Annotated in this window: 107 protein-coding genes and 2 tRNA genes (1 of these 109 running past the window's edge); 45 read left to right on the top strand and 64 right to left on the bottom strand. The window is 71.2% G+C overall.

The window, feature by feature from the left end:
* Positions 1-156: 156 nt before the first annotated feature.
* Entirely contained in the window at positions 157-561 is a 405-nt protein-coding gene (locus tag ACTFTM_RS01265) for a hypothetical protein (RefSeq protein ID WP_449564056.1), read from the top strand.
* 125 nt (positions 562-686) lie between these two features.
* On the opposite strand, the gene ACTFTM_RS01260 is transcribed toward ACTFTM_RS01265, so the two are convergent.
* Positions 687-1,454 (bottom strand): SGNH/GDSL hydrolase family protein, encoded by a 768-nt coding sequence (locus ACTFTM_RS01260; RefSeq protein WP_449564055.1) that lies wholly within the window; start codon positions 1,452-1,454, stop codon positions 687-689.
* Between the two features lie 231 nt (positions 1,455-1,685).
* A complete protein-coding gene (locus ACTFTM_RS01255; RefSeq protein WP_449564054.1) occupies positions 1,686-1,916 on the bottom strand; it encodes a winged helix-turn-helix domain-containing protein in 231 nt (76 codons plus the stop codon).
* 482 nt (positions 1,917-2,398) lie between these two features.
* Between ACTFTM_RS01255 and ACTFTM_RS01250 the strand changes: the two genes are divergently transcribed.
* Together ACTFTM_RS01250 and ACTFTM_RS01245 are read left to right on the top strand one after the other, a co-directional pair.
* Positions 2,399-3,538: a transporter substrate-binding domain-containing protein gene (locus ACTFTM_RS01250; protein ID WP_449564053.1), complete on the top strand. Its 1,140-nt coding sequence runs from the start codon at positions 2,399-2,401 to the stop codon at positions 3,536-3,538.
* Positions 3,502-4,638, top strand: a complete 1,137-nt coding sequence (locus tag ACTFTM_RS01245; RefSeq protein WP_449564052.1) for a hypothetical protein — start codon at positions 3,502-3,504, stop codon at positions 4,636-4,638. Before ACTFTM_RS01250 ends, ACTFTM_RS01245 begins: the two co-directional genes overlap by 37 nt.
* A gap of 75 nt (positions 4,639-4,713) precedes the next feature.
* Here the strand turns inward: ACTFTM_RS01245 and ACTFTM_RS01240 are convergent, their stop codons facing one another.
* The 3 genes from ACTFTM_RS01240 to ACTFTM_RS01230 all read right to left on the bottom strand — a co-directional run bounded on the left by ACTFTM_RS01240 (position 4,714) and on the right by ACTFTM_RS01230 (position 7,818).
* A complete protein-coding gene (locus ACTFTM_RS01240; protein ID WP_449564051.1) occupies positions 4,714-5,925 on the bottom strand; it encodes a hypothetical protein in 1,212 nt (403 codons plus the stop codon).
* Between the two features lie 184 nt (positions 5,926-6,109).
* Positions 6,110-7,291, bottom strand: a complete 1,182-nt coding sequence (locus tag ACTFTM_RS01235) for a hypothetical protein (RefSeq protein WP_449564050.1) — start codon at positions 7,289-7,291, stop codon at positions 6,110-6,112.
* Entirely contained in the window at positions 7,288-7,818 is a 531-nt protein-coding gene (locus ACTFTM_RS01230; RefSeq protein ID WP_449564049.1) for a SigE family RNA polymerase sigma factor, read from the bottom strand. The genes ACTFTM_RS01235 and ACTFTM_RS01230 overlap by 4 nt, the downstream gene beginning before the upstream one ends.
* A 139-nt stretch (positions 7,819-7,957) precedes the next feature.
* Between ACTFTM_RS01230 and ACTFTM_RS01225 the strand changes: the two genes are divergently transcribed.
* The 4 genes from ACTFTM_RS01225 to ACTFTM_RS01210 are packed head-to-tail and all read left to right on the top strand — an operon-like array spanning position 7,958 to position 11,329.
* Positions 7,958-9,727, top strand: a complete 1,770-nt coding sequence (locus ACTFTM_RS01225; RefSeq protein ID WP_449564048.1) for a proline--tRNA ligase — start codon at positions 7,958-7,960, stop codon at positions 9,725-9,727.
* Positions 9,728-9,783: 56 nt separating this feature from the next.
* Positions 9,784-10,209 carry a CBS domain-containing protein gene (locus ACTFTM_RS01220; RefSeq protein WP_357129342.1) on the top strand — a complete coding sequence of 142 codons (426 nt, stop codon included), beginning with the start codon at positions 9,784-9,786 and terminating at the stop codon, positions 10,207-10,209.
* A gap of 29 nt (positions 10,210-10,238) precedes the next feature.
* The gene (locus ACTFTM_RS01215) at positions 10,239-10,667 is read left to right on the top strand and encodes a SufE family protein (RefSeq protein ID WP_449564047.1); all 429 of its coding nucleotides are present in this window, start codon (positions 10,239-10,241) and stop codon (positions 10,665-10,667) included.
* A 20-nt stretch (positions 10,668-10,687) separates the two neighbouring features.
* Entirely contained in the window at positions 10,688-11,329 is a 642-nt protein-coding gene (locus tag ACTFTM_RS01210) for a DsbA family oxidoreductase (protein ID WP_449564046.1), read from the top strand.
* A 46-nt stretch (positions 11,330-11,375) separates the two neighbouring features.
* Here ACTFTM_RS01210 and ACTFTM_RS01205 read toward each other — a convergent pair whose 3' ends face one another.
* The 5 genes from ACTFTM_RS01205 to ACTFTM_RS01185 form a co-directional block, all read right to left on the bottom strand.
* Complete coding sequence (locus ACTFTM_RS01205; RefSeq protein ID WP_449564045.1) at positions 11,376-11,924, bottom strand: YbaK/EbsC family protein; 549 nt, start codon at positions 11,922-11,924, stop codon at positions 11,376-11,378.
* Positions 11,925-12,007: 83 nt separating this feature from the next.
* Positions 12,008-12,202: a hypothetical protein gene (locus ACTFTM_RS01200; protein WP_422737572.1), complete on the bottom strand. Its 195-nt coding sequence runs from the start codon at positions 12,200-12,202 to the stop codon at positions 12,008-12,010.
* An 84-nt stretch (positions 12,203-12,286) separates the two neighbouring features.
* Positions 12,287-12,940, bottom strand: coding sequence for a GAP family protein (locus ACTFTM_RS01195; protein ID WP_449564044.1), 654 nt, complete (start codon positions 12,938-12,940; stop codon positions 12,287-12,289).
* 52 nt (positions 12,941-12,992) lie between these two features.
* Entirely contained in the window at positions 12,993-14,381 is a 1,389-nt protein-coding gene (locus ACTFTM_RS01190) for an MFS transporter (RefSeq protein ID WP_449564043.1), read from the bottom strand.
* Positions 14,382-14,440: 59 nt separating this feature from the next.
* Complete coding sequence (locus tag ACTFTM_RS01185; RefSeq protein ID WP_449564042.1) at positions 14,441-14,701, bottom strand: hypothetical protein; 261 nt, start codon at positions 14,699-14,701, stop codon at positions 14,441-14,443.
* A gap of 218 nt (positions 14,702-14,919) precedes the next feature.
* Between ACTFTM_RS01185 and ACTFTM_RS01180 the strand changes: the two genes are divergently transcribed.
* From ACTFTM_RS01180 to ACTFTM_RS01170, 3 genes are read left to right on the top strand one after another with little or no spacing between them, the layout of a single operon-like run.
* A complete protein-coding gene (locus ACTFTM_RS01180; RefSeq protein ID WP_449564041.1) occupies positions 14,920-19,365 on the top strand; it encodes an HAD-IC family P-type ATPase in 4,446 nt (1,481 codons plus the stop codon).
* 59 nt (positions 19,366-19,424) lie between these two features.
* Positions 19,425-20,222: an MBL fold metallo-hydrolase gene (locus ACTFTM_RS01175; RefSeq protein ID WP_449564040.1), complete on the top strand. Its 798-nt coding sequence runs from the start codon at positions 19,425-19,427 to the stop codon at positions 20,220-20,222.
* A 38-nt stretch (positions 20,223-20,260) separates the two neighbouring features.
* Positions 20,261-20,719 carry a hypothetical protein gene (locus ACTFTM_RS01170; RefSeq protein ID WP_449564039.1) on the top strand — a complete coding sequence of 153 codons (459 nt, stop codon included), beginning with the start codon at positions 20,261-20,263 and terminating at the stop codon, positions 20,717-20,719.
* A 9-nt stretch (positions 20,720-20,728) separates the two neighbouring features.
* On the opposite strand, the gene ACTFTM_RS01165 is transcribed toward ACTFTM_RS01170, so the two are convergent.
* Both ACTFTM_RS01165 and ACTFTM_RS01160 read right to left on the bottom strand, forming a co-directional pair.
* Entirely contained in the window at positions 20,729-21,037 is a 309-nt protein-coding gene (locus ACTFTM_RS01165; RefSeq protein ID WP_449564038.1) for a hypothetical protein, read from the bottom strand.
* A gap of 41 nt (positions 21,038-21,078) precedes the next feature.
* Positions 21,079-21,405, bottom strand: a complete 327-nt coding sequence (locus ACTFTM_RS01160) for a zinc finger domain-containing protein (protein ID WP_449564037.1) — start codon at positions 21,403-21,405, stop codon at positions 21,079-21,081.
* A gap of 105 nt (positions 21,406-21,510) precedes the next feature.
* On the opposite strand from ACTFTM_RS01160, the gene ACTFTM_RS01155 reads away from it, so the two are divergent.
* Positions 21,511-22,230 carry an LPXTG cell wall anchor domain-containing protein gene (locus ACTFTM_RS01155; protein ID WP_449564036.1) on the top strand — a complete coding sequence of 240 codons (720 nt, stop codon included), beginning with the start codon at positions 21,511-21,513 and terminating at the stop codon, positions 22,228-22,230.
* A gap of 88 nt (positions 22,231-22,318) precedes the next feature.
* Here the strand turns inward: ACTFTM_RS01155 and ACTFTM_RS01150 are convergent, their stop codons facing one another.
* The 7 genes from ACTFTM_RS01150 to gyrB form a co-directional block, all read right to left on the bottom strand.
* Complete coding sequence (locus ACTFTM_RS01150; protein ID WP_449564035.1) at positions 22,319-22,714, bottom strand: VOC family protein; 396 nt, start codon at positions 22,712-22,714, stop codon at positions 22,319-22,321.
* A 33-nt stretch (positions 22,715-22,747) separates the two neighbouring features.
* Positions 22,748-22,823: transfer RNA gene (locus ACTFTM_RS01145), tRNA-Ala, on the bottom strand.
* 36 nt (positions 22,824-22,859) lie between these two features.
* Positions 22,860-22,988: a DLW-39 family protein gene (locus ACTFTM_RS01140; protein ID WP_007453934.1), complete on the bottom strand. Its 129-nt coding sequence runs from the start codon at positions 22,986-22,988 to the stop codon at positions 22,860-22,862.
* 42 nt (positions 22,989-23,030) lie between these two features.
* Positions 23,031-23,104 (bottom strand) — tRNA-Ile (locus tag ACTFTM_RS01135).
* Between the two features lie 152 nt (positions 23,105-23,256).
* Positions 23,257-24,162 (bottom strand): DUF3566 domain-containing protein, encoded by a 906-nt coding sequence (locus tag ACTFTM_RS01130; RefSeq protein WP_449564034.1) that lies wholly within the window; start codon positions 24,160-24,162, stop codon positions 23,257-23,259.
* A gap of 4 nt (positions 24,163-24,166) precedes the next feature.
* Positions 24,167-27,949, bottom strand: a complete 3,783-nt coding sequence (gyrA, locus tag ACTFTM_RS01125) for an intein-containing DNA gyrase subunit A (protein WP_449564033.1) — start codon at positions 27,947-27,949, stop codon at positions 24,167-24,169.
* Positions 27,950-28,079: 130 nt separating this feature from the next.
* The gene (gene gyrB, locus ACTFTM_RS01120; RefSeq protein ID WP_449564032.1) at positions 28,080-30,026 is read right to left on the bottom strand and encodes a DNA topoisomerase (ATP-hydrolyzing) subunit B; all 1,947 of its coding nucleotides are present in this window, start codon (positions 30,024-30,026) and stop codon (positions 28,080-28,082) included.
* Positions 30,027-30,550: 524 nt separating this feature from the next.
* Between gyrB and ACTFTM_RS01115 the strand changes: the two genes are divergently transcribed.
* Positions 30,551-31,105 (top strand): hypothetical protein, encoded by a 555-nt coding sequence (locus tag ACTFTM_RS01115; protein ID WP_449564031.1) that lies wholly within the window; start codon positions 30,551-30,553, stop codon positions 31,103-31,105.
* Here the strand turns inward: ACTFTM_RS01115 and ACTFTM_RS01110 are convergent.
* On the bottom strand, positions 31,090-31,566 hold the full coding sequence (locus tag ACTFTM_RS01110) for a MarR family winged helix-turn-helix transcriptional regulator (RefSeq protein WP_449564030.1): 477 nt from the start codon (positions 31,564-31,566) through the stop codon (positions 31,090-31,092). The genes ACTFTM_RS01115 and ACTFTM_RS01110 overlap by 16 nt on opposite strands.
* Before the next feature lie 99 nt (positions 31,567-31,665).
* Between ACTFTM_RS01110 and ACTFTM_RS01105 the strand changes: the two genes are divergently transcribed.
* Positions 31,666-31,893 (top strand): hypothetical protein, encoded by a 228-nt coding sequence (locus tag ACTFTM_RS01105; RefSeq protein ID WP_449564029.1) that lies wholly within the window; start codon positions 31,666-31,668, stop codon positions 31,891-31,893.
* Positions 31,894-31,901: 8 nt separating this feature from the next.
* On the opposite strand, the gene ACTFTM_RS01100 is transcribed toward ACTFTM_RS01105, so the two are convergent.
* From ACTFTM_RS01100 to dnaA, 5 genes are all read right to left on the bottom strand, one after another.
* Positions 31,902-32,531 (bottom strand): DUF721 domain-containing protein, encoded by a 630-nt coding sequence (locus tag ACTFTM_RS01100; protein WP_449564028.1) that lies wholly within the window; start codon positions 32,529-32,531, stop codon positions 31,902-31,904.
* Positions 32,521-33,654, bottom strand: coding sequence for a DNA replication/repair protein RecF (gene recF, locus ACTFTM_RS01095; RefSeq protein ID WP_449564027.1), 1,134 nt, complete (start codon positions 33,652-33,654; stop codon positions 32,521-32,523). Before recF ends, ACTFTM_RS01100 begins: the two co-directional genes overlap by 11 nt.
* 16 nt (positions 33,655-33,670) lie before the next feature.
* Positions 33,671-34,543 (bottom strand): phosphogluconate dehydrogenase (NAD(+)-dependent, decarboxylating), encoded by an 873-nt coding sequence (gnd, locus tag ACTFTM_RS01090; protein WP_449564026.1) that lies wholly within the window; start codon positions 34,541-34,543, stop codon positions 33,671-33,673.
* 38 nt (positions 34,544-34,581) lie between these two features.
* Entirely contained in the window at positions 34,582-35,715 is a 1,134-nt protein-coding gene (gene dnaN, locus ACTFTM_RS01085; RefSeq protein ID WP_449564025.1) for a DNA polymerase III subunit beta, read from the bottom strand.
* Positions 35,716-36,533: 818 nt separating this feature from the next.
* On the bottom strand, positions 36,534-38,360 hold the full coding sequence (gene dnaA, locus ACTFTM_RS01080; protein ID WP_449564024.1) for a chromosomal replication initiator protein DnaA: 1,827 nt from the start codon (positions 38,358-38,360) through the stop codon (positions 36,534-36,536).
* Between the two features lie 622 nt (positions 38,361-38,982).
* Here dnaA and rpmH point away from each other — a divergent pair.
* The 6 genes from rpmH (at position 38,983) to rsmG (ending at position 42,515) form a co-directional block, all read left to right on the top strand.
* Complete coding sequence (rpmH, locus tag ACTFTM_RS01075; RefSeq protein ID WP_007453904.1) at positions 38,983-39,120, top strand: 50S ribosomal protein L34; 138 nt, start codon at positions 38,983-38,985, stop codon at positions 39,118-39,120.
* A gap of 34 nt (positions 39,121-39,154) precedes the next feature.
* Positions 39,155-39,571, top strand: coding sequence for a ribonuclease P protein component (gene rnpA / locus ACTFTM_RS01070; protein ID WP_449564023.1), 417 nt, complete (start codon positions 39,155-39,157; stop codon positions 39,569-39,571).
* Positions 39,568-39,861 carry a membrane protein insertion efficiency factor YidD gene (yidD, locus tag ACTFTM_RS01065; protein WP_449564022.1) on the top strand — a complete coding sequence of 98 codons (294 nt, stop codon included), beginning with the start codon at positions 39,568-39,570 and terminating at the stop codon, positions 39,859-39,861. The genes rnpA and yidD overlap by 4 nt, the downstream gene beginning before the upstream one ends.
* A complete protein-coding gene (gene yidC / locus ACTFTM_RS01060; RefSeq protein WP_449564021.1) occupies positions 39,858-40,847 on the top strand; it encodes a membrane protein insertase YidC in 990 nt (329 codons plus the stop codon). The genes yidD and yidC overlap by 4 nt, the downstream gene beginning before the upstream one ends.
* A 217-nt stretch (positions 40,848-41,064) precedes the next feature.
* The gene (locus tag ACTFTM_RS01055) at positions 41,065-41,679 is read left to right on the top strand and encodes a Jag family protein (protein ID WP_449564020.1); all 615 of its coding nucleotides are present in this window, start codon (positions 41,065-41,067) and stop codon (positions 41,677-41,679) included.
* Positions 41,680-41,816: 137 nt separating this feature from the next.
* Complete coding sequence (gene rsmG, locus ACTFTM_RS01050; protein ID WP_449566507.1) at positions 41,817-42,515, top strand: 16S rRNA (guanine(527)-N(7))-methyltransferase RsmG; 699 nt, start codon at positions 41,817-41,819, stop codon at positions 42,513-42,515.
* Positions 42,516-42,844: 329 nt separating this feature from the next.
* On the opposite strand, the gene ACTFTM_RS01045 is transcribed toward rsmG, so the two are convergent.
* Positions 42,845-43,153, bottom strand: a complete 309-nt coding sequence (locus ACTFTM_RS01045) for a hypothetical protein (protein ID WP_449566789.1) — start codon at positions 43,151-43,153, stop codon at positions 42,845-42,847.
* On the opposite strand from ACTFTM_RS01045, the gene ACTFTM_RS01040 reads away from it, so the two are divergent.
* The 3 genes from ACTFTM_RS01040 (at position 43,098) to ACTFTM_RS01030 (ending at position 46,835) form a co-directional block, all read left to right on the top strand.
* A complete protein-coding gene (locus tag ACTFTM_RS01040; protein WP_449566506.1) occupies positions 43,098-44,075 on the top strand; it encodes a ParA family protein in 978 nt (325 codons plus the stop codon). The two genes, ACTFTM_RS01045 and ACTFTM_RS01040, sit on opposite strands and share 56 nt — an antisense overlap.
* 27 nt (positions 44,076-44,102) lie before the next feature.
* Positions 44,103-45,125, top strand: a complete 1,023-nt coding sequence (locus tag ACTFTM_RS01035) for a ParB/RepB/Spo0J family partition protein (protein ID WP_449564019.1) — start codon at positions 44,103-44,105, stop codon at positions 45,123-45,125.
* Positions 45,126-45,740: 615 nt separating this feature from the next.
* Complete coding sequence (locus tag ACTFTM_RS01030; protein ID WP_449564018.1) at positions 45,741-46,835, top strand: hypothetical protein; 1,095 nt, start codon at positions 45,741-45,743, stop codon at positions 46,833-46,835.
* A 254-nt stretch (positions 46,836-47,089) separates the two neighbouring features.
* Here the strand turns inward: ACTFTM_RS01030 and ACTFTM_RS01025 are convergent, their stop codons facing one another.
* From ACTFTM_RS01025 to ACTFTM_RS01015, 3 genes are all read right to left on the bottom strand, one after another.
* On the bottom strand, positions 47,090-48,091 hold the full coding sequence (locus tag ACTFTM_RS01025) for a D-alanine--D-alanine ligase family protein (RefSeq protein WP_449564017.1): 1,002 nt from the start codon (positions 48,089-48,091) through the stop codon (positions 47,090-47,092).
* Between the two features lie 7 nt (positions 48,092-48,098).
* On the bottom strand, positions 48,099-49,412 hold the full coding sequence (locus ACTFTM_RS01020) for an aminotransferase-like domain-containing protein (RefSeq protein ID WP_449564016.1): 1,314 nt from the start codon (positions 49,410-49,412) through the stop codon (positions 48,099-48,101).
* Positions 49,413-49,500: 88 nt separating this feature from the next.
* The gene (locus ACTFTM_RS01015; RefSeq protein ID WP_449564015.1) at positions 49,501-49,674 is read right to left on the bottom strand and encodes a hypothetical protein; all 174 of its coding nucleotides are present in this window, start codon (positions 49,672-49,674) and stop codon (positions 49,501-49,503) included.
* 25 nt (positions 49,675-49,699) lie between these two features.
* On the opposite strand from ACTFTM_RS01015, the gene ACTFTM_RS01010 reads away from it, so the two are divergent.
* Complete coding sequence (locus ACTFTM_RS01010) at positions 49,700-50,365, top strand: GNAT family N-acetyltransferase (protein WP_449564014.1); 666 nt, start codon at positions 49,700-49,702, stop codon at positions 50,363-50,365.
* 5 nt (positions 50,366-50,370) lie between these two features.
* Here the strand turns inward: ACTFTM_RS01010 and ACTFTM_RS01005 are convergent, their stop codons facing one another.
* The 7 genes from ACTFTM_RS01005 to murJ form a co-directional block, all read right to left on the bottom strand.
* Positions 50,371-51,534 (bottom strand): N-acetylmuramoyl-L-alanine amidase, encoded by a 1,164-nt coding sequence (locus ACTFTM_RS01005; RefSeq protein WP_449564013.1) that lies wholly within the window; start codon positions 51,532-51,534, stop codon positions 50,371-50,373.
* A 149-nt stretch (positions 51,535-51,683) separates the two neighbouring features.
* Positions 51,684-52,007: a thioredoxin gene (trxA, locus tag ACTFTM_RS01000; protein WP_007453873.1), complete on the bottom strand. Its 324-nt coding sequence runs from the start codon at positions 52,005-52,007 to the stop codon at positions 51,684-51,686.
* Positions 52,008-52,038: 31 nt separating this feature from the next.
* The gene (gene trxB, locus ACTFTM_RS00995) at positions 52,039-52,989 is read right to left on the bottom strand and encodes a thioredoxin-disulfide reductase (protein WP_422737542.1); all 951 of its coding nucleotides are present in this window, start codon (positions 52,987-52,989) and stop codon (positions 52,039-52,041) included.
* 175 nt (positions 52,990-53,164) lie between these two features.
* On the bottom strand, positions 53,165-54,121 hold the full coding sequence (locus ACTFTM_RS00990) for a hypothetical protein (protein WP_449564012.1): 957 nt from the start codon (positions 54,119-54,121) through the stop codon (positions 53,165-53,167).
* Positions 54,118-54,819, bottom strand: a complete 702-nt coding sequence (gene sigM / locus ACTFTM_RS00985) for an RNA polymerase sigma factor SigM (RefSeq protein ID WP_449564011.1) — start codon at positions 54,817-54,819, stop codon at positions 54,118-54,120. Before sigM ends, ACTFTM_RS00990 begins: the two co-directional genes overlap by 4 nt.
* A gap of 43 nt (positions 54,820-54,862) precedes the next feature.
* Entirely contained in the window at positions 54,863-56,470 is a 1,608-nt protein-coding gene (locus tag ACTFTM_RS00980) for a protein kinase family protein (protein WP_449564010.1), read from the bottom strand.
* Between the two features lie 435 nt (positions 56,471-56,905).
* Positions 56,906-58,663, bottom strand: a complete 1,758-nt coding sequence (gene murJ, locus ACTFTM_RS00975) for a murein biosynthesis integral membrane protein MurJ (RefSeq protein WP_449564009.1) — start codon at positions 58,661-58,663, stop codon at positions 56,906-56,908.
* Between the two features lie 126 nt (positions 58,664-58,789).
* Here murJ and ACTFTM_RS00970 point away from each other — a divergent pair, with 126 nt between their 5' ends.
* Positions 58,790-60,250, top strand: coding sequence for a CCA tRNA nucleotidyltransferase (locus ACTFTM_RS00970; RefSeq protein ID WP_449564008.1), 1,461 nt, complete (start codon positions 58,790-58,792; stop codon positions 60,248-60,250).
* Between the two features lie 107 nt (positions 60,251-60,357).
* Here ACTFTM_RS00970 and ACTFTM_RS00965 read toward each other — a convergent pair whose 3' ends face one another.
* Genes ACTFTM_RS00965 through ACTFTM_RS00950 form a run of 4 tightly spaced genes read right to left on the bottom strand, consistent with a single transcriptional unit; the run spans position 60,358 to position 64,104 of the window.
* Complete coding sequence (locus ACTFTM_RS00965; RefSeq protein WP_449564007.1) at positions 60,358-61,890, bottom strand: flotillin family protein; 1,533 nt, start codon at positions 61,888-61,890, stop codon at positions 60,358-60,360.
* Between the two features lie 27 nt (positions 61,891-61,917).
* Positions 61,918-62,439 (bottom strand): hypothetical protein, encoded by a 522-nt coding sequence (locus ACTFTM_RS00960; RefSeq protein ID WP_449566505.1) that lies wholly within the window; start codon positions 62,437-62,439, stop codon positions 61,918-61,920.
* A 40-nt stretch (positions 62,440-62,479) separates the two neighbouring features.
* Complete coding sequence (locus ACTFTM_RS00955; protein ID WP_449564006.1) at positions 62,480-63,592, bottom strand: TolB family protein; 1,113 nt, start codon at positions 63,590-63,592, stop codon at positions 62,480-62,482.
* Positions 63,589-64,104, bottom strand: coding sequence for a SigE family RNA polymerase sigma factor (locus tag ACTFTM_RS00950; protein ID WP_449564005.1), 516 nt, complete (start codon positions 64,102-64,104; stop codon positions 63,589-63,591). Before ACTFTM_RS00950 ends, ACTFTM_RS00955 begins: the two co-directional genes overlap by 4 nt.
* A gap of 69 nt (positions 64,105-64,173) precedes the next feature.
* On the opposite strand from ACTFTM_RS00950, the gene ACTFTM_RS00945 reads away from it, so the two are divergent.
* Complete coding sequence (locus ACTFTM_RS00945) at positions 64,174-64,653, top strand: methylated-DNA--[protein]-cysteine S-methyltransferase (RefSeq protein WP_449564004.1); 480 nt, start codon at positions 64,174-64,176, stop codon at positions 64,651-64,653.
* Positions 64,654-64,805: 152 nt separating this feature from the next.
* Here ACTFTM_RS00945 and ACTFTM_RS00940 read toward each other — a convergent pair whose 3' ends face one another.
* Both ACTFTM_RS00940 and ACTFTM_RS00935 read right to left on the bottom strand, forming a co-directional pair.
* A complete protein-coding gene (locus ACTFTM_RS00940) occupies positions 64,806-65,885 on the bottom strand; it encodes an inositol-3-phosphate synthase (RefSeq protein WP_355048595.1) in 1,080 nt (359 codons plus the stop codon).
* Positions 65,886-65,908: 23 nt separating this feature from the next.
* Positions 65,909-66,547: a PadR family transcriptional regulator gene (locus ACTFTM_RS00935; protein WP_449564003.1), complete on the bottom strand. Its 639-nt coding sequence runs from the start codon at positions 66,545-66,547 to the stop codon at positions 65,909-65,911.
* Positions 66,548-66,722: 175 nt separating this feature from the next.
* Between ACTFTM_RS00935 and ACTFTM_RS00930 the strand changes: the two genes are divergently transcribed.
* On the top strand, positions 66,723-67,178 hold the full coding sequence (locus ACTFTM_RS00930; protein WP_449564002.1) for a DUF5318 domain-containing protein: 456 nt from the start codon (positions 66,723-66,725) through the stop codon (positions 67,176-67,178).
* Positions 67,179-67,316: 138 nt separating this feature from the next.
* Here ACTFTM_RS00930 and ACTFTM_RS00925 read toward each other — a convergent pair whose 3' ends face one another.
* Positions 67,317-67,700: a hypothetical protein gene (locus ACTFTM_RS00925; protein WP_449564001.1), complete on the bottom strand. Its 384-nt coding sequence runs from the start codon at positions 67,698-67,700 to the stop codon at positions 67,317-67,319.
* A 34-nt stretch (positions 67,701-67,734) separates the two neighbouring features.
* Here ACTFTM_RS00925 and ACTFTM_RS00920 point away from each other — a divergent pair, with 34 nt between their 5' ends.
* Positions 67,735-70,179 (top strand): transglycosylase domain-containing protein, encoded by a 2,445-nt coding sequence (locus ACTFTM_RS00920; protein WP_449564000.1) that lies wholly within the window; start codon positions 67,735-67,737, stop codon positions 70,177-70,179.
* Between the two features lie 196 nt (positions 70,180-70,375).
* Positions 70,376-71,884, top strand: a complete 1,509-nt coding sequence (locus ACTFTM_RS00915) for a glycosyltransferase family 87 protein (RefSeq protein ID WP_449563999.1) — start codon at positions 70,376-70,378, stop codon at positions 71,882-71,884.
* 125 nt (positions 71,885-72,009) lie between these two features.
* On the opposite strand, the gene ACTFTM_RS00910 is transcribed toward ACTFTM_RS00915, so the two are convergent.
* Both ACTFTM_RS00910 and ACTFTM_RS00905 read right to left on the bottom strand, forming a co-directional pair.
* Entirely contained in the window at positions 72,010-74,208 is a 2,199-nt protein-coding gene (locus ACTFTM_RS00910; RefSeq protein WP_449563998.1) for a hypothetical protein, read from the bottom strand.
* The gene (locus ACTFTM_RS00905) at positions 74,205-74,996 is read right to left on the bottom strand and encodes a deoxyribonuclease IV (RefSeq protein WP_449563997.1); all 792 of its coding nucleotides are present in this window, start codon (positions 74,994-74,996) and stop codon (positions 74,205-74,207) included. The genes ACTFTM_RS00910 and ACTFTM_RS00905 overlap by 4 nt, the downstream gene beginning before the upstream one ends.
* Before the next feature lie 635 nt (positions 74,997-75,631).
* On the opposite strand from ACTFTM_RS00905, the gene rpsF reads away from it, so the two are divergent.
* The 4 genes from rpsF to rplI all read left to right on the top strand — a co-directional run bounded on the left by rpsF (position 75,632) and on the right by rplI (position 77,291).
* Entirely contained in the window at positions 75,632-75,922 is a 291-nt protein-coding gene (rpsF, locus tag ACTFTM_RS00900; protein WP_007453836.1) for a 30S ribosomal protein S6, read from the top strand.
* Positions 75,923-76,012: 90 nt separating this feature from the next.
* Positions 76,013-76,549, top strand: coding sequence for a single-stranded DNA-binding protein (locus ACTFTM_RS00895; RefSeq protein ID WP_433536288.1), 537 nt, complete (start codon positions 76,013-76,015; stop codon positions 76,547-76,549).
* Between the two features lie 41 nt (positions 76,550-76,590).
* On the top strand, positions 76,591-76,830 hold the full coding sequence (gene rpsR, locus ACTFTM_RS00890; protein ID WP_007073789.1) for a 30S ribosomal protein S18: 240 nt from the start codon (positions 76,591-76,593) through the stop codon (positions 76,828-76,830).
* Between the two features lie 14 nt (positions 76,831-76,844).
* A complete protein-coding gene (gene rplI / locus ACTFTM_RS00885; protein ID WP_007453817.1) occupies positions 76,845-77,291 on the top strand; it encodes a 50S ribosomal protein L9 in 447 nt (148 codons plus the stop codon).
* An 84-nt stretch (positions 77,292-77,375) separates the two neighbouring features.
* On the opposite strand, the gene ACTFTM_RS00880 is transcribed toward rplI, so the two are convergent.
* Positions 77,376-78,941 carry a hypothetical protein gene (locus tag ACTFTM_RS00880; RefSeq protein ID WP_449563996.1) on the bottom strand — a complete coding sequence of 522 codons (1,566 nt, stop codon included), beginning with the start codon at positions 78,939-78,941 and terminating at the stop codon, positions 77,376-77,378.
* Between the two features lie 396 nt (positions 78,942-79,337).
* Here ACTFTM_RS00880 and dnaB point away from each other — a divergent pair, with 396 nt between their 5' ends.
* The gene (gene dnaB / locus ACTFTM_RS00875) at positions 79,338-80,741 is read left to right on the top strand and encodes a replicative DNA helicase (RefSeq protein WP_449563995.1); all 1,404 of its coding nucleotides are present in this window, start codon (positions 79,338-79,340) and stop codon (positions 80,739-80,741) included.
* 79 nt (positions 80,742-80,820) lie between these two features.
* On the opposite strand, the gene ACTFTM_RS00870 is transcribed toward dnaB, so the two are convergent.
* The 6 genes from ACTFTM_RS00870 to ACTFTM_RS00845 form a co-directional block, all read right to left on the bottom strand.
* Positions 80,821-81,030: a helix-hairpin-helix domain-containing protein gene (locus ACTFTM_RS00870; RefSeq protein ID WP_449563994.1), complete on the bottom strand. Its 210-nt coding sequence runs from the start codon at positions 81,028-81,030 to the stop codon at positions 80,821-80,823.
* Between the two features lie 4 nt (positions 81,031-81,034).
* Positions 81,035-81,712: a maleylpyruvate isomerase N-terminal domain-containing protein gene (locus tag ACTFTM_RS00865; RefSeq protein WP_449563993.1), complete on the bottom strand. Its 678-nt coding sequence runs from the start codon at positions 81,710-81,712 to the stop codon at positions 81,035-81,037.
* Positions 81,713-81,812: 100 nt separating this feature from the next.
* Complete coding sequence (locus ACTFTM_RS00860; protein WP_449563992.1) at positions 81,813-82,199, bottom strand: TFIIB-type zinc ribbon-containing protein; 387 nt, start codon at positions 82,197-82,199, stop codon at positions 81,813-81,815.
* A 22-nt stretch (positions 82,200-82,221) separates the two neighbouring features.
* A complete protein-coding gene (locus tag ACTFTM_RS00855) occupies positions 82,222-82,854 on the bottom strand; it encodes a phosphoribosyltransferase (RefSeq protein WP_449563991.1) in 633 nt (210 codons plus the stop codon).
* A gap of 41 nt (positions 82,855-82,895) precedes the next feature.
* The gene (locus ACTFTM_RS00850; RefSeq protein WP_449563990.1) at positions 82,896-84,209 is read right to left on the bottom strand and encodes a glycosyltransferase 87 family protein; all 1,314 of its coding nucleotides are present in this window, start codon (positions 84,207-84,209) and stop codon (positions 82,896-82,898) included.
* Between the two features lie 77 nt (positions 84,210-84,286).
* Complete coding sequence (locus tag ACTFTM_RS00845; protein WP_449563989.1) at positions 84,287-86,809, bottom strand: putative bifunctional diguanylate cyclase/phosphodiesterase; 2,523 nt, start codon at positions 86,807-86,809, stop codon at positions 84,287-84,289.
* Between the two features lie 529 nt (positions 86,810-87,338).
* Between ACTFTM_RS00845 and ACTFTM_RS00840 the strand changes: the two genes are divergently transcribed.
* The 5 genes from ACTFTM_RS00840 to ACTFTM_RS00820 all read left to right on the top strand — a co-directional run bounded on the left by ACTFTM_RS00840 (position 87,339) and on the right by ACTFTM_RS00820 (position 93,387).
* Positions 87,339-90,428: an AfsR/SARP family transcriptional regulator gene (locus ACTFTM_RS00840; RefSeq protein WP_449563988.1), complete on the top strand. Its 3,090-nt coding sequence runs from the start codon at positions 87,339-87,341 to the stop codon at positions 90,426-90,428.
* Between the two features lie 265 nt (positions 90,429-90,693).
* Positions 90,694-91,185, top strand: coding sequence for a cyclic pyranopterin monophosphate synthase MoaC (moaC, locus tag ACTFTM_RS00835; protein WP_449563987.1), 492 nt, complete (start codon positions 90,694-90,696; stop codon positions 91,183-91,185).
* Positions 91,182-91,652 (top strand): MogA/MoaB family molybdenum cofactor biosynthesis protein, encoded by a 471-nt coding sequence (locus ACTFTM_RS00830; protein ID WP_449563986.1) that lies wholly within the window; start codon positions 91,182-91,184, stop codon positions 91,650-91,652. Before moaC ends, ACTFTM_RS00830 begins: the two co-directional genes overlap by 4 nt.
* A 53-nt stretch (positions 91,653-91,705) precedes the next feature.
* The gene (locus ACTFTM_RS00825; RefSeq protein ID WP_449563985.1) at positions 91,706-92,962 is read left to right on the top strand and encodes a molybdopterin molybdotransferase MoeA; all 1,257 of its coding nucleotides are present in this window, start codon (positions 91,706-91,708) and stop codon (positions 92,960-92,962) included.
* Entirely contained in the window at positions 92,959-93,387 is a 429-nt protein-coding gene (locus ACTFTM_RS00820; RefSeq protein WP_449563984.1) for a molybdenum cofactor biosynthesis protein MoaE, read from the top strand. The genes ACTFTM_RS00825 and ACTFTM_RS00820 overlap by 4 nt, the downstream gene beginning before the upstream one ends.
* Positions 93,388-93,394: 7 nt before the next feature.
* On the opposite strand, the gene ACTFTM_RS00815 is transcribed toward ACTFTM_RS00820, so the two are convergent.
* Positions 93,395-94,840 carry a glycosyltransferase 87 family protein gene (locus ACTFTM_RS00815; protein WP_449563983.1) on the bottom strand — a complete coding sequence of 482 codons (1,446 nt, stop codon included), beginning with the start codon at positions 94,838-94,840 and terminating at the stop codon, positions 93,395-93,397.
* A gap of 215 nt (positions 94,841-95,055) precedes the next feature.
* Entirely contained in the window at positions 95,056-95,601 is a 546-nt protein-coding gene (locus ACTFTM_RS00810) for a DoxX family protein (protein WP_449563982.1), read from the bottom strand.
* 134 nt (positions 95,602-95,735) lie between these two features.
* Between ACTFTM_RS00810 and ACTFTM_RS00805 the strand changes: the two genes are divergently transcribed.
* Positions 95,736-96,284, top strand: coding sequence for a GNAT family N-acetyltransferase (locus ACTFTM_RS00805; protein WP_449566504.1), 549 nt, complete (start codon positions 95,736-95,738; stop codon positions 96,282-96,284).
* Positions 96,285-96,324: 40 nt separating this feature from the next.
* On the opposite strand, the gene ACTFTM_RS00800 is transcribed toward ACTFTM_RS00805, so the two are convergent.
* The 3 genes from ACTFTM_RS00800 to ACTFTM_RS00790 all read right to left on the bottom strand — a co-directional run bounded on the left by ACTFTM_RS00800 (position 96,325) and on the right by ACTFTM_RS00790 (position 98,953).
* On the bottom strand, positions 96,325-97,563 hold the full coding sequence (locus tag ACTFTM_RS00800; protein WP_449563981.1) for an AAA family ATPase: 1,239 nt from the start codon (positions 97,561-97,563) through the stop codon (positions 96,325-96,327).
* A 134-nt stretch (positions 97,564-97,697) separates the two neighbouring features.
* On the bottom strand, positions 97,698-98,111 hold the full coding sequence (locus tag ACTFTM_RS00795; RefSeq protein WP_449566503.1) for an LppU/SCO3897 family protein: 414 nt from the start codon (positions 98,109-98,111) through the stop codon (positions 97,698-97,700).
* Positions 98,112-98,512: 401 nt separating this feature from the next.
* On the bottom strand, positions 98,513-98,953 hold the full coding sequence (locus tag ACTFTM_RS00790) for an LppU/SCO3897 family protein (protein WP_449566502.1): 441 nt from the start codon (positions 98,951-98,953) through the stop codon (positions 98,513-98,515).
* 564 nt (positions 98,954-99,517) lie between these two features.
* Here ACTFTM_RS00790 and ACTFTM_RS00785 point away from each other — a divergent pair.
* Both ACTFTM_RS00785 and ACTFTM_RS00780 read left to right on the top strand, forming a co-directional pair.
* Complete coding sequence (locus ACTFTM_RS00785) at positions 99,518-100,522, top strand: EamA family transporter (RefSeq protein ID WP_449563980.1); 1,005 nt, start codon at positions 99,518-99,520, stop codon at positions 100,520-100,522.
* Between the two features lie 10 nt (positions 100,523-100,532).
* Positions 100,533-101,162 carry a prepilin peptidase gene (locus tag ACTFTM_RS00780; protein WP_449563979.1) on the top strand — a complete coding sequence of 210 codons (630 nt, stop codon included), beginning with the start codon at positions 100,533-100,535 and terminating at the stop codon, positions 101,160-101,162.
* Between the two features lie 101 nt (positions 101,163-101,263).
* Here ACTFTM_RS00780 and ACTFTM_RS00775 read toward each other — a convergent pair whose 3' ends face one another.
* The 5 genes from ACTFTM_RS00775 to ACTFTM_RS00755 all read right to left on the bottom strand — a co-directional run bounded on the left by ACTFTM_RS00775 (position 101,264) and on the right by ACTFTM_RS00755 (position 107,977).
* Positions 101,264-104,470: a UvrD-helicase domain-containing protein gene (locus ACTFTM_RS00775; RefSeq protein WP_449563978.1), complete on the bottom strand. Its 3,207-nt coding sequence runs from the start codon at positions 104,468-104,470 to the stop codon at positions 101,264-101,266.
* A 61-nt stretch (positions 104,471-104,531) separates the two neighbouring features.
* Positions 104,532-105,782, bottom strand: a complete 1,251-nt coding sequence (locus ACTFTM_RS00770; RefSeq protein WP_449563977.1) for a metallophosphoesterase — start codon at positions 105,780-105,782, stop codon at positions 104,532-104,534.
* Between the two features lie 12 nt (positions 105,783-105,794).
* Entirely contained in the window at positions 105,795-106,049 is a 255-nt protein-coding gene (locus ACTFTM_RS00765; protein ID WP_355048625.1) for a MoaD/ThiS family protein, read from the bottom strand.
* A 3-nt stretch (positions 106,050-106,052) separates the two neighbouring features.
* Entirely contained in the window at positions 106,053-107,066 is a 1,014-nt protein-coding gene (moaA, locus tag ACTFTM_RS00760; protein ID WP_449563976.1) for a GTP 3',8-cyclase MoaA, read from the bottom strand.
* Positions 107,063-107,977 (bottom strand): fructosamine kinase family protein, encoded by a 915-nt coding sequence (locus tag ACTFTM_RS00755; protein ID WP_449563975.1) that lies wholly within the window; start codon positions 107,975-107,977, stop codon positions 107,063-107,065. The genes moaA and ACTFTM_RS00755 overlap by 4 nt, the downstream gene beginning before the upstream one ends.
* Positions 107,978-108,129: 152 nt before the next feature.
* Here ACTFTM_RS00755 and ACTFTM_RS00750 point away from each other — a divergent pair, with 152 nt between their 5' ends.
* Positions 108,130-109,176, top strand: a complete 1,047-nt coding sequence (locus ACTFTM_RS00750) for a DUF4192 domain-containing protein (RefSeq protein ID WP_449563974.1) — start codon at positions 108,130-108,132, stop codon at positions 109,174-109,176.
* A gap of 113 nt (positions 109,177-109,289) precedes the next feature.
* Here the strand turns inward: ACTFTM_RS00750 and fdhD are convergent, their stop codons facing one another.
* Positions 109,290-110,165: a formate dehydrogenase accessory sulfurtransferase FdhD gene (fdhD, locus tag ACTFTM_RS00745; RefSeq protein WP_449563973.1), complete on the bottom strand. Its 876-nt coding sequence runs from the start codon at positions 110,163-110,165 to the stop codon at positions 109,290-109,292.
* Between the two features lie 193 nt (positions 110,166-110,358).
* On the opposite strand from fdhD, the gene mobA reads away from it, so the two are divergent.
* The 3 genes from mobA to ACTFTM_RS00730 all read left to right on the top strand — a co-directional run bounded on the left by mobA (position 110,359) and on the right by ACTFTM_RS00730 (position 112,562).
* A complete protein-coding gene (mobA, locus tag ACTFTM_RS00740; RefSeq protein WP_449563972.1) occupies positions 110,359-111,099 on the top strand; it encodes a molybdenum cofactor guanylyltransferase in 741 nt (246 codons plus the stop codon).
* Positions 111,096-111,359 (top strand): DUF6457 domain-containing protein, encoded by a 264-nt coding sequence (locus ACTFTM_RS00735; protein WP_449563971.1) that lies wholly within the window; start codon positions 111,096-111,098, stop codon positions 111,357-111,359. Before mobA ends, ACTFTM_RS00735 begins: the two co-directional genes overlap by 4 nt.
* Before the next feature lie 108 nt (positions 111,360-111,467).
* Positions 111,468-112,562 (top strand): T3SS (YopN, CesT) and YbjN peptide-binding chaperone 1, encoded by a 1,095-nt coding sequence (locus tag ACTFTM_RS00730; RefSeq protein WP_449563970.1) that lies wholly within the window; start codon positions 111,468-111,470, stop codon positions 112,560-112,562.
* Here the strand turns inward: ACTFTM_RS00730 and ACTFTM_RS00725 are convergent.
* Positions 112,559-113,228, bottom strand: the 3' portion of a protein-coding gene (locus ACTFTM_RS00725) for a zinc-binding dehydrogenase (protein ID WP_449563969.1). It continues 293 nt past the right edge of the window; only the last 670 of its 963 coding nucleotides appear in the window; its start codon lies off the right edge, out of view — the gene reads right to left on this strand; it ends in the stop codon at positions 112,559-112,561. The genes ACTFTM_RS00730 and ACTFTM_RS00725 overlap by 4 nt on opposite strands.

Genomic DNA, 113,228 nt, shown 5'->3' with positions numbered 1-113,228 from the left:
GCCATCGGACGTGACGCGGCGCTCGCCGGATCTCGTCAAGGATGTGCGGGACTGTTCGGAACGGCTTGGGCGGTTCCCGACACACCGACTGCCACTCAGGCTTGAGCGCAGAGAGAGATCCATAGGAAAAACATCTGCGCCGAAGGAGACCAGGAAGTGATCAAGAGAATCGCGTCAAGCGTCATCGCCGTGGCGGCTACGGCCGCCGTCGTCGGTACGCCCGGCACCGCCCAGGCACAGACCAGGGGCCAGGCAGCCGCGGCCACCTATTGTTACGCGGTCGCCGACGTGCCCTGGTACCGGAGTCCGAGTGTCTACGCCACCGGTCACATCTACTGCGACCCCTGGGCCGACGCCGAGATCAAGGTGACGATCACCGCCAACGGCGCCAGCAAGGGTTCGACCTCGACGGGCTACGCGGCTCCGCACATCAGCGACACCGCTGTTGGCCAGAACTGGAGCGGCAACCAGGTGTGGTGCACGGTGGTTTCTGGCACCTACTACACCGACGGCGGTTCCTACCCCGTCTACGACAGGACGTGTGAGTCTGCCGGCTTCTAGGGCCTCAGAACACCGCGTGGGTTGATGCCGGGGGGCCGCCAGGGCGTCGGACGGCGCGAGTGAGCGTGGTCCGGGCGCTGCCGTCCGGACCACGCTCGGTCCGAAAGGGATCGTTTGCCAAGTGGTCAGTCGACGATCGGCCCGAGCAGCGGACGCTTCGCGGTCACCGTGTCACCGGACGACCGGCCGGTGAGCCGACGCTTGATCCACGGGGCCAGGTACTGCCCGGCCCAGCGCAGGTCGGCCGCGCGGGCGGCGAGCCACGGTGACGGTGCCGGGTGCGGCGGGACCAGCAGCCACTCCTCGTCGCAGCCCACGCCGAGCGCGTTCAGCACCTGCCCGGCGACCCGTCGGTGCCCGGCCGGGGAGAGGTGCAGCCGGTCGGTGCTCCACAGCATCGGGTTGAGGAACGTGTCGTCGGCGTACAGGTCGACCAGGATCGCGCCGTGCCGCTCGGCGGTCTCGCCCACCGCCTGGTTGAGCAGTTGCACCCGGGGAGCGACGAGACGCTGACCGGGCAGTCGGGCCATCACGTCCGCGAATCGGAAGAGCAGCACGTCCGCGCCGCCCGAGCGGAGTTGCCGGACGACATCGTCGAAGCGGGAGACGAGTGTCTGCGGGTCGAAGGTGCGGCGCAGGACGTCGTTCCCGCCGGCCGCGAAGCTGATCAGGTCGGGCTTCATCGCCACCGCGGAGGGCACCTGCTCGGCGACCACGCTGGGGAAGAGCCGGCCCCGAATGGCGAGGTTCGCGTACCGGAAGTCCGGGCCCGCCTCGGCGGCGAGCCGGGTCGCCACCAGGTCCGCCCAACCCCGGAAGGTGCCATCCGGGTACGCGTCGTCCATACCCTCGGTGAAGCTGTCCCCGACCGCGACAAAACTGCGCCAGCGCACCCGCGCCCCCCTCACGCCACCCGTTGCCTGCGGCGACCAGTCTTTCACCGGGGGCGCGTCGGCCGATGCCCCGACCGGCCGACGTGGCGGAGGTCATGCGCACGCTTTGATCGAGAGCCTTGATCGGGGGCTTGATCGACACGAGTTCACCGATATCGCGGCATTCCGGTCGGGTTGACACCGCAACTTCGGCGAACGCGCGTCGATCATCCGCCACGTCAAGCCGCTGCCTCACTGACCTGGCGCGTTCTCCTTGACGTACACACCAGCGCCAGGCAGCGACTCCGTGAGGCCTTGCATCTTCAGGATGAGGAAGACCCGGTCCGCAACGAAGCTGGAGACTTCGTACTGCTCACACAACTCGGCGCGGCTGGGCAGGCGCGAGCCGGGTGGGAACTCCCCGGACTGGATTCGCTTGATCACATCTTCGGCTACGCGCTGGTAGGCGTACTGCGGCGGCACTGGCGGTTCCCCTATCGATCGGCACCTCCCACTTAATCACCCATGGCGAGTGCTTGACTAGCAATGGTTAGCCATGGCAGGTTTCTGGTAGCGCCCCTATCGGTCGGCAACTGGCGGGGTGCTCGGATAGCGGTCCGGTCACTTGATCAGGGATCGGTGGCCGGACCTGCTCCTTGCGGGAGGTGCAGTGATCGAGCGTGAACTACCCCGGTCAGAGTGGGTTCCGATGCTGGCCAGACGGATCATTCGACGGCACTGGATTTTGGGATCCTGCGAACGGTGTCACGGTCGGGCCGGAACGTGCGGAGCACTGACCTGGGCTCGGAAGCGCGTCGTGGCATACCGCCAGGTCGACGATCGGCCGACCAGCTAGGCCCGCCGAAACGGTGTCGCCAATCCGGCGGATGTCGGGGTGCCCTGGCCCGTCAGCAGGCCCCACAATGGAGGGCCGGTCACCGGGCCGGGTAGCGGGGAGGGCCTAGTTGAGTCAGGCAAGCGAGCCGAGCCCCGCCGGGCCGGTCCCGGCGGCGGACACGCCGTCGCGCACCACACGGACCCGTCAGATCCGACTCGTGGGGCTGGTCGTCGCGTTGGCCGTCCTGGCGGCCGCCCTCGTTCCGATCGTCCTCGCCATGGGCCCGCCGACGCGGGACGAGTTGCTGGAGGACGCTCAGCTCAAGGGCAAGCAGCAGCTCATCATCGGGGTGAAGGACGACCAGCCGGGCATCTCACAGCGCCTTCCGAACAACGTCTGGAAGGGCTTCGACGTCGACATCGCGTACATGATCGCGAGCTACCTCGGCTTCGACCACTCGCAGGTGCGCTTCGTGCCGATCGAGAGTGAGGACCGGGCCCGTCGGCAGGCCCAGGACGGCGAGGGTTTCGTCACCGTCGACCTGGTGATCGCCTCGTACAGCATCAACGACAAGCGCCGGGAGGAGGGCGCGGTCTTCTCGGCCGCGTACCTGCACACCGAGCAGTCGGTGGTGACGTTGAAGGACTTCAAGGGCCAGGTGAGCAGCCTGGAGGATCTGCGTGGGCTGACGGTCTGCTCGCTGACGACCTCGACGTCCATCCAGCGCCTCGCCGAGGCCGGCGCCACGCCGGTGGGCCGGAACCGGATCAGCGAGTGCATCCAGGAGATGTACGACGGCAAGGTGCAGGCCGTCACCACCGACGCGGCGATCCTCGCCGGCTTCGTCACCGGCGACCAGCCTGGCGACGACGGCCAGCGGTTCCCGGTGACCCTGAAGAACGTCAAACCGTTGCGGCACTGGGACATCGGCTCGTCGCCGCAGGAGCGGTGGGGCGTCAACACCGGCCCCAACAAGGCCCTGCTCGACCTGGTCGACCTGGCGCTCTACGAGTCGGCGAAGGACGAGGAGAACTCGGCCTGGGAGAACGCGTTCAACGCCAACCTGCGTTGGCAGCAGGGCTACAACCTTCCGCAGCCGGTCGCGGAACAGCAGCAACCCGATCCGAGGAAGGTGGAGGTGCGACAGTGGCCGTGGGAGAGGATCGCACTGCCGCCCCCGGCGCACCCCGGGTCGTTCCCGGTTCACACTGGGCCGTTCGCCCGCGTCGGATGGCGGGGGCGCGGCAGGCGCAACAGTGGCTGCTGACCCTCCTACCCGCCTTCCCCGTCCTCCTGCTGGTGCTGCGGCTCTGGCAGCTCAGCCAGCAGGACATGTCCACGATGCTGCTGCTGGTCCAGTACGTCAGCCCGCTCGGCCTGCTCAGCGCCCTCCTGATCGCCCTGGTGTGGGCGTTCCCCGTTGTCGTGCTCACTTTCGGTGTCCTCGGTCGGCTGCTCCGGCTCAGCGCTCCTGACCGGTTCGACCCGGAACGCTCCCTGTTGGCCTCGGGGACGGCACGTACCCCGGGATGGGTGATCAGCGCGGCGGTCGCGCTGGCGGCGCTCACCTGGCAGCTCCGCTTCCTGCCGTCGCTGCTGATGCTCGGCCTCTGGCTGCTGGCGCTGCGCACCCGCTACCTGCACCCGGATCAGCCGACCCGCATCCTGTTCGTCAGCGTGGCCCTGCCGTCGGCGGCGGCGGTCCTGGCGTACAGCGTGCTCGGACCCGCGATCTGGACGGCGTACCGGGAGGGCGAGCTGGCCACCGCCGCCCTACTGGCGGTGCCACCCGCCGCCACCCTGCTGCTCACCGGCCCGATCCCCGGGTGGATCGCGCCGGCGTTGACCCACGGCCTGGCATTCACGGTCGCCGCGGTGCTTCCGGTGGTGATGGGCGCGGTCTTCCTCCGGGTGCCGCTGCTGCCCATCGCCGCCGTCGAGGTGGTCCCGAAGGAATCGGCCGCGACGGCCCCGGAAGTCCCGGCGTCGACAGCCCCGGGCGGCCCGGCCCCGCGGCCGTTGGACAGCACGACCTCAGCGGCCCCGGGCGCCCCCGGAAACGGCGGCACGGCAACCCCGGCCGGCCCCCCGTCCGCCGCCGACGGCCGGCAGGTGGTGCTCGGCGCGCTCATCACGGTGACCGACACGTCGACGATCGTGCTGGACCGGACCGCCACCGTACGGTTCCTGCCGAACGGGTGGGTCGAGTCGCAGGTTCTCTGCCCGCAGCCGGCGGCGGTTCCGTACAGCCTGGTGTCGGTGCGTGGCTGGCCGGTGGAGGAGACCGCCCTGGACTGGATGATGCCCCGCCGGCCGGTGGCCGACCCGGACGTCCGCTGCGAGGGCCGCCTCCCCGCCGCGAGGTGACAGGACGGAGGGACCAGCCACCCCCTAGGTGGCCGGTCCCTCGTCGTAGCCGGTGGCGCGACCACCGGGGTTGCTTCAGCCGAGAAGAACGCCCCACGGCTGGCCGGCGGGCACCGCCGCGTCGGCCAGCACCCGGCCGTTGGCGGCGTACCGGACCAGGCGGTAAGCCGGCGCGTCGTCGCCCGGCGTCGCGGTGTTCACCTGGGCCACGAGGGTTCCATCGGCGGCGAAGACGACGTCGACCGTTGCCCCGTGGCCGGTCGGCTTGCGCCAGGCCGTCTTGAGGGGTGCCAGCTCGATGACCGCCCCGCTCGCGACTTCGACCCGGTAGGTGCGGAACTCCCAGGTGCAACCGCACTCACCCGGGTTGGGCACGTGGGTGCTGACCACCGCCGTCCGGCCGTCCGCGGAGATCCCGGCCACTCTGTCGATGACGCGGTCGGCGGGGATGCGGGGACTGATGGTGCGCCGCGTACCTCGCCCGTTCCCGATGCTCACCGTCCGCTTGGCGGCCTGGGCCCACCATCCGTTGTCCACCGTCGGGCAGTCTGACTGGTGGTTGGCAAGGACCCTACGGCCGGTCCCGTCGGCATTGATGGCGACCACCGTCCAGTCTCTCCCCCGACCTACGCTGAACAGCACACGCTGGGAATCGAGCCAGCTCGGCGTGCAGGTCCACCCGCTCTGCGTCCCGACGACGTGCTGCTGCGTGCCGTCGAAGGCGCTGATAACCAGTCGGCCGGCGGACGGCTCCAACCAGGCGATTCGCTCGCCGTTCGGGGAGACGACGGTCGGGCTCTCGGCGGTGCCGCTGTGCGGCCGACCCGTTCGCACCACCTGCCAGGTCCCACCCGAGGTAAGCCGCCAGATCCGGGCCGGGTCGTTCTGCTTCTGGCCGAACTCCTGTTCCGTGTACCAGGTCAGCCGCGGCCATTGCGTCGACCCGGTGTCCGGGCGGGTTGGAACGACGGGCGGTGCGGCGGCGCTCGCGCCCGGCACGGCGCCACCCGCACCGGCGGCAGAGGTGTCGCCCGTCGCCGTGACAGCGCTGCCGGGTGCGGTGACAGGGTTGCCGGGGGCGGTGACCGCCGTACCGGTTCCGGCGGGGACATCCGTGGCATCCGGGCCGGCGGTGCCGCAGGCCGCGGCACCGAACGCCAGGAACAGCAGAACTGCGGTACCGACGATCACGCCAGAGCGGTGGGCCGGGGCGGCGGGGCGGGTGAACGGGCCGAGGTTCATCGTCTGCATCCTCTGCGACAGGTGGTCGAATTTGACACCACCCATGACGAGCCCTTGGCCCTGGCGAGTTGCCGTTCTCGGGCGTCGCTATCCGACAGTCGAATCCGTTGGCACCGGCAACCATTTCCGCGGTTCACGGACGGTGATCAACGCCCGCCAGACGATCCGGGTGGGGACAGCGGAAGGGCGGGCCACCCCGAGGTGACCCACCCAGTTCCGGTGCTGCTCGTCAGTCCACGACGGCGAGTATGTGAATGCCCTTCAGGCTGGCCGGCTCGGCGGTTTCGGAAATCTTCTTGCCGTCTTCGTCCACCAACAGCGCGGCGTATCCACTACCGGCCTGGACCCGCACGATCATCGAACCGTCGGCCCGGAAGATCACCTGCCGCGGCTTTCGGCCCTCCAGAGGCAGTCGGATCTCCTCGCCCGTCCGGGTATCGCGCACCACGCAGACGTCGGGACCGGTCCCGTCCTCGCTGCCGGGGTCGGGTTGGTACAGGGCGATGCGATCGCCATTCGGAGAAAGGCTGGCGACGTCCCCATTTCCCCAGGTGCCCCTCGGGCCCAGCCCCGGCATGTCACGCTTCCGGTTGCCGCTGCTGTCGAACAGCGTCACACCACCATCGATGCTGATCATCGCGATGACCTCGCCGTCAGCAGACCAACGAGCATTACATCCCGCACGCTCGTTCGCCCACCAGCGCACGGTCTTCTTCGCTGAGTGCGTGTCCAGCACCCCAACCCGGCCAGGCCCAACCGCCGGATCCCACTCGCGGAACAGCAGGTACCGCCCATCCGGCGACCAGACCGGGTTGACGCAGGTCGGCTCGACCTCTTTGCGCATCTGCTGCCGGTCCGAGCCGTCGACGTTGGCCGTGTAGAGGTTGGTGCCCCCGTCCGCGTCGATCTGCACCCAGGCAACCCGACGCCCGTCCGGCGAAATGCTCGCGCGGATCAGTGCCGTGGGTTCCGGCAAAGCCGCCAGTTGCACCACGCTGTCCCCAGGGTTCCAGGACCGTAGATTCGCGTTCCTGGCATCGACCCCCGAGGCGGGACCGTAGAAGAGTTTGCCGAACTGTACGGCCGGGGTGTTCGTGCCGGTCCCGCTGCTGGGCGGGACACCGGGGGCGTCGGCGCTGGTGGAGGGTGTCGGGGTGAGCGACAGCGACGGCGTCGGGGTCGCCGTGACCGACGGGGTGTCGGCGGGCAGCGGGTTCGGGGACTGGTTCGGCCGGATGGCGAAGGCGGTGCCGGCCGCCGCCGCGATCAACACCAGGGCGGCGGCGGAGGTGGCAACCGCGCGCTGGATGCCGAGCCGGCGGGAGGCGCGCAGCGTACGGTCCCGCAGGTCGACCGGGGTGACCTCGTCGGCCAGGGCGGCCAGGTCGAGCCGGAGGCGCTGGTCGTTCATCGGCTGCTTCCTTCCAGTACGTACAGCTCGGCGAGCTCGGGCGCCACGGCGCGCAACCTGGCCAGCGACTTGGCCGTCTGGCTCTTCACGGTGCCGATCGTGACCCCGAGCAGTTCGGCGGCCTCCGCCTCGGTGCGGTCCTCGAAGAACCGCAGCACCAGCACGGCACGTTGCTTCGGGGAGAGCTTCGCCAGCGCCGCCCGCAGGGTGAGCCGCAAACTGGTCTGATGGGCGTGATCGGGGGCCGAGCCGCCTCCGCGTGGCTCGGGCAGGTCGCCCGGCATCGACTCGGGAATCCGGCGCCGTCGCCACCAGGAGACCTGCAGGTGGTACATGGTCTTGCGGGTGTACGCCTCGGCGTTGCCGCTGTGGTGCAGGCGACTCCAGGAGCGGTGGGTCCGGGCCAGGGCCGACTGGACGAGGTCCTCGGCCAGGTGCTGGTCGCCGGTGAGCAGATAGGCCGAGCGCAGCAGCGCCGGGGTACGGGTACGGACGAACGAGTCGAACTCACTCAACAGAGGGTCCACACGGGCCGATCCTCAGGTCAGGGTGCGAGGGCTTGGTGCCTTTGCAGACGTCAGCATGTACGCCGATGGTTGCCGTCGGAGGGGCGGGATCGGGCCGAAATTGATCGCTCATCCGGCTGCACGGTCCTAGGCTGCGCGGATGCTGCTACGCATGTCGACCCTGTTGCTGCGGACCCTGCGCGAGGATCCGGCCGACGCGGAGGTGCCGAGCCACCGGCTGCTGCTGCGTGCCGGTTACATCCGTCGCGCCGCGCCGGGCGGCTACACGTGGCTGCCGCTGGGCAAGCTGGTGCTGGACCGGATCACCGAGGTGGTACGCGCCGAGCTGAACGCGATCGGCGACCAGGAGGTGTACTTCCCGGCGCTGCTGCCCGCCGAGCCGTACCGGACCAGCGGCCGGTGGACGGAGTACGGCGACGACATCTTCACCCTCGCCGACCGGCGCGGCGCCGAGCACCTGTTGGCGCCCACCCACGAGGAGATGGCGGCGCTGCTGGTCAAGGACCTTTTCACGTCGTACCGGGATTTCCCGGTGACGCTCTACCAGGTGCAGACGAAGTTCCGCGACGAGGCGCGGCCCCGGGCCGGTGTGCTGCGTGGCCGGGAGTTCCTGATGAAGGACGCGTACTCCTTCGACCTGGACGAGGCGGGCCTGCGGGAGTCGTACGGCCGGCACCGGGCGGCGTACCAGCGGATCTTCGACCGGCTGGGTCTGGACCACACGGTGGTGCACGCGATGTCCGGCGCGATGGGCGGCTCGGCGTCGGAGGAGTTCCTGGCCTCGACGCCGGTCGGCGAGGACACCTTCGTCGGCTGCACCGCCTGCGACTACGCCGCCAACACCGAGGCCGTCGTCACCCGGGCCCCCGCCGTCGGCGACCCCGCCACCCGGCCCGCGGCGCAGGTGCACGACACCCCGGAGACCGCGACGATCGCCAGCCTGGTCGAGCTGGCGAACAGCCGCCGGCTCGGTGACCGCGACGACTGGAGCGCCGCCGACACCCTGAAGAACGTCGTCCTGACGGTTCGCCAGCCCGGGGCGGACCGTGCCGAACCCCTGGTGGTCGGGCTGCCCGGCGACCGGGAGGTGGACCTGAAGCGGCTCGCCGCCGCGCTGGAGCCGGCGCAGGTGACGGTCTTCGAGGACTGGGCCGAACATCCGGAGCTGGTACGCGGCTACCTCGGCCCGCAGGTGCTCGCCAAGCTCGGCATCCGCTACCTGGTCGATCCCCGGGTGGTGACCGGTTCTGCCTGGCTGACGGGCGCGAACGAGCTGGGTCGGCACGCGACCGACGTGGTCTGCGGGCGGGACTTCACGCCCGACGGCACGATCGAGGCGGCCGAGGTACGCGCCGGCGACCCCTGCCCCGACTGCGCCGACGGCGAGCTGACCATCCGGCGGGGGATCGAGATCGGGCACATCTTCCAGCTCGGTCGCCGGTACACCGACGCGTTCGCCGTCGACGTGCTCGGGCCGGCCGGCAAGCCGGTCCGACCCACCATGGGCTGCTACGGCATCGGGATCTCCCGCGCGGTCGCGGCCATCGCCGAACAGCACCACGACGAGCGGGGACTCCGCTGGCCGGCGGCGGTCGCGCCCTGTGACGTACACCTGGTGGTGGCGGGCAAGGGCCCGCAGCTCGACGCGGCGCTGGACCTCGGCGGGCGTCTGGCCGCCGCCGGCCTGCGCGTGCTGGTCGACGACCGCACGCACGTCTCGGCGGGGGTGAAGTTCACCGACGCCGAGCTGATCGGCATCCCGCGCGCCGTCGTGGTCGGCCGCCGACTGGTCGACGGGTACGTCGAGCTGCGCGAGCGGGTCGGTGACCGGCGAACGGAACTGCCGGTGGACACCGTGGTGGATCGGATCGCCGACGAGGTCCGCCGGGAACGTGCGAACCTGGTGTAGCCGCCGCGTCACGGGGTAGTGCAGTCGGATCGGGTGGAGCGTCTTCGGAGGATCTCATGACCGGTTACCGGGTCAGCGACGTGATGACCAAGCAGGTCGTGTACCTGTCGGCGGAGACCACCCTGGACGAGGCGGCCAGGGTGATGAAGGAGGCGGACATCGGCGACGTGGTCGTCACCGACGGCGCCACGCTCGCCGGCATGCTCACGGACCGCGACATCGTGGTCCGGGCGGTCGCCGAGAACGCGTCACCGGCGTCGACCACCATCGGCTCGATCGTCACCCGGGAGGTGGTCATGATCGAGCAGCACTGCACGGCCGGGGAGGCAGCGGCGCTCATGCGGGACCGGGGCATCCGGCGGGTGCTGGTCTGCGACAGCGACCGCAAGCTGGTGGGCATCGTCTCGCTCGGTGACCTGGCCATGCAGCTCGACCCGACCAGCGCGTTGAGTGAGATCAGCGAACAGTCGCCGACGACGTGACCGGCCGATGCCGGCGGTAGCCTCGACTCATGGCTGACATGCCGGCCCGACTGGCCGAGATCGTCGACGAGTTCGCTGCCGCGCCGCGCGACCTGGTGCTGGAGATGCTGCTGGAGTACGCCGACGTCATTCCCGTGCTGCCGGAGGACGACACCGCGCGCGAGGGCATGGAGCAGGTGCCCGAGTGCCAGACCGCGTTCTTCCTGCGTGCCACCGTGACGCCGGACGGCGTGGTCGAGACGCTGTTCGACTGCCCACCGGAGGCTCCGACCACCCGGGCGTTCGCCGGGATCCTCGCCGAAGGGCTGGCCGGCGCGAGCGCCGAGGAGGTGCTGGCGGTTCCGGACGATCTCTACCAGCGGATGGGTCTGGCCCAGGCGATCAGTCCGCTGCGGGTCCGCGGGGGGACGGCGATCCTGGGCCGGCTCAAGCGGCAGGTCCGGGAACAACTCGACTGACCGGGCAGTTGCCACCGATCATGGAGATCGAGATCTACGCGGACGTCGTCTGCCCGTGGTGCTACCTGGGCAAGCGTCGCCTTGACGAGGCAATCGCCCGTTACGACGGCGAGGTGACCGTCCGCTACCGGCCGTTCCAGCTCGACCCGTCGCCGGTACCCGAGCCGCTTCCGGTGGTCGACGCGCTGGCCGCCAAGTTCGGCGGCCCGGAGCGGGCGCGGCAGATGGTCGCCCGGGTGGTCCAGGTCGCTGCGGGTGACGGGCTGCGGCTGGACTACGACCACGCGGTGGCCGCCAACACCTTCGACGCGCATCGGCTGGTCGGCTACGCCGCCGAGCGCGACCGGGCGGCCGAGATGGTGGAGGCCCTGTACCAGGCGCACTTCACGAAGGGTCTCGACGTGGGCTCCCGGGAGGTGCTGGCCACGATCGCCGGCTCGATCGGCCTGGACGCCGCCGACGCGCGCCGGTTCCTCGACTCCGACGAGCGGACCGCCGAACTTGCCGCCGACCTGGCCGCGGCCCACGACCTGGGCATCACGAGCGTGCCGATGTTCGTGCTGGCCGGGAAGTACGCGGTGAGTGGCGCCCAGGAGGCGTCCACGCTCCTCGCCGCGCTGGCCGAGGTCGAGCAGCGGGAGGCTGCCGCCCGCCAGTCATAGACGCACGTGATGTTTCACGTGCAACGGCATCGATGCCGATGCCTGGTCAGGCTGGCCTGGCCAGGCCCTCCACCACCTGCGCGCCGGGCAGCGCGCCCAGCGCCGGCCCGGGCAGCGCGATCTTGCTGTGCCGTACGCCGGACCCGATGATCACGTGCGGGGTGGCGATCACCCGCGCGTCCACCAGGATCGGCCACTGGGCCGGCAGCCCGATCGGGGTGATCCCGCCGTACTCCATGCCGGTCAACTCGACCGCGTCGGCCATCGGGGCGAAGCTCGCCTTGCGGACGTCCAGGGTCCTGCGGGCCACCCCGTTCACGTCGGCCCGCGTGGTCGCCAGCACGATGCAGGCCGCGTAGCGGACGACGCCCTCGCGCTTGCCGGCCACCACGACGCAGTTGGCCGACACGTCCAACCCCACCTCGTACGCGGCGCAGAACTCGGCCGTGTCGGCGAGGTCGGCGTCGATCGGCGCGACCAGCACGTCGTCGACGTCCACCGGCGCGTCGGCGGGCCACTGGGCGATGGCCTCCGCGACCGGCGGGGCGAGCAGGTCGAGGCGGGCACGGGCCGGTTCGGTCTTCAACGTTCCCATCACGGTTGCGATCCTCGCATCCGTACCGCCGGATCGCCTGCCGACCCCGGCCGCGTCCCGCGACGCCACCTCCACGTCGCGGCTCAACTGCCCGCGAGGAACGCGTTGTCGCGCATGAACGAGCGGTCGCGGGCGGCCGCCAGTTCCTCTTCGCGGCGTGCCCGGGCCCGCTGAAGCTCCAGGTCCTCCAGCGCGTGCCGGACGCCCAGCCGGATCACGCCGTAGAGGAACACGAAACCGAAGACGTAGAGGATCACCGTGGTGACGACAACGAACATGGCGTCACCGTAGGACGAACGTGAACCGGCGCATCTCTCATCTCCGCGCGGTTCCCCCGTACGTGTCCCGGGGCACCGGGGACCTCACCTCGACCGGAGCAGGTCCAGCACCGTCAGCAGCGCGAAGAACGCGATCACGATCTCGTTGACGATCCAGGCGTGCCCCTCGGCCCACCTCCGCATCCGGGCGAGCACCCGGGCGGCCCTCGACCCGAGCAGCACCAGCGCCAGCAGCGGCACGGCGAGAAGCAGCACGGTGAGCAGCACGAACGGCACCAGGTGCCACCACGGCAGGTCGTGCCGGGCCACGGTCGCGCCCACCGTCGCCATGGTGATGTCGTCGGTGGGCGTCGCCACGAAGAGCAGCGCGCCGGTACGCGCCGCCCAGCGCGGATCGGCGTGGCTGACGCTGCCCAGCCACCGCGGCGGCCCGGAGCGGTCGCGGCGCGCCCAGATCACCACGGCCAGGATCACCAGCAGCGCGAGCACCACCATGTCGATGGTCGGACCGCTGTCGGCCTTGTGGGCGGCCGTGCTGGCGTCGGTGGCCAGGCCACCCAGCACTCGGGTCAGCAACCAGCTCACGGTCACTCCGGCGACCACCACCAGTCCGGCGCCGGCGAGGAAGCCGGACGACGCGGCCCGGGGCCGGTCGGACGAGGCGAGGAAGATCGCCACGACCAGTTGCGTCCCGGCGACCATCACCACGGCAAGCGGCAGGACGGTCAGGAAGCTCATCGCCTGCCATCCTGACGCCCGACCGGGACCGACGCACCGGATCGACGGCGGATCACCCGCCCGACGCGTTGCTCCCCGGCACCACCACCCGGCCGGCCAGCAACGCGCCGAGCAGCGCCAGACCGGCCGCCACCGCCAGCGTCACCAGGTAGCTCGACGGGCCGGGCGCGCTCCCCACGGCCAGGACAGCGCCGGTGAGCGCCAGCACGGTCGCCGCGAAGAGAGAGTCGCCCAGTTGCAGCGACGAGCTGTTGCGGCCCTGCTCACCGGGTGCGGACAGCTCCAACGTGAGCACCGACAACGAGGGGTAGAGCAGTCCCATGCCGAGCCCGGCGACCGCCCAGCCGAGCACGGCGACGGCCACCGGCACCTCGGGTCGGACGGCCAGCGCGACAGTCGCCGTACCGGCCGTGATCGCGCACAGGCCGACGCGGGGCAGGCTGGCCCGGGAGGCCGGAACCGGAATCCGGCCCTGTATCCAGGAGCCCACCGACCAGGCCAACGCGCCCACGGTGAGGACCAGCCCGGCGGCGGTCGGCGACAGTCCCCGCTCGCGGGACAGCAGCAACGGGATGACCACCTCGGCGCCGACGAACGCCGCCGACGCCAGGCCCCGCAGACCGACGACGGTGGGCAGCCCCCGGGCCGCCCGCAGGAACCCGGCGGGTAGCAGACGCGGAGCGCAGATCACCAGACCGGCCAGGCCGAGCGCGATCACCGTCAGGGCCGTCACGCCGCGCTGCTGACCCCCGATGTGCAGCAGTGCGGCGCTCGCGCCCGCCCCGCAGGCCCAGGCGACGCGGGCGATCGCGCCGGCCGGCGGCCGGCTCGGCACGGTCGCGTCGAGCGACCGCAGGCCCGGCTGGATCAGCAACACCGCCGGGACGGCCACCGCCGGCACCACGAGAAAGACCCACCGCCAGCCCAGGTACTCGACGATCAACCCGGCCAGGGCCGGCCCGACCAGCGAGGGTACGACCCACGCCGCCGCGAACGCGGCGAAGATCCGCCGGTGCAGTTCCTCCGGGTACGCCTGCCCGACGATGACGTAGAGCGCCACCGAGAGCAGCCCGGAGCCGAAGCCCTGCACCACGCGGCCGACCACCAGCGCCGTCATCGCCTGCGCCGTACCGGCGACCAGCAGCCCCACCACGAACCAGGCGACGCCGTGCCACATCGGCCCCCGCGGTCCCCGCGCGTCGCACCAGATGCCGGAGACGACCATGGCCAGCACCCCGGCGGCGAACGGGCCACCGAAGGCGATGCCGTACAGCGCCAGGCCGTCCAGGCTGCGCGCGACGGTCGGCATGGCCGTGCCCACCGCCAACGCCTCGAAGGCGAGCAACGACACCAGCGCCACACAGCCCACCGTCATCGCCCGCAGCCGAGACGCGAACAGCCCTGCGGGCACTGGGGCGACGGTGGCGCTTCGGCTCGACATGCACCGAGCCTGCGACCTCAACCCGGATTCATGTCAACCGGGGCGTGACCGGGCTCTCGTCAGGCTTCCTGGATCGCCTCCCCGAGGCCGCGTACCAGTCCCGAGAAGTGCTGATCCGCCAGGACATGCCCGGCGGTGATCACCAGGGCGAGCGGCCACTCGATCACCTGCAACGCGGCCAGGACCCCGAGCCCGGCGTAGTAGGCGATCTTGTCCGGCGGCGGTACGGCCACCTCGCCCAGCATGGGCAGCTCGACGCGCCGGCTGTACATCTGGACGTTCTCGCGTGAACCGTTGAGGTGTCGTGTCAGCGTGCTCATTCGGCCTCCCCGTGTCCGGTGCTGGTCGTCGCATTCCACCCCCCACCCCGTCCATGCGCGGTCTGCCGCCCAAAGTTCCGGTGCTCCGAGGGGCATAACGGACGTCAGGTCGGGAAGCCAGGCCGCCGGACGCGAGGGCGGCAGGAGGACGAGATGACCGACGGCACGAGAAACGGCAACGGGGAGTCGGGTCGGCGTCCGTCCGGCCGTACGCCTCGATGACGGCGGCGGGTCGCGCCGCCGGCCGCCTCCTGCCGTCCATCGGCGTGCCGCACCTGGTCGGTGAGGCGTCCCGGACCGTCGGGTCGGCCGCGACCCGGTTGGCCCGAACGGCCGGCCTGAGCCGACGTCGGGTCTGGTCACGCCCCGGTCGCCACCACATCGAGGTGCACGGTGTCTGCCAGGACGGCGGCGACCGGTTGGCCCGGCAGGTCGAGGCCGCGCTGGAACGGCTGCCCGGAGTCGCCTGGGCCCGGGTGAACGCGCCGTCGGGTCGGGTCGTGGTGGCCGTACAGGCTCCCGAGCCGAGGCTGCGCGACCTCATCGCCGCAATCAGCCGCGTCGAGCGGACCTGTGACCACGAACCGGACCCGGAGATCCCACCCCCGCACCCGCCCGAGGAGGGGCCGCGTACACCACGCACCCTCGGCGCGCTCGCCTCGGACGCGTTGGGTCTGACCATCTCGGCGGCCACCCGCATCCTGCCGTTCACACCGTTGCCCGGTGAGGTCGCCGGCCTGCTGGCCGCTGCGGACCTGCAACCGAAACTGCACGCCCTCGTCGGTAGACGACTGCGCTCCGACCCCCGCGCCGACGTCATCTTCCCGCTGGCCGAGGCGGTCGTGCAGGGCCTGACCGGCAGGTGGACGGGGATCGTCCTGGACGGCGCCCAACGGATGGTGCAGTGGGGCGAGGCGCGGGCCCAGCTCGCCGCCTGGGAGGAGGCCGAACCTCGGCTGACCGGTGATCCGGAACGCGCCACCGCCCGGTGGCCGGCGGCCGAACGTCCCTGCCCGAAGCCGGACGGCCCGGTCGAGCGCTACATCAACCGGGTGCTGGCAGCGGGCGCGGCGGCGGCAGCGGCGGCGACACCGTTCGCGGGGCCCAAGCGCGCCGCCGCGCTGGGACTGTCCGCGCTCCCGAAGGCCCCGGGCAGCGGACGGGAGGGGTACGCGGCGCAGCTCGGCCGGGTCCTCGCCCGGCGCGGGGTGATCGCGATGGACCGCAGTGTGCTGCGGGAGCTGGACCGGGTCGACACGCTGGTGCTGGACGCGGCGGTGCTCGGGTCCGAGCGGGGCGTACTCGCCGATCTGGCCCCGGCGGCCGACGCGGACGTCGACGAGGTGGCCGAGCGGGCGTTCGAGCTGTTCGACCCCGCCGACCCGACCGGCGCCCGCGAGTCCGACAGTTGGCGGCTCGCACCCCTGCACCGGCTGCCCGAGGGCGGTCGCGGTGACGTACCCGACGGCGAGCGGCTGCGTACGGCGGGCGGACAGCTGCTCGGGCTGACCAACGGGGGACGACTGGCGGCGCTGCTGCGGGTCGAACCGGAGCCCGCGCCCGGAGTCGACGGTCTACCCGCCGCCGCGCGGCACGCCGGGCTGCGGCTGGTCGTGGCCGGGGGCGACGAGCAGCGGTACGACTTCGCCGACGCGCTGCTGCCCGGTGGAGATCGGCTGGCCGATTCCGTACGCGCGCTTCAGCGCGAGGGCGCGGTGGTGATGCTGGTCTCCGGCGACCGGGCGGCGCTCGGCGCGTCCGACTGCGGCCTGGGAATGTCGGCTCCCGAGGAGTTGCCGCCGTGGGGAGCGCACCTGCTGGTCGGCACCGACCTGCGGGTGGTGACACTGGTGGTCGAGGCGACCGGGGCAGCCCGTCGGATGACCCGGCAGAACATCCGGCTCGCCATGGCGGGCAGCGGGCTGGGCGCGCTGGGCGCGTTCACCGCGCCGCCGGCCCAACTGCCACACCGGGCCCTCGTCGCGGTCAACGGCGCGGCCGCACTGGCGTTCGCGAACGGGGTCTGGCGGGCCCACCGGCTACCCGACCGGTCGGACACGCCGGCGCCGGTGGCGACGGCCTGGCACCTGATGCCGGTACGGACCGTGCTCAACCGCCTGGACACCACGCCGGACGGCCTGACCAGCGCGGAGGCGCACCGCCGACACGACGGCCACGACACGGACGGCAGCACCCCCGCTGGTGGTGGACTGCTGCGGGCGTTCCTGGACGAGCTGTCCAACCCACTGACCCCCGTGCTGGCGGCCGGGGCGGTCCTGTCCGCGTCGTTCGGGTCGCTCGTCGACGCCGCGCTGGTGGGCAGCGTCGTCGGCGGTTCGGCACTGGTCGGGGCCGTGCACGAGCGCAACACGGAACGTTCGCTGGCGGAGCTGCTGTCGCGTTCGGCGGTGACCGCCCGGGTCCGGCGGGACGGGACCGAACGGGTCGTCGCCGCCGAGGACCTGGTGCTCGGCGACGTCATCGCCCTCGAACCGGGCGACTCGGTGCCGGCCGACTGCCGGGTGCTCGAGTCGGTGGGGTTGGAGGCGGACGAGTCGTCGCTGACCGGCGAATCGCTGCCGGTCGCCAAGAGCAACCGGGCGGTCGTCGCCGCGGCCATCGCCGACCGGCACTCGATGCTGTACGAGGGCACCACCGTCGCCGCCGGCCACGGCACCGCCGTCGTGGTGGCGACCGGGGCCGACACCGAGTCCGGCCGCAGTCTGGCGCTGGTCCGTCAGGCGCCCCCGACCAGCGGCGTGGAGGCTCGACTCGGCTCGTTGACCAGCGCCGCCATCCCGTTGGCCGCCGGCTCGGCGATCGCCGTGGCCGGGGCGGGACTGCTCCGGGGCGTACCCCTGGCGCAAACGGCGGCGACCGCCGCGAACCTGGCCGTCGCGTCGGTGCCGGAGGGGCTGCCGTTCCTGGTCAGCGCCGCGCAACTGGCGGCGGCCCGCCGCCTCGCCGCGCACGGCGCGTTGGTCCGCAACCCGCGCACCATCGAGGCTCTGGGCCGGGTGGACGTGCTCTGCTTCGACAAGACCGGCACCCTCACCGAGGGCAAGTTGCTCCTCGCGGGGGTCGGCGACGGTGTCGGTGACCGGTACGCGGCGGTGGACCGGCTCGACGACCGCCTGCGGTCGACTCTCGCCACCGCGTTGCGGGCCACCCCGGCGGCGGCCGATCCGGAGGAGTTGGCGTTGCAGACCGACCGGGCGGTCCGGCGGGGCGCCGCCACGGCACAGGTGGTGGAGCAGACCGGTGCGACCGGCTGGCGGGCGGTCGGGGGGCTGCCGTTCGAGCCGTCGCGGGGCTACCACGCCACCGTCGGACAGACCGACGGGCACCTGCTGTTGAGCGTCAAGGGCGCCCCCGAGACGGTGCTGCCACGCTGCGCGAACCGGCGTACCGACGGCCGGCGGGAGCCGCTGGACGACGCCGGCCGCGCGGAACTCCAGCGCGTGCTGGCCGACCGGGCGGGGGCCGGGCACCGCATCCTCGCCGTCGCCGAGTGCCAGGTGGATTCCGCGCAGATCACCGACACCGATGTCCGAGGGTTGACCTTCGTGGGCTTCCTGGCACTCGCGGACGGCGTGCGGGAGAGCGCCGCCCCGGCGGTACGCCGCATCCGGCAGGCGGGCGTGCACACCATCATGATCACCGGTGACCATCCGGCCACCGCCGAGGCCATCGCGGCCACCATCAGCGAGCACGACGAGCAGCGGGTGGTCACCGCCACCGAACTCGACCAACTGGACGACGAGGCGCTCGCCGAACGACTCGCCACCACCGACGTGGTGGCCCGCTGCACCCCGACGCACAAGGTACGGATCATCCAGGCGTTGCAGAAGTGCGGGCGGACCGTCGCGATGACCGGCGACGGCGCCAACGACGCTCCGGCGATCCGGCTCGCCGACGTCGGCATCGCCCTCGGCCAACGCGGCACGCCGGCGGCCCGGGCGGCCGCCGACCTGGTGGTCACCGACGACCGGTTGGAGACCATCATCGCCACCCTGGTCGAGGGCCGCGCCATGTGGTCCTCGGTCCGGCACGCGCTGAGCATCCTCGTCGGCGGTAACCTCGGCGAGATCGCGTTCAGCGTGCTCAGCGCCGCGGCGACCGGCCGCTCCGCCCTCACCGGACGGCAGCTGCTGCTGGTCAACCTGCTCACCGACCTGGCGCCGGCGCTGGCCATCGCGGTCCGGCCACCCGCCTCGGACCGTACCGACGGACTGCTCCGCGAGGGCCCGGACGCGTCGCTCGGAGAGACCCTGAGCAGGGAGATCGCGCTGCGCGCGGCGTCCACCACGCTGGGCGCGACGGTCGGCTGGACGTTGGCCCGGTACACCGGCACGCAGCGCCGGGCCGGCACGGTAGCGCTCGTCTCGCTTGTCGGCACCCAGCTCGGCCAGACGATCCTGGCCGGAGGCACCAGCCCGGCTGTGCTGGCGTCCACGGCGGCGTCACTGGGAGCGCTGGCCGTCGTGGTGCAGACACCAGGGGTGAGTCAGTTCTTCGGCTGCACGCCGCTCGGACCGGTGGGCTGGACCATCGGCGCCGGATCGGCGCTCGGCGCCACGGTGGCCAACGGCGCGCTCACCAGGCTCGTGGCGCATCTTCCAGCGGCCCGACCCGACCTCGCCCAGCCCACCGACGAGGACTGACCACCGCCTCGCCCGCGTGGACGTGACCCGCCGGGGTACGGAGGTGCGAGGAGGTGGGCATGATGGCCGAACAACCGCAGGTGACGTTCATCGGAACCGCGACGACGGTGCTCCGGATCGGCGGGCTCACCCTGCTGACCGACCCGAATTTCCTGCACCGTGGCCAGCGGGCGTACCTCGGAAAGGGTCTGTGGTCGCGCCGACGCACGGACCCTGCGCTGCGGATCGCCCAGCTCCCGGAGTTGGACGCGGTGGTCCTGTCCCACCTGCACGGCGACCACTTCGACCGGGTGGCACGGCGGGAACTCGACCGCGAGCTGCCGATCGTCACCACGCCCGCCGCCGAACGCAAGCTGCGCCGGTGGGGCTTCCGGGCCGCCGACGGCCTGCCGACCTGGTCGTCCCGGGAGCTGCGCCGCGACGGTACGACCGTGCGTCTGACCTCGATGCCCGGCAAGCACGGCCCGGGCGTCCTGGACCGGCTGCTGCCCGACGTGATGGGCACGATGATCGACGTGGAACGCGGCGGGCGGCGCGAGTTCCGGCTGTACGTCACCGGCGACACGCTCAACCGGCCGCTTCTCGCCCCCATCGCGGAGCGCTACCCGGACATCGACGCGATGCTGATCCACCTCGGTGGCACGAAGGCCGCCGGAATCCTGCTCACCATGGACGCCCGCCAAGGCGCCGACCTGGTGGAGATGGTGCGTCCGAAGCTGACGGTGCCCATCCACTACGACGACTACCCGGTCTTCCGTTCGCCACTGGCACACTTCGTCGACGAGGCCCGCCGTCGGGGCTGGGTCAAGCAGGTCCGCACCATCGCACGCGGCGAGACGGCCCCGCTCATCCCGTGACCTCCGTCGTCGTTGATCCCCCTGGCTAGCCTCATCGCATGCCGTCGTTCCTGGCCAACGGGACTCGTCCGAAACTGTGGCCATCCCTTCCGCTGGCGCTGCTGCTGCCCGGCGGCCTGCTGATGCTGATGGGTGCCACCGACGACCGCGAGCCGCCCCCACCCGTAGGCGTCCTGACGTCAGCCACGGTGATCGCGGTGGAACCGGCCCGGACCACCGACGGCCCCTACGTGCTGCTCCGTGTCGAGGCGATCGGCGGGTCCACCACCTGCGGCATCTACGAGCGGTCGTTCCCGGACCGACGGCTACCGCCGCTGCACCAGCAGCTCACCATCGACTACAGCCCGCAGCGGTGCATGCCGGAGCCGGTCAACACGGAACTGCCCCGGGGGGTCATCGTCGCCACGGGGGCCACCGGACTGACGGTGTCACTCCTGTGGCTCTGGGCCGGTCCGCGCTTCCAACGGCTGACCCGCCGGCGGCGCTCCCGCTCCTGACGTTTCCCGTCACCGCTCTTCGGCACGGAACGGGTCCCGGGCCGGACCCTGCTCGGCCCAGCACAGACCACCCCGGAACTCCACCCCGGGTACGCCGTCGCCGAGCCGGCTGATGTCCACCACGGCCGCCAACGAGGTGACGAGATCCGACCGTAGTTCCTCGACGGCCGTCTCGAGATCGTCGTTCTCCCTGGACCAGTCGATGTCGGCCGCCCGCAGGTCGGCGACCGCGCGACCGGTGACCGCCGCGGGGTCGGTGACGACCACCTCGACCCGACAGTAGAGCTGCACGGTCACGGGGACCGACTGTTCGTCCATCCAGGGATCATGACAAGGACGCCCCACGAGCCGACACGGCATTACCGGAGCGGCTCGGGGAGCGGCACCTCCCCCCGTATCGTCTTCTCGACCAACTCGACGCGCTCCGGGTGAAGCCTGTCGTCGCCCAGGGGGTGGCCGGGCGAATTGATGCAGCGTTGCCCCGTCCCGGCACTGCACACCGGGCAGGAGAGAAAGAACCCGCTCGACGTCACCAGCTCGACACCCTGCGCCAGCGCGGACCTGCCGATCTTGATGAGCGCCTCGAACAGGTCGGGATCCTGGTGCCGCGTAGCGGCAGCGGCCACCTCACGCATTCCATCCCAGAATTGCTCGGCCGAATGTGGTTCGTTCACGTCGATGCGCACGACCGCGGATCCCCGCCTCCCGTCCCGGTAAACGCGGGGTCATGCGCCACACTCATCGGCGGTAACATCCCCGGGCTTTGATCTACAACGGGGAGGACAATCCACATGCGAGGAAAGATCCCGGCCGGCATAGCGATAGCCCTGGCCTTCATGGTTCCGGCAGCGCCGGCGATGGCGCAGAGCGCTGCTCCGGGTCTCAACGGGAGCTGCCAGACGGTCGAGCGCGAGTCGTTCAAGGACATCCGCGACCTGTTCACCATCGACCTGGACACCGCCACCGACACCCAGCTCCGCCTGCTGGCCAACCAGATCCAGGCCACCGCCAAGAAGGAGTCCCTGACCACCCTGCCTGACGTCACTCAGAAGCGGCTGGACGGCACCGCGGATGACCTGCGCGCCTGGCTCAAGAAGGACGTGCAGACCATCTGGGCGACCGATCTGCAGATCAAGGTGGGACAGACGCTGACCGGCGCCGGTCCCAACGTGAAGGCGGCCGCACAGAAGACGCTCGACGCCGCGTCCGTCGACAACTACCTGGCCTACCTGAACGAGGGCCTGTACGCCGCCCGTGCACTCGACTGCGGGTCGCAGCCCACCCCGACGCCGACGACGTCGCAGCCCACCACCCCCACGCCGAGTGCCACGTCGACCGTCCCGCCGACCGCGGCCACCTCCACGAGCCCGGTCGCCGCCGGCGGTGGCGGTGGACTCCCCGTCACCGGCGCCGACACCGCGACTGTGGCTAGCATCGGCGGCGCGCTTCTGCTCAGCGGCGGCGCGAGCTTCGTGATCGCACGCCGGCGTCGCTCCCGCTTCGTGGCGTAGCTCATTCCAGACGCGCCCGGTCCGACACCCGTCGGGCCGGGCGCGTCTGGTTGAAACGCCGTGACCAGCGCTGATGCCCGACCTGAGGTCAACGCTTCTGCACGAACTTGACCTGGTGACCGTCGGGATCGCGCACCCACGCATAGTGGAGCCGCCCGTCGGGCGAGTCCATCGGAGCCACGACGCTCGTCGCACCTGCCGCCATGGCCAGGTCGTAGAACGCGTCGGTGTCCTCGCACCACAGCACGAGCTCGGTCGACGGGCTGTTCCCAGGATCGACACCGAGGCCGACCAACGCGTTGGCCACTGCCGCCGAGGTCAGACCGATCCGAATACCAGCAGCCTCGACCTCGACATGTTCGACAGCACCGCTGGCGGGTGCCCGGAACGCCTCAGTCAGCCCCAGGTGGCGGTAGAAGGCGAGACAGGCATCAAGATCAGCGCAGAAGAGGTTGATCTGAACCTGGGTGGCGACCGTCGTCATGTCGAGACCCTAATCGGCCCGGGAGAAGAACGATGGTGGAGCCCAGGGGACTCGAACCCCTAACCCCTGCCTTGCAAAGGCAGTGCTCTGCCAGTTGAGCTAGGGCCCCGCAAATGGCGGCGACTGGCTCGCCGCCATTTCGACGTCAGCGCAGGTCGGGCGCGGTGGTCGCCTCGTGCCAGAGGGCACGCTCGTCGTTGGCGGCCTTGACCTTGTTGAAGACGACGGCAGCCACGCCGACGACGCCGGCCAGGATCAGCAGCTTCTTGAACATGGGGCAACCCCTCGCGCTCGACTACCGTCGGACGATGTGCGGTGGGGCTAGATGGAATCGAACCATCGACCTCAGAGTTATCAGCTCTGCGCTCTAACCGACTGAGCTATAGCCCCGCGTAGCGACGAGCAAGATTAACCCATCCGCTGCGCCGGCCCCAAATCGGGGTCCGACCGCGGGGGCCGGGCAGTCGCCGCCTGCAAAACCTACCCGAGTACGGGGCGCCGGAGCGACCGCATTCCGCGGTGCGCCGGCGCCCCGTTCACACTCAGTCCCGCTCGGCGAGCGTCAGCTCGATCCCGCCGACCAGGTCGGCGCAGACGTTGTAGACGAATGCCCCCAGCGTGGCCAGCGCGGTGAACAGCACCACGTTGACCAGGCCGATCAGCGCCGAGCTGAGGATCACGCCCTTGGCGGTGATCTGGAACCCGTTGGTGGTCTGCCCGCCACCCGCGTTGACCAGGTCGCTGAGGCTGTCGTTCACGCTCTGGAACACGCCCATCGCGTCCAGCGCCAGGTAGAGCACCGACGTGGCGACCACCACGACGATGAACAGCACCACCGAGACGGCGAACGCGAACTTCATCACGGACCAGGGGTCGATCCGCTTGAGGTTCAGCCGTGCCCGGCGCGGCCCGCGGGACGCCGCCGAGCTGACCGAGCTACGCGCGGCGCGGACGGCCTCGCCGACGCGGGCAGCCCCGACGGCGGACGCGTTGCCGATCCCCGGCGGCAGACCGCCACCGCTCGCGGGGCGACCACCGGGGGACGTACGCCCCGGATCCGGCGGCATCATGCCCGGTGTGATCCGGGGCTGCGTGCCGGTAGCCCCGGTCGATGTCGCCTGACCGGGTCGGGTGCTGATCGGCTGCGTTGTCGTCGGACGCGCCGGGTTCGGGGCGGCCGCCGTGGGGGCCGCCCCGGTGGACGCCGAAGCCTCGCCGGCCGACTTGTCGGCCTTGGCCTCACCCGATCCCGCGTCCTCACCGGGCTGTTCCGGCGGGGGTGCCATGCCGGGAGCCCGGGTGAATTTCGGGGCAGGCGCGTCGGCGGGAACCGTGGCCCGGCCCACGGCCGCGCGGCCGGTCGCTGGTGTGCCGCCCTTGGCGGCCTCCTCGTCGACCGGGTTGGCCGAGGTCCCCGTGTTCCCCGACTTCGCCTGTGTCTCCGTCATTCAACTAGTCCTGTTCGTCAGGCTCGTCGGCATTGCGAGCAATCGCCACGATAGTCACGCCGTCCGGGAGGTCCATCAGCTTGACCCCCATTGTGTTCCGGTCACGCGTACGGCGTACAGGCTTCACCGGAGTCCGGATGACACCACCGTTGCTGGTGATCGCGAACAGCTCGTCGTCCGGGTCGATCACCACCGCACCGACCAGACCACCGCGCCGTTCGGTGATCTTCGCAGTCAGCACGCCCTTACCTCCCCGGCCCTGCACCGGGTATTCCTCGATCGGGGTACGTTTCGCGTATCCCCCGTTCGTGGCCACCAGGACGTCCAGACCCTCCCGAACGACCTCCATGGCGAGCAGGACGTCGTCGTCCGTGAAGCGCATGCCGATCACGCCCGAGGTGGCCCGACCCATCGGCCGCAACGCCTCGTCCGAGGCGTTGAACCGGATCGCCTGTGCCTTCTTCGAGACCAGCAGCAGGTCGTTCTCCGGCGCCACCAGAGCAGCACCGACCAGCTCGTCCTCATCGCGCAGGTTGATCGCGATGATGCCGCCGGAACGGTTGGAGTCGAACTCCTCGAGCCGCGTCTTCTTCACCAGGCCGTTCTTCGTGGCCAGTACCAGATAGGGCGCTACCTGGTAGTCCGGGATTTCGATGATCTGCGCGATCTGCTCATCCGGTTGGAAGGCGAGCAGATTGGCCACGTGTTGGCCCTTGGCTACCCTACTGGCTTCCGGCAACTCGTACGCCTTGGCCCGGTACACCCGGCCCTTGTTCGTGAAGAACAGGATCCAGTCGTGGGTCGAGCACACGAAGAAGTGGCTGACGATGTCGTCCTGTCGCAGCGTGGCGCCACTGACGCCCTTACCGCCCCGCCGCTGGGAGCGGTACAGGTCGACCTTCGTCCGCTTCGCGTACCCCGTCCGCGTGATCGTGACGACCACGTCCTCCCGGGCGATGAGGTCCTCCATCGAGACCTCGCCGTCGAACGGGATGATCTGCGTACGCCGATCGTCGCCCCACTTCGCGACGATCTCGCCCAGCTCCTCCGAGACGATCCGCCGCTGCCGCTCCGGCTTCGCGAGGATGTCCTTCAGGTCGGCGATCTCGACTTCGAGCTTGGCCAGGTCGTCGAGGATCCGCTGCCGCTCCAGCGCGGCGAGGCGACGCAGCTGCATGTCCAGGATCGCGGTCGCCTGGATCTCGTCGATCTCCAGCAGCCGGATCAGGCCCTGCCGGGCGTCGTCCACCGTCGGCGACCGCCGGATCAGCGCGATCACCTCGTCCAGGGCGTCCAGCGCCTTGGACAGACCGCGCAGGATGTGCGCCCGCTCCTCCGCCTTGCGTAGGCGGAACGCCGTCCGCCGGCGGATCACGTCGATCTGGTGCTCGACGTAGTACCGGATGAACTGCGCCAGGTTCAGCGTGCGCGGCACCCCGTCGACAAGCGCCAGCATGTTGGCGCCGAACGTCTCCTGAAGCTGCGTGTGCTTGTAGAGGTTGTTGAGCACCACCTTGGCGACCGCGTCGCGCTTGAGCACCAGCACGATCCGCATACCGGTACGACCGGAGGACTCGTCGCGGATGTCGGCGATCCCGGCGAGCTTGCCCTCCTTGATCAGCTCGGCGATCCGCTCGGCGAGGTTGTCCGGGTTGACCTGGTAGGGCAGCTCGCTGACGACCAGGCAGGGACGACCCCGCTTGTCCTCCTCGACCTCCACCACGGCCCGCATCCGGATCGAGCCACGACCCGTGCGGTACGCGTCCTGGATCGCCGTCGTGCCGACGATCAGACCGTGGGTCGGGAAGTCCGGGCCCTTGACGATGCCGAGCAGCGCCTCGAGGGTGGTCTCCTCGTCCTCCTCCGGGTGCTCCAGGCACCACTGCACGGCCGCGCCGATCTCCCGCAGGTTGTGCGGCGGGATCTTGGTGGCCATGCCGACCGCGATGCCCTCGGAGCCGTTCACCAACAGGTTGGGGATCCGCGACGGCAGGATGGTGGGCTCCTTGGCCCGCCCGTCGTAGTTGTCCTGCAGGTCGACGGTGTCCTCGTCGATGTCCCGCAGCATCTCCATGGCCAGCGGGTCGAGCTTGCATTCGGTGTTGTGGCTGACGAACCCGTCCGAGACGAACGAGTGGTCGTCGGTGTCGACCCGGACGCTGTAGACCGGCTGCATACCGGCGTCCGTGATCTGCGCCACCTCGGCGTAGTAGAAACGCCCGTCGACCAACGGCTCGACCACGTCGAGCACCTCGGAGTTGGTGATCCGCGCCGCGATCTCGTCGCGGTCCCGCTCCCACCGCTCGATGCGGTCCACGTTGTGCCGGCGCAGCCAGTCCCGCTCCGTCCAGCGCGTCGCGCCGTGCTCGCGAATGAAGTCGCCGACCAGCGGCACATGGTCACTGGAGAGCGCAGTGCTGCTCGCGGGCACCTGGGCCAGCTCGGCCTCCAGCTTGGCCTGCTTGCGGCCGAGGAAACCGACGTGCGCGGCGAAGATCCGGGCGTCGCGGCGGTTGGTCACCACAACCTTGATCTCGCCGCTGTCGTAGCGGGTCTGCCGGCTGATCACGCCGAACTCCAGCAGCAACTGCTGAACCTCGGCCGCCAGCCGCTCGCTGCGGGTCGAGTACGAGATCTGCATGGTGTTGCGCGGCAGTAGCGAGGACGAGCCGTCGCCCTCGAACAGGGACTGGAGGAACGCTCGCTTGATCGCGGCGGGCCCCTGCCAGACGAACTCGGGAACGAACTTCGCGGCGCTACGCGCCCCCAGCAACTCGCCGAGGACGCTCGCCCGCAGGGCGGTGAGATCCTGCACGTCGAGTTCGTGGAGGGTGCTGCCGGAGGCGATGACCCGCTCGCTGACGTACCGGGGCCCGCCCACGGCGAGGTCGTAGGCGGCGAGGACGCGGACGAAGAACTCCCGGTCCACGTTGTTGAACCCGGCCCGGTTCGGAGAGACCCACCCCTCGCTGACGAAGGCACCGGCGAGGACGGCCGCCTCGACGTGCTCCAGCATCGGGTAGCCGATCTCGTCCGGCACCGAACGCTGGAGGACCACCCGGTCGCCGGGGGAGATCTCGGCGAGGAGCTTCCACAGCAGGGTCGGTACGCCGGCGACGTCCACCAGGCAGAGCACCGGATGGTTGTGGGTGCCGGTCAGCTCGTACCCCTCGCGGGTGCGCAGCCGCAGTGTCGGGTGCGCGCCGGAGTGGAAGAACTTGCTGGCGCGGACCAGGTCGCCGTTGCGGTCGCGGACCTTGAGGTCGATGTCGGTCTCGCTGGCCGGCGCGGCGTCAGCGACCACATCCGCGATCCGCACGCTGCCCTCGGCAGTGCGAATACGGACATCCGCCGTGACGCAGTAGCGCATCGCGGCAGCCGGATCGTTACCGGGCGAGCCGAAGTTGCCGTTGCCGTCGACCAGCGGGTAGCGCAGCGACCAGGGCTGCGCCATCCGGACCAGCGCGTCGTAGATCGCCGAGTCACCGTGCGGGTGGAACTGGCCCATCACGTCGCCGACGACGCGGGAGCACTTCACGTAGCCGCGGTCCGGCCGGTAGCCGGAGTCGAACATGGCGTAGAGGATCTTGCGGTGGACCGGCTTGAGCCCGTCCCGGACGTCCGGCAGCGCGCGCCCGACGATGACGCTCATCGCGTAGTCGAGGTAGGAGCGCTGCATCTCCACCTCGAGCCCGACCGGTTCGATCCGGTCGTGCGCGACCACCGCGGCGATGGCCTCGGTGGGGACCTCGGGCTCGTTCGGTGTGGACTCGGGGGAATCGGTCACTGTATACCCTTATCAGACTCAGAGTCGTTTTTGTGCTGTGGATAACGGCTGTGGATAGCCGTCAAGCTGTGGATAACTCTGTGGACCGGCGGGCCAGCCGGGTCCTGCCCGGCTGGCCCGCCGACGTCCGTCAGATGTCCAGGAACCGCACATCCTTGGCGTTGCGCTGGATGAACGACCGGCGGGCTTCGACGTCCTCACCCATCAAGACGCTGAACAACTCGTCTGCGGTTGCAGCGTCGTCGAGCGTGACCTGCCGCAGGGTGCGGGTCGCCGGGTTCATCGTGGTCTCCCACAGCTCGGGATAGTTCATCTCGCCGAGACCCTTGAACCGCTGGATGTCGTCCGGCTTGGCGTTGGCCTTCTTCTGCTGGCGCAGCGCGATCAGCCCGTCCCGCTCACGGTCGGAGTAGGCGTACTGCGCGTCGTCGCCCTTCTTGTTCCACTTGATCTTGTAGAGCGGCGGGGCGGCCAGGTAGACGTGCCCCAGCTCGACCAGCGGACGCATGAAGCGGAACAGCAGGGTGAGCAGCAGCGTCTGGATGTGCTGGCCGTCGACGTCCGCGTCGGCCATCAGCACGATCTTGTGGTACCGCAGCTTCTCGATGTCGAAGTCGTCGTGGATGCCGGTGCCGAGCGCGGTGATCAGCGCCTGGACCTCGTTGTTCTTGAGCACCCGGTCGATCCGGGCCTTCTCCACGTTGAGGATCTTGCCGCGGATCGGGAGGATCGCCTGCGTACGCGGGTCGCGGCCCTGCTTGGCCGAGCCGCCGGCCGAGTCGCCCTCGACGATGAAGACCTCGGACTCGCGCGGATCGGTGGACTGGCAGTCAGCCAGCTTGCCGGGCATCGAGCCGGACTCCAGCAGCGACTTGCGCCGGGCCAGCTTGCGGGCCTGCTGCGCGGCGATGCGGGCGCGGGCCGCCTGGGACGCCTTCTGGATGATCATCTTGGCTTCGGCCGGGTTGCGGTCGAACCAGTCCACCAGCCACTCGTTGCAGACCCGCTGCACGAAGCTCTTCACCGGGGTGTTGCCGAGCTTGGTCTTCGTCTGACCCTCGAACTGCGGGTTGGCGAGCTTGACCGAGATGATCGCCGCGAGCCCCTCGCGGATGTCCTCACCGGAGAGCTTCTCGTCGCCCTTGAGCAGCTTCTTGTCGGTGCCGTACCGGTTGACGACGCTGGTCAGCGCGGAACGGAAGCCCTCCTCGTGGGTGCCGCCCTCATGCGTGTTGATCGTGTTGGCGAAGGTGTAGACCGACTCGCCGTACGACTCGTTCCACTGCATGGCGATCTCGACCGACATGCCTTCTTCCTCGGCACCGAACTCGACCACGGTCTTGTGGATCGGATTCTTCGAGGCGTTGAGGTGCCGGACGAAGTCGGAGATGCCGCCCTCGTAGTAGAAGGTCACCTCGCGCTGCCGGCCGTCCTCCTCCTGGGACACCCGCTCGTCGAGCAGGTGGATGCGGAGGGCCCGGTTGAGGAAGGCCATCTCCTGGAGGCGCCGGTAGATGGTCTGGAAGTCGAAGTCGACGGTCTCGAAGACGTCGGGATCGGGCCAGAAGGAGACCGCCGAGCCGGTGCGGTCGGTGGCCTCGCCCTTCTCCAGCGGGCTCGGCTTGGAGTTGGTGTAGTGCTGCCGCCAGACGGAGCCAGACTTGTGGATCTCCACAAACATCTTGGTGGAGAGTGCGTTCACCACGGAGACACCGACGCCGTGCAGGCCGCCGGAGACCGCGTACGCCTTGCCGTCGAACTTGCCACCCGCGTGCAGGATGGTCAACGCGACCTCGACACCCGGCTTCTTGAGCTTGGGGTGCAGGTCGACGGGGAAGCCCCGGCCGTTGTCGGTGACCCGGACGCCGCCGTCGGCGAGCAGCACCACGTCGATGGTGTCGCAGTATCCGGCGAGCGCCTCGTCGACCGCGTTGTCGACGACCTCCCAGACGAGGTGGTGCAGACCGCGTTCGCCGGTGGACCCGATGTACATACCGGGCCGCTTGCGGACCGCCTCCAGACCTTCGAGAACGGTGATCGACTCTGCGCCGTACTCCTGCTTGTCCTGCGCTGCCACCCTCGGCCACTTTCTCGCGTCGTCGGCGCCGGTGGGGCGCGTCGGGCGCGGGTTCGGCGGGACAGGACGCGACGTCGGCGCGCGGACCGGTGCCGGAGACCTCCGGACAACGGGTCGAACGCGCCGGTCGCCGCGGTCGCCCGCGGATCGCGATCGGCTCGACCCGGAGTGGAGAATGACCTGGGGCCACCGGCCCCGTTCCCTCGCTCCGCACCGGGTCTTCGTCTCGCTGTCAATCCTACTGTGCGCGGAGGACAGAACCACCACTCGGCACCCTCAACGAGGCGGCTGAGATGTCCGTAGCCGGCAGAACCCCGTTACCCGCGACTCCCCCCACACGCCAGGCTCTGTTCGGACGCGCCGCCCCCGAGCGGGTTGACCCGCGCCCGGGCGGGTCGGGGGTCGCGGCCGGATCGTCCGTGCCGTACGTTTGCGGCGCCCCGGGTAGCGGCCTTGATCTTTACCGGTCGGAACCGGGACGATCGACCCGATCGACCCGACACGTGCTCTTTAAGAGGTGACAGATGGGGCTGGACAACGTCGCGGTGCACTGGCCGCGGACCGGCCGCTTCTACGATCCGGTGGCGCCGGCCGAGTTCGTCGACTTCGGCGAGATCGTCGACCTGCCACGGATCTCCGCGCCGACGGCGGCGCTGGCCGAGCTGATCGCGAAGACCGGCACCATCCGGGCGACCGCGTACACCGAGCTGGTGGATCTTCTGCTCGGTCTCGAAGGTGTGTTGTACGCCACAGACGCCGCGGCCGAGGACGAGGACCCGGTGATCGACCCGGACGGCTGCGCCTGGATCGCCGGCGGCATCGAACGGTTCGTGGCCGGCCACCGGGAGTACGGCGAGACGGTCACCTTCGACTCGGTGAGTACCGTGCTGCGGTCCCTGCTCGGCGACGGGCGGCTGGCGGAGCAGCAGTTGCGCTGGCTGGACACCCGGCTCGACGCGTTGCGCGACGAGAGCGGTGATCCGCCGCAGTGGAACTTCACCTGCGCGGAGCTGGGCGTGCTGGCGGCGTTCTACCGGCGTTGCGCCGAGCGCGGCTTCGCCGTCTACGCCGACGCCTGAGCCCCCGGGCCGGCGGGCCGGCTGGCGGCGGCGATCACCTGGGTGAGCGCCGCGTGCAGGTGTTGCAGGTCCTCGACGGGCAGTCCGAGGCGCTGCACGATCGCGGCCGGGATCCGCTCGGCCTGGTCGCGCAGGGCCACGCCGCTGGCGGTGAGGGTGACGGCGAGGCTGCGCTCGTCGGCGGCGTCCCGCTCCCGGCGCAGGTAGCCGGCCGCTTCGAGCCGCTTGAGCAGGGGTGACAGGGTGCCCGGGTCGAGCTGCAACAGGCGGCTGAGGTCGCGGCCGGACAGCGGCGCGTGCTGCCAGAGCGCCAGCATCACCAGGTACTGCGGGTGGGTCAGACCCATCGGCTCCAACAGGGGCCGGTAGACGGCCACCACGCTGCGTGCCGCGACCGACAGCGCGAAGCAGACCTGTTGCTCCAGCGCCAGCGGATCGGCGCCCTGCGGCTGGTCGCTCATCGGTTGATCTCCTCGCGCACGGCAACTATCGTACAGACCGTTGGTGTACCAATCGTTGGTGCGGCAATCCTAGTCTGATGGCACGCGGAGGGACGGCAGATGAGCGAGGACGGCGCGACCACCAGAGCACCGGGCGAGGGCGGTCGGCTCCTGAGCTGGGCCTTCCGGCACTTCGCCGGGCCGGCCGACGGCGTGCAGGGCGCGGTGCAGGGCGGTTCGACGGCAGCCCGCGAGGCATGGAAACGTGACCTGGCCGAGCGCAAGCGCTACACCCAGGAACAGCGCGAGCGCCGGCGCGCGGCCCGCGAGGCGCAGCGGCGGCGCTGAGAGCCGACTCAGCCGTACGTGTCGCGCGGTCCCCGCCCGCGTACCCGCCGTGGGCCCTTCTGCCAGGACGGCGCGGCCGGCCCGTGGATGTGCAGCTTGCGCACCACGTTGTGGCCGACCTCCTGGGCGATCTGCTTGAGCAACGAGCCGGCCAGCAGCCGCAACTGGGTGGCCCACGCCGTCGAGCGCGCCTCCACGGTCAACTCGCCGTCCTCCAGCTTGACCGGCCGGCTGTGCTGGGCGACCTCCGCGCCGACCACCCGCTCCCACGCGCCGAACACGGTGGCCTCGGCCGCGGGCTGCTGCCAGCCCCGCGCCTTCACCAGCCGGTTCAGCACCGCGCCCAGAGGCTGCGGGTCGCGCGGGTCCGGCCCGGGGCCGGAGTAACCACGCAACCGCCGTCCCGAGCCGCCGTCGCTGCCGCCGCCACCGGAGGTACGCCGGGTGCGCGCCGCCGCCTGCCGGCGGGACAGCGCGGCGTCGAGCACCGCCCGCGCCAACTCCGGGCCGCTGGGCCCCTCCGGCTGCCCGTCGGTCGCCCCGGCCGGTGGAGTACGCCCGCCCGCGGCGTCCCCGGCCTGCCGGCCGCTGCCGGTGGACGTGGCGCGCGGCGACCGGGCCTCTGACTCATCCGACACTGCTTACCGTCCCCTCGCCGACCTGGTAGCGGGTGCCCCGCAACGCGGCCGGAACGTCGTCGTCCACGGCACAGGTGACCAGCAGTTGACTCGCCCCGCCGACCAGTTCCGCCAGCCGCTCCCGACGCCCGGCGTCCAACTCGGCGAAGACGTCGTCGAGCACCAGGACCGGTTCGATGCCGTCGGCGCGCAGCAGGTCGTACCCGGCGAGTCGCAGCGCGAGCGCGAACGACCAGGATTCGCCGTGGCTCGCGTACCCCTTGGCGGGCAGCGGGCCGAGCGACAGGGCCAACTCGTCGCGGTGCGGCCCGACGAGCGTCGTGCCCCGTTCGATCTCGGCGGTCCGCGAGGCGGCGAGCGCGGTCGTCAGCGCCTCGGCCAGCGTGGCCCGGTCGGTGGTCGGCTCGGCCAGTTCGACGGACGGCCGGTAGGCGATGCCGGCCGCGCCCCGGCCCGCGGCCACCGCGTCGTACGCCTTGGCGACGTGCGGGGTGAGCGCGGCGACCAGTTCCAGTCGGCCCGCGAGCAGTTCCGCGCCGTGCTGGGCCAGGTGGGTGTCCCACACGGCGAGGGTGCCGAGGTCGCCGCCCCGGGAGCCGCCGGTCTTGCGGGCCAGGTACGCGGTACGCAGCAGGGCGTTGCGCTGCTTGACCACACGTTCGTAGTCGGCGCGTACGCCCGCGTAGCGGGGTTGCCGGTTGACCAGGAGATCGTCGAGGTAGCGGCGACGCTCGGACGGATCGCCCCGGACCAGCTCCAGGTCCTCCGGGGCGAACAGCACCAGCCGCAGCGCCCCGAGCACGTCGCGCGCCCGCCGGGCGGGGGATCGGCCCAGTCGGGCGCGGTTGGCCCGACCCGGCACGATCTCCAGCTCGACGAGGAGTTCCCGCCCATCGTGTACGACCGCGCAGCGGATCACCGCCGAGGAGGCGCCCATCCGGACCAGTGGCGCGTCCGTGGCGACCCGGTGCGAGTCCAGGGTCGCCACGTAACCGAGCGCCTCGACGAGGTTGGTCTTGCCGACGCCGTTGGCGCCGATCAGGACGTTCGCCCCCGGCTGGAGGTCGACGGCGACCCGCTCGTACGAGCGGAAGTCGACCAGTTCCAGCCGGCGGACGTACACAGGTTGTGGATACCGCTCAGCGCTTGTGGACGGCGTGGCCGCCGAACTGCTGGCGCAGCGCGGCGACGGCCTTCATGGCGGGCGAGTCGTCCTGTCGCGACTGGAACCGGGCGAACAGGGAGGCGGTGATGACGTTCAGCGGCACGGCGAGCCGGACCGCCTCGTCGACCGTCCAGCGACCCTCGCCGGTGTCCTCGGTGTAACCGCTCAGGTCGGCCAGCTCCGGGTCCTCGTCGAGAGCGCGGTCCAGCAGGTCGAGCAGCCAGGAGCGGACCACGGTGCCTTCGCGCCAGGACTTGAACACCCCGGGGACGTTGGTCACCAGTTCGGACGCGGTCAGCAGCTCGTAGCCCTCGGCGTAGGCGTGCATCAGGCCGTACTCGATGCCGTTGTGCACCATCTTCGAGTAGTGCCCGGCGCCCACGGGGCCGGCGTGCACGAAACCGAACTCGCCCTCCGGCTTGAGCGCTTCGAAGATCGGCATGAGCCGGTCGACGTGCTCCTGGGCCCCGCCCACCATCAGCCCGTAGCCGTTCTGCCGGCCCCAGACACCCCCGGAGACGCCGACGTCCACGTAACCGATGCCGCGCTCGTTCAGCCGCTCGGCGCGGGGAGCGTCGTCGCTGAAGCGCGAGTTTCCGCCGTCGATGATGATGTCGCCGTCACCGAGCACCTCGGCGAGATCGTCGATCGTGGCATCGGTGACGCCGGCGGGCACCATGACCCAGACGGCACGCGGCGATTCGAGCTTCTGGGCCAGCTCGGCGAGGTTAGCCGCGTCGCTCAGCTGCGGGTTGTGATCGAATCCGACCACTTCGTGGCCGGCAGCCCGCAACCGCTCGCGCATGTTGCCGCCCATCCGGCCGAGTCCTACCAGGCCGAGCTGCATTTGTTCCTACCTCCGTGGATCTGGTGTTGCTGGGCCGATCAGCGAGAGACGCGGATCGGCATGATGAGGTACCGATACCCCGGAATGACCTCACCATCCTCGCCGGCGGGTGAGATCACCGCCGGCTTGAAAGCGTCGACGAACGAGAGTACGGCGGTCTGGGCGCCCAGGTTTGCCAGGCCGTCGATGAGGTACTGGGGGTTGAAGCCGATGGTGAGCGGGTCACCGGTGAAGGTGGCCTCCATCGCCTCGCTCGCCCGCGCCTCCTCGGAGCCGCCGGCCTCGACCACCAGCCCGTCGGCGCTGAAGCTGAGCAGCACCGGAGTGGTGCGCTCGGCCACCAGGGCGACCCGCTTGACCACCTCGATCAGCGTGCTCACCGGAACCCGCGCCTCGGCGTTGTGGGTGGCCGGGAAGAGCGAGCGCACCGGCGGGTAGTTGGCGCCGTCGAGCAACCGGCTCGTGGTGCGACGGGTGCCACCGGCGAGGCCGACCATGCCCTCGCCCGCCGCGCCCTGGGCGAGGGCGAGGGTGACCTCGCCACCCAGCGGGCCGAGCGCCTTGGCGGTGTCGTTCAGGGTGCGGGCCGGGACCAGGGCGTTGATGCTGACCTCGGGGTCGTCGGGCCGCCACTGGATCTCGCGCAGCGCCAGCCGGTACCGGTCGGTGGCGAGCATCGACAGCGTGTTGCCGGAGAGCTCGACGCGGACACCGGTCATCATCGGCAGCGTCTCGTCACGGCCGGCGGCGATGGCCACCTGGGCGACCGCCGTGGCGAAGGCCGCGGCGTCGACGGTGCCGGCGCTCTGCGGCATCTCGGGCAGGGCGGGGTAGTCCTCCACCGGCATGGTGGGCAGGGTGAACCGCGCGCTGCCGCAGACCAGCTCGAGGTGGGCGCCGACCGCGGCGATGTCGACCGGCTTGGCCGGCAACGCCTTGGTGATCTCGGCGAGCAGACGGCCGGAGACCAGCGCGGCGCCGTCGGCGTCACCCTGCACCTCGACGGTCACCTGACTGGAAACCTCGTAGTCGAAACCGGAGACCCGCAGGTTGCCGTCGGTGACGCGGAGCATCACCCCGGCGAGCACCGGTACGGACGGCCGGTTGGGCAGGCTCTTCGCGGTCCACGCCACGGCCTCGGCGAGCGCGTCGCGCTCCACTCGGAACTTCATCAATGCCTCCGCGTCGACGTCAGCGACAACTCTCTCATGCCGACCGCTGCCTACCGTCCCGCCCGACCGTGCGGGTGTCCATCGCACCTTAGGGCGCGGGGACATCGGCTGTGCGCCCGACCCCATGGATCGTGTCGATGCTGACCGGCCTGTCCGGCAGCGTTCGACACGATCCACAGAAAGCCCAACGGTGATGATTGGTTTTTGTTCTCTTAGAAGAGATAACCCATCGTCTTCATCGCACCTGTGCAAACTGTGGAGAACTCGGGTCTGCGCAGCTCAGACACGTTATCCACCGGTGAGTTGGCTGTGGAGAACCGGGTGTGAAACCGCGTCACTTGTCCACAACCCGGCGACCCGGGCCGGTTGTCCACCGTTGTCCACCGGTTGTCCACCGGTAATCCACCGACTTTCTCCCCAAGCCTGTGGACGGCCGAGAAGATCACTATTGCGGTTGTCCCCAGAACCTTCAACAGCTCGTACACAGGTGGACGATCATCGGTGGATAACCTCGTCGTTGTCCCCAGGCGTCCACAGCGTCGTACACAGGGTTTCTCCACAGCCTGTGGGTAACCGACGCGAGACCGACCGTAGTTATCCACCGTCGGTGGATAACGAGTTGTGGACAACGAGTGAGTTTCGAGGTGGACACGGCACCGATCCTGTGGCCTACACCATGTCGAGGGTCAAGCCGAAGCCCTCGACGGGCGGCGCAACGAGCGCCGTCGGAGCCGGATCGAGGCGGCGCGACGTCCAGACAAGAACGCCCGGCCGGAGATCCGGCCGGGCGTGTCCCGGGGCGCGTGGTGGCGTACCCCTCAGGTGTTCTGCTTGATCCGGTTGGTCAGCTCGGCGATCTGGTTGTAGAGCGAGCGCCGCTCGGCCATCTGCTGGCGGATCTTGCGGTCCGCGTGCATGACCGTGGTGTGGTCCCGCCCGCCGAATGCCTGCCCGATCCTCGGCAACGACAACTCGGTCAGCTCCCGGCACAGGTACATGGCGACCTGGCGGGCGTTGACCAGGACGCGCGAGCGGGACTGGCCGCGCAGATCCTCCAGGCTCACGCCGAAGTAGTCGGCCGTGGAGACCATGATCTGGTCCGCCGTGATCTCCGGACCGGCGCCGTCCGGGATGAAGTCCCGCAGCACCTCCTCGGCGAGCGACAGCTCCACCGTCGACCGGGTGAGGCTGGCGAACGCGGTCACCCGGATCAGCGCGCCCTCCAGCTCCCGGATCGAGTTCGACACCCGGGAGGCGATGAACTCCAGCACGTCCGGCGGGGCGTAGAGGCGTTCCTGCGCCGCCTTCTTCTGCAGGATCGCGATCCGCGTCTCCAGGTCCGGTGGCTGGATGTCGGCCAGCAGACCCCACTCGAAGCGCGTCCGCAGCCGGTCCTCCAACGTGGCCAACTGCTTCGGCGACCGGTCCGAGGTGATCACGATCTGCTTGTTGGCGTTGTGCAGGGTGTTGAAGGTGTGGAAGAACTCCTCCTGCGTGCGCTCGCGGTTCTCCAGGAACTGGATGTCGTCGATCAGCAGGATGTCGACGTCGCGGTAGCGCCGCTGGAACGCACTGGTCTTGTCGTCCCGGAGCGAGTTGATGAAGTCGTTGGTGAACTCCTCGGTCGAGACGTACCGCACCGACCGGGCGTTGCCGAGCGTCGTGGCGTAGTGCCCGATGGCGTGCAGCAGGTGCGTCTTGCCCAACCCGGAGCTGCCGTAGATGAACAGCGGGTTGTACGCCTTCGCCGGCGACTCGGCCACCGCCACGCTCGCCGCGTGGGCGAACCGGTTGGACGAGCCGATGACGAACGTCTCGAACATGTACTTCGGGTTCAACCGGTTGCCGCCGGTGTCGGTGCCGGGCAGTCGGCGGTCGTCCCGCCCGCCGGGGCGGTGCTCCATCCCGCTACGACCCGGGCCGCTGTCCGTCGCCCCCTCCCGGGGGAGCGGACGGATCACATGCTGGTCCCGGGGCGACGTGGCGTCCTCCCGGTAGCGGGGCTCGTACGGTCGGGTGTCGGGGCCGGGCGGGTCGAGGCGGGCCGCCTGCTCGTCGTACCCCCGCCGTTCGGGTGCCGGTCGAGGCGACCGCATCGGCTCGACGAAGGCCGCGCTGAACAGCGCCTCCTGCCCGTCCCGGCTGTTCGGGATCAGCCCGGGCCGGTGCCCGTCCCTGGTCGCCGAGGAAGGTGGACCGGCCGGCGCGGGCGGTACGGCGGTCTCGGGCAGCCGTGGTGCGAGCTGCTCACCGACCGCTTCGTCGGTGACGGACCGACCGGCGTACTCGTCTCCGAACGGCCCCGACGGCGGTTCGTCGACGTCGAGTGGCCCGGGCTCCGGGGTGCTGCGGTACACGGTGCCGGCCGGGCGGCCGGTGGCGTCCTCGGCCACCCGCACGGTCACGGCAACCTGGATCGGCCGGCCGAGCCGGCGGGTCAGCGCCTCGGTGATCGCCGGGCGGAGCCGCGACTCGATCACGTCCCGGGTGAACGCGTCCGGTACCGAGAGCAGCGCGGTGTCCTCGACGATCGCCCGCAGCCGGGTCAACCGGAGGTAGGCGCGCTGCTGGGCGGAGATGATCTCGTCGGCGAGCTCGTCGGTCGCCGCCAACCACACCGCGGCAAGGTCGGTCGTACCGGCCACCGTCGTGCCACCCCCTCGCCTCTGCTCCCGGCCGCCGCTGTCTGCCAGCCGCCCGTCCCGGGCCCGCCGCGTGCACGGGTGGAACATCACCCACCCGGACAACTGACCAGCGCTCGTCCACAGGTTATCCACAGCCTGTGCACCGACCGATTGTGGCCGCCCGCCGGGCGCGGGACCTGCCCCTGCCTGGACGGCCGCTGAAGCGGGTTCACCGTGCCGAACGATTCACCAGCGTGTCCGGTCTTGCCTGCGCGCGACGACCGGAGCATCCGACGCTCACCGCAATCGGGCACGGTAACAGCGTTGTCCCTGCCCCATCAACCGGCGACGCCACGGCGACCTTGTCGGCATCAGCGAAAACCGTCCCTTCGGTCCCGGGCGCGTCCTGACCTCCCCGCTGCGGATGTTTGACGGTCATTGCACCCCTGCGTAGGCTGGAGCGGCTGCTCTCTCGCCCTCTGCTAGGGTGATGGGTGCTTGCTGTCCGCGGTCGCGTCCCCGCACCGCTGGTCCCGCTCCGCAGGGCAGCACCGAACGGTGGCCATCGTCGAGGTGGCCTGGACCACCCCACGACCCCGGCGATCCCGTCGCTCGGGGCGCGTACGAAAACGGAGAGCCTGACGTGAGCAAGCGCACCTACCAGCCGAACAACCGCCGGCGCGCGAAGACCCACGGCTTCCGGCTGCGCATGCGCACCCGTGCCGGCCGTGCCATCCTCTCGAGCCGCCGCGCCAAGGGTCGTACCACCCTGTCGGCCTGAGCCGACCGGGCCGGTCCGGGGGACGTGGGCAGTCGTGCTGGCCGCCGCACAGCGACTGCGGCGCAGCACTGACTTCGCCGCAGCGGTTCGCGGTGGCCGACGCGTCGGCCGAGGCGCCGTCGTGGTCCACCTGACCATGCCGGCGGCCACCGACCACAGCACAACGACCTCGCCGAAGCCGGCGCGAGAGCCTGGCGCGGAGCAACCCTCCGCCCCGGCCCGCGCCGGCTTCGTCGTATCCAAGGCTGTCGGCAACGCGGTGGTCCGCAACAAGGTCCGGCGGCGACTACGGGCGCTGGTCTCAGAGCGGCTGGGCGCGCTGCCCGATGGCAGCACCCTGGTCGTCCGGGCGCTGCCGGCCGCGGCCGAGGCGTCGTACGCCCGGCTCACCACCGACCTGGACGCCGCCATCGCGGTTGCCCGGTCGCCACGCGAGAGGCGAACCCGGTGAGCGCCGATCCGATCGCCACACGTCCGCCGTCAACCGGTGCCAGGGTGCTGATCGCGCCCATCATCGCGTACCGTCGGTGGATAAGTCCGGCACTGCCGGCACGCTGCCGGTTCTACCCGTCGTGCAGTGCGTACGCCCAGGAGGCGCTCGTACGGCACGGTGCGTTCCGGGGGGCCGTGCTGGCGGTCCGGCGGTTGCTGCGCTGCCACCCCTTTCACCCTGGTGGACATGACCCGGTTCCGGAGCCGGGCGGTCGCCGCCGTGTCGATGTGACTGGAGCCCCGAATTGAGTCTCGACTGGATCTACTTCGCGATTTCGTGGATCCTGCTGACCTGGCACTCTGCCTGGGACGCCATCGGGGTGCCCGTCGACGCGGTGATCGGCACCAACTTCGCCTGGATCCTGGCCATCGTCTTCCTGGTGGTCACCGTCCGGGTCATCCTGTTCCCGGTCTTCGTCAAGCAGATCAAGTCCCAGCGTGCGATGCAGGCGCTGCAGCCCAAGGTCAAGGAGCTGCAGGAGAAGCACAAGGGTGACCGGGAGACGCTCCAGAAAGAGATGATGGAGCTGTACCGGAAGGAGAAGGCCAACCCGCTGATGGGTTGCCTTCCGATGTTCCTCCAGATCCCGGTCTTCCTCGGTCTCTTCCACGTGCTGCGTCGCCTCGACCCGGCCAAGCAGAGCAAGACGCTCTACGGCTGGACGGTCGAGCAGTTCGACAGCGCGTCCAACGCCAAGCTCTTCACCGCCCCGATCGCCGGCAAGTTCGGCTCGACGGCCGACGAACTCGCCCGCCTCGGCGCGAACGGCACCACCGTCAAGATCATCGCCGGCGTCCTGGTGCTGGTCATGATCGCGACCACCTACCTGACCAGCCGCCAGATGATCCTCAAGACCGGCTGGGCCGAGGACCCGCAGCAGCGGATGATCCAGCGCCTGATGCTCTACGGCATCCCTGCCTCGCTGCTGATCTCCGGCGCGATTTTCCCGATCGGTGTGATCATCTACTGGGTCACGAACAACCTCTTCACCCTCGGCCAGCAGCAGTGGGTGCTGCGGAAGTTCCCGCCGCCGGTGACCGCCAAGAAGGCCACCGCCCCCGCGGCCAGCCGCAACCCGGTGCAGCCCGCCAAGTCCGGTGGCCTCTTCGGACGAGGCAAGCCCGCCGCCCCGGCCGCGCCCGTCAAGGCCGCCGCGCCGAAGGTGGCCGGCCCGAAGCCGGGCGCCAAGCCGGCCAACCCGAAGAAGAGCCGCCCCGCCAAGCGGCAGGGCTGACCGCCGTGTGGCCGTCGCCGGGCGGAACCGGCGACGGCCCAGGCCCCCGCACCGCGCAGCCGCCGTACGGCCGGCGCCGGGCGGAACCGGCCGCGCACGGCGCGGTCACGGGCGACACTGCCCGTACAGACGTGCCCGTGGGCACCGGCGACCTCCCGCCGGCCCCGGGAAACCAGCGGACCCGACGGTCCGGCCGAGCGAGTACGGAGATGAGACCGTGACCGAGACCAGCATCCCCCGCGCCGAGCAGTCCCTGGACGAGGAGGAGACCGCGACGCTCGAGGTGGACGGCGACGACACCGAGGCCGACGACATCGAGGCCGACGACACCGAGGCCCCGGCCGGTGGTCGCGAGAAGAAGAGCGCGGGCGAGAGCGACCTGTTCCGGCAGAGCGAGATCGCGGCCGACTACGTCGAAGGACTGCTCGACATCCTCGACTACGACGGCGACATCGACGAGCTGGTGGCCGGCGGCCGTCCCGTCGTCGAGGTGGTCGGCTCCCGGCTGCAGAACCTGGTCGGTCAGCGCGGCGCCACCCTGGAGGCGCTCCAGGAGCTGACCCGGCTCGCCGTCTTCCGGCAGACCGGTACGCCGAGCCGCCTGCTGCTCGACGTCGGTGGCTACCGGGCGAACCGTCGCAAGGAACTCGCCGCCGTCGCCAAGAACGCCGTGGAGAAGGTCAAGGAGTACGGCGAGCCGGTGCGCCTGGACGCGATGAACGCGTTCGAGCGCAAGTGCGTCCACGACGTGGTCAACGCCATGGCCGGCGTGGCCAGCGAGTCGGAGGGCGTCGAGCCGAACCGTCGCATCGTCGTACGCCCGGCGGACTGACTCCGTTGACCCACGACGACACCGCGGCTGATGCCGTGACCGGCCCGGGCGGCACGCCGTCCGGGCCGTCCCCTGTTCGGTCCGACGAGACTGGCGACGGAGGCCCATCGCCGACCGACGCCGCGCTGCCGCCCGAACTGGCTCCGGCCGCGCTCACCCTCTTCGGTGATCGGCTCGACCTGGCCGCCGCGTACGCCGAACTGCTGGCCACCGACGGCGTCGTCCGCGGACTGATCGGTCCGCGCGAGGCGCCCCGGATCTGGGACCGTCACCTTCTCAACTGTGCCGCGGTGATCGAGCGCATTCCGAGCGACGCGAACGTGCTCGACGTGGGCTCCGGCGCCGGGCTGCCCGGTCTGGTGCTGGCCATCGCGCGTCCCGACCTGACGGTGACGCTGATCGAGCCACTCGCCCGGCGGACGTCGTTCCTCGTCGAGGTGGTCGAACGGCTCGGCCTGACCCGATCGGTGCGGGTGTTCCGTGGCCGCGCCGACGAGGCCGCCAGCGGATCGAGCGGCCGGGAACCGATCAGCGGTGACGTCGTGACCGCCCGCGCGGTCGCACCACTGGATCGGCTGGCGACCTGGTGCCTACCGCTCGCCGTACGCGGTGGGCGAGTGCTGGCACTCAAAGGTTCTTCCGCGGCAGCCGAGATCGAGGAGCACGCCGCAGTCGTGGAGCGGCTCGGCGGCAGCGAGGCGACCGTGCACCTCTGCGGCGTCGGCGTCATCGACCCGCCCACGACCGTGGTGGAGATCGTCCGGGAGCGGACGGTCGGTCCGGCCCGACCGGCGGCGAGCAAGCGCTCGCGCGGCGGGCGGGCTCGCCGTCGCTGACCAGCGCGCAATCGGGCGTCCGGTCGACGGGTTGCGTCGTTGTACCGGTACGGATGGACAAGGGATTGAGAACCCGACGTGGACCGGCCACGCCCGTCCGCCGTAGGCTGGCCGCGCGTCGATAATGTGGAGCGGCCGACGGACGTCGCGGACTCCGACCGCTCCCGAGAGGCCGTACGCTCCGGGGTGCGAGAGCGGGTGTGGCCAAGTTGACCGGGGCGCGGACCGACCATCCGAAGCGGGCAGGGATGACAGGTGCATGACGACGGCAGGTACGACGATCCACGCGTGACCGGGTCAACCAGCGACCCTGTTTCACGTGAAACCGACTACCCGAGCTGGTCCCCCGCCGGAGCGTCCATTCCGGCGGACGACGATCCGTTCACCTCGCCGGACGAGGCAGTGCTTCCGACCGTCGGGCCGGAGACGTCGGGCCGTCGGGCGGCCGACGGCCCGAGCCGACCCGTCAACGCCGCCGACGTACGGCAGACGCCCGGTCGGCGGAACAGGACTGCGGCGGTGCGCTTCGAGGCGGCGGTGCCCCACCAACCCACCGCCGCAGTGGCGCCCGACGCCGTGCCGGTGGTTCCCGACGTACCGGTCGCGTCGGCCGAGTCGTTGGCGGCGGTTGCGGCCAACCCCCCGTACGTTTCACGTGAAACTGAAACCCCGACGCGCGAAGAGGATGACCCACCGTTGGCTATGGAGGCGATGCGCGCCGTGCAGATCCTGAATCCCAGTGGCGAGGTGACCATGCCTCGACCGGATCGGACCCGGGTCATGTGCGTCGCCAACCAGAAGGGCGGCGTGGGTAAGACCACGACCACGGTCAACCTCGCGGTGGCACTCGCCCTGCACGGCAACCGGGTGCTCGTGGTCGATCTGGACCCGCAGGGCAACGCCTCGACCGGGTTGAACGTGCCGCACCACACCGGCATCCCCGACGTCTACGACTGCCTGATCAACAGCGTCCCGCTGGCCGAGGTGGCGCAGGCGGTCGAGGGCATCCCGAACCTGTGGTGCGTACCGGCCACGATCGACCTCGCCGGCGCGGAGATCGAGCTGGTGTCGGTGGTGGCCCGCGAGTCCCGCCTCGACCGTGCTATCGCCGCCTACCCGGGCCAGTTCGACTATGTCTTCATCGACTGCCCGCCCTCGCTCGGCCTGCTCACGGTCAACGCCCTGGTCGCCGCGCAGGAGGTGCTGATCCCCATCCAGTGCGAGTACTACGCGCTGGAGGGCCTCAACCAGCTGATCAACAACATCAACCTGGTGCGGCAGCACCTCAACCCGAAGCTCGACGTCTCCACCATCCTGCTCACCATGTACGACCGCCGTACCCGTCTCGCGGACGCGGTCGAGCAGGACGTCCGGAACCACTTCGGCGACAAGGTTCTCCAGGCGGTCATCCCCCGTAACGTGCGGGTGTCGGAGGCACCCAGCTACGGCCAGTCGGTGATGACCTACGATCCCGGATCGCGGGGTGCCACGAGTTACTTCGAGGCAGCCCAGGAGATCGCCGAGCGCGGCGTCAAGGAGCCGGTGGGCCGGAATGCGTAGTGGGGACGAGTCGCTGGGAGGCGTGGCATGAAGAACCGTCCTCGGGGCGGTCTGGGACGGGGCCTTGGTGCCCTCATCCCGACCGGGCCTGTGCCGGGTGCCGCCGGCACCGTGACGGCCGAGCCGGAGAACGGGAGTGTCGACGCTGACGAGGGCGTCCCCTCAAGCGCCGCCCACACGGCCCCGGCAAGTGTCGCCGTCCACCAGCCGGAGCCCGTGCTCAGCCCGGTGCCGGGTGCTCGGTTCGCGGAGATCCCGGTCGACGCGATCATGCCGAACCCGAAGCAGCCCCGTCAGGTCTTCGACGAGGAGGCGTTGGAGGAGCTGAAGACCTCCATCCGCGAGGTCGGCTTCCTCCAGCCGATCGTCGTGCGCCAGCTCGACGACGAGAAGTACGAGCTGGTGATGGGCGAGCGCCGTTGGCGGGCCGCCCAGGCGGTGGGGCGCGACAACATCCCGGCCATCGTCCGGGACACCCGCGACGACGCCATGCTCCGTGACGCGCTGCTGGAGAACATCCACCGGGCCAACTTGAACCCGCTGGAGGAGGCCGCCGCGTACCAGCAGTTGCTGGAGGAGTTCGGCGCCACCCACGAGGAACTGGCCCGCCGGATCGGCCGCAGCCGTCCGCAGATCTCCAACACGATCCGACTCCTCAACCTGCCGGCGCAGGTGCAGCGCCGGGTTGCCGCCGGCATCCTCTCCGCCGGTCACGCCCGCGCACTGCTCAGCCTCGACGACTCGGAGGCCCAGGATCAGCTGGCGCTGCGGATCGTCGCCGAAGGGCTGTCGGTGCGGGCGACCGAGGAGATCGTCGCCCTGACACTGAACGACGGCCCGGCCAAGGGGCAGGCCGCCAAGCGGCGACCGAAGCCCCACGCGCCGGCCCTGTCGGATCTGGCCGACCGCCTGTCGGACCGTTTCGACACCCGGGTCAAGGTCGACATCGGCCGGAGCAAGGGCAAGATCACCATCGAGTTCGCCACCGTGGATGATCTGGAACGGATCGTCGGCATCATCGGCGTGCAGGAGGAGGGGACGCAGGACTGACGTCCGCGACCTCCGTCCGAGGGCCGCGCCTCCTCCGGGAGTCGCGGCCCTCGTGCGCGTACGCCCCGTTTCACGTGAAACACATCTTCATCCGGCGTCCGGCGGACGAGGACGATCACATTCGTCCGTCACGGCGCGCCCAAGCGCCCCAGGCGGCCGGGCCGACCTCGGATACCCCTCGGCCCCTCGAAGGCGGCAGCGGCCCTCTCAGGCGACGTACGGGTCACCCCGCGTCAAACATCAAGAGCCCGGCCGGACGCCGGCCGGTGGCCAACGGTGTTTCACGTGAAACGGCCACTCCGGGGGCGCGGGACGTCACGGGCTCGCTCGCCGCAAAGGGCTCGGTTGGCGCGTCGCCACGCAACGATCGAGGGAGCGAAAAGTTATCCACACCCGTTGTCCACAGGCACCCCTCGTTTCACGTGAAACGCCGCGTGAAAGCGGGTGCTGGCCTGTGGATGACCGCGCGTATCAGCGTCCTCGGCAGCCTGTGGATATCGATTCGGCGGCCCACGGTGACGGACCACGGCGGGCGACGGCGGACGCTGATCGGGGCGTTCGGATCCGGTCGAACAGGTAGGGACAGCGGTGCCAGACTCGGTTAGGGTCAGCGTCGTGCGTGACACCCCTCCCTCAGTCCCGGACTTCACCCAGTGGCCCTCGTTTCCCTTCGAGGGCGAGCTGCGGGTGAAGCAGCTCGACGACCCGGTCCCGGTCGAACCGCCCCGCAAGGGCGAGGGTCTCCGGGAATGCACCGCCTGCAACGCACCCGACGACGCCTACATCTGGGTGGGAGAGCGGTGGCGGGTCCGTGCCATGGACCGGCCGACCGGCCTGCCGATGGTGCTCATCCTCGAGTCGCGGAGCCACCTCGACCTGGGTGACCTGCCGAACCTGCTCGCCGCCGAGCTGGGGGTGATGACGGTACGTCTCGAGAGGGCCATCCGATCGCTGGACGGCGTGGCGCGAGTGCACGTGAACCGGTGGGGCGACGGTTCCGCTCACCTGCACATGTGGTTCCTCGCTCGGCCGTACGGCCGGCTCCAGCTACGGGGTACGTTCCTCTCCCTGTGGGACTCCATCCTGCCGCCCATCTCCGAGGAGCAGTGGCGGGAGAACCTGGCGCTCGTCGCCGCCTGGCTCGCCGAGTTCGGTGGCCGACCCTTGGCCGAGCCGCCCCGCATCCAGTGGCAGGCCCCGTCGAGCCTGCTGGCCCAGTCCGCTGCTGCGGCGCACGCCGCGGCCAACGAGGAAGACGCCGTATCGGTCATCGAGGCGGCCGAGGAGATTCCGGAACCGGCGATCGAGGAGGCCAGCGGTCACAGCCGCGACGACGGGGGCCCTGCGACCGACTCCTCGGTCGTGGACCGCGATCCGGCAGTCACCTCCGTCGGCGACCACGATCGCGGTGACGGCGACAACCCCGATGACAGCGCGGGCAGCGGTGACAGCGGCGAGCGCGATGGCGATGACACGGCAGTCGAACCGGCGTCCGCGGCCGCGTTCAACCCGACGGTCGAGCCGGCTGCCGATGCCGCGCCGATTACCGGGTCGGGACGCGACGCCGGGCCGGGACGCGACGCCGGGCCGGAACGCGACGCCGAGAACCATGCCACCCGGAGTGCGGTCGTCCCGTCGCCGCGCAGGAGCCCCACCGACGACGCCAGCGAGGACGGGATCACCCCGCCCGACGTGAGCGCCGCGCACTGATTACCGGTTACGGGTGGGGTTGGCGGAGTGGGTATCCCGCCGCCAGCCCTCCCGTAACCGCGATCCACGACCGGCAAGGCCGCGAACAGCGGGAGGCAGAACCGCGTGCAGCGGCACGGGAGCGCCGCGTGCAGCGGGACGCCAGCATCGAGAGTGAGCGAACCGGCAGCATCGAGAGCAGCGAACCGGGAGCGCCGCGAACAGCCGGACGGCAGCGCCGCGTGCAGCGAACCCGTAGCCGGTACGAGACCGGGTCAGGACGAGTGGCGGGCGGCGGCCCGGGTGACCAGCGAGCCGACCAGCCGGCCGAAGTCCAGGCCGGCCGCCTGGACGGCCAGCGGCAGCAGCGAGGTTTCCGTCATGCCGGGCGAGACGTTGACCTCCAGCACGTGCGGGCGACCCTCGGCGTCCACGATCACGTCGACCCGGGACAGGTCCCGCAGCCCGAGCGCGGTGTGCGCGGCGAGCGCCACGTCGGCCACCGCGGCGGCCACCTCCGGCTCCAAGCGGGCGGGAGCGTGCCACGTGGTGCGGCCGGCGGTGTAGCGGGCGGCGTAGTCGTACACGCCGTTGCGCGGCACGATCTCCACCGGTGGCAGCGCCTGCGGACCGTCTCCCAGGTCGACCACGGAGACCGCCACGTCGATCCCGGATACGTACCGCTCGACGAGGGCCGTCGAGTCGTACGCGAAGCAACCGACCATCGCGGCCGGGAGTGACGCGGCGTCCCGGACCACGGCGGCGCCCAGTCCGGAGCCGCCCTGCGCCGGCTTGACCATCAGCGGCAGGCCGAGCCGGTCGGCGATGCGGTCCAGCACGGCGACGGCGCCGAGTTCGGAGAAGCGGTCGTGCGGCAGGGCCACCCAGTCGGGGGTGGGGATGCCGGCCTCGCGCAGCACCGCCTTGGCCGAGGGCTTGTCCCAGGCGAGCCGGGAGGACCGGGCGTCACAGCCGACGTAGGGGATGCCGCACAGGTCCAGCACTCCGCGCAGCGAGCCGTCCTCGCCGGTCGCGCCGTGCAGGGCGATCACGACGGCGTCCGGCGGATCGGCCGTGAGGGACGGCAGGAGGGCCACGTCGGCGTCCCGCATCTCGGCGTCGACCCCGACGGCACGCAGGGCGTCGAGTACCCGTCGGCCGGAGCGCAGCGACACGTCCCGCTCGTAGGAGAGTCCGCCGGCGAGAACCAGCACTCGCAGGTCGGCCGCGACGGCGGAATCGGTCACGGAGAAGCGCTCGGCAGCGGTCGTACCCATGCCGGCATCATGCCAAGTCGGGACCCGGCACGTCGGAGCCGGGCCGGCCGCGACGGCCGGCGACACCGCCAACGGCGCCGAAGACGCGCCGGGTGGCGAGTTCCTGCTCCATGACACCCGCCAACCGGCGTACGCCCTCACGGATGCGCTCCGGGGGCGGGAAGCTGAAGTTCAGCCGCATCGCGTCGGTGCCCGTGCCGTCGGCGTAGAAGCCGGTACCGGGCACGTAGGCGACCCGGGCGGCGATGGCACGCGGCATCATGGCCTTGGAGTCCAGGCCTTCCGGAAGGGTGGCCCAGACGAAGAGCCCGCCGGCCGGGGTGGTCCAGGTGGTGCCTTCGGGCATCAGATCGGCCAACGCGTCGAGCAGGGCGTCGCGCCGTTCCCGGTAGACCTCGCGGTAGACCTTGAGCTGCTGCCGCCACGGCATCGTGCCGAGATAGGTGGAGACGGCGGACTGGGCGTAGACGCTGGGGCAGAGGATCTGCGCCTCGCTGGCGATGACCAGCTTGTCGCGGACCGCGTGCGGCGCCAGGATCCACCCCACCCGCAGGCCGGGGGCGAACGTCTTGGAGAAGGTGCTGAGGTAGAAGACGCCGTCGCGCCGCCGGGCCCGCAGCGGCGCGGGGGCCTCACCCTCGAAACCCAGTTGGCCGTACGGGTCGTCCTCGACCACGAGCAGCCCGGCGCGCTCGCAGATGTCGAGGACGCGCTCGCGGCGCTCCTCGCTGAGCGTCACGCCGGCCGGGTTCTGGTAGGTGGGGATCGTGTAGAGGAACTTGACCCGCCGGCCGGCCCGGGCGAGGTCGGCGATAGCCGTCTCCAACGCCTCGGGGATCAGACCGTCGGCGTCCATCGGCACGTGCACCACCTGCGCCTGGGCGGCCTGGAACACCCCTAGCGCGCCCACGTAGGTCGGGCCCTCGGCGAGCACCACGTCACCCGGGTCGAGGAAGAGCCGGGCGACCAGGTCGAGGGCCTGCTGGCCGCCCACCGTGACCACCACGTCGTCGGGCGAGGCGCCGCACGCGGCGTCGATGCCGGAGAGCGCCATCACCTCGCAAATCCGCTCGCGCAGCTCGAGGGTGCCCTGGCCGATGCCGTACTGGAGGGTGGTGCTCCCGTGCTCGGAGCCGAGCCGACCCAGCATCTCGCCGACCGCGTCGAGGGGCAGCGCGGCGATGTACGGGGCGCCGCCGGCGAGCGACACGACCTCCGGTCGACTGGCCACCGCGAAGAGTGCTCGGATCTCGGAGGCGGTCATCCCGCGTACACGCCGGGCGTACCGGTCGGTGTAGTCGTCGAGTGTCGTGCCGGTCATGACCTCACCTCGATCGCTGCTCGGGTGGCTACCGCCCCGGGTACCCCGCCCGCTCGTGACCATGGCCGCGGCACACCGATTGTCGATCCTAGTCGGCCGGGGCCCGGTTGCCGCCCTGCCGGAACGGATCGACCACATGGCGGACCGACCGCCCGCCGGGGGTGGGGATCTGCGCGTCCCCTCCCGTACGGTCGATCGGCGGCGTACGATCGCTCGTCGGGGGCAGGAAGGCGGCGCTGTCGTTCCATGCCGGTCTCACCACCGAGCCTATTGTGGGGATGCGCCATATGTCGCGACGTCTGGTCAGCCTGACCCTCGACACGCTGGAGGATCTTCCGCGCCCCTGCCGCCAGTGCGTCTACTGGGAGCTTGACCCGGTCTCCGCCGACCGGGCGTGCGCCGCCGGTGACCCGGGCCTGGAGAAGGAGGCGTGGGTCTCCCAGACCCTGCTGGAGTGGGGGTCCTGCGGCAAGCTCGCGTACGTCGACGGCATGCCGGCGGGCTTCGTGATGTACGCGCCACCCGCCTACGTTCCCCGCTCGATGGCCTTTCCGACGTCGCCCGTCTCGGCCGATGCCGCGCTGTTGATGACCGCCAACGTGGTGGCCGCGTTCGCCGGGGGTGGATTGGGCCGGATGTTGGTGCAGGGCGTCGCCCGGGACCTGACCAAACGGGGGATCAAGGCGATCGAGGCGTTCGGCGACGCCAAGTTCGGTGACGCCGATGATCCGGCCGGCGGGTGCGTGGCTCCGGCCGACTTCTTCCTCTCCGTCGGCTTCAAGACGGTACGTCCGCATCCCCGCTTCCCCCGGCTGCGCCTCGAACTGCGTACGGCGCTGAGCTGGAAGTCCGACGTCGAGTACGCGCTCGAGAAGCTGCTCGGCTCGATGAGCCCGGAGACGTTGCTGCGGCCGGTCCGGCCCGCCCCGGCCACCCGCTCCGCGGGTGGCTGAGCGGGTCAGTCGACCACGGTGCCGGCGGCCACGACCGCACGCAGTTCGCTGACGTCGATCGAGCCGGTCGGCACGTCCCGCTCGATCGGGTAGTACATGCGCTGGACTGCGGCCACGATCGCCTCCACCACCCGGTCGCGGAAGCGGGGGTCGACGAGCCGGGCGCGGTCCACGGGCGAGGTGAGATAGCCGACCTCGACCCGGACCGCCGGCATCCGCGTCAGCCGCAGCAGGTCCCACGCCTTGGCGTGCGTACGGCAGTCCCGCAGCCCGGTCCGTGCCACGATCTCCCGCTGCACCAGGCCCGCCAACCGTTCACCGGTCGCCGAGGTCACCCCGTTGTCGGTGCCGTAGTGGTAGGTCGCCACCCCTTCGGCGTCCGGGTTGGCGTGCCCGTCGAGGTGCAGCGAGATGAACACGTCCGCGCCGAGCGAATTCGCCAACAGCGCCCGGTCGGTGTCGGGTAGGCACGCGTCGGGTGCGGGACCCCGGGTGAGCTGGACCCGGACGCCGGACGCGGCGAGGCGTCCCTCCAGCCGGCTCGCCAGGTCGTGCACGAGGTCGGCCTCCGTCCAGCGCAGCGGACCGTCCGGCACCACCATCCCGGGGTCGGTGCCACCGTGGCCGGGGTCGATGACCACCGTCTTACCGACAAGCGCCGGTCCGGACTGGCGGATCGCGTCGGACTCACGCAGCCACTGGGGGCGACCGCCGACGACCTTGCGACCGATCCGGCGCAGCGCGTCCATCGTGTGGGGGCCGCAGGAGCCGTCGGGCGCCAGGCCCACCTCGCGCTGGAACTGGGCCACGGCCCGGGACGTCCGGATGCCGTAGATGGCGTCGGCGCGGCCGACGTCGTACCCCATCTCCAGCAGCCGCTCCTGCAGCGACCGGACATCCTCGCCGGTGAGCGGCTCGGGGACCGCGTGGTAGAGGGTGCGGGCGCCGAGCCGCCAACGTGCGGCCTCCAGCGCGCCCCAGGTCTCCGAGCCGACCCGCCCGTCCACGCTGAGCCCTCGGGACTGCTGGAACGCGCGGACCGCGCGTTCGGTGGCCAGGTCGAACTCGTCGCTCTGCGGGCCGCTGGCGGCGAGCAGGTCGAGGCCGGTGAGGATGGTACGGATCTCCGTGACCGCGGGTCCCCGGTCTCCGGGTCGAATCGGACGCACGCACGACCCCCTCTGCACGAGTCTGGCTGGCCGGGCGGCGGCCCTGGCTTGAGGCTATGCGTTCGGGACCGGTGACGGGCTCGGGCCGGGAAAAACACCGAACCCCGCACCCGACGAGCGGGTACGGGGTTCGGTGGTGTCTGCGCGGATCAGAGGGCCGACTCGATGAGCCGGACCAGCTCGCCCTTCGGCTTGGCGCCGGCGATCGACTGCACGGGCTGGCCGTTCTTGAAGACGGTGAGGGTCGGCACCGACATGACCCGGTACGCCCGGGCGGTCTCCGGGTTCTCGTCGATGTTGAGCTTCACGATGGTGACCTGGTCGCCCATCTCACCCGCGATCTCCTCGAGCAGCGGCGACACCTTGCGGCACGGCCCGCACCACTCGGCCCAGAAGTCCACCAGCACCGGCTTGTCGGCCTGCAGCACGTCGGCGACGAAGCTCGCGTCCGTGACCGCCTTGGTATTTCCCACTATTGCCCTCCTCCGGGATGTGTTTCCTGTTTCAGCTGAGCGTCGCGATGAACCGCTCGGCGTCGAGAGCGGCGGCACAACCGGTGCCGGCCGCGGTGATCGCCTGGCGGTAGGTGTGGTCGACCACGTCACCGGCGGCGAAGACGCCGGGCACGCTCGTCCGGGTGCTGGGGGCCTGGACCTTCACGTAGCCCTCGTCGTCCAGTTCGACCTGGCCCTGGAAGAGCTCACTGCGGGGGTCGTGGCCGATGGCCACGAACACGCCGGTCACGTCCAGCACCTTGGTCTCGCCGGTGTGCACGTTGCGGACCCGTACACCGGTGACCTTGCCGTCAGCGCCCAGGACCTCTTCGACGGTGCTGTTCCACTCGACCTTGATCTTCTCGTTGCTCAGCGCCCGGTCGGCCATGATCTTGCTGGCCCGGAACGAGTCGCGCCGGTGGATGATCGTCACCGAGTCGGCGAAGCGCGTGAGGAAGCTGGCCTCCTCCATCGCCGAGTCGCCACCGCCCACGACGACGATGTGCTGGTTGCGGAAGAAGAAGCCGTCACAGGTGGCGCACGAGGAGACACCGTGGCCCAGGTACTCCTGCTCGCCCGGAACGCCCAGCGGACGCCAGGCCGAACCGGTGGAGAGGATGACGGCGCGGGCCCGGTAGGCGGTCTCGCCGACCCACACGGTGCTCGTCGCGCCCGAACCGGCGTCGCCGGTGTCGACCAGCTCGACGCGCGTCACGTCGTCCGTCAGGAACTCGGCGCCGAACCGCTCGGCCTGCTTGCGCATGTTGTCCATCAGCTCGGGGCCGAGGATGCCGTCGGCGAAGCCGGGGAAGTTCTCCACCTCGGTCGTGGTCATCAGCGCGCCACCGGACTGGACACCCTCGATGATCAACGGCTTCAGGTTGGCGCGCGCCGCGTAGACCGCCGCCGTGTAACCGGCCGGGCCGGAGCCGATGATGATCAGGTTGCGGACCTCGTCCACTGCCGTCTCCCGAGTTGTGTGTGTTCGGCGTCGGCGCGCGCACCGATGCTGATCCGAGTGCCGACGCCTGGAGGGTGCCGGCAGCTGACTTCCAGAACGTCATCGTACGAAGCGAGGATTCCCGAACCGGGCAACCGGTGGGTCAGGTCACGTGGACGCTCGTCGTGCTGCGGATTCACCCTACCCGCGCGGAATACCGGCTGTCCGAGCCGGACCCGGGTACGCCGCACTCGGCCCCGCTCACCCACGCCCAGCGCGCCCCGGTCGCGTCGGTGAACCGGATGACCAGCGCCTGCTCGCCCTGGAACCGCGCGTAGTCGATAACTTCGACGACCAGTGGACCCGCGCCGTGCTCCGCCGCCACGGACGACAGGCACGCGTTCAACGCGGCGTCGTCGGTGAGTCGGGCGAGCTGGTTCGACCCGTGCGGGGCGGGCCGCCGATCCCCTCCGGCATCCACTCCGGGCTGTTCACCGGGGCCGCCGCTGCTCGTTCCCAGCATCGGCGACGGTGGGCTCGGCGTGCCGCCGAGGCTCTGCGGGGTGTAGTCGACACCGCTGTGCAGGGGCGGGCCGGACGTGCGGACCACAGCCCCGCCGGCAGCGGCGACGTCGGGCGCGTTGGCCGGGCGCTCCGCGGCACCGGTGTCCGCGGTGCCGGTCGACAGCTGGTTGAGCCCCAGACCGACCGCGACGACGGCGGCCGCCGCGACGGCCACCGGGGCGGCGGCACGGACCCAGCGACGCTGCCGGCGACCGGGGCCGGTGGGGCCGCGCCCCGCCTCGGCGGGGAACGAACTGGTGGGCCGACGCCCACCCTGCGCCGGCACGGTCACCGGCGTGGCGTCGGCCGGCGGGGTGTCGGCTGCCGGCGGGGTGTCCGCTGCCACCAGCGCGGCGGCGATTCGTTCGGCGATGGCGGACGGCAGCTCCGGGGCGGGCTCGGCCCAGCGGGACAGGTCGCTGCGAACCTGTGCCACCGCGGGCGCCAGCAGCGCGTACGCCTCTGCCCAGGCCGGGTCCGCGGCCACCAGGCGGTCGATCCGGGCCTGCTCCGGTGTGCCGTCCAACGCTCCGCCGAGGTAGTCAGCGAGCAGGTCGGCGTCGACCTCCCTGAACTCCTCGGCCGTCACGTGTCCTCCTGATTGGCGTCCTGCCGGAAGCGAACCGACCCCGATCCGACGCCCTCGGCCGGGCGGGGGTTCCCCGCCGTGACGTCTGGCACGTCCGCTTCGGGATCGACCCGGCCGGGACGCGCCGACGCCGCCGGGCGGAGATGCCCGAGCAGCACCGCCAACCGTGCCCGGCCCCGGGCACACCGGCTCTTCACCGTCCCCTCGGCGACGCCGAGGATGCGGGCCACCTCGGCCACCGGGTAGCCCTGCACGTCGACCAGCACCAGGGCGGCCCGCTGCTCGGGCGGGAGCGCGGCGAGCGCCGCGCGGACGACGAGCGCCGTGTCGTGGTCCTGCGCGGGCGCGGCCGGCTCGACACCGCCGGTGCCCGACCCGTCGGTCCGATTGCCGTCGGGCAGGGGCACCGTGGGATGCGCCTGCCGGCGCCGGATGCGGTCCAGGCAGGCGTTGACCACGATCCGGTGCAGCCACGTGGTGACGGCGGAGTCGCCACGGAAGCGGGCCGCCGCGCGGTGTGCCGACAGCAGGGCGTCCTGGAGCGCGTCGGCGGCCTCCTCGCGGTCGCCGAGCGTCCGCAGGGCCACCGCCCAGAGCCGGTCCCGGTGCCGGTGGAACAGGGCCGCGAAGGCGTCCCGGTCGCCGGCGACGTGAGCGCGCAGCAGCTCCAGGTCCGTTGCCGCGTCACGCTCGTCCATCACCACGTCCGGTGGATGTGGCGTCCAGATAGTGCTGCGCGACTCACGAACCCTGGACCGTGATCTCCTGCACGCCGAGCTTGAAGCCGCCGTCGTCGCCGTTGGGCGGCAACTCGGTGAACCAGAGCAGCAGGTAGCGGTACTTCTGGTCGGCGTTGAACCCGTTGAAGGTCATCGTGGTGCCGTCGTGCTCCTTCAGGACACCGATTTCGGTCTTGTAGTTCGACACCATCGACTTGTCGCCGTTGGAGGTCGCCGGATACGTGGTCGTGCCGGCGAGCAGCTTCGCGGTGGCGCCTCGACCGGAGAGCACCGCCTGCACCGACCGCACCGTGTGGGGGGCACCCAGGTCGAACCAGACACCCATCCCGGACTTGAGGTTGCCGTAGGTGGCGTTCGGGTAGCGGTCGGTCTCCCAACCCTTGTCGTTGTCACCGTCGATAATCTTCTCGGCACCGTCGAGTTCGTCCCGCGGGGCGCTGTCCGGGTCGATGATCTTGATGTTCTGCACCTTGAGGTTGCGAACCGTGGCGGCGGCCGGGGTGGCCTCACCGGTCGGAGCGCTGGCGCTGGGGGTGGCCCCGGCGGTGTTCTCCGGCTTCTTGTCGTCGCCGCCGAGCGCGCTGATCCCGATGAGCAGGCCGACCAGGGCGACCGCCAGCAAGCCGGCGATGCCGATGGCGACCTTGCGACCGCCGGCGGCGGCCAGCGGGGACGGCTCCTCCTCGGTGTCGGCCGCGAACCGCAGCGGACCGCCGTTGTCGAGGTAGTGCTCCTCCTCGGCCGGTACGTCCAGCCGGGCCAACTCGGCCGCCAGCACGTCGGACGACGGCGGCGCGATGTCGGCGTCGAGCAGGTCCATCGTCAGGTCGTCCAGATACGCGGGCACACCGGCCCGGACCTGGCGGGGCGCCGCGAGGACACCCGAAGCGTCCCGGACCGCGTCCGCGATGGCGGCCCGTCCGTGACCGGCGGTGGCCCCGCGCAGCGGCGCCTCGGCGTGCGGCCAGTGACCGGTCAGCGCGAAGTAGAGGACGCCGCCCACCGCCCGGATGTCGCTCTCCTGGCTGTCGTCGCCGTCGGTGCGCGCGTCGGCCAGGACCACGCGGCCATCGTCGCTGATCATGACGGTGCCGGGATGGACGTTGCCGTGCACCATGCCGGTGGCGTGCACCGCGGCCAGCGCGCTGGCGACGGCGTTGCCGATCGCGGTGGCGCGCGCCGGGTCCAGCGGGCCGTCGGCGGCGAGGTCGCGGAGCGACTGCCCGTCCACCCACTCACGGACCACGTACGCCCGCTCGGCCTCGTCGATGGCGTCGTACACGCCGACGAGGTTGGGGTGGATGACCCGGCTGGCCGCGACGGCCGCCTGAAGCATCTCGGTAGCGGAGTCGCCACCCGGGTAGCGCAGTACCACGGCGACAGGGCGGCGCAGGATGACGTCGACCCCGCGCCAGACCAGCCGACCCGCGCTGTCGTTGTTGATGTGCTCGACCAGCTCGTAACGCTCGGCGAGGATCTCACCGGCCGTGGGAGCACCGAAGGTCATAACCGGAGGAGCGCTCTCGTCCGCCTCCTGACCCTCGCCGACCTGGGTCACCCGTCCTCCCTCGGTGATCGTGTCGATCGATGGACCCGTACTGCTGGGCATGTGGCTTCCCGCTCTGCCGTTGAAGGAACCGGCCAACCGGTGTCGACGCGCAGCGTCGGCGCCTGCCGTACCCGTCGAGAGCGACCTTACCCGGGTTGCCCGTCTCCCCGACATGTCATCTTCTTGCCGTACCCGGCGGGGTGCCGGGGATCGGGGAAGTCGTCCGGTTACGACCGTTGTCAGCCACGTTGCTGGCACATGTACTAGCTAATCTACGGCTTCACCGCAAGTGACCGACGTCGGGGCCGGGCCGGACGTGCCGCCCTCGTCCAGCAGCCAGTTCCCCGCCGATCGGACGCCCACGCTCAGCCTTACGGTTGGTTATCCACAGGCCGATCCGGTGGCTGACCGGTGAATCGCGGAGTTATCCACAGGAACATCCCCAGGCTGGTGATCGTCGGTCACGTTCCGTGTGACCACGACCGTGGGTGCGGCTCAGCGGCCGAGTCGGCGACGGACCATCCCGACCACCTCGGTGATCTCCCCGATCCGCAGCGCCATGGCGAGCCCGAGGTATGTCCCGCCGATCACGGCGCCACCGATCACGAGTTGGAGGACGGCCTGCATCCAGCTCGGCGTGTCGCCGCCGGGCAGCAGGCTCACCACGAGCAGGCCGACCAGGGCGGCGCCCAACGCGGCCACGAGGACCCGGCCGAGGGTCCGCAGGATGGCGCCCATCCCGATCCGGCCGACCCGGGGGCGCAGCAGCCACGCGGAGGCGAACGCCGCCGCCAGGTAGGACACGGCGTTGCCGATCATCATCCCGGCCGCCGCGAAGTGCGCCGCGAAGGCGACGTAGAGCACGACCTGTACGCCGATCCGCAGCGCCACCACGGGAATGTTGATCAGCGCCGGGGTGCGGGTGTCCGGCAGGGCGTAGAAGGCGAAGGTGAAGAGCTGGCTGATCGCGAACGGGACCAGCGCCAGCGCCGCGAGCAGCAGCACCAGCGAGGTGTCGGCGGCGTTCTCATCCGTGAACGCGCCGTACCGGAACAGCGTCACGGCCAGCGGAGTGGCCAGCACCGCGTAGCAGACGGCGATCGGGGCGAGCACCGCCGAGACCGTGCGGGTGCCCCGGGACAGGTCGGCGGCGACGTCGCCGTACCGGCCGTCGGCGGCCGCCGCGCTCATCCGGGGCATCAGCGCCGTGATGATCGAGACGGCGATGATGCCGTGCGCCATCATCAGCAGCAGGAACACGTTGTTGTAGATCAGCGGACCGGCGGCGTTCTCCTTGCCGGCCCTGTTCAGCAGGTTGAACAGCACGATCAGGCCGACCTGGCTCACCGCCACGTAGCAGAACATCCAGCCGCCCAGGCGGCCCAGCTCGCGCAGCCCGAGGGTGCGGAAGTCGAACCGGAACCGCCAGCGGAAGCCGACCTTGCGCAACGCCGGCAGCAGTCCGGCCGCCTGGATGGCGACACCGAGCAGGGTGCCGCCGCCGATGAGCAGGATGCGCCCGGTGGTCATCTGGTCGGGCCGGACGATCTCCGCACCGAAGATCGCGATGTAGAGCCCCGCCGTGGCGATCACCACGATGTTGTTCAGGATCGGCGCCCACATCGGCGCGGCGAAGTGCCCCCGGGTGTTGAGCACCGCGCTGATCAGGGCGCTGAGACCGGTGAAGAAGATCATCGGCAACATCAGGTACGACAGTGCCGTGACCAGGTCCCGGAAGTCGGCCCCGGTCTTCTTGCTCGCGTAGAGCGAGGTCAGCACGGACGCGAACGCCACCGCCACCAGCGCCGCCGCGGCCAGCGCCAGCACCGCGAGCGTCAGCAACCGCTGGGCGTACGCCTGGCCACCGTCGCTGTCGACCTTGCGGCGGCGGACCAGCACCGGGATCAGGACACTGGTGAGGATGCCGCCGAGCAGGAACTCGTACACCATCCCGGGCAGGATCTGCGCGGTCGTGTACGCGTCACCCACCAGCGCGCCGCCGAGCGCGGCGGTCAGCGCGAGCGTACGCAGGAAGCCCGTACCCCGACTGACCAGGCTGCCGATCGCCATCACCGCGCTGTTGGCCGCGGCGCTCGTCTCGCCGATCTGTTCCTGCGGTGGGGCGGTCGACTCCATGGCCGGCTGGTTCAGCGGCTCGGCGGAGATGAAGGTGGCGCCGTCGGAGGGGCGGATGTTGGCTCCCGCACCGCCGTCCCGCGCGGCGTTCGCGCTGCGGTAGAGCCCGCCGCTCATCTCCAGCCTCCCAGGGGTACGTCGAGCCGGGCACCGACCCGCACGTCACAGACCTTAGTCAACCCGCACCCGTTACCCGCGCCCGGCGGATCGGATCACACCTCGGCCCGATAGGCTGGCGATCCCATGTCCGAAGCCTCCGCTCCCCACGCCGCCGACCGCCGCGACCTCACCGCCGCGCAGCGCAACGCCGTCGCCGAACTGCTCCGGGTCTCCCCGGTCGCCGACGAGCTGGGCCGCCGTTTCGTCCGTGCCGGTCACGAGCTTCACCTGGTGGGCGGTTCGGTACGCGACGCGCTGCTCGGCCGACTCGGCGACGACCTCGACTTCTGCACCGACGCCCACCCGGATGAGACGTTGCGGATCATCAAGGGTTGGGCCGAGTCGATCTGGGAGACCGGGCGCGAGTTCGGCACCATCGGCGCCCAGCGCGACGGTCTCCGACTGGAGATCACCACCTTCCGCGCCGAGTCGTACGACCAGGTCAGCCGCAACCCGGTGGTGGTGTACGGCACCAGCCTCGACGAGGATCTGAAGCGGCGCGACTTCACGATCAACGCGATGGCGGTCAGCCTGCCGGACCATCGCTTCACCGATCCGCACGGCGGGCTGGCCGACCTTTCGGCGCAGGTGATCCGTACGCCCAGCACCCCGCGGGAGTCCTTCGGTGACGACCCGCTGCGCATGTTGCGGGCCGCCCGGTTCGCCGCCCAACTGCGCTTCGCCGTCCACCCCGACGTGCACGTCGCGATGACCGAGATGGCCGCCGACCTGGACCGGATCACCGCCGAGCGGATCCGTGACGAGTTCACCAAGCTGCTCTGCGGTGCGGACCCGATCACCGGGCTGCGTCTGCTGGTCGACACCGGTCTGGCCGAGCGCTTCCTGCCGGAGCTGACCGGGCTGAAGCTGGAGATCGACGAGCACGCCCAGCACAAGGACGTCTACGAGCACACGCTGACGGTGGTCGAGAACGCGGTCTCCTACGAGGAGGAGGGCTGCGACTTCGTCCTGCGGATGGCCGCCCTCATGCACGACGCGGGCAAGCCGGCGACGAAGGCCGTCGGGTCCGACGGCCGGGTCAGTTTCCACCACCACGAGGTGGTCGGCGCCCGGCTGACCAAGGCCCGGATGAAGGCCATGCGGTACCCCAAGGAGATCACCGCGAAGGTGACCGCGCTGGTCGCGCTGCACCTGCGCTTCTACGGGTACGGCCGGGGCGAGTGGACCGACTCGGCGGTGCGCCGGTACGTCGCCGACGCCGGTGACCTGCTGCCCCGGCTGCACAAGCTGACCCGTTCGGACTGCACCACCCGCAACCGTCGTAAGGCTGCCCAGCTGGCCGCCGACTACGACGCGCTGGAGGAGCGGATCGCCCGGATCGCCGCCGAGGAGGACCTGGCCCGGGTACGCCCCGACCTAGACGGCAACGCGATCATGGAGCTGCTCGGCGTACCTCCGGGGCCGATCGTCGGGCGGGCCTGGAAGCACCTCAAGGAACAGCGCCTGGAGCACGGCCCCCTGGACCGCGACGCCGCCGAGGCGGAGCTGCTGCGCTGGGCCCGATCCGAAGGCCTGATCCCCTAACCCGCGCGTCCCCGCCCCGATCCCCGCCGATCTTGCACTTTCTGTCGCGACAAAGGGGGCAATCCCCTCATGCCGACGACAGAAAGTGCAAGATCGCGGGCGCGGGGCTAGCGCGTTTCGACGGCCGTGCCGTCGACGGACGGGGGCTTGGCCGCCGGGGTGCCGTTGCCGCCGGGCGTCGATGCCGAGCCGAGGCGGGCCAGCAGGCCGGCCAGGTCGATGCCGGTGAGGTCGCTGCCGAGTTGCAGACCCTGCGCCACGTTGCCGGCCACCGACTTCGTCAGTGACGACGCGCCTTCGGTGGAGATGACCGTCATCTTGTCGATCGCCCCGATCGGAGCGCTGGCCGCCTCGACGACCTGCGGCAGGACCTTGACCAGCAGGTCCAGCACCGCGGCCTCGCCGTACGCGGCGAACGCCTCGGCCTTGCGCGCCATCGCGTCGGCCTCGGCCTCACCCCTGGCCAGGATGGCCGCCGCCTCGGCCTGACCCTCGCGCTCGACCGCCTCGGCGATCGCGGAGCGCCGCCGCTGCTCGGCCTCACCCTCCTTGGCGCCCTCGATCGCGTTCGCCTCGGCGAGTGCCGCCCGGCGGGCCCGCTCGCCCTCACCGGTGAGCCGTGCCTGCTCGGCGGAGGCCTGCGCGGCGGCGATGACCGCCTGGCGCTGCGCGTCCGCGCTGAGCACGGCCGCGTTGCGGGCCGCCTCGGCCTCCTGCTCCACCTTGTACCGGGCGGCATCGGCCGGCTTGCGCACCTCGGTGTCCAGTTGGCGCTGCTTCAGCTCGGCGTTGCGCTCGGCCACCTTCTGCTGCTCGGAGAGGATCGCCTGGTCCCGCTCCGCCTGGGCGAGCGGCCCGGCCGCGGCCGACTTGGCCTTCGCCGCGTCGATCTCCGCCTGGATGCCGGCCTGCTTGAGGGCCAGGTTCCGGTTCGCCTCGGCGATGGCCTCCTCGGCGAGCAGCCGTTCCTGCTCGGCCTGCTGCCGGGCCCGCGCCTCGGCGATGGCCGCGTCCTTGAGCACCCGGGCGGCCTCGGGTCGGCCCAGGTCCTGGAGGTAGGAGCCCTCGGCGAGGATGTCCTGGAGTTGGAAGGTGTCGAGCACCAGACCCTGGTTGGTCATCGAGTGCTCGGCCTCCTCGGCGACGGCGCTGGCGAACGCCGCCCGGTCCCGGATGACCTCCTCGACGGTGAGCCGACCGACGATCGAACGCAGCGCGCCCGCCAGCACCTCCCGGGTGAAATTGTCGATCTCGTCCTGCTGGTGCAGGAACCGTTGGGCGGCCGCGCGGATCGCGTCCTCGGTGCCGCCGACCTTGACGATCGCCACGCCGTGCAGGTCGGCGCGGATGCCCTGCTTGCTGACCGCGCCTCGGATGCCCACGTCGATCCGGCGGCTGGACAGGTCGAGTGACTGGAGCTTCTGCACCACCGGAAGCACGAAGACCGAGGCGCCGAGCACCACCTTCTGCCCGGAGGTGTCGGTCGACCGACCGCCGTCGGCGGTGTGCGTGGTGCGTCCCTTGCGACCCGTGACGATGAACGCCTCGTTCGGCCCGGCCACCTTGATCCGGGACAGCACGAACAACACCAGGACGAGCGCGAGGACGACCGCGCCCACGACAGCTATCAACAGGGGCATGAAGGGGGTCCTGTCTACGAGAAGGAATCAGTAGGTCTCGACGTGCACGCTTGTCTCACTCAGCGCCTGCACGACGAAGACCTGCGCGCCGATCGGGATCGGCCGGTCGGCGCGGGCGTTGAGCTTGACCGGCTGGCCGGCGACGCGTACCCGCACCTCGCCGTACCCGTTGAGGGGCACCGGTGTGACGACCAGGCCGAGCGCGCCGACCAGGTCGTCGCGGGTGGGGGTGGGGTCGGTGCGCATGTTGCGCGCGGCGCGGCTGAACCGCGACGCCAGCCACGCCGTGGGCACGGCCGCGAGCAGGCCGCCGGCCGCCGCGCCCGCGATCATCCCGGGGGTACGCGCACCGAGCAGTTCGTTGACGATGGCCCCGCCGAAGCCGAACGCTCCGGCGAAGCCCGCGACCGTCTCGGTGGAGATCGGCCCGTCCACGTCGGGGTGACCGAAGTGGAGCAGCTCGCTGCCGAGCAGGGCGAGCGCCAGCACCGCGACACCGGCCCCGCCGATGATCAGAAAAACGAGCGTCCCCGTGGCCACGACCTGCACGGTATCGACGCCGCGCAACGCCGATGAACTGTCGGACGGCTCAGCGAGGCGCCACGCTCACCTCCAACTCGGACAGCTGTCCGGGCAGCGGCTGGCGGACGAGTTCGCGCCCCCTCGTGTCGGCCAGTACGAAGTCACCCTCGTACTGCTGCCGGTAGAGCAGGCGGTCGTCGCCGACCCAGGCGACGTCGGCGACCGGCAGCGGGTTGACCACCCGTCCGGTGGCGGTCTCCACCAGCAACGGTTCCTCCTGGCCCTGGACGACGACCAGGCTGCCGTCCGGTGACCAGGCCCACGGCCCGGCGGGATCGCCGGGTATCGGCTCCGACCGGGTCGGTCGTCCGTCGTCGGCGGAGAACAACTGCACGCCACTTCGGGGGTGCCGGATCGCCTCGGACCGTGGCTCGCCCGGCGCGGTTTGCGGCAGCGCCACCTCCCGGCCGTCGCGGGTCCAGATGAAGGAGCACTGGTCGGTGCAGAGGTAGCGCTGCCGGGACACCCGGTGGGTACGCCTCGTGCCGTCCCGCTCGACCACGACGAAGCCGAAGTGATCGAGCTGATCGGTGGTGAACAGGAGGCGACGACCATCCGGTGACCAGGTCGGGCGGCTCAGCGCACGGCCGACCTCGTACCAGCGGGTCTTCCCCGTGGCCATGTCGACGAGGCCGACCTCACGTGGACGCTCCTCCTCCACTACCGCCACCAGAGACCCGGTCGGTGCGGGGAAGATGCCGTCGTAGCGGTCGGTGGGGACGTAGCGGCCCCGGCTCCGGTCGAGCAGGAAGCCGCTGCCCGAATTGCGGGCGAACTGTGCCTGGGTCACCACCCAGTTACCGGGTAGCACCAGTGGCCTGGCGGTCCAATTCGCGCCGGGGGTGGGCCGGATCGACGGCGACGACGTCATCGACGGCGACGGAGTCGCGGTCGCGGGCGGCGTCGTCGGGGTTGCGGCCGGTCGGGGCCGGAGCAGCACGAATGGCACAACCGCCGCGACGATCGCGACCATCGCCGCGCCGCCGACGGCCAGTCGTCGCTGACGGCGCAGCCGGCGACCCTGGCCGAGCGCCCGGTCGGCGAGCCCGGGCGCGGGCGCGGCGCCGTCGGCGAGGTCGCGTACGGCCCGGCGGAGCATGTCGTCCAGATGCGTGGTCAACGCGTCACCCCCGGGCCGGTGGTCAACTCGTCCAGCCCCGGCACCAGGCCGCGGAGCCGTGCCAGCGCCCTGGCGCTCTGGCTGGCGACCGTGCCAGCCCGACAGCCGAGCAGCGAGGCGGTCTGCTCGACGCTCAGGTCCTCCAGATAGCGCAGGGTCAGCACGGCCCGCTGCCGTGGCGGAAGCGCCCGCAGAGCCTCCAGCAGCAGCAGACGCAGATCGGTCTCGCGGCGGTCGTCGTCCGCCGCCCGTTCCGGCACCTCCGCCACGGGCACCTCGGTGCGCCGCGCTCGTCGTCGCCAGCTGGACACCTGGTCGTGGTAGAGGATGCGTTTCACGTACGGCTCGGCGTCACCCCTGATCCGCGGCCAGCGGGCGTACGCCTTGGCCAGCGCGTTCTGCAGCAGGTCCTCCGCCGCGTGCTGGTTTCCGGCCAGCACGTACGCGACGCGCAGCAGGGCGGCACCCCGCTCCCGAACGAATGTGGTGAACTCCCCGTCGACATCCGCCACCGCCCACCTCCGTACCTCAGACGCCGGGCGACGACGAAACTTTGCCTCGCCGCGCGGGACAATGGCGGCATGCGCTGGACTGTGCTCGACTCGCCGATCGGGGAGTTCTCCGTGGCCACCGACGACACGAGTGTGTGCGGAGCCCACTTCGGTCGGGTGGACGCGGCCGTCGACGAGCCGGGCGATCCGCTGTCCCGGCAGGTCGTGGCCGAGCTGCGGGCGTACTTCGCCGGTGAGCTGACCGCGTTCACGGTTCCCGTCTCGGCCCCGCGCGGCTCCGAGTTCGAGCGGGCGGTGTGGCGGGAGATGACCCGCATTCCGTACGGAGAGACGCTGACGTACGGCGAGGTGGCGCGGCTGGTCGGCGATCCCGGCGGGGCCCGGGCGGTGGGGGTGGCCTGCAACCGCAACCCGGTCCCCGTGCTCGTGCCGTGTCACCGGATCGTCGGTGCGGGCGGCAAGCTGGTCGGCTTCGGCGGCGGCCTGCCGCGCAAGGTCACGCTGTTGGAGCTGGAGGCCGGCGTCGCGCTGCGACACGCCTGGTCCTGACCCGCTGATCGTTGGTTGCCGAGCGACTCGACGCGCCGAGCACCCGTGCTGCTGGGCTGCCACCGATCGCCGCACTGGCGGTGCCCGAACAGCGGCGAGGGCCGGGTCCGACAGGACCCGGCCCTCGCCGATACTGCTGGTGGTTCAGCGGGTCAGCGCTCGACCTCGCCGGCGATGAACTCCTCGACGGCCTGGTGGGCGTCGTGGTCGGCGTACTGCACCGGCGGGGACTTCATGAAGTACGACGAGGCCGACAGGATCGGGCCACCGATCTTGCGGTCCAGCGCGATCTTCGCGGCCCGGACGGCGTCGATGATGACACCGGCCGAGTTCGGCGAGTCCCACACCTCGAGCTTGAGTTCGGCGTTGAGCGGGGTGTCGCCGAAGGAGCGACCCTCCAGGCGGATGTACGCCCACTTGCGGTCGTCCAGCCACGGCACGTGGTCCGACGGGCCGATGTGCACGTCGCTCTTGCTCATCTCGTGCGGGATCTGCGAGGTGACCGACTGGGTCTTCGAGATCTTCTTCGAGACCAGGCGGTTGCGCTCCAGCATGTTCATGAAGTCCATGTTGCCGCCGAAGTTGAGCTGGTACGTGCGCAGCAGCTCGACACCGCGGTCCTCGAAGAGCTTCGCGAGCGCGCGGTGCACGATGGTCGCACCGACCTGGCTCTTGATGTCGTCGCCGACGATCGGCAGACCCGCGTCGGTGAACTTCTGCGCCCACTCGGGGTCGGAGGCGATGAAGACCGGCAGGGCGTTGACGAACGCGCAACCGGCGTCGATCGCGGCCTGGGCGTAGAACTTGTCGGCCTGCTCGGAGCCGACCGGCAGGTACGAGACGACGACGTCGACCTGCGCGTCGCGCAGCGCCTGGGCCACGTCCACCGGGGTGGCGTCGGACTCCTCGACGATCTCGCGGTAGTACTGGCCCAGACCGTCGAAGGTCGGGCCGCGCTGCACGGACACGCCGGTGGGCGGCACGTCGCAGAGCTTGATGGTGTTGTTCTCGCTGGCGACGATCGCCTCCGCGAGGTCCATGCCCACCTTCTTGGCGTCGACGTCGAACGCCGCGACGAACTGAACGTCAGAGACGTGGTAGTCGCCGAAGGTGACGTGCATGAGACCCGGGACGCGGTCGTTCGGGTCGGCGTTGCGGTAGTACTCGACGCCCTGAACCAGGGACGAGGCGCAGTTACCCACACCGACGATGGCGACGCGGACGGAGCCCATAGCGTCTGCCTCCTTCTTTTCTGTCACGGCCGCTCTTTCCTGGTCTCTCCAGGTGGAGGCGGGCTGTTGTCTTCTCGTCGTCCACCGGCTGTCCCCAGGTGCGGGACTGTCGGGGGTCGGCCGGAGCGCTCGTTGGCGATGAGCTCCTCCAGCCAGCGGACCTCACGCTCACAGGCATCCAGGCCGTGGCGCTGCAGTTCCAAGGTGTAAGCGTCGAGGCGCTCGGCCGCCCGGCCCAGCACGTCGCGAAGACCCTCGCGACGTTCCTCGATCTTGCGGCGGCGACCCTCCAGAATGCGCAGGCGGGTCGCCTGGTCGGTCCGGGCGAAGAACGCGAAGTGCACACCGAAACCCGTGTCGTCGTACGTCTCGGGCCCGGCCTGTGCGATGAGCTGGGCGAAGCGTTCCTTGCCCTCCGCGGTGATTTTGTAGACCACCCGACCTCGTCGGCTGGTCAGCGCGGGAACCTCCTCGGCGGTGGCGGGTGCCTCGGCGGCTTCGGTGATCCAGCCCGCCGCCTGCAACCTGCGCAGGGTCGGGTAGAGCGAGCCGTAGCTGATCGCCGCCCGGATCGCGCCGAGTTTGGCGGTCAGCTCCTTGCGCAGCTCATAGCCGTGCATCGGAGACTCCTGCAGGAGGCCAAGGATGGCGAATTCGAGCACTGGCCACCCTCCCCTTACCCTCCGGCGCGGAGCGGTAACCGCCGCGATGTATCGGACCGATACATCGCACGTTAGCGGCTGCCGCCGGCCAGGGCAAACCCCCATTCCGGGATGCCGTCGTCACACATCGTGACCGTGGTCGCCTCGTCGAGCCGGACCGCGTACCCTTCACCGCATGCGTACGCAGCGCCAGATCGTCGACTACTCGCTTCAGAAGCGAGCAGTGCTGCGTGAGCTGTTGGCTGGCCGCATCGGCACGTACGACGTGTGTGACGCGTCGCCGTACCTGAAGAACGCTGCGCGGTTCCACGGCGAGCCGACCGAGCTGCGCTGCCCCATCTGTCGCAGCGAGAATCTGACCCTGGTCCACTACATTTACGGGGACGAACTCAAGCAGTCCGCCGGACAGGCCCGGACACTCGCCGAGCTGCCCGTGCTGGCGATGACGCTACGTGAGTTCCAGGTCTTCGTGGTGGAGGTGTGCCTCGGCTGTGACTGGAACCATCTCGTCGAGCAGTACCTGCTCGGCCGGGACGGTCTCACCGGCGACGGCGACAGTGTTGGCGCCGACGAGCAGGATGCTGCGGCCGCCGAGGGCGTGGGTCGGCGGAGGCGAGAGGCGCAACGGTGACGTCAGCGGTTGGACCGGCTCCGGGGGTGTGGACATGACCTGGGACGGCCGACCACTCGTTGGTCCGATTGGCCCGATTGATTCGGCAATGACCCTGGCGAACCGGCACCCTCGTGCCGGCGGTCCGGGTGAAGCAACTCACGGCAACCCGGTGGCGGCGCTGTCGCGCCCCACCGCGACCGGCAGGGTGTGAAGAATGAACTCGTACGGCGATCCCAGCTCCGCGCGCGGTCGGGCCCAGTACCCGGGCCCGGACGGTGACCCCGGACCGGGCGCGGACGACGCGTACCGCAGACCCGGCGGTGACTCCCGCGCGGGCGGCTGGTCCTCCCCGGAGCCCGCTGCGCCTCCCGGCCGGGCCTCGGTGACACCGAGGGCCGCCGGCGGTCGTGCGTCGGTCGGTGGCTCGGCCTCCGTGCCGCCCCCCGGCGCTGCCGCCGGATCCGCGTCGGTGGGCTCGGCAACTCCCGGCCGCAGCGGTCGGGCCTCGGTGCCCGTGTCCCCGGCACCCGGTGCGGCCACGGGTCGCGCCGGCGCCGGCCGGGCGTCCGTTCCGGTGTCCCCGGCGCCGGGAGCGCCCGCCGGTCGGGCCCGGGTGGGCACCGCCGCCGTCGGCGCCGCCTCCGCGGGCCGGGCCAGCGTCGGCTCCGCGTCGGTGGGTGGCCGTGCCGCGGTCGCCCGGGCGAGTGTCTCCCCGGTCTCCGGCGGGCCGGGTGGTCCCGGCGGTCCGAACGGCCCGGGCGGACCGAACGGACCCGGTCGCGGTGGTCGGGGCGGTCGCGGCGCGGGTGACCCGGCCGCGGCGGCGCGGGCCAAGAAGCGCAAGCGGATGAACCTGCTGATCGCCGGGTTCGCCGTCTTCATCATGCTCGCCGGTGTCGGCGTGGTGGGGTTCACCTACTACTCGACGAACGTGGTCATGCCCGAGGAACTGCCGCTGCCGCTGTCCACCACCGTGTACGCCAAGGACGGCAAGACCACACTGGCCAGGCTGGGCAGCGAGAACCGCACCTTCGTCACCATCGCCCAGATTCCGGAGCACGTGCAGCACGCGGTGGCGGCAGCCGAGGACCGGAACTTCTACCGGCACTCGGGCGTCGACTACAAGGGCATCGTCCGTGCCGCGTGGAACAACGTCTCCAACGGTGACAAGCAGGGCGCCTCAACGATCACCCAGCAGTACGCCCGCAACGCGTTCGAGAATCTCCAGGACGACACGTACGGCCGCAAGGTCAAGGAGGCCATCCTCGCCTCCAAGCTGAACGACGCGTACAGCAAGCCGGAGATCATGCAGCACTACCTCAACGTCATCTACTTCGGACGCGGCGCGTACGGCATCGAGGCGGCGGCACAGACGTACTTCGGCAAGTCAGCGATCAAGCTGACCCCCGCCGAGGGTGCGGTCCTGGCCGCGCTGATCAAGCAGCCGGTGGCGACCGACACCCACAAGGGTTACGACCCGGCGGTCAACCCGACCGACGCGAAGACCCGGTGGGACTACGTGATCGACGGGATGAAGAAGGAGGGGTGGCTGGACCCCGCCGCCCCGATCGCGTACCCGAAGGTGCTGCCCCCGAAGAAGGGTGGCAACGGCTTCGGCGTCGACAGCCCTCGGGGCAACGTCATCAACTACGTCCGTCAGGAGATGGACGCGATGGGCCTCTGCTCCGACACCGGCGCGGAGGGCAAGACGAGCTGTGTGGACGCGCTGCGGGACGGCGGCTACCGGGTCACCACGACCATCGACCCGAAGCTCCAGACGGCCGCCGAGAACGTCGCCATGCAGTCGAAGAAGGGCTCCGAGCTCAACGACCAGCCCAAGAACCTGATGGCGGCCGTTGTCTCGATCGACCCGAAGAAGGGCCGGGTGCTCGCCTACTACGGCGGTGACAGTGGCGCCGACTTCGACTACGCCGGCAAGAACACCGACAAGAACGGCGACCTGACCGGTGGTCACGCTCCGGGCTCGTCGATGAAGGTCTACACCCTGGCCGCCGCGATCGAGGCGGGCATCTCGGTGAAGTCGCACTGGGACCCCACGCCGTACAAGCCCGAGGGTTCCAAGGTCGCGATCGGTAACGCCGGCCGGACCAACCTCAAGTGCGGCAAGTACTGCACCCTCGAAGAGTCGACGATCCAGTCGTACAACGTGCCGTTCTACTGGGTCACCAAGGAGATCGGCGCCGAGAAGGTGGTCGACATGGCCCACAAGGCCGGCGTGACCACCATGTGGGGAGTCGACCCGCCGCAGGCGTTCGACCTGTCGAAGAAGGGGCCCAACCCGTTCGACAACTACACCGGTTTCGGCAAGTACCCGCTCACCGTGTTCGACCACGCGAACGCGATGGCGACGTTCGCCAACGACGGCAAGTACATCAAGGCGCACTTCGTCATCAAGGTGGAGCAGCAGGACAAGGACACCGGCAAGTGGAAGGTCGTCGGCAGCGAGCGCATCAAGCCCGAGCAGCGGATCGACAAGAAGGTCACCGACGAGGTCACCGCGGTCCTGAAGCAGATTCCCGCTCCCAACAATCTCTCGCTGGAGGACGGCCGCCAGGCCGCCGCGAAGACGGGCACCTGGGAGTACAACAGCACGGACAACGCGCACGCCTGGACGGTCGGCTACACCCCGCAGATCGCCACGGCCGTCTGGGTGGGCAGTCGGGATATCAAGAAGCCCCAGATCCGTCTCGCGAGCGGTAAGCCCATCGGTGGTTCGACCCTTCCCGGCCCGATCTGGGAGAAGTACATGAACACCGCCCTCAGGGGGCAGGAGGAGATCCCCCTGCCCACCGTCACCGGTGAGGGCGACACCACCAAGGGCAACGGCAAGGCGCCGGCGGCGCCGCCGCCACCACCGCCGGGGCAGCCGGGTCAGCCGGGACAAACCTGTGACCCGCTGACCAATCCGTTCTGTCCCCGCAACGACGGCAACCCCGGAGGGAACAACCCCGGTGGGCCTGGTGGGCCCGGTGGGCCCGGTGGCCCGAACGGCGGTTAGCCGCCTCCCAACCTGGCCACCGACCACCCTGGAACAAGAGCACAGCGCACACGCCGCCGCCGGCCGGACATCTCGTCCGGCCGGCGGCGGCGTGTGCGGCACCGGTCACCCGCCGCGAACCGCCAGTGCGGGTTGTGACCCGGGCGGGCAGACGAGTACATGACTCATCGCTGCGAGTACGGCAGGATGCCTCTCTATGAGCACCCAGTCGACGCCCGGCATCGACGACGCCGGAACCACCGACCACCCGTCCCGCTCCGACGGGTTCGTCCGCGGCCTCTCCGGCGCCATCGGCGGGCCGCTGGGCGACCACGCGACGGCGCTGGACCGGCCGGCCGGGCAGGAACGCCGGTTCTGGACCGCCGTCCGGATCGTCCTGGCGCTGGTCTGCCTCACGCTCGCGTTGCACTGGGTGCAGAAATCCCCGTGCCAGGACGGCGCGTGGCAGAACAACGTGCAGTACAACCGGTTCTGCTACACGGACGTGCTCGCGCTCTACTACGCCGAGGGCCTCAACGAGGGCAAGGTGCCCTACCGGGACCACCCGGTGGAGTACCCGGTGCTCACCGGCTACTTCATGGGCGCCCTCGGTCTGCCGGTGCACGCGATCGGCGACGGTGACCCGAGCATCAACCAGGGCCAGTGGTTCTACAACCTCAACGCGCTCGTGCTGGGCGCGCTCGCCGTGGCCACCGTGGCGGTGATCCTCGCGCTGCGCCGCCGACGACCCTGGGACGCCGCGTTGTTCGCGCTCGCCCCGGCGCTGCTGCTCACCGCCACCGTCAACTGGGACCTGCTCGCCATCGGGTTGGCGGCGTTCGGTCTGCTGGCGTGGGCCCGGCGACAACCGGTGGCGGCCGGCGTCCTGCTCGGGCTGGCCGGCGCGGCGAAACTCTGGCCGCTGTTCCTGCTGGGACCGATCCTCGTCCTGGCCCTACGGGCCAACCGGCTCCGCGCCGCGCTCACCGCGCTCGGCGCGGCGGTGGTGGCCGTGGTACTGGTGAACCTGCCCGCCTACCGGGCCAACCCGGACAACTGGGGCCGGTTCTTCGAGCTGAACACCACCCGGCCGATCGACTGGGGCACGCTCTGGTACATCGGGCGCTACCTCGACGGCAAGGTCGGCAACGACCCCGGCCAGCAGGGCCCGTTCGAATGGTTGAACACCAACATCCCAACCCTGAACACCATCTCGTACGCCCTGTTCGGGCTGGCCTGCATCGGTGTGGCCGTGCTGGCGCTGCGGGCGCCGCGCCGGCCGCGGCTCGCCCAGCTCGCCTTCCTGGTGGTGGCCGCGTTCCTCATCTTCAGCAAGGTCTGGTCCCAGCAGTTCGTCCTCTGGATGCTGCCGCTGGTGGTGCTGGCCCGGCCGAAGTGGGGCGCCTTCCTGGCCTGGCAGCTCGCCGAGGTCTGCTACTTCGTGGCCTTCTACGGCGAACTGCTGGGCGCGGCGACCAGCCGTCCGGTCTTCCCCGAAGGGGTGTTCGTGCTGGCCTCGACGCTCCGGCTGGCGACCGTGGTGACCCTGTGCGTGTTCGTCGTCCGGGAGATCCTGCACCCGGAGCAGGACGCGGTACGCGCCACCTACCCCGACGACCCGGACGGCGGTGTCCTCGACGGGGCGCCGGACGCTCCCTGGCTGGACCGCTGGCGCCGCCCCGCGAACAAGCCCGACCTGGAACCCGAGCCCGCCACCGCGACCTGATCCCCAGGACCTGACGCGCCGGAGCCACGTCAGGTTTGCGGGGGAGCCCGCCCGGCGCAGGGATCAAGCCTGACGCCCGGAGCCGGGCGGGCTCCCCCGCAAACCGCCCCAAAAGCGCGACCGCGTCAGAGCCGATACACCACGGCGTCGCCGATCTCCTGGCGCGTGATGTCGAGCGACTCGACCGGCGCGTCAATGGTGATCTCCCACGGCGTGCCGGGCACCTCGTCGCGCAGCAGCACCACCGTCCGCACGCCGTACGTCCGCAGGTAGTCGACGCTCTTCCGGTCGGGGAACGACTGGCTGGCCCGGCGGAGGTCGTCGAGCTGGCGGGGCGTGAAGCCGCTGCCGCCGTTCGCCACGTCCGGGAACCCGTCCGTTGACCAGAGCATGACGTGCTGGTCGAGGCCCTGGTCGCTGGGGAGCACGAGCAGCGGACCCTCCGCCGAGCGCATCGCGGCGGGCTGTGTCGGCACCACCGGATGCGGGGTGGCGTTCAACCCCTCGACGGTGACCAGCAGCAGCGGCAGCAGGGTGGCGATCCGTAGCCACGGCCCCGGCCAGGACGGGATCCGCTGCGCGGCCAGCTCACGGACCCGGTCGGTGAGGGCGGTGACCGCGCCCGCCGCGAGCAGCGCGAGCAGCAACGTGATCCAGAGCATCAACCGCCCGGGGGTACGCAGCGCGTTCCAGCCCGGCGCGTGCTCGAACAGTGGTACGTAGGTGAAGGCGCCGTCGAAGAAGCGGGTGCCCATCGCGAGCACCATCGTGGCCAGCACACCGACGAGCAGGAACAGTCGGTGCCGTAGCCGCCAGACCGAGAAGAACAGCCCGCCGAACGCCAGCGCGTAGAGCACGAACCCCGGCAGCAGCGTCATCTCCGCAGGGAACGGCAGCGCCTCGCGGGCACCCTCGTGCAACCCACCCCAGATCCGCGACTCGGCGGGAGCGGTCACGAAGCCGGACGCCGGCGGCGAGAAGATGGAGACGTCGCCGACGGTCCGCTCGGCGTACGGATGCAGCTCGGTCACCTGGAAGTACGGGAGCGCCATCAGCGCGCCCACCCCGGCGAAGAACACCCCGCCGACCAGGTCGGCCACGACCAGCCGGCGGCCGAACGGCAGGGTACGACCGGACCGTAGCCACTTCACCGCGACCAGCACGGCGGCGACCAGCGCGGCGACGGCCAGGAAGTACGCGAACGGCAGGCCGATGCCGAAGCCGAGGCTGATCTGCCACGCCGCCACCATCCAACCGCCGTACACCCAGGCGTCGTGCCGTCGCTCGGGTCGGTAGCCGTGGCGCAGCGACCAGCCGTGCCCCCGCGCGAGCATCGCGAGGGCCAGCGGGATGCCACCGTTGGACAGCACGTGCAGGTGCCCGGCCTGGGCGAGCAGCCACGGCGCGTAGGCGTAGCCGACCCCGGCGACGGCGGCGCCGATCCGGCCGGCGCCGAGCTGCCGGGCCAGGGCGTACGCCCCGAACGTGGCGAGCGCGTGCGCCAGCACGAACATGATGTTGTAGCGCAGCACCGCATCCTCGGGACCACTTCCGAGCATCCCGGCCGGGGCGTAGCCGAGCAGCGTGTCGGAGAACGCGAAGCTCCACAGCTCCGGGAAGAACGTGTTCGACTGCCACAGGCGGGCCGGGTCGGCCAGCAGGATGTGGCCGGACCAGGCCATCTGCCACGCCTGGAGGCTCGGATCCCAGGTGTCCTGCGGCAGGGTGTAGCGCGGGTACCGCAGCGTCGGCCAGGTCATCAGCACGGCCAGCGCCAACGAGGCGAGGGCCGCCAGGGTCCACTCGTGGACCAGGGACCGGCCCACCGCGCGGGCGGCCCGGGTGAGCCAGCTGGGCCGGGGCTCCGGCGTCGAGGCGAACACCTCCCAGCGGTCGGGCTCGACCGGCTTTCCCTCGCCGTCGTCGGTCGCCTTGGCGGTGCCGTCCTTCGCGTCCTTGGCGGTGCCGTCCTCGGCGTCCTTGGCGGTGCCGGCCTTCTTGTCGCCGTCGTTCGTCGTACCGCCGCTGTTGGCCGTGTCGGTCTTCTCCGCGTCGTTCTTCGCGCGACCGTTCGTGGCGGTGGCGCCGTTCGCGGGCGTGCTGGCGCTGTTCGTGGCGGCCTGCTCGTCGGCGGCGCCCTTCGGAGCCGTACTGGCGCTCTTGCGGGCCTTCCTCCGCGCCGGGTCCTTCCGGGTCGTCGCGCTCGTGGTGGTGCCGGCCGAGGCGGCGGGGATGTCACCGGTCGGCGGCGCGGCCGGTCGGATCGGGTCGTCGCCGCTGGACGTGGGCCGCGCCTTCCCCGGCTTGGACTGTCCGGTCGTCATGCTGCCGGGCGCTCCGTCGGGAGCTGCTGGCGCAGGAAGTCGATGTCGGCGGCCTGACCCGTGACGCCGCCCGGGGTCTCGACGACCACCGGCGCCCCGGCGGCCCGGATCACCGCCACCACCAGCTCCGGGTCGATCGTCCCGCCGTCGAGGTTGTCGTGCCGGTCCTGGCCGGAGTTGAACGCGCCCTTGGAGTTGTTGGCGTGTACCAGGTCGATCCGGCCGGTGATCGCCTTGACCCGGTCGACGAGGCCGAGCAGTTCCTCACCGCCGGCGTACGCGTGGCACGTGTCCAGGCAGAAACCGACCTCGTAGTCGCCGACCGCGTCCCAGAGCCGGGCCAGCGCGTCCAGGCGGCGGGCGCACGCGTTGTCGCCGCCGGCCGTGTTCTCGATGAGGACCGGGACGCCGAACCCGCCGGAGTCGGCCGCGTACGCGAATGTCTTGCGCCAGTTGTCGAAGCCCACCGCGAGGTCGTCGCCGGCGTTGACGTGCCCACCGTGGACGATCAGTCCCTTGGCACCGATCTCGGCCGCCGCGGTGGCGTGCCCGAGCAGCAGCTTGCGGCTGGGGATCCGGATGCGGTTGTTGAGGGTCGCCACGTTGATGACGTACGGCGCGTGCACGTAGAGGTCGACCTCGGCGGCGCGCAGCCGCTCGGCGTCCTCCCGCGGCTTGGGTGCCTTCCACCCCTGCGGGTCGGAGAGGAAGAACTGCACGGTGTCGGCGGACCGTGCGGCTGCCTCCGCCAGCGGGTCGGTCGAATCGACGTGGGCTCCGATACGCATGGCAGCGAGCCTACGTCGGGACCACGGCGGGCGCGGTGACGGCCGGCGCGATGTCGTCACTCCGGCCGTCGGACGATCGTTGAGGGGATGGGACCCGACGAGCGGAGCCCGGGACCGGGCGCGACGAGGCGTCCGAGTACGGCCACCGGGTGCTCGTCGGCCCGACAGCGAGGTCACCCCCTGCGGCGCGGCCCGGCGTCGCGGGGGGAGACCCCTCGTCGTGGCAGATCGGCACGAGCACGGCGGAATCTCGGAAATTTCTGCCTTTTGCCCCGACAAGGTACAAGAGCCGTTGTATCGTCAGATAACAACACGATAAAGCTCCGCGGGGCGTCTCCGGTCCAACCTCATCGGTGTGGTCGTTCCTCCCCAGGTCCCACCCAAGGAATGCGGACGGGACGCTCCGCGGCCTCGTTGACGGGGGCTCGCCACCGACCAGTGACGGTCAGGTGGCGGGCCCCCGTCGGCATGTCCCCGACGCCGACCCGACCACCCCGGGCATGATCGTCCGGACCGGGTATCCTGGTCAGGTTGTCCGCGTCCGGCCGGGTTCCCCCGGCACGTGCGGGCAGCGACGCACGACCTCCTGCCACGGAAGGACCGTGGCCGCTTAGCCCACAGGAGGTGAGCACGTCTTGCGTCATTACGAGATCATGGTGATCCTCGACCCCAGCCTCGAGGAGCGCACCGTCGCCCCGTCGCTCGACACGTACCTGAACGTGATTCGGACCGCGGGTGGCTCGGTTGAGAAGACGGACGTGTGGGGCCGCCGGCGCCTCGCGTTCGAGATCAACAAAAAGGCCGAGGGCATCTACGCCGTCGTCGACCTGCAGGCCACGCCTGCTGCCGTGGCCGAGTTGGACCGTCAGCTCCGGCTGAACGAGTCCGTTCTGCGCACCAAGGTCATCCGGCCGGAGATGCGCTAAGCATTCAGTCCGGCATTCAACCCGGTTCGCCCGGATCAGCCTCCGCGACTCTGTCGTACGGCTCTGAGAGCCTGTACGACGAGACGCTGAGTGCGCGAGGAGATGGTCATGGCAGGAGACACCACCATCACGGTCATCGGCAATCTGACCGATGACCCCGAGTTGCGGTTCACCCCCTCCGGGGCTGCGGTCGCCAAGTTCCGTGTCGCCTCGACGCCCCGATTCATGGACAAGGCGTCGGGCGAGTGGAAGGACGGCGAGCCGCTGTTCCTCGCTTGCACCGTCTGGCGGCAGGCCGCCGAGCACGTCGCCGAGTCGCTGCAGCGCGGCGCTCGGGTGATCGTCTCGGGTCGGCTGCGTCAGCGGTCCTACGAGACCCGTGAGGGTGAGAAGCGCACCGTCATCGAGCTTGAGGTCGACGAGATCGGCCCGTCGCTGCGCTACGCCACGGCGAAGGTGCAGAAGATGTCCCGCTCCGGTGGCGGTGGCGGCGGCTTCGGTGGTGGCGGCGGTGGTGGTGGCCAGGGTGGCGGCGGAGGCAACTTCGACGACCCCTGGGCTTCGGCTGCACCTTCTCCCGCGCGTGCCGGTTCGGGCGGCAACTTCGACGAGGAGCCTCCGTTCTAATGGCGCCGAGCGCCCGCGATCGCAAACCAGGAGCAAGGTCAATGGCCAAGGCTGCGGCACTTCGCAAGCCGAAGAAGAAGGTGAACCCGCTCGACAAGGACGGGATCACCTACATCGATTACAAGGACACGGCGCTGCTGCGCAAGTTCATCTCCGACCGCGGCAAGATCCGCGCTCGGCGGGTCACCGGCGTGACCTCGCAGCAGCAGCGGCAGATCGCCCGCGCGGTCAAGAACGCCCGCGAGATGGCGCTCCTGCCGTACACCGCAACGGCCCGCTGAGAGGAGGCACCGATATGAAGATCATCCTGACTCAGGAAGTGTCCGGCCTCGGTGCCCCGGGCGACATCGTCGAGGTCAAGGACGGCTTCGGCCGTAACTACCTGCTGCCGCAGGGCTTCGCGATCGCCTGGACCAAGGGCGCGGAAAAGCAGGTCACGGTCATCAAGCGGGCCCGCTCGGCCCGCGAGATCCGCGACCTCGACCACGCCAACGAGGTCAAGGGCCAGCTCGAGGGTCTCAAGGTCAACCTGAAGGCCCGCGCCGGCGACGGCGGCCGGCTCTTCGGCTCGGTCACCTCGGCCGAGATCGTCGACGCCGTCAAGGGCGCCGGCGGTCCCGTGCTGGACCGTCGCCGGCTGGAGGTGCCCGGTCACATCAAGTCGACCGGCACCTACCCGGTGAAGATCAAGCTGCACCCCGAGGTCACCGCGTCGTTCAACCTGAACGTCGTTCAGGGCTGACGACCCGCTGCACCACACGACGAGGGCCCGTACCGAGCGATCGGTGCGGGCCCTCGCGCATGCGTCACGCGTGGCCCGCCCGTCTCAGCCGATCGGTTGACCGGTCACCGCGCTGATCAGCACTGTGGAGAGACCACCGCCGACCACCGCGGCGGCGAGCGCGATCGTCGCCGACCGCCACGTCGTGCCGACCCGCCGCAGCAGCGCCGCCACGACCAGACTGCTCACCAGCGCCAACCCGAAACGCGGCGAGCCGGCGAGCAGCGACTCCAACGCGCGTGACCGTGCCGAGTCGCAGCCACCCCCACTGATGTCGGTGACACAGCCGGCAGGCGCCTGCGCGTCAAGCGTCAGCAACCACGCGAAGATCAGCATCGCCGGCACCAGGTAGCAGGCCGTGGTGTAGAGCAGCGGCCGCACGGATCCACCGGGATCCGGGTCGAGCAGATCGTCCTCCAGACGACGCGCCCAACCGCCCGTCGCCACCGACTCGACCCGACGCCGCACCGACGCCGTACCGACCGGCGAGCGGTCCGCCCGCCGCCGCACGCCAGGAGGGGGTACGGGCGCACTGCGCGGCCGCGGGGCGGTGTAACCCACCACCGGCGACCGGGGTGCCGACGTCGTCGTGGTGTCCATCCAGCGCGGGTCGTCGCCGGACAACCGCGTACCGGACCAGAAGCCGCTGTCCCGACTCGGCCATCCCTCGGTCAAGCGGTCCGAGCGTGGCGGCAGCGTCCGGTCCCACTGGTCGTCCTCGACCGCGGACCGCTCCCACTGGCCGGTGCGGTCCGACCGCTCCCAACCACCGCCGCTCTCCCTCTGGGACCACTGCCCGCTCAGGTCAGTGGTGTCCGGGCCGGGAGGTGGCCACGCGTGCACGCCTGACGCGTCCCAGGGGTCCACCGCCGGCGCGTACGACGGATCCGGTTCGGTCGCCCGCTCCGACCCGCGATCCCAGGGATCGGCCGCCGGGCGTGTCCACGACTCCTCCGCCGCCCGTCGGCTGCGCCGTGTCGGCCGGCTCGCCTCCGGTCGGGAGGTCGGCTCGGCCGAGTCGGCCTCCAGGTCGCCACCGGACCAGATCACCTGAGGACGGCCAGCCGGCGCGCGACGGGGACGACGGTCGGCCACCGCGCCGGAGACCGGCTCCTCCTCCGCCGAGTCCGCGCGTCGACGACCCGCGTAGCCCTGCTCCTGAGGGCTGTCGAGCGTCCACTCCCGGGTGTGGTCCGAGTCGGGACCCGCGCCGATCGCCGGCTGCGTACGCCAAGCGCTCGCGCTGATCGCCGGCTGCTCACGCCAACCACCCGCGTCGGCCCGTCGCCGGCCCGTCGTCTCGGCACTGCGCCAGCCGGCACCCGAACTCGGGCGCTCGACCTCGACCTCGACCTCGTCCTCGTCGGGCGCGGCGTGCCGTCCACCGCCGTCGGCCCGCTGGACGCCGGATTCCAGCGCCCACCGCGGCAGGTAGGCGTCGACCGGTTCGTCCTGTCCACGGTCCCGCGCACGTCGCCGACTGGAGGTGCGGTAGCGCCCGTCCTCGTCGTACGGATCGGCCGGAGCGGGCAGCGCGGGCTGACCCCACGAGGCGGTAGACGGACGCTCCCGCGGGCTGCCCTCCCCGCGTCCCCAGTCCCGGTAACTCACGGCCGGAGTGTGACCCTTCTGAACCCAAAGCGTGATCCGCTGTCCAGGTGTAGCCGTTCGCTGGAGATAGTACGGGAAGATCGTGTAAAAGAACCGACCGAAATATTCTCCTCCACAGGGTGGGGACCGCATTTCGCCAGGTCAACGACTTGCGGCCGAGAATTCCCCAGCGGTTGTCCACAGGCTGTGCACACCCTGCGCACATGCTCGTACACCGGCGTCCACAGGTTGTCCCGAGGCTCGTCCACCGCGCTTGTTGAGTCGCTGACCTCGGGGTCCGTATGGTTGGCCCTCGACCGCCGGCGCGATGGCCCCCGATCGACCGGTTCGGTCGAGAGAACTGTCGTACCTCGGCGGTACAGCTGAGACGGATCCGACGCAGTGGAGGGGGGACCGGTGTCGGTCACCGACGACATGCGGGCGGAGGCACGGTCCGGCAACGGCCAGCCACCCGTGCAACGGGACGGCCAGTTCGACAAGACTCCACCCCAGGACGTCGCCGCCGAGCAGTGCGTGCTGGGCGGCATGTTGCTGTCCAAGGACGCCATCGCCGACGTCGTCGAGATCCTCAAGACCAACGACTTCTACCGGCCGGTGCACGCCACCATCTTCGACACCATCCTCGACATCTACGGTCGGGGTGAGCCGGCCGACCCGATCACCGTGGCCGCCGCCCTGACCGACTCGGGCGACCTGGCCCGCATCGGTGGGGCTCCCTATCTGCACACCCTCATCGCCAGCGTTCCCACCGCCGCGAACGCCTCGTACTACGCCCGCATCGTCAGTGAGCGGGCGGTGCTGCGTCGGCTCGTCGAGGCCGGCACCAAGATCGTGCAGCTGGGCTACGGCACCGCCAGCGGCGGCAGCCGCGACGTCGACGACGTCGTGGACCTCGCGCAGCAGGCCGTCTACGACGTCACCGAACGCCGGGTCAGCGAGGACTTCGCGGTCCTGGCCGACATGCTCCAGCCGACGCTCGACGAGATCGAGGCGGTGGGCGCGCAGGGCGGCGTGATGACGGGTGTGCCGACCGGCTTCAGCGACCTGGACCGGCTGCTCAACGGCCTGCACGCGGGGCAGCTCGTGATCGTTGCCGGCCGGCCTGGATTGGGCAAATCCACCGCTAGCATGGACTTCGCAAGAAATGCTGCTATTCGGGCAAACCAGGCCGCTGCCATCTTCTCGCTGGAGATGAGCAAGGTCGAGATCGTCATGCGACTGCTCTCGGCCGAGGCGCGGGTGCCGCTGCACGTCCTGCGCAGCGGGCAGCTCTCCGACGACGACTGGACCAAGCTGGCCCGCTGCATGGGTGAGATCAGTGAGGCGCCGCTGTTCGTCGACGACACGCCGAGCATGAACCTGATGGAGATCCGGGCGAAGGCCCGCCGACTCAAGCAGCGGCACGACCTCAAGATGATCGTGGTCGACTACCTCCAGTTGATGACCTCGCCGAAGCGGACGGAGAGCCGGCAGCAGGAGGTCGCGGACCTCTCCCGTGGCCTCAAGCTGCTGGCCAAGGAGGTCGAGTGCCCGGTGATCGCGGTGAGTCAGCTCAACCGTGGCCCGGAGCAGCGCACCGACAAGCGCCCACAGCTGTCCGACCTGCGCGAATCGGGATCAATTGAGCAGGATGCTGACGTTGTCATCCTGCTGCACCGCGACGACTACTACGACAAGGAGTCACCGCGCGCGGGCGAGGCGGATTTCATTGTTGCCAAGCATCGAAATGGACCGACGGACACGGTGACGGTCGCAGCCCAGCTGCATCTGTCGCGATTCGTGGACATGGCTATCGGATGATCGGCGTCCTCGGCGCACCCTGCGGCTCGCCGGTCCGCCGACGGCCGAATCGCCCGAGGTAACGGCCCGAAGCAGGGCATCACCCCAGGCTGAGGTCGTGCTTCTCGAGGGCGGCCTGGATGATGTCGAGCGCTTTCGGACCCATGCCGTGCAGTGCGGCCAGCTCCGTACGGGGCACCCCGGCGAGGTCGCGCAGGGTCGTGTATCCGGCGTCGTGCAAGGCGCGCGTGGCCGGCGCACCGACCTTCGGCAGCATGTCGGTTGAAGGATCCATGTCCCCATCGTTCATCACGTCACCCCAGCAGGGGGAACCAGCCGGCCGCCTCGCCCAACTCCAGCCGGTCCCGATCGGTGAGGGTGACACGGCCGGTCGCCTTCAACAGGAACTCCCGGTCGTCCCACCCGGCGGGCCGGACCGCGTCATCGCTCAACAGGCCGTCCATCGTGGACACGGCGACACCCACCGCCATTGGTCCGGGCGGCGGCGCGGCCGGCAGCTCCGGCGTGAGGTCCAGGTGGTGCACCACGGCCTCGGTGGTCAGGGTGGCCAGGAAATCGGGTACGCGCAGCACGTGGCCCTGCGTGGTCACGTACCCCTCGGGGTCTGCGAATCCGGCGGCGCGGACCGCCGCCGGGGCGGTCTCCCTCCACAGCCGGACGATGCCGGTCGGCCGGTCGAAGGCGGACGCCGAGCGCCGGACCCACCAGGCGTGGCGGGCCGCCTGTTCATCGCCGCCCGGAAAGCCGCGCCAGTAGGAGACGTCGTCCACGTCGGCGGGACCGTCGACCGGACTGGCCAGGGCCACCAGAGCCCGCTGGGCGTCACCGAGGACGTGCAGGAGCAGATCGGCGACGAGCCAGCCCCGGCATCGGGTGGCCCGTTGCAGGTCAGCATCGTCGAGGGCGTCGACCACTGCGGTGATGCCGTCGTACGCCTCGGCGAGGGCCTCGTTGTGCCGCGTGGCGGTCATGCGATGCAGCCTCGCACGGACCGCCTCTTCGACCAATCTGTCGGTAGCGACGTCGCCCGGGTCGACGCCGGATCGACCCGGGCGAAAGGCCCGGCCGGGCTCAGCCGAACATCTCGTCGAGGAAGCTCTTGCGCTTCTTGTGCCGGTAGTGGCCGTGGTAGCCGTGGTGCTGCTGCTGGTGGCCGTAGGCAGGCGCCGGCGGGTAGCCGTGCGCGGGCGGTGGGGGCGGCGGCGGCGGGACGGCGCCGTAACCGGGCTGGTGCTGGGCCGGTGGCGGGGGTGGGGGCGCGTAACCGCCCGGCTGCTGTGCCGGCGCGGTCGGCCCGGCCTGCTGGCGACTCCAGTTGGCCTCTGCCTCGAACAGCTTCTCGAGCTCGCCGCGATCGAGGAAGATGCCCCGGCACTCGCCGCACTGGTCGATGACGACGCCGCTGCGCTCGTACTGGCGCATCTCGCCGCGACACTTGGGACAGATGAGGTCACTCATCACCCGACGGTACCTGGTCGACCTAAGCGATTGCTGTGAGCGCCTCGATGACTTCGTCGTCGGAAACCTCGTGAAAGTCGTCGTAGTAGACGCTCACCGAGCTGAATTCCGGCGGGCGTTGGGCGCAGATGACCTGGTCGGCCTCGGCGGCCAGTAGTTCGTACGCCTCCTGGGCGCCGACCGGTACGGCCACCACCACTCGGCGGGCACCGAGCCGGCGGGCGACCTCGACGGCGGCACGGGCGGTAGCGCCGGTGGCCAGACCGTCGTCCACGATCACGGCGACGCGCCCGGTGAGGTCCAGCGGTGGGCGACCGCCCCGGTAGAGCCGTTCGCGGCGCTCCAACTCGACCTGTTCGCGGCGGCTGACCTCGGCGATGTCGTCGCTGCTGAGACGGCTGGCGATCGCGTCGTTGAGGACCTGCACGCCGCCGGGGCCGAGCGCGCCGAAGGCGACCTCCCGCGCCCAGGGCATGCCGAGCTTGCGGACGACCAGCACGTCCAGGGGAACGCCGAGCCGTTCGGCGACGACCCGGGCCACCGGTACGCCGCCGCGGACCAGGCCGAGGACGACGGCGTCCGGGTCACCGACCAGGGCGGTCAGCCGTTCGGCGAGCACCCGGCCCGCTTCGGCGCGGTCGCGGTAGGTGGTCATGCCTTCAGGTGTACGCCGTGCGACGTCGTTTCGCCCGCCGGTTACACCGATGTGGTCCGACCGGGCAGATGCTCGAGGTTCGGTGCGGACTCCGGGCGTTGCAGGGCGGGTGCCCAGAGGAGCAGGGCCACCGGATAGAGCAGGTAACCGAACCGGGTGGAGGGCATGAGGGCGATGGCGGCGAGTAGCCCGTACCCACAGATCGAAGCGGTGGTCGCGGCGGTGCCGGGCGGTCGTCGCGCGAGCCGGACGGCGATGGCCACGCCGGCCGTGACCAGGAGGGCCGCGGCGATCAGCCGGCCTCCGGGGAGGGCGGTGGCGATCAGGTGGCCGGGGAACGGGGACTGCGCCGGGCTGGTGACCAGGCCGTGGCCGAGGGGGAACCGCAGCACGTTCTCGGTGAGGGCCCCACGGTCGACGAGCAACGCCGGGAGCAGGGCGAGCACGGGCAACCCGATCGCACCGGCCGCGACCCGGGCGCCGGCTCGCCGGGTCAGACCCCAGACGATCAGGACCAGGGCGATCGGCCAGGCGAACAGCTTCAGCGCGCCGGCCAGTCCCACCGCGAGGCCGGCCCGTCCCGGCCGTCCGGCGGCGGCGAATGCGAGGGCCAGCAGGCAGAGCGCGAGTACGGGTAGGTCGTCGCCGCCGGTGGCCAGGGTCAGCGCGCAGATGGGCAGGACGGTGGCGGCCTGCACTGCCCGCAGCAGGGCGGCGTCCCGTCGGTGATCCGGGGTGCCGGTGGAGGGCGCGGCGCGTATCGCGGCCACGGCCAGGGCGAGCGCCAGCGCGGTGCCCAGTGCGAACCACACGCGGGCGTCGGTCCACCAGGCGTCGACGAGGGCTCGGGGCAGGCCGAACATCGCCATACCCGGCTGGTACGGCGTGTATCCGAGCAGTTGTTCACCGGGCGGCAGGGCGGCGATCGCGTCCCGACCGAGGTACGGCGTGCCGTGGTCGAGCAGTCGGATGCCCGCCTGCTCGACGACCAGCACTTCTTCCTGCGCCCGGTCGGCACGTCCGGTGGCTCGTTCGATGCTCTGCCAGAGCACGGGCAGGAGTGCGGTGGTCACCCAGGCGAAGCCCGTCACCACCCAGCGGGATGCGAGGCCGGCCAGCCGAGGGGCGCGTCTCCGCACCAGGAGTTGGACGACCACCGCCAGCGTCGCGACCAGGTAGCCGGCGGCGGCGACGGCACCCCAGGCCCGGTGGGGCAGGAGGGTCGACGTGCTTGCGGTGATCGCCGCGAAGAGGGCCGACACGGCGTAGAGCCCCAGGTCGAGGGCGAGTCCGCCGGCGGCGGAGTCGAGCGTCCGCCAGCGCCGGTGGCGGGGCGTCGGGGCGTCGGCGGTCACGGCCGCCAGTCTGGCAGATCTCGCTGTTCACCCGGCTGGCTGCCTGCTCGCATCCTGGGCGGGGCGGCCGTGCCCGGTCAGGCCGGGAGGTGGCGGTCGGGGCGGGAACGACCGGCCTGGCGGCGGGTCTGGTTGAGGCGGATCACCGCGCCCGTGTCGTGCAGCGGCGGTGCCAGAGTGCCGGGTTGGCCACCCGAGCCGCGCTGCAACGCGGCGAGCAGGGTCCCGGCCGGCATCGGTCGGGCGAACAGGTGACCCTGGCCGGCCGAGCAGCCCAGCTCCCAGAGGGCGCGCCGCTGCGGTTCGCTCTCCACGCCTTCGGCTACCACCGCCAGGTTGAGGCTACGGCCCAAGTCGAGGGTGGAACGGATGACGGCTGCGGCCTCGGCCGAACTCTCCATGGTCGTGACGAAGCTGCGGTCGATCTTCAGCTCGTGCACGGGTATCCGGGAGAGCAGGGAGAGAGAGGAGTAGCCGGTGCCGAAGTCGTCCAGCGCCAACCGGACGCCCTCGTCGCGGAGCCGGCTGAGGACCCGGTCGACGACGTCGAGTTGGCTGAGCGTCAACGTCTCGGTCAGCTCCAGCACCAGCCGCTCGGGTGGGAGGTCGTGGGCACGCAGCCGGGCCAGCACGGAGCCGGGGAACCGTGCGTCGAGCAGGCTGCGCGGCGAGACGTTGACCGCGACCGGTATGTCGAAGCCGGCGTCACGCCAGTCGGCGGCGGCGATCAGTGCCTGGTCGAGGATCGCCTCGGCGAAGGCCGGCAGCATCCCCGAGCGTTCCACCGCCTCCAGGAAGCGCAGCGGATCGATCAGCCCGTGGGTGGGGTGGTGCCAGCGGGCCAGCGCCTCGGCGCTGGTCACCTCGCCGGTGCCCAGGTCGACGATGGGTTGGAAGTTGACGATGAACTCGTGGTCGGCGACCGCGCGGGGCAGATCGCCGCCGAGGGTGAGGCGGTTCAGGTCGGCGGTGTCCCGCGTCGGGGCGTACGTGGAGATCCGCTGCCCGGCCCGCTTGGCCTGGTACATCGCCACGTCCGCGCGGCGCAGCAGCTCGGGCATGCCGCCGCTGGCCGGGGCCACCGAGATCCCGCCGCTGGCCTCCACGCTGATCCGCATCCCGTCCAACTCGAACGGCTCGTGCAGGGCGGCCAGCAGTGTCTCGGCCCGGTGCGCGGCCACCGCCGGGGCCGGTAGCCCGCGCAGGAGTACGGCGAACTCGTCGCCGCCGAGTCGGGCCACCAGGTCACTCGACTGGGCGGCGCCGCGTAGCCGGTCGGCGACCTGGACCAGCACCTGGTCGCCCGCAGCGTGACCGAGGGTGTCGTTGACCTCCTTGAAGTGGTTGAGGTCGATCAACACCAGAGCGGTCACCCCGTCGGCATGCCGGGCACTGAGCTGCTCGGTGCCCTGATCGAGCAGCTGCCGCCGGTTCGCGAGGTCGGTGAGGGCGTCGTGCGCGGCGGCGTACGCGTGTTCGTCGGCCACCCGGGCCAGCTCGGCGTACGCCTGGGCGTTGCGGACCGCCGTGCAGAGCGCGGAGGCGAAGGTACGCAGTGTGTACTGCTCGCGCTCGGACAGCTGTACCGGGCCACGGAAGCGCAGGCGCAGGACGCCGACGTCGACGGAGCGGTCGTGGCCCTCCAGCGGGGTGGGCACGACGGTGCCGTCCACCTCGGTGGGTGTGTCGGTCGACCCGTCGAAGGTGATGCCGCCGGTGGCGCCCCGGACGGTGCGACCACCGTCGCGCAGCTCGATCTCGACCTCGTCGGCGGAGAACAGTTCGGCGGCCTGGGTGACGGCGGTGGTGAGCACGTTGTCCAGGTCCACCACGTTGAGGGCGTCGGTGGTGCGGGCGAGTCGCTGCCACGCCTGCTGCTCGGTGCGGCCCCGGATGCGCGCGGAGTAGGCGAGGTGCAGGCTCAACATCAGTGGCGGGACGGCGAGCAGCAGGCGGGGATCTTCCCGGAGGATGAGGAGCGTGCAGAAGGCGACGATGAAGCGCACGCCGAAGCCGGCGATGCGGAGGTCAAGGTTGTTCAGGAACTGCCGCGAGATGGGCGTGCTGGTAGCCAGCGCGATCACCGGAATCGCCAGCAGATCGTCGAGCAGCGCCGCTACCAGGTAGATCATGCCGAGAAGAGAGGCCAGTTCGACCACGCCGGCGGACGGCCACTGCCAGTGGACGGCCAGGGTGGCGACGCCCGCCCCACCGGCCACCAGGATGTTCTTGCTGACGGCGAAGGCTGCCTTGATCGTCGGCAGCTTCATGATGACTGAGCCCACACCAACGCCGGCGCCCGTTGCCAGGACCACCCAGGACGGTGGTGCGACGGCGAGCCCTATCACGATCGCCGTCTCGACCCAGGTGATGGCGTGTGTGGTGGAGCGGATGCGGATGGGCGCCATGACGATCGTGCCGAGCGCAGTCATGAAGGTCAGCGCCACGAACGTAGCGCCGTCGCCCACGGAATTGGGTGGACGGGTCAACACGTCGGCCCCGGCGACGACCGTGGGGACGATTGCCATGACGACGATGAGACCGACGAGCAGCAGAAGCTGCCGATCTGTCCTGGGACTCTGCGGTGACCCCTGGCCCATGAAGCTCCCGTCGTCGCCGACAGTTACCTGTTGACGACGGGAGCTTACCGCTCAGTGTCACCCGGATGTCAGTACCAGTCGCTGCCGCGCATTGCATGCTCCCTCCACTCGTCCGGCCGTTTCCGTATTCCGGAACCGTTCTCGTGACGGGAGCCTAAGAGGAGCTACGCGGTTTTAGTAGCAATAAATGTCGGTATACGCAACATTAGCCAAGCTGGCGAGCTTTGTGACGGTCTGTCCATGCCGCCTGAGCGGAGCGCGGTCGTACTGCACTGGCGATCCGCAGCTTGCGCGCTGCTGAGAGGCTATCGGCGTTGCGACCCTCCTCCCTAGTGTGGCGACGGCGTGCGGTGGGCCTCATCCGTCAGTTCGGGTCCAGACTCAATCCGGTCGGGCAGAATCTGGCCTCTCTTGCCTGGTGGGTGTGGGTTTGGGCGAGCTGGTCGAGAGCTTGGTCTGAATTGTGGACACCGATACCCTTTCCCCGTGTGATCAGCTAAACACCGATGGATGTGAATTCGGGGGAACGGTGAAGATCAACCTGCTAGGTGACATGCAGGTGCTGGTTGCTGACCACAAGTTGCACTTGGGCACACCGAAACAACAGGTAATCTTCGCGATGCTGGCGGTCCAACCAGGCCAGCTAGTGACGATGGACGATCTCGTAGACGAGCTGTGGGCCGACCATCCTCCGCGATCAGCCGTAGCGAATGTGCGGACCTACGCGGCGAACCTGCGCCGGAAGTTCGAGACGTTGGCGCTGCCCGACGTGACTCTCGTGCGGCACGGGAACGTCTATCGACTCGCCTTGCGGCCGGACGTGATCGATGTCTTCAGCTTCCAGAAGGAGCTTTACGCGGGCCGGGACGCCCTGGGCGCCGGCGACCTGGCCCAAGCGTCGGAACTACTGGAGTGTGCTCTGGCCCGGTGGCGGGGTTCCATGCTCGCCGGTCTGCCGCTCGGACCCGTCCTGCAGGCTCGAACCGTGGGCGCTGAGGAGGAACGTCTCCTGGCGGTGGAACTTCTCGCCGAGGTCCACCTCCGGTCCGGACGGCATGATCTCGCGATTCCACCGCTGCGGGAGGTGGCTGCCCGCCATCCGCTCCGGGAACCGACGTACCTCCTCCTCATGCGCGCCCTGCAGGAGCGCGGTGACAGCGCGGAGGCGCTTGTCATGTATGACGAGATTCGTCAGCAACTGATCACGGAGTTGGGGGTGCGCCCGGGCAGCAAGATCGAAGAGTTGCGGCGCCTGATCGTCACCGAGATGCCGAAGTCGGCCTCCGAGGTCGTCGCTCGCCGTGAAGGCCGGGTGGGACGGTTCGTTGCGTCCCGGTCCCTGCCGACGGAACACCCGGCGGCCAAGCCAGGGGCCGTGGTCGCCGGGGTGGATCATCTGCCCCGTTCGGTCACCGATTTCGTCGGCCGGGAGGCCGCGGTGGCACGACTGTTGGCGGAGACGCGGCGTGTCGAGGACCGCGTCCCGGCCCTGCACCTCATCGACGGGATGGCCGGCAGCGGCAAGACGACACTCGCCGTGCACCTGGCCCGTCGACTGGGTGACCGGTATCCGGACGCCCGCTTGTATGTCGACCTGCGCGGGCATGGCGAGAAGGATCTCATGAGACCGGCGTCGGCCCTGGTCGTCCTGCTTCGCCAGCTCGGAGTGCCGTCCGAGCGGATACCGGTCGACCTCGACGACCGGACGGAACTCTGGCGACGCGAGCTGGCCCTCCGCAGGTCGGTGATCATTCTGGACAATGCCGCCAGCAGCGACCAGATCCTTCCGCTCCTGCCGATCGAGCCGACCGCCGTCGTCCTGGTGACGTCGCGGCGGCGTCTCACCCACCCTGATCTCGGGACGTCCCAGTCCCTGCCGGTCATGTCGCCCGAGGAGGGCGTGGACCTGTTGGCGTTGAGCGTGGGACGGGAACGGGTCGACGCCGAGCCGGAAGCAGCCGCTGAGGTGGTCCAACGGTGCGGCCGCCTCCCTCTGGCGATTCGCCTGGCGGGGGCCCGGCTGGCTCATCGGTCCGGTTGGCGGTTGGCGGATCTCGCAGCACAGATGGCCGGTGCCACGTCGGTTCTTCCGCACCTGGGCGGGGAAAACAGCACGGTCACTGGAGCGTTCGCCACCTCGTACGAGCCTCTTCCCGAGTCGAGGAAGCGGGTCTTTCGATTCCTGGGCCTGTATCCCGGCAGTCGGTTCAGTCCAACGACGGTCGCGGCGCTGACCGGGCTGACGGTGACGGAAGCGCGTGCCGCTCTCGACGATCTCACCGACCGGCACCTCGCACAGGACCTGAACTCCGGGCAGTACGGCTTGCACGACCTGATGCGTCAGTATTCGGTCGAGTTGTGCATCCGCGTGGATTCCCCGCAGGACCGGCGGTCGGCTTTGGCCCAACTGTTCGACTTCATCCTGGAAGTGGCACTGCGGATCGCCGAGACTCTCGAGCCAATTGTCATCAGAAGCCAGGTAGACCACCTTGCCTTCGACCGATCCGAGCTGCTCGAGACTCTTGGGGAGCCGAGCGTCGAGTGGTTGGAAGCGGAGCGGGCTGACCTGGTGACGATGGTGGCGTCAGCCCATGAGTCGGGCTTCCACCAACACGCATGGCGTCTGGCTCGCGCCCTCTGGCGATTCTGCTACATCCGCGGATACTTCGAGGACATCGTCACGACCCACCGACATGGGCTGGCCGCGGCTGAAATGACGGGCGAGACCGAACCGACGGCGCAGATGCACAACTACCTCGCTTCCGCTTACGTCAAGACCGGTGACAACCGGAGAGCGCTCGAGCATCTGACCCGCGCGGTCGAGCTTTCCAAGGAATCGCGGGACATGGTGAACACGGCCCGCTACCAGGCCAATCTGGCTCCCGTCTATTACTGGAGCGGCCACCTCACCGAAGCGGTGGCGCTCGGTATGGAACGCCTCCGTGACTACAAGGGCTACGGCAATGTCGGGGTGCCGATGGCCCTACCAAATGTCGGTCTGGCTCTGACGTCACTGGGTCGTTACGAAGAGGCGTTGTGGATGCATCGGCGTCACCTGGCCTGGGCTCGGACGAATTCGAGCGAATTCCATCTGCTCAATGCCCTCAGCCACATCGGGGCGGTACGGGCACGTAAGGGGGACCTTCCCCAGGCGATCAGGATCCTCAAGGCTTCGCTGGCGCTTCGCGACCGTACCGGCCACCGCTACGGAGAGGCGGAGGTGCGCCTGGACCTCGGTGTCGCCTATCGCGGTCTTGGGCGTCTGGTAGCCGCCCAACAGGAGCACGAGTTGGCCCGCAGCCTGGCGGTCGGTTCGAGCGAACGGCACGTCGAGGCTGCGGCGTTGAACGAGTTGGGCAGCACGTTGCGGGCACGTGGGCGGGACCGCGAGGCAGCCGAGATGCACCACGCGGCCCTGCGGCTGGCGACCCGGATCGCACACCCGCACGAGCAGGGGCGGGCTCTGGCCGGGCTGGCCGAACACTTCGTCAGTGTCGATCCGGCCGAGGCCCGGCGGCACTGGGAACGGGCACTCGCGATCTTCCGCCGGATGGGTGTGCCGGAACGCCTCGACGTGGAGCGTCACCTTGCCGAGCTGGACGGCGAGAAAGGTCGCTGACCTGCCCGAACGTCTCTTATCGATTTCTTATCGCCGGGCTCGGTAGCTTGTGCGGCGTATCGACGAACGGGGGAGGTTCTGCCCCCTGGGCAGAACCAGGTCGTCGAGACACGCCCGTCACCGGGTCACCCCCAGCGACTTCGGTGGCGGGTCCGGCCAGGAAGGGGTGATGGTCCGGTGAATGCGCCCTCGCACCCGGCGAGTTGCTGTGCCGTCGCCCCTTCCGAGCGCCCGGACGTCGTACCGCACCGATAGGCTCACGGCCGTGACCGAACCCGCGCAGCTCAGCCACGTCGACGGTGCCGGCGCGGCCCGCATGGTCGATGTCTCCGCCAAGTCGGTGACCGGTCGGCTGGCCGTCGCGGCGGGCCGTCTGCGCACCACGGCAGAGGTCATCGACCTGCTGCACCGCGACGGTTTGCCCAAGGGTGACGCGCTGGCGGTGGGCCGGCTCGCCGGCATCATGGGGGCGAAGCGCACTCCCGAGCTGATTCCGCTGTGCCACCCGATCGCTCTGCACGGCGTCACCGTCGACCTGCGATTGACGACGGACACCGTGGAGATCACCGCCACCGCCCGCACGGCCGACCGGACGGGAGTCGAGATGGAGGCGCTGACCGCCGTCGCGGTCGCCGGCCTCGCGCTGATCGACATGGTCAAGGCGGTCGACCCGGCGGCCTCGGTGGAGGCGGTGCGGGTGCTCCGCAAGGAGGGCGGCAAGACCGGCGAGTGGGTCCGGCCGGAGGACCGGCCGTGATCCGGGCTCGGGTGATCGTCGCGTCCAACCGGGCGGCGGCCGGCGTCTACGCCGACACCAGTGGCCCACTGCTCGTCGCGGGCCTGCGTGAGTTGGGCTGCCAGGTGGACGATCCGGTGGTGGTGCCCGACGGTGAGCCCGTCGGCGACGCTCTGCGGCAGGCCGTCAGCGACGGTGTCGACGTGGTGGTGACCAGCGGTGGCACCGGCGTCACACCGTCCGACCGCACACCGGACGTGACCCGGGCCCTGCTGGACTACGAGATCCCCGGCATCGCCGAGGCGATCCGATCGCACAGCCGGGCGCGGGTGCCCACCTCGGTTCTGTCCCGGGGGTTGGCCGGGGTGGCCGGCCGGATGCTGGTGGTCAACCTGCCCGGCTCGACGGGCGGCGCCCGCGACGGGCTGGCCGTGCTCGGGCCGATCCTCGGCCACACCGTCGACCAACTGCGCGGCGGCGATCACTGAACGGGTCGTCCCAGGCCGCGCCACGCGTCGGTCGGTGCCGATAGGCTCGGTCGGTGCGAACGGAAACCACACCAACGGCGGACCAGGTCGCCGCGCCCCCGCCGGCCGGGTGGGAGGAGGCGCGGTCCCGGGTGTACGCGGTGGGGCTGGCCGCCGCACTGCCCGCCGTCGCCCGGCCGCTGGTCGACACCGACGGGCTGACCCTGGCCGAGCCCCTGACCACCCGCACCGACCTGCCCGCGTTCCCGACCTCCAGCGTGGACGGCTGGGCCGTCCGGGGCGACGGGCCGTGGCGGATCGTCGGGCGGGTACTGGCCGGCAACACCCCCGGGCCGCTCACCGAGGACGGCACGACCGTCGAGATCGCCACCGGGGCGATGGTCCCGGAGGGCGCCAGCGCCGTGCTGCGCGTCGAGGAGTCCACCGTCGCCGACGGTCTGGTCAGCGGAACGCCCCGACCGACGCCGGAGTGGCGGCAACCGGGCGAGGAGGCGTACGCCGATGAGGAGCTCCTGCCCGTCGGCACGCCGGTCGACCCGGCGGTGATCGGCCTGGCCGCGTCCTGCGGCCACGACACGCTGCGGGTCCGGCGCGCGCCGCGCGCCGCGCTGCTGGTCTTCGGCGACGAGTTGCTGACGGCGGGTCCGCCGGCGGCGGGCCGGGTGCGTGACGCGCTGGGCCCGGCGGTGCCGGCGTGGCTGCGGCGGTACGGCTGCCACGTCCGCCCCTCGGACGTGGTGGGGCCGGTGGCCGACACGCTGCCCGCGCACGTGGCGGCGTTGCGTGCGGCGCTGGCCAACGCCGACCTGGTCTGCACCACCGGCGGCACGATGCACGGTCCGGTCGACCACCTGCACCCGACCCTGGAGGCGCTGGGCGCCGACTACGTGGTCAACACGGTGGCGGTCCGGCCGGGCTTCCCGATGTTGCTGGCCCGGCTGGCCGACCCGGACGGGCGGGTCCGGTTCGTCGCCGGTCTGCCCGGCAATCCGCAGTCCGCCATCGTCGCGCTGGTGTCACTGGTCGCGCCGCTACTCGCCGGCCTCGCGGGTCGCTCGATGCCGGTGTTGCCGCAGGCCACGTTGGCCGAGGCGGTGCCGGGGCGCGGCGACCACACCCATCTGGCGCTGGTCCGGCTGGACCGGGCCGCCGGCACCGCGTACCCGGTGCGGCATGTCGGTTCGGCGATGCTGCGCGGCCTCGCTGGCGCCGACGGGTTCGCCGTCATCCGACCGGGCACCAACGGTGCGCAGGGCGACCGGGTGCCGATCGTGCCGCTGCCGTTGCTGCCCGGGGAGCGGGCGTCGTGACGGCACCGGCGATCACCGTCGTCGAGGTCACCGACCGGCCCCTGGACCTCGCCGCCCACGAGGCGGCGGTCGCCGACCGTCGGGCCGGCGCGGTCGTCTCCTTCCAGGGCGTCGTCCGCGACCACGACCACGGGCGCGTGGTGGTGAGCCTGGACTACGAGGGGCATCCGAGCGCCGTGCAGGTGCTGCGCGAGGTCGCCGCCGAGATCGCGGCCGACCCCGACGTGTACGCGGTGGCGGTCTCACACCGGGTCGGCCCGTTGGCCATCGGTGACGTGGCGCTGGTAGCAGCGGTGAGCACGGCGCACCGCGCCGCCGCCTTCGCCGCGTGTGCCCGGCTGGTCGACGAGGCCAAGGCCCGGTTGCCCATCTGGAAGCGGCAGGTCTTCGTCGACGGCACCGAAGAGTGGGTCAACTGTCCCTGACCGCTGCTCAGCGGCGGCCGTTCACCACCACTGCCCGGGCGAGTCGTTCGCCGTAGAAGGCCGGCTCGGCGCCCGGCCGCCAGGGCAGTGCCGCGACCAGCACGATCAGGGCGAGAGCCAGCGAGTTCTCCATCAGCGCCCCGAACAGGCCGTCCTGGTAGTGCGACACCTCCGGCAACTGGTGCTCGTACGGCCAGATGGGCGAGATGAGGAACAGCAGGTAGAGCCCGACAGCGGCGACGCCGTGCCGGAGCCCGGTCAGCGTGGGATACCAGATCGGCGGGCGAAGGGCGTTGAGGCCGTTCAGGCCAGCGAACGCCGACCCCTGCCCGGTGCGCTGTGTGAGGCCCCTGCTCGCCTCGCGGCGGCGTACGGCGGCATCGGCCAGCACGATGATCGCCGGGATCACCCAGACGAGGTGGTGCGTCCAGGAGATCGGACTGATCACGTTGGCGGTCAGACCGACGAGCGTGAACGCGGTCAACTCGTCGCCGTCGGCGCGGGAACTGGCCGCGCGGGACAGGCCCAGCGCCAGGATCAGCACCGAGAAGGCGAGCCAGAGAAGGCCGGGGGTCTCGATCGAGTCGTACAGGCGGGCCAGCAGACCGGCGAGCGACTGGTTCGGCGTCATGTCGGCCGCGCCGACCCGCTCGGTCTGCCAGAGCACGCTGCCGAAGTAGGTACGTGATTCGTCGCCGACGATCGCGAAGGTCCCGATGGTCACGCCGATGGCGGTGCCGACCGCGGTGGCCGCCGCCCGCCACTGCCGGGTGATCAGCAGGTAGGCGATGAACAGCGCCGGGGTGAGCTTGACGGCGGTGGCCAGACCGATGCCGGCTCCCGCCCAGGCGCCGCCGTAGACGAAGCGCAGCAGCGGGCCGTCGCTCGCGGCGTAGTGGGTGCCCCGGCGGGAGCGCCAGCGCAACCCGATGAGGTCCGCCATGATCAGGGCGAACAGCAGGAGGTTGACCTGGCCGTAGCCCAGGGTCTCGCGGCTGGGCTCGATGGCGAGGGCGAGCGGAACGGCCAGGGCCACGGTGAACCACAGTGGCCACGCCAACCGGTCCACGATGGGCCGTAGCAGCCCGGCCAGCACCAGGGCCAGCGCGGCGATGCTGGCGAGGGCGTTGACCATTCCGGCCGCGCCGATCGGCAGCTGGGCCATCGGCAACATGACGAGTCCGGCGAACGGCGGGTAGGTGAAACCGAGCGTGGTGCCGGGCGCGATGAACTCGTAGAGCTCGTGACCGCTCGCCCACCACACCACCGCGCCGTGGTAGATCTTCATGTCGAAGAAGTTGTACGGACGCCCGAACTCGCCGATGGCGAGCCATGCGGCGTAGGCGACGGCGACCACGATGGCGCCGCGTACGACATTCCTGCGATCGATCCCCCGGGTCATGCGCTGTACTGGGGCGAGGCGGTCCGCCCGTCTACCGACAGTCGTCGGCATGGCGTGGCCACCCCCGTACCAAGGTCGTCCTACCCGTCCAGGTCCTGCACGGAGCCTAGAACGGCGCCTCACGTCAGTGCCTCCCGCGTTATGCGACCGTGTCCGATCCCACACATGTTTTTGACATTTCCACCGCGTTAACGCCTACCGGGTGGTTCAGGTAATTCGCGGCCTTAGCGGGGGATGGGGGTGACAACGAGAGGCATCGAGGCAGGTCAGCCTGGGAGTCGACGCGCGGTGGCCGCCGACCGGACGGCGATCCGTGCCTCGCGGCGGGCGGTGCGTACGGCGCGTTGCACGGAACGTCGAGAGTGGCCGATGCGGTGGCCCGTACGCCAGCGGATACCGGGCTTGCCGCCGGTGTCGGCGGCGGCGAGCAGCAGACCGCCGAAGAGCCCGAGGTTCTTGAGGGTGTGGATCTGGTTGTTGTTCTTGGCGATCGGGTCGTCGTTCTTCCAGAACGGATGCCCGGCGATGGTCACCGGCACGAGGGTGCCGGCGAGGACCAGTGCGGCGGGCCGGCTGAACCGCCCGGTGGCCAGCATCAACCCCGCCCCGACCTGCGTTGCCGCGTTGAGCCGGATCAACGACTCCGTGTCGGTGGGGAAGCTCGGGTGCGCCTTCTGCAACAACGGCGCGACCTTGTCGGTCACCGGCTTGGCGGCCTCTGCCAGTCGGTGCGGGTTGCGGAAGTTGCGGTAGCCCTGGATCACGAAGATGCCGCTCAACATGGCGCGGGCGAGGGAACGTACGGGCGTCATGGATCAGTCATACCCCGTCGCGGCGTTTGCTACCCGGGCAACCGCCGGATCCGGATCGGTCGGCGTGCTCGCGCGCCACGCCGAATCGAGCGACCATCGCTGATGGACGGGGCGTGACGGGTAACGTCGCGCGGGTGACGACCCTGCGGCTCCGCCCCGAGGACGCGGCTGACGCCGGCCCGGTGCGTCGGGTGCTGGCCTCGGCGTTCGCGCGCCCGGACGTGCAGACGCCGCCGGAGGTGGGACTGGTCGACGACCTCCGGGGCACCGACGCCTGGCTGCCCGAGCTGGCCATGGTCGCCGAGTACGGCGGTGAGGTCGTCGGATACGCGCTGCTCACCCGGGTGGGGGTGCGACCCGAACGGGGTGCCGTGGTGGCGGCCCTGGCACTCGGGCCGGTCGCCGTGGCGCCGCACCGACAGCGGGTCGGGCACGGCAGCGCGGTCGTGCAGGCCGCTCTGGACGCCGCCACCGAGTTGGGTGAGCGGCTGGTCGTGGTGCTCGGTGACCCGGCCTTCTACCGCCGCTTCGGCTTCGGGCCGGCAGCCGAACTGGGTCTCAGCAGTCCGTGGGCCGGTCTCGGCGAGCCGTGGCAGGCGCTGGTGCTGCCGCCGTCCACCAGTGAGGAGGACGCGCCGCCGCGCGGCGAGGTCGTCTTTCCCGCGCCCTGGTCCCAGGTCTGACGCGCCGGCCTGCACCGCACCTCGTCGGGCCGTCGCGCGGTCAGACCGGCTGGGTACGCAGGTAGCGGCCGAAGTGCGGAACGGTGAAGGCCACCGTGCCCCGCTCGCCCGAGTAGATGAGCCCCTTTTTGATGAGCGCGTCCCGGGCCGGCGAGAGGCTGGCCGGCTTGCGGCCGAGGGCGCGGGCGATCTCGGCGGTGGGCACGGCGGCGTCCATGTCGTCGCGGACCGCGCCGCCGGCCTCGCCCTCCACCAGTGACAGCGTGGCCATCGCCCGCATGTACTCACGCTCGGCCGGGGTGGCCCGCTCGAACCGGGAGCCGAAGAACCCGACCGCCAGTTCGGCCTCGGCCTCCGGCGCGGCGACCCGGACGTCCGCGGCGGTCACGGGTGACCGTGGCGCGTGATCCCAGGTCGCCTTCCCGTACGCCTGGACGAAGTACGGGTAGCCGCCGGACTTCTCGTAGAGCAGGTCGAGCGCCTTCTGCTCGTACTCCACCTCCTCGCGCTCGGCCGGCGCGCAGAGCGCCTGGTCGGCGGCGATCCGGTCGAGCCGGTCGATGCGCTGGTAGCGGAAGAGCCGCTCCGAGTACGACTTGGCGGCGCTGAGCACGGCCGGTAGGTGCGGTAGCCCGGCGCCGACGACGATCAGGGGGGCGCCGATCTGGGACAGTTCGTGGCAGGCGGCGCAGAGCGCCGAGACGTCCTCCGGCCCGACGTCCTGCATCTCGTCGATGAAGAGCGCGATGCCGGTACCCACGTCGCTGGCCACGGCGGCGGCGTCGGTGAACAGTTCGACCAGGTCGATCTCGATGTCGCCGGAGTCGGCCCGGCCGCTGGCGGCGGGTACGTCGATGCCCGGTTGCCACCTGTCGCGCAGCTTGGGCGCGGCACCGCGACCGGCCGGCGCGGACCGCTGGGCGAACGCCTTGAGCACCCCGAGGAAGGCGTCGATCCGGTCGGGGGCGCGGTGACGTGGGGCGAGTTCGCGGACCGCCATGTGGAGCGCGGCGGCGACCGGGCGGCGCAGTGACTGGTCCGGTCGAGCCTCGATCTTGCCGGTGCCCCAGAGTCGGTTGATCGCCTGTGACCGCAGGGTGTTGAGCAGGACGGTCTTGCCGACGCCGCGCAGGCCGGTGAGCATGAGGCTGCGCTCGGGCCGGCCGCGGGCGATGCGTTCCAGCACGATGTCGAACACGTCCAGCTCGCGCCCCCGCCCGGCGAGTTCGGGTGGGCGCTGGCCGGCGCCCGGAGCGTACGGGTTGCGGACCGGATCCACGCATCGCAGAATATCGGGCCCTCTAGCTGCGAAGCTAGATATGGATAGATGAGGCTACCGGCGTGTCGAGGCCGTCGATACAAAACTAGGGCTGCCTAGCGTCCACGCTAGACAGCCCTAGTTTCGGGAATCGACTACTGCTTCTTCAGGCAGAGCACGTAGTCGAACAGGTCGATCGAGTTGTCGTGCACGTAGTTCGCGGTCGCCTGCGGCGCGAGCGTCTGGCACCGGTCCCCGTCGGTGGTCGCCGGAATCCGCAGCAGCACCTGGTAGGTGTTCGGGCCGCACGGCACCTTGCGCAGCTCCGCGTCGGCCTCGGAGCCGTCGTTGACCACGCAGTCGCCCTTGGCGAACTCCTCCTCGTCGTCCGGCGACGGCAGGACCGGAGTCGGCAGATCGCTGGGCAGGCCGCCGGGAGGGAAGACCGGCGCGCTCGCGGACGGCAGGGGCGTGGCCTCGCTGTCGGAGTCGGCGATCCGCCAGGCCGCCCAGCCGGCGAGGCCGAGGCAGGGGCAGAGCAGGAGCAGCACGACCAGCCCCACGATCAGGGCAACCTTCCGGCCGCTCCGGCCGGCGGGGGCGGCGGGCGGCATCGGGTACCCGCCAGGTGGCGGCGGGCCCAACGGCGCTCCCGGCTGGCCGGGGGCGGGCGGGAACGGCCCCGGCGGGGCGTTCCACTGCCCCGGCGGCTGCTGCGGTGGCGCGTTCCACTGGGTCGGCTGCTCTGGCGGGGCACTCCACTGCGCCGGCTGCTGCGGCGGCGCGTTCCACTGCGTCGGCTGCTCCGGGGGAGCCCACGGCGAGGGCTGGGGTGGCGGTGGCCCCCACTGCGGGAGCGTCGGATCGACCGGCGGCGGGCCACCGGGGTCGGTCGGCGGACGCTGGTACGGGTCGTCCGGCTGCCCGGAACCCGGTGGTCCGTAGGTCGTCATCTCATCCCCAGGGGTGGTCAGCGCTGCTTCAGGCAGAGCACGAAGTCGAGCGTGTCCAGCTCGCTGTCGAAGAAGTACCAGTTCGTGTAGCCCTCGACCTTGGCGCACTTGGCCTCGGCGTCGCGTTCACCGCTCGTCGCGCCGTCGACGCGGCGCAGCACCTCGTACGACTTCGGCGCGCAGCCGCTGATCAGCAGCTTGGGCTTGCCGCCGGCCACGCCGGCGTTGCGTACACACTGCCCGACCTTGACGAACCGTGGGTCGGCCGACGACTCGGGCGCAGCGGCGCTCGGCGCGGGATCGGCCGGCTCGGTCACACCGGCGTTGGGCTCTCCCGCCGCGGCCGAGCTGGTCGGTGCGGCAGTCGTCGGCGCTGGATCGTCCGATCCCCGCAGGAACCAGTACGCGCCGCCGCCGGCCACCGCCAGCAGCACGACGACGGCCAGCACCGCGATCAGCGGTCCCCGCCCCCGCTTCGGTGGCGTGGGTGCGGGTTCGTCATCGTCCGGCCGGTAGGACCCTGGGCCGTAGGCCGGGTTCCTGTCGGCGGGCGGGTACGCGCCGCCGTAGGGCTCCGGGACCGCACCGCCGTACGGCGCCCCCGACCCGCCCCCGTACTGGCCGCCGCCGTACTGCCCGCCGCCGTACTGGCCACCCCCGTACTGGCCGCCTCCGTGCTGCCCGCCGCCGTACTGGCCGCCGCCGTGCTGCCCGCCCTCGTACTGGCCGCCGCCGTAGGGTGCCGCCGGTGCGCCGCCGTACGGGGCGTCGCCGTAGGGGCCGGGCCTCTGCGACGCCACCGGGTAGGGCTGGACGGTCGGCGGGTAGGGCTCCGCGGCCGGCGGATAGGACTGCTGCGGCGGCCGGTTGGACGTCTCGTCGGGGCGCTGTTCACGCCACGGGCGTCCGTAGCCCTCACCCGGTGGTCCGTAGTTCGTCATGCCGCCCTCCTGCACAAGTGGTGAGAGGCCGGCCACCAAAGCGCGACGCCGACTCCGACGTCACCGTAGCGTGGTCCACCGATGAGCTCATCTCCACCGAGCGCCGCCGCCGCATCCGGCCGCCGCGCCGACGCCGCGTCGAGCCTGGTCTGGACCGCCCTGATCGTGGTCTACCTGCTGTGGGGCTCCACCTATCTGGCCATCCGGATCACGGTGGAGACGGTGCCGCCGCTGCTCTCCGCCGCCCTGCGGTTCGCCGTGGCAGGCCTGGTGCTCGCGGTGGTGCTGCGGCTGCGTCGAGGGCCGGGCACCCTCCGTGTGGGGCGTCGACAGCTCGGCTCCGCCGCGCTGGTCGGTGTGCTCCTGCTGGCCGGCGGCAACGGCCTGGTGGTGCTCGCCGAGTCCGGGCCGCCCGGGGTGGCGCTGCCCTCCGGCGTCGCCGCCCTGCTGGTGGCGACCGTGCCGCTGCTCGTGGTGCTGCTGCGTTCGGCCACCGGCGACCGACCGCCGCTCTGGACGTTCGCCGGGGTCACCGTGGGCTTCGTCGGTCTGGTGCTGCTGGTGCTGCCCGCCGGCAGCGCGAAGGCCGTGCCACTGGTCGGCGCGCTGACCGTGGTGGCGGGGGCCGCCGCCTGGTCGGTCGGGTCGTTCCTGTCGGGACGGATCCGGATGCCCGCCGACCCGTTCGTGGCGACCGTGTACGAGATGACCGCCGGCGCGCTGGCCCTGGCCGTGGTAGCCGCCGGCCGGGGCGAACTGCGTGACTTCCACCCGTCGGCCGTCAGTGCCCGGTCCTGGTTGGCGCTGGGCTACCTCATGGTGGCCGGATCGTTGGTGGCCTTCACCGCGTACGTCTGGCTGCTGCAGAACGCGCCGATCTCGTTGGTGTCGACGTACGCGTACGTGAACCCGGCGGTCGCGGTGGCGCTCGGCGCGTTGCTCGTGGCCGAGCCGATCACGCCGCAGGTGCTGATCGGTGGGGCGGTCATCGTCGCCGGGGTGGCCCTGGTCGTGAGCACCGAACGCCCACGGCGCAAGGCAGCGGAACCACGATCGGGGGCGGCGCGGACGGGAGCCCGGCGGTAACGTCCGGCCCATGTCGGCCGCCGCGCTGCTTGGAGTGGCGCTGCTCGGCGGGCTGGTCGGTCTCGTCGTACCCCCGGTGGCCCGGCGCTTCGTCGGCCCGCCGGTCCGGCCGGGTGTGGCGGTCTGGCTCTGTCCACCGCTGGCCGCCGTGGTGTTCGTGGGGCTCGCCGCCGTGCGGGGTGACGACCCGGCGCTGCCGGTCCTTCTCACGGTGGCTGCGGTGGGGTTGGTGCTGGCCGTGGTCGACCTGGCGTGCCTACGACTGCCCGACCCGCTGGTCGCCGCGGCCGGCACGCTGGCCCTCGGCGGGCTGACCGGGGCGGCGCTGCTGGCGGGCACCCCCGGGCCACTGGTCGGCGCGCTGGTCGGCGCGGCGGTCTCCGGCGCGGCGCACGTGCTGCTCGCCCTGCTGCCGAGATCCCGGCTCGGCTTCGGGGACGTCAAGCTCGCCGCGGTCCTCGGACTGCCGCTCGGTTGGCTGGGCCGCGATGCTCTGCTCGCCGGGCTCCTCCTGCCGCACCTGCTGCACGGCGGCCTGGTCCTCGGCCTGCTCGCCGCGCGACGGGTACGCCGCGACACCCTGCTGCCGCTCGGTCCGGCCCTGCTCACGGGCGCATGGCTCGCCGCACTCCTGACCTGACCGCACCGCCCGCCCGGTAGTCCCGTCGATCATGAAGTTGTCGCCAGCCTCGCCGGCGTGTCACGGCGGTAACTTCATGATCAACGGAGCGGGGGTCGAGGTCAGATCAGGCGGAGTTGGCGGTCCCTGGGACGGCGGGGTTCGGTCTCGCCGAACCGTTCGAACAAGCCCGGATCGATCGTGGCGAGGAACGGCGAGGGCGCGCAGTCACGTTCCGCGCCGTGCCTCGTCCGCCGGGCGGCGTGGCTGACGTACAGCCGGTCCTGGGCCCGGGTCAGGCCGACGAAGAAGAGCCTGCGCTCCTCGGCGACCGCGTCCTCGTCGGGCGTCGAGCCGGGCCAGCGCAACGGCAGCAGCCCGTCCTCGGCGCCGACCAGGAAGACCACCGGGAATTCGAGGCCCTTCGCGGCGTGCAGGGTCAGCAGGGTGACCGCCTCCGCGCGGGGATCGAGCGCGTCCACCTCGGCGCCGGTGGCCAGCTGCGCCAGGAACGCCTCCACGTCGTCGCCGCAGCGATGGGCCAGCGGGGTCAGCAGGTCCACCGCCGAGCGGACGTCCTCGGGGCGTACGGCGCCACCGCCGCCGTCCAGGGTGGGCACCGCGAACCGTTCGGCGACCACCTGGCCGGCCAGCCGCACCCGGGCCGCCAGCGAACCGGCCAACCCGTCGGCGTGCCGCAGCTCGCGGGCGATCGCCGTCACCCCGGGCCGGTCCCGCAGGCGGTCGTGGGATCGTTTCTGCACCGGAATGTTGGCCCTGGTCAGGGCGTCCACGATCGGAGCGGCCTGCGCGTCGGTGCGGTACAGCACGGCGATGTCGGAGAACGACAGCGTGGTGGACCGGCCGTCGATGCGGCCCGAGTCGAGCGACCGGTGAGACAGGCCGCCGACCAGTTCGTCGACGGTCCGGACGACGAAGTCGGCCTCGTCCACCACGGACGCCGCCGGGTAGCGACCGACCAGCGGGGCCTCCGGGTCGAGCCGGGCCGGATCCAGTCGTCGGCCCTGGACCAGCGAGGACGGCGCGATGGCCTGCACGGCGGCGGCCAGGATCGGCGCCGACGAGCGGTAGTTGCGGTTGAGTCGGACCAGTCGGGCGTCCGTGAAGTCCTGCGAGAAACGCAGGAAGTAGGCGACGTCCGCACCCCGGAACGAGTAGATCGCCTGGTCCGGGTCACCGATCGCGCAGAGGTTGCCGTCGGCGGGGCTGAGCAGCCGCAGCAGCTCGTACTGCACCGCGTCGACGTCCTGGTACTCGTCGACGAAGATCCACCGCCAGCGGTCCCGGTACCGCTCGACCAGCTTCCGGTCCGCGCGCAGCAGCTCCACCGGCAGGGTCACCAGCTCGTCCAGGTCGACCAGGTCCTGCTTGCGCAGCAGCGCCGTGTAACCGGCGGCGTCGTCACCGGCCTCCGACCGGGCGGCCGCCCGCTCGGCGTCGTCGGCGATCCGGAAGCCGGCCGGCAGGCCGGCCGCGTCGGCGTTCTCCCGCAGGATGGTCAACCCCAGCGCGTGGAAGGTGCCCACGGTGACGTCCTCGGCGACGGGACCGAGCAGCCCGTCGAGACGGTGCCGCAGCTCCTCGGCCGCGCGGCGGGTGAACGTGATCGCCAGGCAGTGTTCGGGAAAGACGTTCAGCTCCGCGCAGAGGTACGCGATCCGGTGGGTCAGCGTCCGGGTCTTACCGGTGCCCGGTCCGGCCACGATGAGCAGCGGTCCGCCCGGGGCGGACGCCGCCACCCGCTGCATCGCGTCCAAGCGGTCCAGCAGGCCGGTGCCGACCTCCTCCATGCCGGAGAGCATCGGCTCGAACGGTTCGTGCGGCGACGGCGGCGGTGCGATCGGTGGCGGGGGAGGCGCGGCCGGCTTGCGCTTCGGCTCGGCCTTGGCCGCCGTCGGGCGCTTGGCCGTCGCGCGAGCCGCCGGCTCCGCCGGCCGTCGCTGCGCCGGCACGGGTACGGGTACGGGTACGTCGAACAGCGTCTCCTGTGCCGTGCCCGCGCCCGCACCCAGCTCCGCCGGATCGAACAACGTGATCACCCCGTACTCGCCGTCGTAGCCCGGCACCCGGCGTACGTCGCCCCGCCGTAGCCGCCCGATGCCCTCGGCGAGCAGCTCGCCACCGGCCCGCGCGATGTCGGACAACGGAGTCGTGGTCAGAATTTCCAGCTCGGGGCCGAGCGCGGCGAGCAGTTCGTTGAGTCGCCCCTCGACCTTCTTCGACCGAGCGCCCACCTTGTTGATCTCGCCAAGGATCTCGGCGAGCGGCACCAGATGGGTGACGTCCCGGGCGTGTGCCGGCCGATGCCCCTCGGGACGGTCGGCCAGTTCCTCCACGCGGCTGAGGACGCCCACGGTGAGCGGCTTGCCGCACTCGGGGCAGCGTCCCTCGGCCGCCCGCGTCCGCTCCGGGGACCAGTTGACGCCGCAGAGCCGGTGCCCGTCCGCGTGGTACTTGCCCTCCTCCGGGAAGAACTCGATGGTGCCGGCCAGGCCGTCGCCGGTGCGCAGGGCCTCCCGGACGGCGAAGTAGTCCCGCTCGGCGGTCAGCACGGTCGCCTCCCGCCCCAGGGCCGGCGGCGAGTGCGCGTCCGAGTTGGACACCAGCTGGTACCCGTCCAGGCTGCCGACCCGCCAGTTCATCGCCGGGTCGGACGAGAGGCCGGTCTCCACGGCGAAGATGTGTTCGGCCAGGTCGGCGTAGCAGTCGGCGATCGCGTCGAAGCCGGACTTCGAGCCCAGCGCGGAGAACCACGGCGTCCAGATGTGCGCCGGCACGAGATAGCCGTCCGAGCTGGCCTCAAGGGTGATCTCCAGCAGGTCCCGCGAGTCCAGGCCGAGGATCGGCCGACCGTCGGAGCCGAGGTTGCCGATGCGCCCCAGAGCGGTGTTGAAGCGGGCCACCGCCTCCAGGTCGGGCAGGTAGATCAGGTGATGGACCTTGCGCGTCCGGTCGTCCCGCTTGTAGATGGTGGAGATCTCCACGCTCAGCATGAACCGGACCGCGTCCGCGTCGGTCGTACCCGCGAGTCGTGGCGGCAGCCGGCGGGCGATGTCGCGCTCCGCCTCCGGGTCGAGTCGGTAGAGCCCCGGCTCGGCCGGGCGTAGCGACTCCACCAGGTGGTCGTACCAGGCGGGGTGGGTGAAGTCGCCGGTGCCGAGCAGGGCGATGCCCTTGCGCCGCGCCCACCAACCGAGGGTCGGCAGGGTCAGGTCGCGGCTGCACGCGCGCGAGTACTTCGAGTGGATGTGCAGGTCCGCGACGAAGGGCGGGAGGCCACCGGGGGGTACGGCGCTGAACGGGGGCACGCCGCATCCTGTCACGCCCGCCACGCGGCCCGCCCTCCGCCACGCGCGGACGTGACGTCCGCTATGCCGAGCGCAACTCCACGAGACTGATCTGCGGCTCGGCGCCCACCCGCACGGGCGGACCCCAGAAACCGGCGCCGTTGGTCACGTAGACCTTCGTGCCGTCGACCTCGCCGAGCCCGCTGACGACCGGCTGCTCAAGGCGGACGGCCAGGTTGAACGGCATCAGCTGCCCACCGTGCGTGTGGCCGGAGAGTTGCAGGTCGACGCCGTAGCGGGCCGCCTGCTTCGCGGCGAGGGGTTGGTGCGCGAGCAGGACGACCGGCCGGTTCGGGTCGCGGTCACCGAGGGCGGCCTCGAAGTCCGGTCCGGCGGCCAGGCCGGTGCCCTTGGGGTCCGCGTTCAGGTCGTTCACGCCGGCCAGGTCGAGCACGCCGCCCCGGGCCTGGATCTCCTGTCGGCGGTTCTGCAGCACCCGCAGGCCGAGACGGTCCACCTCCTGGACCCACTCCTCGACCCCGGAGTAGTACTCGTGGTTCCCGGTGACGAAGAAGTTGCCGTACCGCGAGCGCAGGTCTCGCAGCGGTGCGGCGGCCGGACCCAGCTCCGCGACCGAGCCGTCGACGAGGTCGCCGACGACCGCGACCAGGTCCGCGTCGAGGCGGTTGATCGCGGCGACGATCCGTTCGGTGTGCGCCCGGCCGCGCAGCGGACCCAGGTGGATGTCGGAGACGGTGGCGATGCGCAGGCCGTCCATGCTGCGGGGGAGCTTGCTGAGGGGGATCTGCACCCGGTCGAGGTGTGGCGGGCCGAGCGCCGTGCGGACGCCGTACCCCGTGATGCCGGTGGCGGTGAGACCGGCGAAGATGGCCGCCCCGCGGGCCAGCAGCAGGCGGCGGCCGGGGTCGTGGTCCGGCGCCGCGACCGCGCCGGTGGCCGGCGGATCGGCGGGCCCGGCGGCCCCGACCAGCACCGGCTCGGGCGCGGCGGTGGTCGGCTCGGCGACGGTCACCCGGCGGCGCAGCACCAGCCGCGCGACCAGCATCGGCACTTCCAGCACGACCAGTGTGACCAGCAGGTAGAACATGACGGCGAGCCACAGATAGCCCGGCCAGGCGAGCCAGTAGAGGCCGGCCTGCGAGCCGACGAGGGTTGCCGGCACGAGAACCGCCAGCGCGAGGGCGGCGATCCCGCCGACCCGCCGCCAGCGACCAGGCGTCGTCGTGTCCCGGACGAGACGCTTCCACAGGTAGAGGTGGATCAGGCCGGTGACCAGCGCGAGGACGCCCAGAAATCCCAGAACCGCCAACATGTGTTCGCCCCCTCAGCCGCCCGCGAACGGGGGTAGGACATCGATCGTGGCCCCGCCCGGCAGGGGTGCCCGACGATCATGGCAGGTGACGCCGTCCACGAGGAAACTGGCTACCCGCAGCACGGCGGCCAGCCGGTCGCCGTGCCGCTGGGACAGCTCGGCGGTCAGGTCGTCGAGTGACCGGCCGGCGGGCGTGACCTCCTCGGAGCGGCCCGCAGCGGCACGCGCCCCGGCGAAGTAACGGACGGTCAACGGCCTCGGCTCCACGACTCAACCCCCGATCGCGGACATCGGCCGGGTCGGCTGGAGGAAGGAGGGGTCGTCGATGCCGTGCCCGGCACGCTTGCCCCACATCGCGGTACGCCACCGCCGCGCCAACTCGTCGTCGGTCGCGCCGTCGCGCAGCGCCGACCGCAGGTCGGACTCCTCGGTGGCGAACAGGCAGGCGCGCACCTGGCCGTCGGCGGTCAGCCGCGTGCGGTCGCAGTCGCCGCAGAAGGGTCGGGTGACGCTGGCGATCACGCCGACCCGGGCCGGGCCGCCGTCGACCAACCAGGTCTCGGCGGGCGCCGCGCCGCGTTCGGCCGGGTCGGGGCTGAGGTCGAAATGGGTACGCAGGGTGGTAAGGATCTCCTCGGCGGTGACCATCGTGCTCCGATCCCAGCCGTGCTGGGCGTCCAGCGGCATCTGCTCGATGATCCGCAGGTGGTAGCCGTGGTCGAGCGCGAAGCGGAGCAGGGCCGGCGCCTCATCCTCGTTGACGCCGCGCATCAACACTGAGTTGATCTTCACCGGGTTCAGCCCCGCGGCCGCCGCCCCGGCGAGCCCCGCCAGCACCGCGTCGAGGCGGGGACGCCGGGTGAGCTGCGTGAACCGGGCCGCGTCCAGTGTGTCCAGCGAGACGTTCACCCGGTCCAGGCCGGCCGTACGCAGCGCGGGCGCCAACCGGTCCAGGCCGATTCCGTTCGTGGTGAGCGAGATCCGCGGGCGGGGGTCGAGGGCGGCGACCGCGCCCACGATGCCGAGCAGCCCGGGCCGGATCAACGGCTCCCCGCCGGTGAACCGCACCTCGGTCACGCCGAGCTGCTCGACGGCCACCCGGACCAGCCGGACGATCTCCTCGTCGGTCAGCAGCTCGGGGCCGGCCAACCAGGGCAGCCCCTCGGCCGGCATGCAGTACGTGCACCGCAGGTTGCACTTGTCGGTGAGGGACACGCGCAGGTCCCGCGCGACGCGGCCGTACCGGTCGACGAGGACGCCGTCGGTACGTCGGTCGACACTCACCGGTCGACCGTAGCGCGCTCGACGCCGCCCATGGTGGCTCGGGCGACCTGGACAACCGCATCGCGGTAGCCGGCACCGAACAGCGCGGTGTGTACGAGCAGCAGATGCAGCTGGTGCAGTGGCACCCGGTCGCGCCAACCGTCGGCCAGCGGCCAGCTCTCCCGATAGGCGGCCAGCACCCGGTCGAGGTACGCGACACCGCCGAAGAGCGCCAGTTGGGCGAGGTCCGTCTCGCGGTGCCCGCCGTGCGCCGCCGGGTCGACCAGCCAGGCCCGCTCGTCGACGCCCCACAGCACGTTGCCCGGCCACAGGTCGCCGTGGACGCGGGCCGCCGGCTCGTCCCCGCCGAACTCGCCGATCCGCCCGATCACCCGCTCGATCAGCGCGGCGTCGCTGCTGGTCAACGCGCCGCCGTCGACCGACAGCCGCAGGTAGGGGGCGAGTCGACGCCGCGCGAACCACGCCGACCAGGGACCGTCGTCGGGGGTGTTGTCCTGCCCGAGCGCACCGATGAAGCCGGCCCAGGGCGCGCCGAAGGTGGGCGCGCCGGCCCGGTGCAGGGCCGCCAACTCCCGACCGAAGCGATCGGCGGCCTGCGGCGTCGGCTCGCCGGGCTCCACCCAGTCGAGCGCCAGCAGGTCGGGCAGTGCCACGATCACCTCCGGTACGCCGATCGCGTCGGCCTCGCGCAGCCAGCGCAGCCCGGCGGCCTCGGCGGCGAAGAAGCCCTCGGGTGCCGGACCATCGGCCCCCTCCGGCCAGGATTTCGCGAAGACGGAGTGGCCGTCGTCCAGGGTCAGCCGGGCGGCGGCGCAGATGTTGCCTCCGGCTACCGGCGTCTCCCGGAGCCGCTGATGGGTCCGGAACGTCGGCAGGTGTGCCGGGTGCGCGCGCAGGTACGCCAGGTCCATCAGCGCACGGTAGCCGCTGCCCATGACAGCGCGGTGTCGTGTTGACACATCGAATCGCGTCTACCAGCGTCAATACGTTCCGTAGTTGTGGATGAGCCGCGTGTCATCCACAGGGTCTGGAAGGCTGCACAGCTCGGACGCAGCCTTCCTGCATGACCTCGACCGAACGCGCGAAGCTCTCCGTCCGCTCGCCCGCCGACCTGATCGCGGCCGTGCCGTACCTGCTCGGCTTCCACCCGGCCGACAGCGTGGTCGCGGTGGCGCTACGCGGCCGGCAGATCATCTTCGCCGCCCGCGCCGACCTGCCCGATCCCTCGGCGGACCTGGTCGACCGCGCCCGACACCTGGCCGGCGTGATCCACCGGCAGGGCGCGGAGGCCGCAACCGTGGTGGGCTACGGGCCACCCGAGAAGGTGACCCCGAGCGTGGACGCGGTGCGCGCCGCACTGACGGCAGCCGGCCTCGAGGTGCTGGACGCGCTGCGGGTGACCGACGGGCGGTGGTGGTCCTACCTGTGCACCGAGGTGGACTGCTGCCCGCCCGAGGGTCGGCGCTACGACCCGCAGGCCAACCCGCTGACCGTGTCGGCGGTGTTCGCCGGTCAGGTCGCACTACCCGACCGGGCGGCCCTCGTGGCGCAGGTGTCGCCGGTGGCCGGCCCGGAGCGCGAGGCGTTGCACGCCGCCACCGTCCGGGCCGAACGACGACTGGTCGAGCTGATCGAGGGGGCGCCCGCCAGCGACCTTCTCGGCGGGCGGGCACTGCGCTCGGCCGGCGTGGCGGCGGTACGGGAGGCGCAACGCCGGCAGCGGCGCGGTGAGCGGCTCGACGACGACGAGGTGGCCTGGCTCAGCCTGCTGCTCGGTCACCTGCCGGTTCGCGACCACGCGTGGGAACGCACCGACGGCCGCGACCGGGACATCGGGCTCTGGACCGACGTGCTGCGCCGGGCCGAGCCGGAGTTGACCGCCGCGCCGGGATCACTGCTGGCGTTCGCGGCGTGGCGGGCGGGGCAGGGGGCGCTGGCGGCCGTCGCGCTGGAACGCACGCTGAGCCTGCACCCCGACTACTCGCTCGCGGTACTCCTGGACGACCTGCTCCGGCGCGGCGTGCCCCCCTCCGAGCTGGACGGTTGGCCCGCGGTCGGTATGCCCGGCGTGGTCCGTCCCCGCAAGCGCCGCCGCCGTGGCCGCCGCTGACCATCGCCGTCCCTTGCGCAGGGCGGGGTCGCCAGGAGCTGATCGACACCCAGATCGGCGATGTGGGGGTGTCCGGGCGCCTGGATGGCCCGACATCGGCGATGTGGTGTGGATCAGCGGCCCTGCCGGGCCGGTTGCTCGACGGTGATCCGCTGCGGGCCGGCGTACACGTTCATGGTCGGGCCGCGCAGGAAGCCGACGAGTGTCATCCCCGCCTCCTCGGCCAACTCGACGGCGAGGGTGCTCGGCGCGGACACCGCGGCCAGCAGCGGCAGCCCCGCCATCCACGCCTTCTGGGTCAGCTCGAAACTGGCCCTTCCGGACACCAGCAGCAGATGCCCGGCCAACGGCAGGCGGCGTTCCCGCACCGCCCAGCCGATGACCTTGTCCACGGCGTTGTGCCGGCCCACATCCTCGCGGAGCACCACCAGCTCACCGGCCGGGGTGAACAGCCCCGCCGCGTGCAGTCCGCCGGTGCGGTCGAAGGCACGCTGGGCGGCGCGAAGCCGGTCGGGCAGCTCGGCGAGGAGTGTGGCCGGTACGACGACCGGGTCCTGGGCGACCGGGAACAGCGAGCGGGTACGGACAGCGTCGATGCTCGCCTTGCCGCAGACCCCGCAGGAGCTGGTGGTGTAGAAGTTGCGGGACGGGTCGGTGGTCGGCTCCGGCACCCCGGCGGCGAGCACCACGTCCACCACGTTGTACGTGTTCGGGGTCTCGGCGCCGGAGCAGAGCTGGGCGGTCAGCACGTCGTCGGTCGACCGGATCAGTCCCTCGGTCAGCAGGAAACCGATCGCCAGGTCCAGGTCGTCGCCGGGGGTGCGCATGGTGACGGCGAGCGGCTTGCGTCGACCCGGACCGGCCGGGCCGACCCGGATCTCCAGCGGCTCCTCCACCGAGAGGTTGTCCGGCCGTCGGACGGCTGCGCGCCCGTCGGCCGCGGCCAGGTCGATCCGCAGTACACGCCGTCGGTCAGTCGCCCGTCCCATCCCGCCATCCTGCACCCCAGCCCGGCCCGCCCGCACGGCCGCAGGTCGACGGGCACCGGGCAGCGCGCGCGGGCCATCCGGCAGGGCACGCAAACGCCGGAGGCCGCAGACCCAGCCGGCATCGGGCGGTGGCACGCCTGCATCGGGCGGTGGCAGGCCAGCGCCGGGCACCTGGCACGGCTACCGTGGCCGGGTGGGGACGTACGCCGCCGTGGTGCTCGCCGGTGGGGCCGCCCGACGGATGGGCGGGGTGGACAAGCCCTCGCTGCCGGTCGGTGGCCGGTCGATGCGTGACCGGGTCCTGGGCGCGGTGGGTGATGCCGTGCCCCGGGTGCTGGTCGGACCCGCTGACGGCGTGCCGAACGACGTACGGGTGACCCGCGAGGATCCTCCCGGAGGTGGACCGGTCGCCGCGACGGCGGCCGGCCTGGCGCTGCTCGACCCCGACACGACGGTCGTCGCGCTGCTCGCCGCAGACCTGCCGCTGCTCACCCGCGCCGCGATCGGCGACCTGCTCACCCACCTCGCCCCGGCCGACAGCCCGGCGTCCGCCGCCCCGGCCGACAGCCCGTCCGGTCCGCGATCCCCGGCCTACAGCCCCGCACCGGTCGCCCAGGCCGACAGCCCGTCCGGCCCTTCCGGCCCGGGAGCCGGCACTGTCCCCGACCGGGGGCGGCCCGCCGACGGGGTGTGCTTCGTCGACGCGGACGGTCGGCGGCAGTCGCTGTGCGGAGTGTGGCGGGTCGACGCGCTGCGGACCGGGCTGCTGAGGCTGGCCGCCGAGCGGGGCGGCAGTCTGGCCGGTGCCTCGATGCGGAGGCTGATGGCCGGTCTGGCGATCCGCAACGTGCCGTGGGCCGGTGACGGTCCACCGCCCTGGTTCGACTGCGACACTGACGAGGACGTACGCCGGGCTAGGGAGTGGCTGCGATGACGGTGTTGGACGACTGGATCACGGCGGCCTGCGCGGAGGTGGGACTGGACCCCGCCGAGGTGCCGGTGCCGGCGGTGCTGGACCTGGCCCGCGACGTCGCCCACCAGGTGGTGCGACCGGGTGCGCCGGTCAGCGCGTACCTCCTGGGGCTGGCCGTCGGACGCGGCGCCGATCCGGCGGACGCCGCGGCCCGGCTCAGCGCTCTGGCGGCGGACTGGCCGGTCGCGCTCGACGCCGAACTCTCCGACCCCACCTCCTGACCGCCGCGCCCCGCGCGGGCGTCACGACGCCGGGTGTCCGATCCCGGTCCGGGCTGATTCGAGCCGAGTGGACCGTGGGTAGGGTGATCGGAACGGACGGAGGCGATCATGACGGCTGACCACCCCTCGGCGTCGGATTCAGAGCCCGGCGGTACATCCGAGCCGGCGGAGTCGATCCTGCTCGACGACCCCAGCACCACGGACCTGCGGGCCAAGGTGACGGAGGCGTGGCGGGAGTTCGCCCGGATGCTCGCTGAGCGGCTGCGGGAGCTGCCGGCCGGCGCGCACCTCGAACTGACCCTCGATCCCACCGCCTCCGGTACGGGTGACGCCGTCTACTCGATAAGCGTCGACGCGACCGGCGACGGCGGTCTCTCCGCCCGGGCGGTCGGTAACGCGGCGCTGCCGCAGGGCTTCCGGCTGGACCGCGCCGCCGTGGCGGACATGATGGCGCTCGGCTGGTCCCCGCCCGGCGTGGTGGCCGGCTCCGGCGGCGCGTTCGGGCTGGACGCCACGGTGGCGGAGGCCAACCGGATCGCCCCGTTGCTGTCCCGGACGCTGCGCGACGTGTACGGCGCACCCCACCCGGCCTTCCTCGTCTACCTGGTGCACGACGCCGAGGGTGAGCCGTTGGCCGTCGAGCCGTTGGGCACCGCGCGCAGCGAGTTCGGCCCGGACGCCGACGTGGAGGGGGACCTCCAGGAGGCGCTGGCCGAGGCGGCCGCCGACCGGGACGACGTGCTGGACCTGCCGGAGCGCGTCCGTACCGTGGTGTCCACGATGTTGAAGTCCGACGCCGAGCGGTTGCAGGTCGACTCGGACGGCGACATCACGATCCGGGCCGGCTCGGCGATGGTCTTCGTCCGGGTACGCGACAACCCGCCGCTGGTGGATGTCCTCTCCCCGATCCTGACCGAGGTCGAGCCGACCGAACGGCTCTACGTCAAGCTGTCGGAGCTGACCAACCGCATGCCGATCGGTCGCCTCTACTGCGCCGACGACACGGTCTGGGCCTCCATCCCGGTCTTCGGTCGGAACTTCCAGGCGACCCATCTCATGCTGGCGGTGCAGGTGATGACCGGTCTCGCCGACGAGCTGGACGACCGCCTGCACGGTGAGTTCGGCGGCAAGCGCTTCTTCGGCGAGGGCGACAAGCCGGTCCGCGGTGACGACTCGCAGCACCGCACCGGCATGTATCTCTAGCTGTCGGCCACGTCCAAGAGGGTCTTGCCGACCGTCGCGCGCGCCTCGATGGCGGCGTGCGCGTCGGCGGCGCGTTCGAGGGGGTAGCGCTGGCCGATCAGCGGCCGGAGCTGCCCGGCCGCCGCGTCCGCCAGCGCCCCGATGGTGTACGTCCGCAGCCGCGCGGGCGGTACGTCCGGCCGGATCAGCGTGATCCGGCGTTCGGCGGCGGCGTCCGGTGTCACGGGCGACCATGCACCGCTGGCCAACCCGTAGCTGATCATCCGACCGCCCGGGCTCAGCAGCTCGAACGCCGTCCTGGCCACCGAACCGCCCACGCCGTCGAACACCACGTCGATCCCGCCCAGCGCGGCGCCGGCGCGATCGGCCCAGTCCGGCTCCAGGTAGTCGATCGCCACCTCGGCGCCGAGCCCGGGCAGCAGGGCCACCTTGCGTGGTCCGCCGGCCACACCGATCACGCGTGCGCCGGCCCGCGTCGCGATCTGGACGAGCATGCTCCCCACCCCGCCCGCGGCGGCCTCGACGAGCACGCGGTCACCGTGACGGACGCCGACCGCCTCGACCAGCATGGTGGCGGTGCGCCCGTCGGCGAGCAGCGCCACCGCCGCGTCGAGCGCCAGCCCGGCCGGCACGTCGATGGGGGCGGACGCGTCCACCACGACCCGT

This window comes from Micromonospora sp. RB23 (assembly GCF_053585025.1).
The sequence above is the reverse complement of the archived record's forward strand: the minus strand, read 5'-3'. Positions and strand labels throughout refer to the sequence as shown.

Excerpts from the sequence above, each read along its gene's own strand:
- ACTFTM_RS01245 (WP_449564052.1), top strand. The coding sequence starts at position 3,502 with ATGGCGGGGGCGCGGCAGGCGCAACAGTGGCTGCTGACCCTCCTACCC.
- ACTFTM_RS01240 (WP_449564051.1), bottom strand. The coding sequence starts at position 5,925 with ATGGGTGGTGTCAAATTCGACCACCTGTCGCAGAGGATGCAGACGATG.
- ACTFTM_RS01235 (WP_449564050.1), bottom strand. The coding sequence starts at position 7,291 with ATGAACGACCAGCGCCTCCGGCTCGACCTGGCCGCCCTGGCCGACGAG.
- ACTFTM_RS01225 (WP_449564048.1), top strand. The coding sequence starts at position 7,958 with ATGCTGCTACGCATGTCGACCCTGTTGCTGCGGACCCTGCGCGAGGAT.
- ACTFTM_RS01220 (WP_357129342.1), top strand. The coding sequence starts at position 9,784 with ATGACCGGTTACCGGGTCAGCGACGTGATGACCAAGCAGGTCGTGTAC.
- ACTFTM_RS01215 (WP_449564047.1), top strand. The coding sequence starts at position 10,239 with ATGGCTGACATGCCGGCCCGACTGGCCGAGATCGTCGACGAGTTCGCT.
- ACTFTM_RS01210 (WP_449564046.1), top strand. The coding sequence starts at position 10,688 with ATGGAGATCGAGATCTACGCGGACGTCGTCTGCCCGTGGTGCTACCTG.
- ACTFTM_RS01205 (WP_449564045.1), bottom strand. The coding sequence starts at position 11,924 with ATGGGAACGTTGAAGACCGAACCGGCCCGTGCCCGCCTCGACCTGCTC.
- ACTFTM_RS01200 (WP_422737572.1), bottom strand. The coding sequence starts at position 12,202 with ATGTTCGTTGTCGTCACCACGGTGATCCTCTACGTCTTCGGTTTCGTG.
- ACTFTM_RS01195 (WP_449564044.1), bottom strand. The coding sequence starts at position 12,940 with ATGAGCTTCCTGACCGTCCTGCCGCTTGCCGTGGTGATGGTCGCCGGG.
- ACTFTM_RS01190 (WP_449564043.1), bottom strand. The coding sequence starts at position 14,381 with ATGTCGAGCCGAAGCGCCACCGTCGCCCCAGTGCCCGCAGGGCTGTTC.
- ACTFTM_RS01185 (WP_449564042.1), bottom strand. The coding sequence starts at position 14,701 with ATGAGCACGCTGACACGACACCTCAACGGTTCACGCGAGAACGTCCAG.
- ACTFTM_RS01180 (WP_449564041.1), top strand. The coding sequence starts at position 14,920 with ATGACGGCGGCGGGTCGCGCCGCCGGCCGCCTCCTGCCGTCCATCGGC.
- ACTFTM_RS01175 (WP_449564040.1), top strand. The coding sequence starts at position 19,425 with ATGATGGCCGAACAACCGCAGGTGACGTTCATCGGAACCGCGACGACG.
- ACTFTM_RS01170 (WP_449564039.1), top strand. The coding sequence starts at position 20,261 with ATGCCGTCGTTCCTGGCCAACGGGACTCGTCCGAAACTGTGGCCATCC.
- ACTFTM_RS01165 (WP_449564038.1), bottom strand. The coding sequence starts at position 21,037 with ATGGACGAACAGTCGGTCCCCGTGACCGTGCAGCTCTACTGTCGGGTC.
- ACTFTM_RS01155 (WP_449564036.1), top strand. The coding sequence starts at position 21,511 with ATGCGAGGAAAGATCCCGGCCGGCATAGCGATAGCCCTGGCCTTCATG.
- ACTFTM_RS01150 (WP_449564035.1), bottom strand. The coding sequence starts at position 22,714 with ATGACGACGGTCGCCACCCAGGTTCAGATCAACCTCTTCTGCGCTGAT.
- ACTFTM_RS01140 (WP_007453934.1), bottom strand. The coding sequence starts at position 22,988 with ATGTTCAAGAAGCTGCTGATCCTGGCCGGCGTCGTCGGCGTGGCTGCC.
- ACTFTM_RS01130 (WP_449564034.1), bottom strand. The coding sequence starts at position 24,162 with ATGACGGAGACACAGGCGAAGTCGGGGAACACGGGGACCTCGGCCAAC.
- ACTFTM_RS01115 (WP_449564031.1), top strand. The coding sequence starts at position 30,551 with ATGGGGCTGGACAACGTCGCGGTGCACTGGCCGCGGACCGGCCGCTTC.
- ACTFTM_RS01110 (WP_449564030.1), bottom strand. The coding sequence starts at position 31,566 with ATGAGCGACCAGCCGCAGGGCGCCGATCCGCTGGCGCTGGAGCAACAG.
- ACTFTM_RS01105 (WP_449564029.1), top strand. The coding sequence starts at position 31,666 with ATGAGCGAGGACGGCGCGACCACCAGAGCACCGGGCGAGGGCGGTCGG.
- gnd (WP_449564026.1), bottom strand. The coding sequence starts at position 34,543 with ATGCAGCTCGGCCTGGTAGGACTCGGCCGGATGGGCGGCAACATGCGC.
- dnaN (WP_449564025.1), bottom strand. The coding sequence starts at position 35,715 with ATGAAGTTCCGAGTGGAGCGCGACGCGCTCGCCGAGGCCGTGGCGTGG.
- ACTFTM_RS01035 (WP_449564019.1), top strand. The coding sequence starts at position 44,103 with ATGAAGAACCGTCCTCGGGGCGGTCTGGGACGGGGCCTTGGTGCCCTC.
- ACTFTM_RS01025 (WP_449564017.1), bottom strand. The coding sequence starts at position 48,091 with ATGGGTACGACCGCTGCCGAGCGCTTCTCCGTGACCGATTCCGCCGTC.
- ACTFTM_RS01020 (WP_449564016.1), bottom strand. The coding sequence starts at position 49,412 with ATGACCGGCACGACACTCGACGACTACACCGACCGGTACGCCCGGCGT.
- ACTFTM_RS01010 (WP_449564014.1), top strand. The coding sequence starts at position 49,700 with ATGTCGCGACGTCTGGTCAGCCTGACCCTCGACACGCTGGAGGATCTT.
- sigM (WP_449564011.1), bottom strand. The coding sequence starts at position 54,819 with ATGGACGAGCGTGACGCGGCAACGGACCTGGAGCTGCTGCGCGCTCAC.
- ACTFTM_RS00980 (WP_449564010.1), bottom strand. The coding sequence starts at position 56,470 with ATGCCCAGCAGTACGGGTCCATCGATCGACACGATCACCGAGGGAGGA.
- murJ (WP_449564009.1), bottom strand. The coding sequence starts at position 58,663 with ATGAGCGGCGGGCTCTACCGCAGCGCGAACGCCGCGCGGGACGGCGGT.
- ACTFTM_RS00970 (WP_449564008.1), top strand. The coding sequence starts at position 58,790 with ATGTCCGAAGCCTCCGCTCCCCACGCCGCCGACCGCCGCGACCTCACC.
- ACTFTM_RS00965 (WP_449564007.1), bottom strand. The coding sequence starts at position 61,890 with ATGCCCCTGTTGATAGCTGTCGTGGGCGCGGTCGTCCTCGCGCTCGTC.
- ACTFTM_RS00945 (WP_449564004.1), top strand. The coding sequence starts at position 64,174 with ATGCGCTGGACTGTGCTCGACTCGCCGATCGGGGAGTTCTCCGTGGCC.
- ACTFTM_RS00940 (WP_355048595.1), bottom strand. The coding sequence starts at position 65,885 with ATGGGCTCCGTCCGCGTCGCCATCGTCGGTGTGGGTAACTGCGCCTCG.
- ACTFTM_RS00930 (WP_449564002.1), top strand. The coding sequence starts at position 66,723 with ATGCGTACGCAGCGCCAGATCGTCGACTACTCGCTTCAGAAGCGAGCA.
- ACTFTM_RS00915 (WP_449563999.1), top strand. The coding sequence starts at position 70,376 with ATGAGCACCCAGTCGACGCCCGGCATCGACGACGCCGGAACCACCGAC.
- ACTFTM_RS00910 (WP_449563998.1), bottom strand. The coding sequence starts at position 74,208 with ATGACGACCGGACAGTCCAAGCCGGGGAAGGCGCGGCCCACGTCCAGC.
- ACTFTM_RS00905 (WP_449563997.1), bottom strand. The coding sequence starts at position 74,996 with ATGCGTATCGGAGCCCACGTCGATTCGACCGACCCGCTGGCGGAGGCA.
- rpsR (WP_007073789.1), top strand. The coding sequence starts at position 76,591 with ATGGCCAAGGCTGCGGCACTTCGCAAGCCGAAGAAGAAGGTGAACCCG.
- rplI (WP_007453817.1), top strand. The coding sequence starts at position 76,845 with ATGAAGATCATCCTGACTCAGGAAGTGTCCGGCCTCGGTGCCCCGGGC.
- ACTFTM_RS00870 (WP_449563994.1), bottom strand. The coding sequence starts at position 81,030 with ATGAACGATGGGGACATGGATCCTTCAACCGACATGCTGCCGAAGGTC.
- ACTFTM_RS00865 (WP_449563993.1), bottom strand. The coding sequence starts at position 81,712 with ATGACCGCCACGCGGCACAACGAGGCCCTCGCCGAGGCGTACGACGGC.
- ACTFTM_RS00860 (WP_449563992.1), bottom strand. The coding sequence starts at position 82,199 with ATGAGTGACCTCATCTGTCCCAAGTGTCGCGGCGAGATGCGCCAGTAC.
- ACTFTM_RS00855 (WP_449563991.1), bottom strand. The coding sequence starts at position 82,854 with ATGACCACCTACCGCGACCGCGCCGAAGCGGGCCGGGTGCTCGCCGAA.
- ACTFTM_RS00845 (WP_449563989.1), bottom strand. The coding sequence starts at position 86,809 with ATGGGCCAGGGGTCACCGCAGAGTCCCAGGACAGATCGGCAGCTTCTG.
- ACTFTM_RS00815 (WP_449563983.1), bottom strand. The coding sequence starts at position 94,840 with ATGCCGACGACTGTCGGTAGACGGGCGGACCGCCTCGCCCCAGTACAG.
- ACTFTM_RS00810 (WP_449563982.1), bottom strand. The coding sequence starts at position 95,601 with ATGACGCCCGTACGTTCCCTCGCCCGCGCCATGTTGAGCGGCATCTTC.
- ACTFTM_RS00785 (WP_449563980.1), top strand. The coding sequence starts at position 99,518 with ATGAGCTCATCTCCACCGAGCGCCGCCGCCGCATCCGGCCGCCGCGCC.
- ACTFTM_RS00780 (WP_449563979.1), top strand. The coding sequence starts at position 100,533 with ATGTCGGCCGCCGCGCTGCTTGGAGTGGCGCTGCTCGGCGGGCTGGTC.
- ACTFTM_RS00770 (WP_449563977.1), bottom strand. The coding sequence starts at position 105,782 with ATGTTGGCGGTTCTGGGATTTCTGGGCGTCCTCGCGCTGGTCACCGGC.
- ACTFTM_RS00755 (WP_449563975.1), bottom strand. The coding sequence starts at position 107,977 with ATGGACCTGGCGTACCTGCGCGCGCACCCGGCACACCTGCCGACGTTC.
- ACTFTM_RS00750 (WP_449563974.1), top strand. The coding sequence starts at position 108,130 with ATGACCTCGACCGAACGCGCGAAGCTCTCCGTCCGCTCGCCCGCCGAC.
- fdhD (WP_449563973.1), bottom strand. The coding sequence starts at position 110,165 with ATGGGACGGGCGACTGACCGACGGCGTGTACTGCGGATCGACCTGGCC.
- ACTFTM_RS00735 (WP_449563971.1), top strand. The coding sequence starts at position 111,096 with ATGACGGTGTTGGACGACTGGATCACGGCGGCCTGCGCGGAGGTGGGA.
- ACTFTM_RS00730 (WP_449563970.1), top strand. The coding sequence starts at position 111,468 with ATGACGGCTGACCACCCCTCGGCGTCGGATTCAGAGCCCGGCGGTACA.